Source organism: Carnobacterium sp. CS13, assembly GCF_016653495.1.
Classification (GTDB): Bacteria; Bacillota; Bacilli; order Lactobacillales; family Carnobacteriaceae; genus Carnobacterium_A; species Carnobacterium_A antarcticum.
In genome coordinates this window covers 1,997,989-2,113,331 of the sequence record NZ_CP067364.1, presented here as the reverse complement: position 1 = coordinate 2,113,331, position 115,343 = coordinate 1,997,989, and the positions used below count along the sequence as shown (strand labels likewise).

Annotated in this window: 106 protein-coding genes, 1 pseudogene and 1 riboswitch (2 of these 108 only partly in view); of the genes and pseudogenes, 62 read left to right on the top strand and 45 right to left on the bottom strand. The window is 38.9% G+C overall.

The genetic code is table 11. The features are described 5' to 3' along the window. Nucleotides 1-235, top strand: the 3' portion of a protein-coding gene (locus JHE06_RS09960; RefSeq protein WP_201088664.1) for a MerR family transcriptional regulator. 527 nt of this gene lie to the left of the window's left edge; the window shows 235 of its 762 coding nt (coding positions 528-762); the start codon falls outside the window, past its left edge; the stop codon is at nucleotides 233-235. A gap of 65 nt (nucleotides 236-300) precedes the next feature. On the opposite strand, the gene JHE06_RS09955 is transcribed toward JHE06_RS09960, so the two are convergent. From JHE06_RS09955 to JHE06_RS09945, 3 genes are all read right to left on the bottom strand, one after another. Beyond that, a complete protein-coding gene (locus JHE06_RS09955; protein ID WP_201088663.1) occupies nucleotides 301-768 on the bottom strand; it encodes an MFS transporter in 468 nt (155 codons plus the stop codon). A gap of 15 nt (nucleotides 769-783) precedes the next feature. Then, nucleotides 784-1,464, bottom strand: coding sequence for an MFS transporter (locus JHE06_RS09950; RefSeq protein WP_201088662.1), 681 nt, complete (start codon nucleotides 1,462-1,464; stop codon nucleotides 784-786). A gap of 267 nt (nucleotides 1,465-1,731) precedes the next feature. Beyond that, the gene (locus tag JHE06_RS09945) at nucleotides 1,732-2,211 is read right to left on the bottom strand and encodes a nucleoside 2-deoxyribosyltransferase (RefSeq protein ID WP_058919205.1); all 480 of its coding nucleotides are present in this window, start codon (nucleotides 2,209-2,211) and stop codon (nucleotides 1,732-1,734) included. Nucleotides 2,212-2,367: 156 nt separating this feature from the next. On the opposite strand from JHE06_RS09945, the gene JHE06_RS12375 reads away from it, so the two are divergent. From JHE06_RS12375 to JHE06_RS09925, 4 genes are all read left to right on the top strand, one after another. After that, on the top strand, nucleotides 2,368-3,552 hold the full coding sequence (locus JHE06_RS12375; RefSeq protein WP_058919204.1) for a 3D domain-containing protein: 1,185 nt from the start codon (nucleotides 2,368-2,370) through the stop codon (nucleotides 3,550-3,552). A 28-nt stretch (nucleotides 3,553-3,580) separates the two neighbouring features. Continuing rightward, nucleotides 3,581-3,841, top strand: coding sequence for a hypothetical protein (locus tag JHE06_RS09935; RefSeq protein ID WP_201088661.1), 261 nt, complete (start codon nucleotides 3,581-3,583; stop codon nucleotides 3,839-3,841). A gap of 150 nt (nucleotides 3,842-3,991) precedes the next feature. Then, nucleotides 3,992-5,764: an excinuclease ABC subunit UvrC gene (uvrC, locus tag JHE06_RS09930; protein ID WP_058919202.1), complete on the top strand. Its 1,773-nt coding sequence runs from the start codon at nucleotides 3,992-3,994 to the stop codon at nucleotides 5,762-5,764. A 214-nt stretch (nucleotides 5,765-5,978) separates the two neighbouring features. Next, on the top strand, nucleotides 5,979-7,106 hold the full coding sequence (locus JHE06_RS09925) for a cation:proton antiporter (RefSeq protein WP_201088660.1): 1,128 nt from the start codon (nucleotides 5,979-5,981) through the stop codon (nucleotides 7,104-7,106). A gap of 325 nt (nucleotides 7,107-7,431) precedes the next feature. Here the strand turns inward: JHE06_RS09925 and JHE06_RS09920 are convergent, their stop codons facing one another. From JHE06_RS09920 to JHE06_RS09910, 3 genes are all read right to left on the bottom strand, one after another. Next, a complete protein-coding gene (locus JHE06_RS09920; protein ID WP_201088659.1) occupies nucleotides 7,432-7,788 on the bottom strand; it encodes an iron-sulfur cluster biosynthesis family protein in 357 nt (118 codons plus the stop codon). 369 nt (nucleotides 7,789-8,157) lie between these two features. Then, the gene (locus tag JHE06_RS09915; RefSeq protein ID WP_201088658.1) at nucleotides 8,158-8,889 is read right to left on the bottom strand and encodes an amino acid ABC transporter ATP-binding protein; all 732 of its coding nucleotides are present in this window, start codon (nucleotides 8,887-8,889) and stop codon (nucleotides 8,158-8,160) included. Continuing rightward, the gene (locus JHE06_RS09910) at nucleotides 8,882-10,336 is read right to left on the bottom strand and encodes an amino acid ABC transporter substrate-binding protein/permease (protein WP_201088657.1); all 1,455 of its coding nucleotides are present in this window, start codon (nucleotides 10,334-10,336) and stop codon (nucleotides 8,882-8,884) included. Before JHE06_RS09910 ends, JHE06_RS09915 begins: the two co-directional genes overlap by 8 nt. 183 nt (nucleotides 10,337-10,519) lie before the next feature. Here JHE06_RS09910 and JHE06_RS09905 point away from each other — a divergent pair, with 183 nt between their 5' ends. Then, complete coding sequence (locus JHE06_RS09905) at nucleotides 10,520-11,083, top strand: GNAT family N-acetyltransferase (protein WP_201088656.1); 564 nt, start codon at nucleotides 10,520-10,522, stop codon at nucleotides 11,081-11,083. A gap of 51 nt (nucleotides 11,084-11,134) precedes the next feature. Here the strand turns inward: JHE06_RS09905 and JHE06_RS09900 are convergent, their stop codons facing one another. Continuing rightward, entirely contained in the window at nucleotides 11,135-11,653 is a 519-nt protein-coding gene (locus JHE06_RS09900) for an LURP-one-related/scramblase family protein (RefSeq protein ID WP_058919196.1), read from the bottom strand. Nucleotides 11,654-11,923: 270 nt separating this feature from the next. Here JHE06_RS09900 and JHE06_RS09895 point away from each other — a divergent pair, with 270 nt between their 5' ends. Together JHE06_RS09895 and JHE06_RS09890 are read left to right on the top strand one after the other, a co-directional pair. Further along, the gene (locus JHE06_RS09895) at nucleotides 11,924-12,193 is read left to right on the top strand and encodes an ACT domain-containing protein (RefSeq protein ID WP_058919195.1); all 270 of its coding nucleotides are present in this window, start codon (nucleotides 11,924-11,926) and stop codon (nucleotides 12,191-12,193) included. Nucleotides 12,194-12,208: 15 nt separating this feature from the next. Further along, on the top strand, nucleotides 12,209-13,564 hold the full coding sequence (locus JHE06_RS09890) for a PFL family protein (protein WP_201088655.1): 1,356 nt from the start codon (nucleotides 12,209-12,211) through the stop codon (nucleotides 13,562-13,564). 56 nt (nucleotides 13,565-13,620) lie between these two features. Here JHE06_RS09890 and JHE06_RS09885 read toward each other — a convergent pair whose 3' ends face one another. Both JHE06_RS09885 and JHE06_RS09880 read right to left on the bottom strand, forming a co-directional pair. Next, nucleotides 13,621-13,785, bottom strand: a complete 165-nt coding sequence (locus JHE06_RS09885; RefSeq protein ID WP_082664202.1) for a YvrJ family protein — start codon at nucleotides 13,783-13,785, stop codon at nucleotides 13,621-13,623. Nucleotides 13,786-13,964: 179 nt separating this feature from the next. Then, on the bottom strand, nucleotides 13,965-14,867 hold the full coding sequence (locus tag JHE06_RS09880; protein WP_201088654.1) for a Cof-type HAD-IIB family hydrolase: 903 nt from the start codon (nucleotides 14,865-14,867) through the stop codon (nucleotides 13,965-13,967). Nucleotides 14,868-15,048: 181 nt separating this feature from the next. On the opposite strand from JHE06_RS09880, the gene JHE06_RS09875 reads away from it, so the two are divergent. From JHE06_RS09875 to JHE06_RS09855, 5 genes are all read left to right on the top strand, one after another. Then, a complete protein-coding gene (locus JHE06_RS09875) occupies nucleotides 15,049-15,729 on the top strand; it encodes a uracil-DNA glycosylase (protein WP_201088653.1) in 681 nt (226 codons plus the stop codon). A gap of 183 nt (nucleotides 15,730-15,912) precedes the next feature. Further along, entirely contained in the window at nucleotides 15,913-16,893 is a 981-nt protein-coding gene (pta, locus tag JHE06_RS09870; protein WP_201088652.1) for a phosphate acetyltransferase, read from the top strand. Between the two features lie 121 nt (nucleotides 16,894-17,014). Continuing rightward, complete coding sequence (locus JHE06_RS09865) at nucleotides 17,015-17,653, top strand: NAD(P)-dependent oxidoreductase (RefSeq protein ID WP_442857102.1); 639 nt, start codon at nucleotides 17,015-17,017, stop codon at nucleotides 17,651-17,653. Between the two features lie 149 nt (nucleotides 17,654-17,802). Beyond that, nucleotides 17,803-18,285, top strand: coding sequence for a tRNA (adenosine(37)-N6)-threonylcarbamoyltransferase complex ATPase subunit type 1 TsaE (gene tsaE, locus JHE06_RS09860; RefSeq protein ID WP_201088651.1), 483 nt, complete (start codon nucleotides 17,803-17,805; stop codon nucleotides 18,283-18,285). A 3-nt stretch (nucleotides 18,286-18,288) separates the two neighbouring features. Then, nucleotides 18,289-18,828, top strand: a complete 540-nt coding sequence (locus JHE06_RS09855; protein WP_058919188.1) for a GNAT family N-acetyltransferase — start codon at nucleotides 18,289-18,291, stop codon at nucleotides 18,826-18,828. A 60-nt stretch (nucleotides 18,829-18,888) separates the two neighbouring features. Here the strand turns inward: JHE06_RS09855 and JHE06_RS09850 are convergent, their stop codons facing one another. The 5 genes from JHE06_RS09850 to JHE06_RS09830 form a co-directional block, all read right to left on the bottom strand. Next, nucleotides 18,889-19,422, bottom strand: a complete 534-nt coding sequence (locus JHE06_RS09850; protein ID WP_058919187.1) for a 3'-5' exonuclease — start codon at nucleotides 19,420-19,422, stop codon at nucleotides 18,889-18,891. A gap of 199 nt (nucleotides 19,423-19,621) precedes the next feature. Beyond that, the gene (locus JHE06_RS09845; RefSeq protein WP_058919186.1) at nucleotides 19,622-19,933 is read right to left on the bottom strand and encodes a hypothetical protein; all 312 of its coding nucleotides are present in this window, start codon (nucleotides 19,931-19,933) and stop codon (nucleotides 19,622-19,624) included. A gap of 1,001 nt (nucleotides 19,934-20,934) precedes the next feature. Beyond that, on the bottom strand, nucleotides 20,935-22,053 hold the full coding sequence (locus JHE06_RS09840) for a lactate oxidase (RefSeq protein WP_058919184.1): 1,119 nt from the start codon (nucleotides 22,051-22,053) through the stop codon (nucleotides 20,935-20,937). 55 nt (nucleotides 22,054-22,108) lie between these two features. Further along, complete coding sequence (locus tag JHE06_RS09835; protein ID WP_058919183.1) at nucleotides 22,109-22,813, bottom strand: LrgB family protein; 705 nt, start codon at nucleotides 22,811-22,813, stop codon at nucleotides 22,109-22,111. After that, the gene (locus tag JHE06_RS09830; protein ID WP_058919182.1) at nucleotides 22,806-23,198 is read right to left on the bottom strand and encodes a CidA/LrgA family protein; all 393 of its coding nucleotides are present in this window, start codon (nucleotides 23,196-23,198) and stop codon (nucleotides 22,806-22,808) included. The genes JHE06_RS09835 and JHE06_RS09830 overlap by 8 nt, the downstream gene beginning before the upstream one ends. 176 nt (nucleotides 23,199-23,374) lie before the next feature. Here JHE06_RS09830 and JHE06_RS09825 point away from each other — a divergent pair, with 176 nt between their 5' ends. From JHE06_RS09825 to JHE06_RS09815, 3 genes are all read left to right on the top strand, one after another. Next, nucleotides 23,375-24,280, top strand: a complete 906-nt coding sequence (locus tag JHE06_RS09825) for a LysR family transcriptional regulator (protein ID WP_058919181.1) — start codon at nucleotides 23,375-23,377, stop codon at nucleotides 24,278-24,280. A 679-nt stretch (nucleotides 24,281-24,959) separates the two neighbouring features. Beyond that, nucleotides 24,960-26,357, top strand: coding sequence for a 6-phospho-beta-glucosidase (locus tag JHE06_RS09820; protein WP_201088650.1), 1,398 nt, complete (start codon nucleotides 24,960-24,962; stop codon nucleotides 26,355-26,357). A gap of 114 nt (nucleotides 26,358-26,471) precedes the next feature. After that, nucleotides 26,472-27,788: a PTS sugar transporter subunit IIC gene (locus tag JHE06_RS09815; protein ID WP_058919179.1), complete on the top strand. Its 1,317-nt coding sequence runs from the start codon at nucleotides 26,472-26,474 to the stop codon at nucleotides 27,786-27,788. 74 nt (nucleotides 27,789-27,862) lie between these two features. Here the strand turns inward: JHE06_RS09815 and JHE06_RS09810 are convergent, their stop codons facing one another. After that, a complete protein-coding gene (locus JHE06_RS09810; RefSeq protein ID WP_058919178.1) occupies nucleotides 27,863-30,496 on the bottom strand; it encodes a cation-translocating P-type ATPase in 2,634 nt (877 codons plus the stop codon). A gap of 582 nt (nucleotides 30,497-31,078) precedes the next feature. Between JHE06_RS09810 and JHE06_RS09805 the strand changes: the two genes are divergently transcribed. The 3 genes from JHE06_RS09805 to JHE06_RS09795 all read left to right on the top strand — a co-directional run bounded on the left by JHE06_RS09805 (nucleotide 31,079) and on the right by JHE06_RS09795 (nucleotide 34,871). Then, nucleotides 31,079-32,473: a glycoside hydrolase family 1 protein gene (locus tag JHE06_RS09805; protein WP_058919177.1), complete on the top strand. Its 1,395-nt coding sequence runs from the start codon at nucleotides 31,079-31,081 to the stop codon at nucleotides 32,471-32,473. A gap of 222 nt (nucleotides 32,474-32,695) precedes the next feature. Next, nucleotides 32,696-33,988: a PTS cellobiose transporter subunit IIC gene (gene celB, locus JHE06_RS09800; RefSeq protein WP_201088649.1), complete on the top strand. Its 1,293-nt coding sequence runs from the start codon at nucleotides 32,696-32,698 to the stop codon at nucleotides 33,986-33,988. 166 nt (nucleotides 33,989-34,154) lie between these two features. Beyond that, nucleotides 34,155-34,871 carry a GntR family transcriptional regulator gene (locus JHE06_RS09795; RefSeq protein WP_058919175.1) on the top strand — a complete coding sequence of 239 codons (717 nt, stop codon included), beginning with the start codon at nucleotides 34,155-34,157 and terminating at the stop codon, nucleotides 34,869-34,871. A 54-nt stretch (nucleotides 34,872-34,925) separates the two neighbouring features. On the opposite strand, the gene JHE06_RS09790 is transcribed toward JHE06_RS09795, so the two are convergent. Then, a complete protein-coding gene (locus JHE06_RS09790) occupies nucleotides 34,926-35,678 on the bottom strand; it encodes an exodeoxyribonuclease III (protein ID WP_058919174.1) in 753 nt (250 codons plus the stop codon). A gap of 139 nt (nucleotides 35,679-35,817) precedes the next feature. Here JHE06_RS09790 and JHE06_RS09785 point away from each other — a divergent pair, with 139 nt between their 5' ends. The 3 genes from JHE06_RS09785 to JHE06_RS09775 all read left to right on the top strand — a co-directional run bounded on the left by JHE06_RS09785 (nucleotide 35,818) and on the right by JHE06_RS09775 (nucleotide 38,971). Then, on the top strand, nucleotides 35,818-36,717 hold the full coding sequence (locus JHE06_RS09785; protein ID WP_201088648.1) for a Gfo/Idh/MocA family protein: 900 nt from the start codon (nucleotides 35,818-35,820) through the stop codon (nucleotides 36,715-36,717). Between the two features lie 188 nt (nucleotides 36,718-36,905). Continuing rightward, nucleotides 36,906-38,285 (top strand): TrkH family potassium uptake protein, encoded by a 1,380-nt coding sequence (locus tag JHE06_RS09780; RefSeq protein ID WP_201088647.1) that lies wholly within the window; start codon nucleotides 36,906-36,908, stop codon nucleotides 38,283-38,285. Between the two features lie 14 nt (nucleotides 38,286-38,299). Further along, a complete protein-coding gene (locus tag JHE06_RS09775; protein ID WP_058919171.1) occupies nucleotides 38,300-38,971 on the top strand; it encodes a potassium channel family protein in 672 nt (223 codons plus the stop codon). Nucleotides 38,972-39,053: 82 nt separating this feature from the next. Here JHE06_RS09775 and JHE06_RS09770 read toward each other — a convergent pair whose 3' ends face one another. After that, a complete protein-coding gene (locus JHE06_RS09770) occupies nucleotides 39,054-39,743 on the bottom strand; it encodes an RluA family pseudouridine synthase (RefSeq protein WP_201088646.1) in 690 nt (229 codons plus the stop codon). A 270-nt stretch (nucleotides 39,744-40,013) separates the two neighbouring features. Here JHE06_RS09770 and murB point away from each other — a divergent pair, with 270 nt between their 5' ends. From murB to JHE06_RS09720, 10 genes are all read left to right on the top strand, one after another. After that, complete coding sequence (gene murB / locus JHE06_RS09765; protein WP_058919169.1) at nucleotides 40,014-40,916, top strand: UDP-N-acetylmuramate dehydrogenase; 903 nt, start codon at nucleotides 40,014-40,016, stop codon at nucleotides 40,914-40,916. 238 nt (nucleotides 40,917-41,154) lie between these two features. Beyond that, entirely contained in the window at nucleotides 41,155-41,697 is a 543-nt protein-coding gene (locus tag JHE06_RS09760) for a helix-turn-helix domain-containing protein (protein WP_201088645.1), read from the top strand. Between the two features lie 90 nt (nucleotides 41,698-41,787). Beyond that, nucleotides 41,788-42,879, top strand: a complete 1,092-nt coding sequence (locus tag JHE06_RS09755) for an ABC transporter ATP-binding protein (protein ID WP_201088644.1) — start codon at nucleotides 41,788-41,790, stop codon at nucleotides 42,877-42,879. 15 nt (nucleotides 42,880-42,894) lie between these two features. Next, the gene (locus tag JHE06_RS09750; protein ID WP_058919166.1) at nucleotides 42,895-43,710 is read left to right on the top strand and encodes an ABC transporter permease; all 816 of its coding nucleotides are present in this window, start codon (nucleotides 42,895-42,897) and stop codon (nucleotides 43,708-43,710) included. Then, entirely contained in the window at nucleotides 43,707-44,540 is an 834-nt protein-coding gene (locus tag JHE06_RS09745; protein WP_201088643.1) for an ABC transporter permease, read from the top strand. Before JHE06_RS09750 ends, JHE06_RS09745 begins: the two co-directional genes overlap by 4 nt. Then, the gene (locus tag JHE06_RS09740) at nucleotides 44,537-45,610 is read left to right on the top strand and encodes an ABC transporter substrate-binding protein (RefSeq protein ID WP_201088642.1); all 1,074 of its coding nucleotides are present in this window, start codon (nucleotides 44,537-44,539) and stop codon (nucleotides 45,608-45,610) included. The genes JHE06_RS09745 and JHE06_RS09740 overlap by 4 nt, the downstream gene beginning before the upstream one ends. Nucleotides 45,611-45,887: 277 nt before the next feature. Next, complete coding sequence (locus JHE06_RS09735) at nucleotides 45,888-46,346, top strand: ASCH domain-containing protein (protein ID WP_082664201.1); 459 nt, start codon at nucleotides 45,888-45,890, stop codon at nucleotides 46,344-46,346. 60 nt (nucleotides 46,347-46,406) lie between these two features. Beyond that, on the top strand, nucleotides 46,407-47,078 hold the full coding sequence (gene rpiA / locus JHE06_RS09730) for a ribose-5-phosphate isomerase RpiA (protein ID WP_058919163.1): 672 nt from the start codon (nucleotides 46,407-46,409) through the stop codon (nucleotides 47,076-47,078). 110 nt (nucleotides 47,079-47,188) lie between these two features. Next, nucleotides 47,189-48,490: a pyrimidine-nucleoside phosphorylase gene (locus tag JHE06_RS09725; protein ID WP_058919162.1), complete on the top strand. Its 1,302-nt coding sequence runs from the start codon at nucleotides 47,189-47,191 to the stop codon at nucleotides 48,488-48,490. A gap of 179 nt (nucleotides 48,491-48,669) precedes the next feature. Further along, the gene (locus JHE06_RS09720) at nucleotides 48,670-49,485 is read left to right on the top strand and encodes a formate/nitrite transporter family protein (RefSeq protein WP_058919161.1); all 816 of its coding nucleotides are present in this window, start codon (nucleotides 48,670-48,672) and stop codon (nucleotides 49,483-49,485) included. A gap of 55 nt (nucleotides 49,486-49,540) precedes the next feature. On the opposite strand, the gene JHE06_RS09715 is transcribed toward JHE06_RS09720, so the two are convergent. Further along, nucleotides 49,541-49,759: a hypothetical protein gene (locus JHE06_RS09715; RefSeq protein ID WP_058919160.1), complete on the bottom strand. Its 219-nt coding sequence runs from the start codon at nucleotides 49,757-49,759 to the stop codon at nucleotides 49,541-49,543. Nucleotides 49,760-50,061: 302 nt separating this feature from the next. On the opposite strand from JHE06_RS09715, the gene JHE06_RS09710 reads away from it, so the two are divergent. The 4 genes from JHE06_RS09710 (at nucleotide 50,062) to JHE06_RS09695 (ending at nucleotide 52,646) form a co-directional block, all read left to right on the top strand. Then, entirely contained in the window at nucleotides 50,062-50,772 is a 711-nt protein-coding gene (locus JHE06_RS09710; RefSeq protein WP_201088641.1) for an AzlC family ABC transporter permease, read from the top strand. Beyond that, nucleotides 50,769-51,092, top strand: a complete 324-nt coding sequence (locus JHE06_RS09705) for an AzlD domain-containing protein (RefSeq protein WP_058919158.1) — start codon at nucleotides 50,769-50,771, stop codon at nucleotides 51,090-51,092. The genes JHE06_RS09710 and JHE06_RS09705 overlap by 4 nt, the downstream gene beginning before the upstream one ends. A gap of 154 nt (nucleotides 51,093-51,246) precedes the next feature. After that, nucleotides 51,247-51,783 (top strand): acyl-CoA thioesterase, encoded by a 537-nt coding sequence (locus JHE06_RS09700; protein WP_201088640.1) that lies wholly within the window; start codon nucleotides 51,247-51,249, stop codon nucleotides 51,781-51,783. A 35-nt stretch (nucleotides 51,784-51,818) separates the two neighbouring features. Next, entirely contained in the window at nucleotides 51,819-52,646 is an 828-nt protein-coding gene (locus JHE06_RS09695; protein WP_058919156.1) for a GNAT family N-acetyltransferase, read from the top strand. Between the two features lie 206 nt (nucleotides 52,647-52,852). Here the strand turns inward: JHE06_RS09695 and fni are convergent, their stop codons facing one another. The 6 genes from fni to JHE06_RS09665 all read right to left on the bottom strand — a co-directional run bounded on the left by fni (nucleotide 52,853) and on the right by JHE06_RS09665 (nucleotide 58,720). Continuing rightward, on the bottom strand, nucleotides 52,853-53,926 hold the full coding sequence (gene fni / locus JHE06_RS09690) for a type 2 isopentenyl-diphosphate Delta-isomerase (protein ID WP_201088639.1): 1,074 nt from the start codon (nucleotides 53,924-53,926) through the stop codon (nucleotides 52,853-52,855). A gap of 40 nt (nucleotides 53,927-53,966) precedes the next feature. Further along, the gene (locus tag JHE06_RS09685; RefSeq protein ID WP_201088638.1) at nucleotides 53,967-55,046 is read right to left on the bottom strand and encodes a phosphomevalonate kinase; all 1,080 of its coding nucleotides are present in this window, start codon (nucleotides 55,044-55,046) and stop codon (nucleotides 53,967-53,969) included. Nucleotides 55,047-55,092: 46 nt separating this feature from the next. After that, nucleotides 55,093-56,070, bottom strand: a complete 978-nt coding sequence (gene mvaD, locus JHE06_RS09680) for a diphosphomevalonate decarboxylase (RefSeq protein ID WP_442861664.1) — start codon at nucleotides 56,068-56,070, stop codon at nucleotides 55,093-55,095. Further along, nucleotides 56,060-57,001 (bottom strand): mevalonate kinase, encoded by a 942-nt coding sequence (gene mvk, locus JHE06_RS09675; protein WP_201088636.1) that lies wholly within the window; start codon nucleotides 56,999-57,001, stop codon nucleotides 56,060-56,062. Before mvk ends, mvaD begins: the two co-directional genes overlap by 11 nt. 100 nt (nucleotides 57,002-57,101) lie before the next feature. Beyond that, nucleotides 57,102-58,460 carry a tripartite tricarboxylate transporter permease gene (locus tag JHE06_RS09670; RefSeq protein ID WP_201088635.1) on the bottom strand — a complete coding sequence of 453 codons (1,359 nt, stop codon included), beginning with the start codon at nucleotides 58,458-58,460 and terminating at the stop codon, nucleotides 57,102-57,104. Then, entirely contained in the window at nucleotides 58,460-58,720 is a 261-nt protein-coding gene (locus tag JHE06_RS09665; protein ID WP_058919150.1) for a hypothetical protein, read from the bottom strand. Before JHE06_RS09665 ends, JHE06_RS09670 begins: the two co-directional genes overlap by 1 nt. Before the next feature lie 240 nt (nucleotides 58,721-58,960). Between JHE06_RS09665 and coaA the strand changes: the two genes are divergently transcribed. Then, on the top strand, nucleotides 58,961-59,884 hold the full coding sequence (coaA, locus tag JHE06_RS09660; protein WP_058919149.1) for a type I pantothenate kinase: 924 nt from the start codon (nucleotides 58,961-58,963) through the stop codon (nucleotides 59,882-59,884). 124 nt (nucleotides 59,885-60,008) lie between these two features. Beyond that, on the top strand, nucleotides 60,009-61,565 hold the full coding sequence (guaA, locus tag JHE06_RS09655) for a glutamine-hydrolyzing GMP synthase (protein ID WP_156413276.1): 1,557 nt from the start codon (nucleotides 60,009-60,011) through the stop codon (nucleotides 61,563-61,565). Between the two features lie 83 nt (nucleotides 61,566-61,648). Here guaA and uvsE read toward each other — a convergent pair whose 3' ends face one another. Both uvsE and JHE06_RS09645 read right to left on the bottom strand, forming a co-directional pair. Continuing rightward, nucleotides 61,649-62,899, bottom strand: coding sequence for a UV DNA damage repair endonuclease UvsE (gene uvsE, locus JHE06_RS09650; protein ID WP_201088634.1), 1,251 nt, complete (start codon nucleotides 62,897-62,899; stop codon nucleotides 61,649-61,651). 70 nt (nucleotides 62,900-62,969) lie between these two features. Next, the gene (locus JHE06_RS09645; RefSeq protein ID WP_058919142.1) at nucleotides 62,970-63,383 is read right to left on the bottom strand and encodes a MarR family winged helix-turn-helix transcriptional regulator; all 414 of its coding nucleotides are present in this window, start codon (nucleotides 63,381-63,383) and stop codon (nucleotides 62,970-62,972) included. Between the two features lie 119 nt (nucleotides 63,384-63,502). Between JHE06_RS09645 and JHE06_RS09640 the strand changes: the two genes are divergently transcribed. Next, nucleotides 63,503-64,255 (top strand): SDR family NAD(P)-dependent oxidoreductase, encoded by a 753-nt coding sequence (locus JHE06_RS09640; protein ID WP_058919141.1) that lies wholly within the window; start codon nucleotides 63,503-63,505, stop codon nucleotides 64,253-64,255. Nucleotides 64,256-64,335: 80 nt separating this feature from the next. Here the strand turns inward: JHE06_RS09640 and ndk are convergent, their stop codons facing one another. Continuing rightward, nucleotides 64,336-64,737 carry a nucleoside-diphosphate kinase gene (gene ndk, locus JHE06_RS09635; protein WP_201088633.1) on the bottom strand — a complete coding sequence of 134 codons (402 nt, stop codon included), beginning with the start codon at nucleotides 64,735-64,737 and terminating at the stop codon, nucleotides 64,336-64,338. A gap of 178 nt (nucleotides 64,738-64,915) precedes the next feature. Beyond that, complete coding sequence (locus JHE06_RS09630; RefSeq protein ID WP_201088632.1) at nucleotides 64,916-66,052, bottom strand: ROK family transcriptional regulator; 1,137 nt, start codon at nucleotides 66,050-66,052, stop codon at nucleotides 64,916-64,918. A 172-nt stretch (nucleotides 66,053-66,224) separates the two neighbouring features. Here JHE06_RS09630 and JHE06_RS09625 point away from each other — a divergent pair, with 172 nt between their 5' ends. The 4 genes from JHE06_RS09625 (at nucleotide 66,225) to JHE06_RS09610 (ending at nucleotide 71,553) form a co-directional block, all read left to right on the top strand. Then, the gene (locus tag JHE06_RS09625) at nucleotides 66,225-67,004 is read left to right on the top strand and encodes an SDR family oxidoreductase (protein WP_236253498.1); all 780 of its coding nucleotides are present in this window, start codon (nucleotides 66,225-66,227) and stop codon (nucleotides 67,002-67,004) included. Between the two features lie 12 nt (nucleotides 67,005-67,016). Next, nucleotides 67,017-68,549, top strand: a complete 1,533-nt coding sequence (locus tag JHE06_RS09620; protein ID WP_201088631.1) for an FGGY-family carbohydrate kinase — start codon at nucleotides 67,017-67,019, stop codon at nucleotides 68,547-68,549. 37 nt (nucleotides 68,550-68,586) lie between these two features. After that, on the top strand, nucleotides 68,587-69,933 hold the full coding sequence (locus JHE06_RS09615; RefSeq protein WP_201088630.1) for a PTS transporter subunit EIIC: 1,347 nt from the start codon (nucleotides 68,587-68,589) through the stop codon (nucleotides 69,931-69,933). A 279-nt stretch (nucleotides 69,934-70,212) separates the two neighbouring features. Continuing rightward, on the top strand, nucleotides 70,213-71,553 hold the full coding sequence (locus tag JHE06_RS09610) for a dihydrolipoyl dehydrogenase family protein (RefSeq protein WP_058919135.1): 1,341 nt from the start codon (nucleotides 70,213-70,215) through the stop codon (nucleotides 71,551-71,553). A gap of 611 nt (nucleotides 71,554-72,164) precedes the next feature. Here JHE06_RS09610 and JHE06_RS09605 read toward each other — a convergent pair. Beyond that, entirely contained in the window at nucleotides 72,165-74,228 is a 2,064-nt protein-coding gene (locus tag JHE06_RS09605) for a heavy metal translocating P-type ATPase (protein ID WP_442861663.1), read from the bottom strand. A 231-nt stretch (nucleotides 74,229-74,459) separates the two neighbouring features. On the opposite strand from JHE06_RS09605, the gene gpmA reads away from it, so the two are divergent. The 4 genes from gpmA (at nucleotide 74,460) to JHE06_RS09585 (ending at nucleotide 79,594) form a co-directional block, all read left to right on the top strand. Beyond that, complete coding sequence (gene gpmA / locus JHE06_RS09600) at nucleotides 74,460-75,146, top strand: 2,3-diphosphoglycerate-dependent phosphoglycerate mutase (RefSeq protein WP_058920265.1); 687 nt, start codon at nucleotides 74,460-74,462, stop codon at nucleotides 75,144-75,146. A 254-nt stretch (nucleotides 75,147-75,400) separates the two neighbouring features. Then, a complete protein-coding gene (locus JHE06_RS09595; RefSeq protein ID WP_201088629.1) occupies nucleotides 75,401-76,378 on the top strand; it encodes a glycosyltransferase family 2 protein in 978 nt (325 codons plus the stop codon). A gap of 52 nt (nucleotides 76,379-76,430) precedes the next feature. Further along, the gene (locus JHE06_RS09590) at nucleotides 76,431-76,829 is read left to right on the top strand and encodes a GtrA family protein (protein ID WP_058920264.1); all 399 of its coding nucleotides are present in this window, start codon (nucleotides 76,431-76,433) and stop codon (nucleotides 76,827-76,829) included. Between the two features lie 14 nt (nucleotides 76,830-76,843). Next, nucleotides 76,844-79,594, top strand: coding sequence for a YfhO family protein (locus JHE06_RS09585; protein ID WP_201088628.1), 2,751 nt, complete (start codon nucleotides 76,844-76,846; stop codon nucleotides 79,592-79,594). A gap of 62 nt (nucleotides 79,595-79,656) precedes the next feature. Here the strand turns inward: JHE06_RS09585 and JHE06_RS09580 are convergent, their stop codons facing one another. Together JHE06_RS09580 and JHE06_RS09575 are read right to left on the bottom strand one after the other, a co-directional pair. Next, on the bottom strand, nucleotides 79,657-80,493 hold the full coding sequence (locus JHE06_RS09580; protein ID WP_201088627.1) for an endonuclease/exonuclease/phosphatase family protein: 837 nt from the start codon (nucleotides 80,491-80,493) through the stop codon (nucleotides 79,657-79,659). Between the two features lie 13 nt (nucleotides 80,494-80,506). After that, a pseudogene (locus JHE06_RS09575) lies at nucleotides 80,507-82,162 on the bottom strand (PTS transporter subunit IIBC); the annotation flags it as partial. 310 nt (nucleotides 82,163-82,472) lie between these two features. Here JHE06_RS09575 and JHE06_RS09570 point away from each other — a divergent pair. The 6 genes from JHE06_RS09570 (at nucleotide 82,473) to JHE06_RS09545 (ending at nucleotide 89,179) form a co-directional block, all read left to right on the top strand. Further along, entirely contained in the window at nucleotides 82,473-84,758 is a 2,286-nt protein-coding gene (locus JHE06_RS09570; RefSeq protein WP_201088625.1) for a glycoside hydrolase family 65 protein, read from the top strand. A 20-nt stretch (nucleotides 84,759-84,778) separates the two neighbouring features. Beyond that, complete coding sequence (gene pgmB, locus JHE06_RS09565; RefSeq protein WP_058919128.1) at nucleotides 84,779-85,450, top strand: beta-phosphoglucomutase; 672 nt, start codon at nucleotides 84,779-84,781, stop codon at nucleotides 85,448-85,450. After that, nucleotides 85,437-86,438, top strand: coding sequence for an aldose epimerase family protein (locus JHE06_RS09560; RefSeq protein ID WP_201088624.1), 1,002 nt, complete (start codon nucleotides 85,437-85,439; stop codon nucleotides 86,436-86,438). The genes pgmB and JHE06_RS09560 overlap by 14 nt, the downstream gene beginning before the upstream one ends. Nucleotides 86,439-86,516: 78 nt before the next feature. Next, a complete protein-coding gene (locus tag JHE06_RS09555) occupies nucleotides 86,517-87,542 on the top strand; it encodes a LacI family DNA-binding transcriptional regulator (protein ID WP_201088623.1) in 1,026 nt (341 codons plus the stop codon). A gap of 384 nt (nucleotides 87,543-87,926) precedes the next feature. Next, nucleotides 87,927-88,379, top strand: a complete 453-nt coding sequence (locus JHE06_RS09550; protein WP_201088622.1) for an immunoglobulin-like domain-containing protein — start codon at nucleotides 87,927-87,929, stop codon at nucleotides 88,377-88,379. A 38-nt stretch (nucleotides 88,380-88,417) separates the two neighbouring features. Continuing rightward, the gene (locus tag JHE06_RS09545) at nucleotides 88,418-89,179 is read left to right on the top strand and encodes a GNAT family N-acetyltransferase (RefSeq protein WP_058919125.1); all 762 of its coding nucleotides are present in this window, start codon (nucleotides 88,418-88,420) and stop codon (nucleotides 89,177-89,179) included. Between the two features lie 44 nt (nucleotides 89,180-89,223). On the opposite strand, the gene JHE06_RS09540 is transcribed toward JHE06_RS09545, so the two are convergent. From JHE06_RS09540 to JHE06_RS09500, 9 genes are all read right to left on the bottom strand, one after another. Further along, nucleotides 89,224-89,931: an MgtC/SapB family protein gene (locus tag JHE06_RS09540; RefSeq protein WP_058919124.1), complete on the bottom strand. Its 708-nt coding sequence runs from the start codon at nucleotides 89,929-89,931 to the stop codon at nucleotides 89,224-89,226. Between the two features lie 167 nt (nucleotides 89,932-90,098). Beyond that, entirely contained in the window at nucleotides 90,099-91,427 is a 1,329-nt protein-coding gene (locus JHE06_RS09535; protein WP_201088621.1) for an amidohydrolase, read from the bottom strand. 3 nt (nucleotides 91,428-91,430) lie between these two features. Further along, nucleotides 91,431-93,137 (bottom strand): adenine deaminase C-terminal domain-containing protein, encoded by a 1,707-nt coding sequence (locus JHE06_RS09530; RefSeq protein ID WP_201088620.1) that lies wholly within the window; start codon nucleotides 93,135-93,137, stop codon nucleotides 91,431-91,433. Between the two features lie 100 nt (nucleotides 93,138-93,237). After that, entirely contained in the window at nucleotides 93,238-94,290 is a 1,053-nt protein-coding gene (locus tag JHE06_RS09525; protein WP_058919121.1) for an ABC transporter substrate-binding protein, read from the bottom strand. 29 nt (nucleotides 94,291-94,319) lie between these two features. Beyond that, nucleotides 94,320-95,360, bottom strand: coding sequence for an ABC transporter ATP-binding protein (locus tag JHE06_RS09520; RefSeq protein ID WP_058919120.1), 1,041 nt, complete (start codon nucleotides 95,358-95,360; stop codon nucleotides 94,320-94,322). A 58-nt stretch (nucleotides 95,361-95,418) separates the two neighbouring features. Further along, complete coding sequence (locus tag JHE06_RS09515) at nucleotides 95,419-96,198, bottom strand: ABC transporter permease (RefSeq protein ID WP_058919119.1); 780 nt, start codon at nucleotides 96,196-96,198, stop codon at nucleotides 95,419-95,421. After that, nucleotides 96,191-97,024, bottom strand: a complete 834-nt coding sequence (locus JHE06_RS09510) for an ABC transporter permease (protein ID WP_201088619.1) — start codon at nucleotides 97,022-97,024, stop codon at nucleotides 96,191-96,193. The genes JHE06_RS09515 and JHE06_RS09510 overlap by 8 nt, the downstream gene beginning before the upstream one ends. 366 nt (nucleotides 97,025-97,390) lie before the next feature. Next, entirely contained in the window at nucleotides 97,391-97,963 is a 573-nt protein-coding gene (locus JHE06_RS09505; RefSeq protein ID WP_058919117.1) for a chromate transporter, read from the bottom strand. A 1-nt stretch (nucleotide 97,964) separates the two neighbouring features. Next, nucleotides 97,965-98,540 (bottom strand): chromate transporter, encoded by a 576-nt coding sequence (locus tag JHE06_RS09500; protein ID WP_058919116.1) that lies wholly within the window; start codon nucleotides 98,538-98,540, stop codon nucleotides 97,965-97,967. Between the two features lie 254 nt (nucleotides 98,541-98,794). On the opposite strand from JHE06_RS09500, the gene JHE06_RS09495 reads away from it, so the two are divergent. Both JHE06_RS09495 and gorA read left to right on the top strand, forming a co-directional pair. After that, the gene (locus JHE06_RS09495) at nucleotides 98,795-99,400 is read left to right on the top strand and encodes a trimeric intracellular cation channel family protein (RefSeq protein WP_058919115.1); all 606 of its coding nucleotides are present in this window, start codon (nucleotides 98,795-98,797) and stop codon (nucleotides 99,398-99,400) included. 155 nt (nucleotides 99,401-99,555) lie between these two features. Next, entirely contained in the window at nucleotides 99,556-100,908 is a 1,353-nt protein-coding gene (gene gorA, locus JHE06_RS09490; RefSeq protein WP_201090019.1) for a glutathione-disulfide reductase, read from the top strand. Between the two features lie 375 nt (nucleotides 100,909-101,283). Here the strand turns inward: gorA and JHE06_RS09485 are convergent, their stop codons facing one another. Both JHE06_RS09485 and JHE06_RS09480 read right to left on the bottom strand, forming a co-directional pair. Next, complete coding sequence (locus tag JHE06_RS09485; RefSeq protein ID WP_058919114.1) at nucleotides 101,284-101,514, bottom strand: hypothetical protein; 231 nt, start codon at nucleotides 101,512-101,514, stop codon at nucleotides 101,284-101,286. A gap of 410 nt (nucleotides 101,515-101,924) precedes the next feature. Further along, nucleotides 101,925-102,371 carry a DUF6884 domain-containing protein gene (locus JHE06_RS09480; protein WP_201088618.1) on the bottom strand — a complete coding sequence of 149 codons (447 nt, stop codon included), beginning with the start codon at nucleotides 102,369-102,371 and terminating at the stop codon, nucleotides 101,925-101,927. A gap of 163 nt (nucleotides 102,372-102,534) precedes the next feature. Continuing rightward, nucleotides 102,535-102,635: riboswitch (purine riboswitch) on the top strand. 200 nt (nucleotides 102,636-102,835) lie between these two features. On the opposite strand from JHE06_RS09480, the gene JHE06_RS09475 reads away from it, so the two are divergent. From JHE06_RS09475 to JHE06_RS09460, 4 genes are all read left to right on the top strand, one after another. Next, nucleotides 102,836-104,299, top strand: coding sequence for an NCS2 family permease (locus JHE06_RS09475; protein ID WP_058919112.1), 1,464 nt, complete (start codon nucleotides 102,836-102,838; stop codon nucleotides 104,297-104,299). A gap of 88 nt (nucleotides 104,300-104,387) precedes the next feature. After that, nucleotides 104,388-104,729 carry an MGMT family protein gene (locus tag JHE06_RS09470; RefSeq protein ID WP_058919111.1) on the top strand — a complete coding sequence of 114 codons (342 nt, stop codon included), beginning with the start codon at nucleotides 104,388-104,390 and terminating at the stop codon, nucleotides 104,727-104,729. 227 nt (nucleotides 104,730-104,956) lie between these two features. Further along, nucleotides 104,957-107,632 carry a cation-translocating P-type ATPase gene (locus tag JHE06_RS09465; RefSeq protein ID WP_201088617.1) on the top strand — a complete coding sequence of 892 codons (2,676 nt, stop codon included), beginning with the start codon at nucleotides 104,957-104,959 and terminating at the stop codon, nucleotides 107,630-107,632. Between the two features lie 264 nt (nucleotides 107,633-107,896). Continuing rightward, entirely contained in the window at nucleotides 107,897-109,288 is a 1,392-nt protein-coding gene (locus JHE06_RS09460; protein WP_058919109.1) for an L-cystine transporter, read from the top strand. A 61-nt stretch (nucleotides 109,289-109,349) separates the two neighbouring features. On the opposite strand, the gene JHE06_RS09455 is transcribed toward JHE06_RS09460, so the two are convergent. The 3 genes from JHE06_RS09455 to JHE06_RS09445 are packed head-to-tail and all read right to left on the bottom strand — an operon-like array spanning nucleotide 109,350 to nucleotide 112,157. Next, nucleotides 109,350-110,576, bottom strand: coding sequence for an ABC transporter permease (locus tag JHE06_RS09455; RefSeq protein ID WP_201088616.1), 1,227 nt, complete (start codon nucleotides 110,574-110,576; stop codon nucleotides 109,350-109,352). A 15-nt stretch (nucleotides 110,577-110,591) separates the two neighbouring features. Then, a complete protein-coding gene (locus tag JHE06_RS09450; protein WP_201088615.1) occupies nucleotides 110,592-111,281 on the bottom strand; it encodes an ABC transporter ATP-binding protein in 690 nt (229 codons plus the stop codon). A 15-nt stretch (nucleotides 111,282-111,296) separates the two neighbouring features. Continuing rightward, complete coding sequence (locus tag JHE06_RS09445; RefSeq protein WP_201088614.1) at nucleotides 111,297-112,157, bottom strand: efflux RND transporter periplasmic adaptor subunit; 861 nt, start codon at nucleotides 112,155-112,157, stop codon at nucleotides 111,297-111,299. A gap of 244 nt (nucleotides 112,158-112,401) precedes the next feature. On the opposite strand from JHE06_RS09445, the gene JHE06_RS09440 reads away from it, so the two are divergent. The 3 genes in view from JHE06_RS09440 to JHE06_RS09430 are tightly spaced (at most 38 nt apart) and all read left to right on the top strand, a layout consistent with a single transcriptional unit that may run on beyond the window. Then, a complete protein-coding gene (locus tag JHE06_RS09440; RefSeq protein WP_201088613.1) occupies nucleotides 112,402-113,136 on the top strand; it encodes a metallophosphoesterase in 735 nt (244 codons plus the stop codon). A gap of 38 nt (nucleotides 113,137-113,174) precedes the next feature. Continuing rightward, complete coding sequence (locus JHE06_RS09435) at nucleotides 113,175-114,149, top strand: ABC transporter ATP-binding protein (RefSeq protein ID WP_201088612.1); 975 nt, start codon at nucleotides 113,175-113,177, stop codon at nucleotides 114,147-114,149. Then, nucleotides 114,146-115,343, top strand: the 5' portion of a protein-coding gene (locus tag JHE06_RS09430) for an ABC transporter permease/substrate-binding protein (RefSeq protein WP_201088611.1). Its footprint extends 320 nt past the window's final position; the window shows 1,198 of its 1,518 coding nt (coding positions 1-1,198); the start codon lies at nucleotides 114,146-114,148; the stop codon falls past the right edge of the window. Before JHE06_RS09435 ends, JHE06_RS09430 begins: the two co-directional genes overlap by 4 nt.

Genomic DNA, 115,343 nt, shown 5'->3' with positions numbered 1-115,343 from the left:
ATTGGCTGCAGCTATGATAGACGGAGATGCTTCAAGTGATGCAGCACAGCATATCGCTGAATTGCACAAAAAATGGTTAAGTTTTACTTGGCCTGATTATTCTAGGGGAGCTCATCGTAATTTAGCTGAAATGTATGTTAGCGATGAACGTTTCACAGCTTATTATGATGAGAGAGCTGGCAAAGGAGCAGCTGCTTTTTTAAGAGATGCAATCAATCAATTTACTAAAAACTAGATGCTTCATAAGGTAACATGAAATAAGACAGAACACGCTCCTTTTTGTTCTGTCTTATTTGTACTTTATCCTTTTTTAGAAGAGTAATTGATACGTTCTGTACTGGCGATCATAAGGAGGGCACTAATCAAGAGAAAATAAGGATAAATAGACATACTGAATTTTGTTGTCAAAAAACCGAAAAACAAAGGCATCGCCATACTGCCAATGCCTGCGAAAGCCATTTGAAATCCAATAATGGATTGAGAAAGAGTTTTCCCGAAACGCTGAGGTGTCTCATGCACCATAGCAGGATAAATAGGCGCACAGCCTAATCCAATCAATATCAAACCAATCATTAAAAAGATAGATGGCAATGGAAGGATCATTAAAAGACTGCCAGCTAGAATAGCAAGTGATCCAGCTCTCATTAAGTGTTTGCTGGTTATTTTTATCGTAAGAAATCCGGCAATGAAGCGTCCCAAAGTAATGCCGACAAAAAACAAGGAAAGCCAATTTGCAGCAGTTTTTGCGGGGATAGCTTGATAATTCACTAGGTAGCTGCTCCCTCAGACATGAGCAGTCGTTTCCACAGCACTATAAGAAAAAAAAGAAATTAAGGCAGGAAAAATCCCTTTAACTTTAAATAAGTTTTTAGATTCATTCTTTTTGCTTTCAGGTTGGCTTTCTAACAAATCCGTTTCGACTTTTTTCCATAAAGGGAGAGAGAGAAATAGGATGACGACTAAAATAAATTGAATAATTGAAATGGCAAGGAAACCTTTTCGCCATTGGTTATTCTGGCCTATAAAGTAAGCAAGAATAATTGGGCCTATTGTTGCACCAACGCCCCAAAAACAATGAAGCCAGTTCATATATTGTGCTCGGTAATGCAGCGCAACAAAATTATTTAAGCCGGCATCAACTGCTCCGCCGCCTAAGCCAAGTGGGATAGCAGCAATAACCAACCAGAAAAAAGAAAGCAGTGAATAAAAGCCGAAGAGTGCCACTGCTGTCATAAGGACACTGATCAATGTCAACTTCCCGGTACCGAAACGTGCAATCAATTTTCCGCTGAAGAGACTGGAGAGAATCGATCCTCCGCTAATAACCATAGAAAGACTGCCGGCATTTGCCAAAGGAACACCTAAATCTAGATGCATTACAGGCCATGCAGCACCTAGTAAAGAATCGGGTAAGCCTAAACTAATAAAAGAAGTAAAGATAATCATTAAAAGCAGCGTCATCATAAGTATGAAAACCTCCAAATAGGAATTAACTATTAAAATAAAGTTTGATAGCGTCTGTTATTCTGTTATTAAAAACAGTGTACCCTTAGATAAGGAAAAATTTGGACTTTTTTATCATAATGATCATTTTATTTCTGAAAAGCTTTCATAATAAATAATTATCGCCACAAAACAAGTTAGTATAAACTTGTTTTGTGGCGATAATCCGTTTTGTAAAGACTTTTTAGTCTTTTAAATGTAACGTGAATGTTACAAAAAAGCTGGAATTTAACAATAAGGCGTAATAGCCTTAATTAATTCATCAATCGTATTGACAATGGTTCCGTTTGTTTTAACGATTCCAACAGTATAAAGATTGATATAAGAAAATTGGGATTCAGCGATTTCTTGCAAGGCGTCTAATTTCTTTTGATTAGTTGCGCCTTGCTGTCTTGAATCGGTATAGAGACCAATAATTGGGATCCCCGCTTGGTAAGCTACGCCAATTTCAGTAGCCACACCAACATCAATAGCAGCTCCATCTAAGACAGCTATCATAAAATCACAACTCAGCAATTGGTCTGTATCAAGTTTAGCAATCATGATTGAATCGGCATAAGCGTTTTTATCATTGATTTCTTCTTGATCTTGGGGCACATATAACTCTAAATCCGAGAAAGTTTTTTTTATTTCACTGACGACATACTTATTGTACATCACTTCCATTTCAGAAAATAAAGGGCTGGCAAAATAAGCTTTCTTTAACATTTACATTCCTCCTAATACGATTGTTACAAAAACAGTATACCTTAAATTGCGATTGTAATAAAAAGTAATCCGTCCGAAATATACTAAGAGGTTTTATCCGTTATACTATTGAGGAGTTAAAAACGAAGGAATAATAATGAAGGGTGTTGTCAATCTGTGAAAATTGGTAAATTAGTTGCAAGCTCAATAATAGCCTTTTTATTGATTACTGTTAGTCCAAGTACTGCATTTGCTGCAACGTTAGACGAAATTACATCTAAACAACAAGCCAAACAAGAAGAAATGGCAAAATTAGATAGCGAAGTCAGCCAAACATTAGTTAAAGTAAACGAAAAGAATACTGAACTTGAAAATTTAAACGCGAAAATAGAAGAGAAAAAAGGAAACATTGAACAGACTTCAACTGAGATCGATGAACAAGAAGAAGTTGTTCAAGCACGTGTTGATCAAGCTAAAGAACGTCTGCAAACCATTCAAACTTCTGAAGTTAATCAAAATGTGATTGTTTCATTATTTGAATCAGAAAGTGTTTCAGATTTATTTAATCGGGCTTATATCTTAGCAACTTTGCAAACTGCTGGAAATGATCAATTGAGTTTGGCAGAAGAAGAGCAAGAAAAGTTAGCTGATTTAAAGGAAAAATTAAATGAAGAAGCGATCGCGTTAGAAAACCAAACACAAGCAGCTGAAGAACAAAAAGCTGATTTAGATAAACAAGTGGCTGGTTTACAAAAAACGATGGATGAAAACCAAGATATTTTGAATGAATTAGACAGTGAGAAAAGAGCAGAAGAAACGAGAATTGCTGAAGCTAAAAAAGCTGAAGAAGAAGCTGCTGCTGAAAAAATCAAAGTAGCGCAAACAGCTGCCAAAGCAGAAAAAGAAAAAGCTAGTCAAGCTGCTGGTCAAGCAAAAGCAGAAGCGACAAAAGAAGCTGCAGAAGTGAAACCAGAAGCAAAAGTTGAAGCTGCACCAGCAGAAACTAAAACAACTGAAACTGCTAGTCCGAAAACAGAAGCGAAGCAGCCAGCTGAATCTGCTCCAGCAGCTTCAACAGGCAAAACACTAGTTGTATCTGCAACAGGCTACTCTACGGCTGAAGCAGGATTAAGCACACATACAGCTACTGGGATCGATTTAAGAAGCACACCAATGGTTATCGCTGTAGATCCGCGTGTGATCCCATTAGGATCAATGGTGGAAGTTCCAGGATATGGTGTAGCCATCGCTGGCGATACAGGCGGAGCGATTAAAGGGAACAAAATCGATGTCCACTTCTCATCAGTCGAACAAGCTTTTGCTTGGGGAAGAAAAACAGTAACCATTAAAGTGTTAAACTAATTTCTAAAAGAAAGAACAGGTGAAGAAATTGGCTGAACAAGTAGATATTGATTTTTACCAAGAAAAAGACGAAGCTGCTTTTTTAGAAGCATGGGAAGCCGCGTACGGTCCTATATCGAATGAAGAAATAGACGAATTATACAAAAAAATAGCTTTAGATATTCATGAGAAAGTTCAAAACGAAACCATTAAATTAGGCGATAGTTACCGTTACAAAGAAGTACTAGTCGGCTATTGTGATTACAATTCATTTAATCAATTGTATTTATTTAGCCAAACTAAAAAGTAAACAAAACAACGATAGAAGCCAAAGCTTCTATCGTTGTTTTAGTATTCATGGACATTAGATAGAGAAACAAAGCAAGAAACTTTACAATTTGGTCAAAGGGCTGTAAAATTAATTGGCTTATGTAAAGCAAAGCGATGGGGGATTAAGAGAATGATCAACAATCATATCAATAATAAATTACTGTTGCTTCCTGAATTACCTGGATGCTATTTAATGAAAAACAGTGAAAAAGAAATTATTTATATTGGGAAAGCAAAGAATTTAAAAAACCGTGTCCGTTCTTATTTTAGGGGAACACATGAAGGCAAGACAGAGTTGCTGGTTAGAGAAATCGTCGACTTTGAAACCATTATTACCTCAACAGATAAAGAATCGCTTCTATTGGAAATTACACTGATCAAAAAACATCAACCCAAATACAATATTAAGTTAAAGCAAGGGACAAGCTACCCTTACCTTAAAATTACCAATGAACGCAATCCTCAATTGATCATTACATCTGAGGTTAAAAAAGATGGGGGACTTTATTTTGGTCCATATCCAAACGTCTACGCAGCGAGCGAGACGCAACATTTTATCCAAAAGATTTATCCGCTTCGAAGATGCAATGGGAACCAAAAAAGAGCGTGCTTGTATTACCATATGGGCCAATGCTTAGGCCCATGCGATCATGAAGTTCCGGTAGAGGAATACGAAGCACAAATTGATAATATCAAACGCTTTTTAAATGGGGAAGTAAAAGAAATAAAAAGAGAATTGCATGAAAAAATGTTAGAGGCTGCCAGTGAACAAGCGTATGAACGAGCAGCGGAATACCGCAATCAGATCCATTACATTGAAACAACAGTGGAAAGACAAAATATAATCACTAATGACCCAACAACACGGGATGTCTTTAGTTATTATATGAATAAAGGATGGATCTCTATTCAAGTCTTTTTTATTCGCCAAGCAACATTGATCAAACGAGAAGCCGCTATCTTTCCTTGTTACGATTCGCCGCAAGAAGAGTTAGCCTCTTATATCGTTCAATTTTATCAAGAAGAAAATCACATTGTGCCAAAAGAAATATTGGTACCTAAAGAAGTCGATACGGAAATCTTAGCAGAGATTCTAGGAGTCTCAGTCAAGGTTCCGATTAGAGGACGAAAAAAAGATATGTTGGATTTGGCTACTAAAAATAGTGAAATCACATTAAATGAAAAATTTAATTTGATTGAACTAGATGATCGAAAAACAATTGGAGCAGTAAAAGAATTATCGGCAGCGATGAATTTACCATTTATTAGCCGTATTGAAGCTTTTGACCACTCAAATATACAAGGAACAAATCCTGTGTCAGCCATGGTTTCTTTTGAAGATGGCCGTCCTGACAAAAGCAATTACCGTAAATATAAAATCAAAACCGTTCACGGAAGCAATGAATTAGCGACAACTGAAGAAGTCGTTCGGAGACGCTACGAACGATTGCTTAAAGAAAACTTGCCGTTGCCGGATCTGATTTTAATGGATGGCGGTAAAATCCAAGTAAACGCAGCTATCAATATCCTCGAAAATGAATTGGGATTGGCTATTCCTGTAGCCGGCATGGTGAAAGACGATAAACATCGGACATCATCGCTTATTTATGGAGAAAAGCATGAGAAAATCGAATTAAAACCAACCAGCCAAGCGTTTTATTTGGTGCAGCGGATCCAAGATGAAGTCCACAGATTTGCCATTACTTTCCATCGTCAATTACGCAGTAAAAATAGTTTGTCCTCAAAACTAGATCAAATCGAGGGCGTTGGACCAAAAACACGAACTAAAATTTTGAAACACTTTAAATCGTTAAAGAAAGCTAAAGAAGCAAGTGTGGAAGAAATCAAAAGTTTGGGTATTCCAATCAAAACAGCTGAAAGAATCAAAGCAGAATTAGATTAAGCTAAGAAAAACGCTCTTTTCTTCAATTTTCATTGTAGAAAAGAGCGTTTTTTTGTTCTGTTTTGTTAAATTTATTCAATTAATGCAGAAAATTATCCCTAAAAAGCCTGACATAAAGTATACTGTAAAAGGTAAAAATAATTGAATGAAAACTGAAAATTCGGGTAGGCCAGAATCATCTTTTTTTGTTTGAAATAGTAATAGGAGTGTCGAAATGTTTATTTTACAATTTTTAATTATTTTATTAGCTACAAAACTGGCGGGACAAGTCAGTATTCGTTTAGGGCAGCCCTCTGTTTTAGGGAAAATCATCATCGGGATCGTTATTGGTCCGGCTATGCTAGGTTGGATACAAGATACTGAAATTTTAAAAGTATTTAGTGATATTGGAGTTTTATTGCTGATGTTTTTAGCAGGTTTGGAAACGAATTTGACTGATTTGAATAAAAACAAAAAGTCTTCATTATTCGTAGCTGCTGGAGGGATTTTGTTTCCAATTGTCGGTGGGTTCATAGGAGGATACGGTTATGGTCTTTCTGTTGCTGAATCTATCTTCTTAGGTTTGATTCTATCAGCCACTTCTGTCAGTATTTCTGTACAGACATTGCGTGAGCTTGGCTGGTTGCAGAGCAGGGAAGGTTCTACCTTGCTAGGCGCCGCTGTAATAGATGATATCGTTGTTGTTATCCTATTGGCATTAGATATGAGCTTCTTTATGGGAACGAACGTTAATCTAGTTGTGTTACTAGTTGAAAAAATTCTGTTTTTTGTCATCAGTCTGTTGATTTCGAAATGGTTGGTTCCTACTTTTATAGGGCTGTTTTCAAAATTAAAAGTTACTGAGTCTTTGTTAAGCGGATCACTGATCGTCTGTTTTGCTTTTGCTTTATTTGCAGAATATTTAGGAGTAGCTGGTATTATAGGTACTTTTATTGCTGGGATTGCCATTGGACAAACAGAATATAAAAAAGAAGTTGAAAGCAAGATAGAATCGATTGCTTATGGTATTTTTGTTCCAGTGTTTTTTGCCAGCATCGGGATCTCTGTTTCGTTCATTGGACTAAGCAACCAAATCGTCTTTACGCTTGTTTTTTCAGTAATTGCGATTGCTTCAAAATTCGTGGGCGCAGGTTTAGGTGCTCGCTTGTCTGGATTCAATACCCACTCTTCAATGGGGATAGGGGCAGGAATGGTTTCACGAGGAGAAGTAGCTTTAATCGTTATCGCTATGGGATTAGAAAATCAGTTGATTCCTGTCGTTTATTATACGCCTATGATTATTGTGGTTATCATTACAACGCTTGTAACGCCGCCACTATTGAAAGTGTTTTTCAGCAAATAAATGATTAAGAATACGTTTTGTTTTCTAAGTTATAAAAAAAGTCAGCTCACAGAGCTGGCTTTTTTGGTTCTATCATTTTTGACGTTGATAAATGAGATGACTGTATGCTATAAACTTGAAATTTTTGGAGAAATAGTGGCTGCTTGCAGCTATGAAGAGGATTCAATGCGAATTACGAAGCGCTTATGCTTCGTTTGAGGCTTGAAAACCTGGAGACTATAAGGCTCCAGGAGATCCCATGGCCTTCAACAAGCAAAAACATAAGTTTCGGAGAAAATTCCAACTCCCTAAGAGTCACCCACACGATCTGACAAAGAGCTGTTTTTTAACGTACAGCTAAAAAGACTGAAGAGCCTGTATCATCTGTAATCAACACATTAGGATTAATTAATCCGCTTGCACCTTTTAAAACCAAAGTGTTTTTTTCTTTTTGGTAATTTAATGTCAATTGTTCATCTAAAAAGTCTAAACTCCAACCTTGAATCGGCAAGTCGCCTAACGAACTGGCGAGAGTTGTATCTAATTCAGGATCTTCTTGTTGGGTTAATTTTAAAGTGAAAATACCATTATTCCCGCAAACACAGCCAATCCGAGATTCATAGTAAACGACTAGTTTCCCTGGATTGAGAGTTTGTGCTTTTGAAATTCGTTGCTGTGCAGCTTCTGTTATTTCTAAAAACATATCAAACACTCCTTCGATACTCTTACTCTGCTACTCTATACAATAGTATCGCGGAAAAGGATGAAAGTCCACTGCAGCAGCTTAAAGAGTAGATTTTATCCTCATGATTAATAGGGTTTATTATTTTTGGTATGGGTAAGTGAAATGATTGCATTCTATAACCGTGAAATCATGGCGATATCCAAGGCTCTAGGAGGTTCCATGGCTTTCCACAAGCAACACGTAAGTTTCGGAGGAAATTTCAACACCTAAGAGAGTCGCCAACACGATTTAACAAAGCAGCCGTTTAATGATTAAAAAACAAATGAAAAAAGGTTCTATGGCACAAAACCATAGAACCTTTTTTGCTCCTGTGGAACAAAGGATTTTCTAAACTAAAATTTTATTTAAGAAGTCTTGAGTACGAATGTGTTTGGGATGATTGAAGATCTCTTCGGGCGTACCTTCTTCGACAATGTAGCCCCCATCCATAAAAATAACGCGGTCAGCCACTTCTTTAGCAAAGCCCATTTCATGAGTGACAACGACCATTGTCATCCCTTGGTTGGCAAGCACTTGCATGACTTCTAAAACATCCCCAACCATTTCTGGATCCAATGCACTCGTCGGTTCATCAAACAACATAATATCAGGCTGCATTGCCAACGCACGGGCAATGGCCACACGTTGTTTTTGACCTCCTGATAAAGAATTGGGATAATCGTCAACTTTTTCAGTTAAACCGACCGTTTCTAACAACCCTAGAGCTCTAGTTTTAAGTTCTGCATCGGTTTCTTTTTTTAATTCTTTAGGAGCCAAGGTAATGTTTTCTAAGACAGATAAATGAGGGAACAAATTGAAATGCTGGAAAACCATCCCAATATTTTCGCGCACTTTATTGATGTTTTGAGAAGGATCGCTTAAGTCATAATCGTCGATGATTACTTTTCCGCCTGTAATTTCTTCTAATTGATTTAAACAACGTAAGAAAGTACTTTTTCCAGAACCGGACGGCCCAATGATGCAGACCACTTCTCCTTCTTTGATCTCAACATTTAAATTTTTTAATACTTCTAATTGACCAAAACTTTTTTTAAGGTTTTCAACTTTTAATTTAGGCATTGTTCAACTTCCTTTCCAAGTAATTTGAAAATTTCGTTAGAGCAGTAATCACGATCAAATACATCAAAGCAACGATCAACCACATATCGCCAGATGAGAATGTCCGAGCAATAATGATTTTTCCGGTTTGTGTCAATTCAACGAGACCGATCACGGACAAGATAGACGTATCTTTTAACGTGATGACAAATTGGTTGATAAATGAAGGCACCATGATTTTGATAGCTTGTGGCAGCACTATTTTGCGCATAGAAAGGTTGTAAGGCAACCCTAAGCTGCGAGCTGCTTCCAGTTGGCCTTTATCAACAGCCTGGATGCCTCCGCGTACAAGTTCTGCAATGTAAGCAGCAGTATTTAAGCTTAATGTGATGATTCCGGCAACAGTGGCTGAAAGACGCAAGTCAAAGAGCTGCGGAATAGAAAAGTAAACAAAAAATGCTAAAACGATTAAAGGGATTCCGCGGAACAAATCCACATAAATAGAAGCGATCCATTTCAAAACCGTATTCGGTGAAGCGCTAAAGAGTCCCAAAACAACACCGACGATCGTAGCGATCACAAAAGCAATAAGCGTCAGCAATAAGGTCTGGCCTAATCCTTTTAAAAGTTCGCCGCTATTTTCTTTGATCAATGCGAAGAAACCCATATTAGATGCAGCAGCTGTAGAATTTTCGCCTAAATAAGTATCTAAAATCTCTTGGTATGTTCCGTTTGCACGGATATTGATCAATCCTGCGTTGAATTGTTCGATCAATTCGGGATTCATTCCTTTATTCACTGCAAAACCGTAATTATCGCCAGGTTCTGCTTCAGTCGGCAATTTTAATTTTAAACGGTCATTATTAAGTGCATAAGCCATGACTGGATAATCTTCAAAGGCGGCATCTGAATTACCAGCTTGAACATCCTCATACATATTAGCGGAGTCTTCAAAGGTATTCAGTTTAAATCCGTATTTTTTTTGAATGGACTCTGCAAAAGCAGATCCAGTCGTACCTGTTTTGACTGCAACTGTTTTTCCAGCTAAATCTTCGTAGCTGGTAATCTCGTCATCTGAAGCAGCAACGGCCATGACGACCCCGCTTTCAAAGTATGGATCAGAGAAATCAAAAGAAGCTTTACGCTCATCTGTGATACTCATTCCAGCAATCATTCCATCAATTTGGTTGGATTCTAAAGCTTGTAGTGCGGCACTGAATCCTAAAGGTTTTAATTCATATTCGAAACCTTGATCCTCAGCAATGGCATTTAAAATATCAATATCGATTCCAACGTATTCTCCATCGGCCGTTTGGTATTCAAATGGAGCAAAGGTTACATCCGTTCCGATAAGGTATTTTCCATCTGTTGTTTTTGCAGAAGCATCCATAGGATATGCCATTGAAAAACATACTCCTACTATCATCATTAGTGCGACCAAAAACATTGAGCGTTTGTGCTTTTTCATAAATTTCCCCTCCTGTATAAGTTATTATTTTAATTTAAAGTGAAGCCATTTGCAACTGCTATGTTATCTTGCTGTGTTAGGAAACCTGACATAAAAAAATAGGAATGAATCCTGAAAGACCATTTGAAATAAAAACCTATTTTAGGTATAGTTGTAAAAAGATTTTGAGGAGTGTGGAAAACAATGATCAGACCAGCTGTAAAAGAAGATATTGATCAATTGATAGCATTAGTTTGGATCGTATTAGAAGATATGGAGCTGCCGCTGCTCAAGCAAGCATCGGAAAATCGTTTGAAGGCGCTCATGAAAGAAGCTGTGCTGAATGAAAATTATCGTTATAGTTACCGGCGTGCAATCGTCTGTCTGCGAGATGGCAACATTGCAGGAACTGCTTTTGGATACAAAGGCGAACTGGAACCCGAAATAGACCAAGCATTTATAGAAGTCACGCAAGCAGCAGGATTGGAAGACGGCCATTTATTCCAAGATACAGAAACGCATCCTGGCGAATGGTATCTTGACACACTAGTAACCGATGCTGCTTATCGAGGACAGGGTGTGGCTACAGAATTGTTAGCTGCTCTTCCGGAGATCGCTAAAGCACAGGGTGAGACTCTTATCGGCTTAAATTGTGATCAAAAGAACCAACCAGCTAAACACTTGTACCAAAAAGCAGGGTACCAAAAAGTTGGAGAGTGTACGTTGAGCGGTACCGCATATGACCATATGCAACTCTCGTTAACTTAAAAAAGCTTCTGCTTTTGAAGATTTTCAAAAACAGAAGCTGAAATGAATGGTTTATATTGGTTGATAAAAGTGTCCTTTTGCGCGCTTGGCTGCAGCAGGCAAGCGTGTCAGAGTCAAGTGGTCTACAATGACCGCGATACACAAACAAATAGGAACGTCTTGGGATTGGTTAACGCTTAAAGCATAAAAATCACCAAAAGCTAAATATGCTTTTTCCATTGTCATAACGGGACGAGTCGGGTGATGGACACGATAATGGTGGTTATAAAAATCACCCGTTACGAGCCAATTTAACCGGCTGACTTTAAAATAAGGTCCTTTTATTCCAGGATGTTTTGTAATGGAAGCAATTTTTTTCCCGGCAACATAGACATCAAATTTAGGGAAAAGCGATAAGACCGTTTGCTTTACTTCGACCAGCAAGGTTCCATCCATTGCATAGAGTGAAAGCCCGTCACCGATTCTGCCCCATTTTCCAATAATAAGAAAGATGTCTTTTCCTTTTTCATCTTTAACGATAATTCGATTTTGAATAGATACATACGCTTGTTTCATATAAAGATGTACCATTTTTTAATCACCTCAAGTTGATCGTTCATTGTCGTTCGATTTGTCGTGAAGAGAAAAAACAAGCCCTTAGTTTTCTAATAAAGGACTGTTTAAAAAGACGAAAGAGTTAGTTATTTAACAAGATATAGGTTTCCTTAATTTCATTATAACAAAAATACTATAAAAAACGAAGGGGCCCAAAAATTACGCTACACTTGTTGGTTTCCTTTTTGTATACTAGGAACAACAAAGAACGAAAAATCGAAAGATAAAAAAGGAGAGTAAAAAAACATGAAAGCTATCGTAACGGTAATTGGAAAAGATCAAGTGGGAATCGTGGCCAAAGTTAGCCAAACTTTGATGGAGTTAAATATCAATATTTTAGATGTTTCGCAAACGATTTTAGATGGGTATTTTACAATGATGCTCATTTGTGAAGTTGGAACAGCAAATCAGCCTTTTGATGAAGTTAAATTACGGCTGCGTGCTACTGGCGAAGAGTCAGGCGTAAAAGTCACGATCCAAAAGCAAGAAATATTTGACGCAATGCATAAACTTTAAAGGAGGAAACCCGACTTGGAACCAACCAATATATTAGAGACGATTCGCATGATTGAAGAAGAAAAACTTGATATCCGTACGATCACTATGGGGATTTCGTTATTGGATTGTATTGATAGCGACGGTGAACGGGCTCGAAAAAAGATTTATGAAAAAATCGTCACACAAGCAAAAGACTTAGTAGCAACCGGTGAAGCAATCGAAGCAGAATATGGCATCCCAATTGTGAATAAGCGTATTTCAGTTACGCCTATTTCGTTGATTGCAGGAGCTTCAGCTGATGAGGATTACGTAGCCTATGCTAAAACATTAGATGCTGCCGCCAGAGAAGTAGGAGTAAACTTTATTGGCGGTTTCTCTGCGTTAGTGGACAAAGGCTACCACAAAGGGGACTCGATTTTGATTCGTTCTATTCCCCGTGCTTTAGCTGAAACAGAACGCGTTTGTGCTTCTGTTAGTGTAGGGTCAACGAAGAGCGGCATCAATATGGATGCTATTGCTCAAATGGGCGAAATCATTAAAGAAACCGCAGAATTAACGAAAGAAACACAAGGATTGGGCTGCGCTAAATTAGTTGTGTTTACGAATGCTGTAGAAGATAATCCGTTTATGGCAGGTGCTTTTCATGGTGTAGGTGAAGCGGATTGTGTCATCAATGTGGGGATCAGCGGTCCAGGGGTTGTGAAGCGTGCACTTGAAAAAGTGAAAGGCGAATCATTTGATGTGGTAGCAGAAACTGTGAAGAAAACAGCTTTTAAAATCACACGTATGGGTCAGTTGGTAGGGCAGCAAGCTTCGAAGCGGCTGAATGTTCCGTTTGGAATCGTTGATTTGTCACTAGCACCAACACCGGCAGTTGGCGATTCAGTTGCGCATATTTTAGAAGAAATGGGATTGGAACGAGTAGGAACTCATGGAACAACAGCAGCTTTAGCTTTATTGAACGATGCTGTAAAAAAAGGCGGTATCATGGCATGCGGACATGTTGGAGGTTTATCGGGAGCATTTATTCCGGTTTCAGAAGATATCGGTATGATCCAAGCTGTAGAAGCGGGAGCATTAACGATTGATAAACTGGAAGCCATGACCGCTATCTGCTCAGTAGGATTAGATATGATCGCTGTTCCGGGAGATACGTCAGCCGCTACATTAGCAGCGATGATTGCAGATGAAGCAGCAATCGGGATGATCAACAATAAAACGACTGCTGTACGTGTTATTCCGGCTCCTGGTTCAAAAGTAGGCGATCGAATCGTTTTAGGCGGCTTGTTGGGAACTGCACCAGTGATGGCGGTCAATCCTTTTGGGTCCTCTGATTTTATTGCCAGAGGGGGCAGAATCCCTGCGCCTGTACATTCATTTAAAAATTAAAATTCAACAAAAAAAGCATTTGAGACAATGAGAACCTTTGTCTCAAACGCTTTTTTTTATGGAGTACTTTTAAAGACATGGTTCAGGTCTTGAATAGCTTTGACTAATTCGTCGAGTTTTGTTTCCATTCGTTGGAGTAAAAACCAGGCAACAAAAATGGGGAAACCAAGACTGCCGATAATCTCAGCAATAACAGATAACCATTCCGTGTTCGCTTCCATTAGGACCGCTCCTTTCTTGAGAAGAGTGCCATCTCATTAAAGATAACGAAATGAAAACCAGCAGTGTCACCTATAGAGATACAAAAACAGCTCTTACCGATAAAGCGGCAAGAGCTGTTTTACATAAAATTCAACGAAGCAAATCATTGTTTTATTAAACGATTGCTATGGAACGTGCGTTAATCTTTTGATGGTACTGAAACCAATTGCTGATCCATGTCATTGCTGAGTGCCAATAAGACTGACTGAGCAACACCGTCATCATTGTTAGTAGCTGTCAGGTATTTAGCTTGCGCTTTGACGCCGTCTTCAGCATTTTCAACAGCCACACTGTAACCAGCTACTTTTAACATTGAGACATCATTAAAGTTATCTCCCAGAGCCATTACGTTTTCCATTGGGATGTTCCATTTTTCTGCTGCACGGGCTAAAGCAAGGCCTTTTTGAGCTTTGATGTGGTTGATTTCAATGTTGTTAATAAATGAAGCAGTAATGGCTAAATCACCGGTAGTAGCTAAATCATCTGCTAAAGGACTTAATACTTCTGGCCCATCTTCACTAAAAGTAATCATTTTTAAGATTTCGATAGAATCATTTTCTAATAGTTCTTCGTATTCAGCAACATAATTGATATTCATAATTTCTAAACGGGCAGCTGCCAAAACAACAGCCATTTTGAAAGAAGTATCTGGATTGGTTTTGTAAAGCAAAGAAGCAACTGACTCGATCCGTTTGGCTTTATTATCTGAATAAATACCATGTGAGGTAGTCATTTCACAGTAAAGATTCAAGTCTCTTGTTTTCTTCAAAATCGTGCGAACAGTGTCTTTCTCGATGCCGATATTTTCGATGACTTCGCCTTTTTCGTCATAGACTTGTGCTCCGTTTAAAGTGATGAGCGGACAAGAAATGCCGACTTCTTCTAATAATGGTTTAGCTTCTGTGTATCCACGGCCAGTGGCGACCATAAAACGAATGCCTTGTTTTTGTGCTTCCAAGATAGCTTTAGCATTCGTTTCTGAAATGACCATACGTCCATTAAGTAATGTTCCATCCATATCCGATGCAATAAGTTTAATCATGATTGTTTTTCCTCCTAAGATTCATTTGTCCTTTTTAGTTTACCATTATTCAATCAAAAAAAGTATGAATAAAGTTTTACCGTACTTAAACTGCTGCTTAGGTAAAGTAGTCGAAATACTTGTACGAGATTAAGAACTTTAGTACGATGAACAAGAAAAGATAAAGAATGGAGGCTATATTTTGACTATACCGATTAAAAATGACTGGGCGCCGATTTTAAACCAAGCGAGTTTGACTCCTGCTTATCAAAAACTGAGACAGTTTTTGGCAAAAGAATACCAAGAAGAAACAGTTTACCCAGCAATGGATCAAATCTGGGAGGCATTTGAGTGGACGCCGTATCATGAAGTCAAAGTAGTGATCTTGGGACAAGACCCTTACCATGGTCCGCATCAAGCTCATGGCTTGAGTTTTTCTGTACAACCTACAGTGAAAGTTCCACCATCGCTTTTAAATATTTATAAAGAACTAGAAAGTGATTTAGGCTATCCTCCAGTAAAACACGGTTATTTAAAATCTTGGGCGGATCAAGGCGTGTTATTGTTGAATACAGTGTTGACCGTACGCAAAGGAGAAGCTCATTCACACCGGAATAAAGGGTGGGAACAAGTAACAGATATGGTGATACAAAAGCTGAACGAACGAGAAACCCCTATGGTATTTATTTTATGGGGAAGTCCATCGATAAAGAAACGAGCCTTGATTGATGAACAAAAACATACAGTCATTACTTCGCCGCATCCTAGCCCGTTATCTGCTTACCGAGGATTTTTTGGATCAAAACCATTTTCGAAAGCCAATGCTGCGTTGATTCGAATGGGGCAAGAACCGATTAACTGGCAGCTGCCGGAGGAAGTCTAAAATTCTCCAAGCGGTTATATGAGGGATATTTAAAAACTGTACTAACGCAAAATGGATAGCAAATGAGAAAAGCGATGAAATATAGAGTTTATTTAGAAAACAGGCTCAAAAAACTGTTATTTTCTGACATAAGATAGTATGATAGAAGAGAAGTAAAAAACACAAAACGTGGAGGGAATTAGCGTGGAATTATTTGATAGTTTAAAATTTAACATCGTTAGAAAAAATATCCGAATTGTTTTTCCAGAAGGAACAGAGCCTCGTATTATTGGAGCAGTTGTTCGTTTACAATCAGAAGAATTGATTCACCCGGTATTGCTTGGTAACCCGGCAGAAATTAAAGACATTGCTAAAAAACGCGGTTTTAATGTCGATAACATCGAAATCATTGATCAAAACAATTATGAAGGCCTGGATGAAATGGTCGCTGCATTCGTTGAGCGTCGTAAAGGAAAAGTTTCAGAAGAACAAGCAAGAGAGTTGCTGAAAGATGAAAACTATTTCGGAACGATGTTGACCTACATGGGCAAAGTTGAAGGATTAGTCAGTGGAGCGGTTCATTCTACAGGTGATACTGTTCGTCCTGCTTTGCAAATCATTAAAACAAAACCAGGTGTGAGCCGGACAAGTGGCGCATTCATTATGTTGCGTGGACGCGATAATGAAAAATACTTGTTCTCAGATTGTGCTATCAACGTAAATCCAAATGCTCAAGAATTAGCTGAAATTGCTGTTGAAAGTGCTAAAACGGCTGAATTATTTGGCATTGACCCTAAAGTGGCAATGTTAAGCTTTTCAACTATGGGATCAGCAAAAGCTGAAGAAGCAACCAAAGTCGCTAAAGCAACTAAAATTGCTCAAGAATTAGCTCCACAATATGAAATCGACGGTGAATTACAATTTGATGCTGCTTACGTAGCGTCTGTTGGACAACAAAAAGCACCTGATTCAAAAGTTGCAGGTCAAGCAACAGTCTTTGTATTCCCTGAATTACAGTCTGGGAATATCGGCTACAAAATTGCCCAACGTTTTGGTAACTTTGAAGCTATTGGACCTATCTTGCAAGGATTGAATAAACCAATTTCTGACCTTTCACGTGGTTGTAACGAAGAAGATGTTTATAAACTAGCGATCATTACAGCTACTCAAAGCTTAATGAACTAAAAAAAAGTGATGCTTTCTTTAAAAGAAGCATCACTTTTTTTCTATATAAGTGAGAATGTTTGCGCTTGCTCGCTGCTTCTTATTATAATGAATGAGAGCAATAGAAAGTAAGGAGGGATTCATGATGAAGATAGGAATTATTGGCGCTACAGGAAAATCCGGTTCGCGTATTACAGCAGAAGCATTGGATAGAGGATATTTAGTGGTGCCGCTTGTTCGAAATGCGAATAAATTGGAAGACCAAGACTGGACGATCGTCGAAAAAGATCTATACGATTTGAATTATGAAGACGTTAAGGGGTTAGACGTGGTAGTCGATGCTTTCAAGCCTCCTCAAGGACGCGAAGAACTTCACCAGACTAGTCTGGAACACTTAATAGCCATTCTGAAAGGACACTCCAAACCTCGTTTAATCGTTGTTGGAGGAGCAGGCAGCTTAATAGTCGATAGAGAAAACGGTACCCGGTTAATGGATACAACAGACTTTCCAGATGTTGCCAAACCAACTGCTTTTCATATGAGCAAAGCTTTAGAGACATTAGAAAAAACGACTGAGGTAAATTGGACCTATTTAAGCCCTTCTCAATTTTTTAATCCAAAAGGAGAACGGACTGGAGGCTACCAAGTTGGCACAGATTATCTATTAACCAATCACTTGGGTCAAAGTGAAATCAGTTACGCTGATTATGCCATTGCTTTAATAGATGAAATCGAAAATCGAGCTTTTGTCGGCAAGCGTTTTACGGTTTGCAGCAAATAAAAAAATTGTTTCGTTATTTTTCCACCATAAGCTGTTTAGCGGCTTTTGGTGGAATTTTTGTTTCGCATTTTTCTGCCTAGTGCTTTACAATTAAGTTAAAAGAAGTTCTATCAGGAAAACAGGATTTTATATAGATAAGAGGGAAAGAGATGAAACCAATTCAAGCACACAATGAAGATGAAACAAAAGCAATTGCTGCTGCCCTGGCAGCCTTCCTTATTCCAGGCGATATTATCTTATTAGAAGGCGATCTGGGAGCTGGGAAAACAACTTTTACTAAGGGGTTAGCAACAGGACTAGGAATCAAAAGAGTCATTAAAAGTCCGACTTATACCATTATCCGTGAATATTTAGATGGCCGGTTGCCTCTGTATCACATGGATGTTTACCGGTTAGAAGAAACCGGCGGAACAGACCTAGGGTTAGAAGAATATTTTGAAGGCGATGGAGTCTCTATCGTAGAGTGGGCTACATTCATTCCAGAGGATATCCCTAGTGAATACTTGCAAATCAAATTACAGCCCTCTGGAGAAGATTTAACAGAGCGCACCATCACTTTCAAAGCAGTAGGCCAACATTACGAAGAATTGTTGAGCCGTTTGGATGAAAGTGAAAAGGAAAAAGGAGTTTAGGAAATGTCAGAAAAACAATCAGTAGCTATTTCAATTCGTCCAGCATCGCCTAATGATGCTGCTGGCGTTTTGGCACACGTTAGCCAAACGTCAAAAGAAACAAGCTTTTTGACCATGGGAAGTGAAGGACCGAAGATAACGGTCGAAGAAGAAAAACACCATCTTAAAAAAATTGATGAATCAGATAACAACTTTTTGTTACTGGCTTTGGACGGAGAGAATATCGTTGGAATGGCATCTATCAACGGAGGTTCCAGCCCCAAAGTGAAACATATTGGAGAGCTGGGTGTTTCCATTGTAAAAGACTATTGGGGTATGGGATTAGGAACCTTACTGTTAGAAGACATCATTGAATGGGCAGCAGCATCCGGCGTTATCAAACGGTTGGAACTGACGGTTCAAGCACGTAATAAACGAGCGATCCATGTATATGAAAAATTGGGTTTCTTGCAAGAAGCAGTCATGCAACGCGGCGTAAAAGACGACGACGGCAGTTATTTGGATGTCTGCTTGATGAGTCTGTTGATTGGTGAAACAGAGTAAACAAAAAAGAGGACAAAGAAATATTTCTTTGTCCTCTTTTTTGTTAATGGTACTGCCAAGTCAAATATGTTTGACCATTTTTTTTAATGGATCCGTTCCAAAGCGATCTTCTAAATAAAGCAAGATATTCGCACTCGCATTGCTGTCATCCAAAGCGTGGTGATGATTCTTTAATTCGATACCTAGATGATCACAAACGGTATTCAATTTATGATTAGGAAGTTCAGTAATGAGTTTGCGGCTCGATTGAACGGTGCACAGTGTTTGGAAATGCGGTCGCTCAATTTCATAATAATCTAAACAACCGTGCAAAACGCCGCGATCAAAAGGCAGATTGTGAGCGACGATCAATTTGTTTTCTTTAAAACAGGGCTTGATGTCTTCCCAGACACGGGCAAAGTTCGGTGCATCTGCCACGTCGCTTTCATGAATCCCGTGAATTTGAATATTGCGCCAAAAAAACTCGGTTTCTGGTTTGATCAAAGAATAATAGTGGTCGACAATTTGGCTGTTTCGTACAATGGTTAATGCTACAGAACAAGCACTGTGCCGTTGGTGATTGGCTGTTTCAAAATCCAGTGCAATAAAATTCATTTTTTTCCTCCTCGAACAGACATTCTGTTAATAGTATAGTCGCTTTTATCTTAAAAGGCTAATTTCCGGTTTGATTATAAGAAAAGTTTAAGAATTTCAGTGGCTTTTCTTTTGGAGCATGTTCTAAAAGAAAGAGATGGATATATAAAAAGAGATGAGACTTTTGTCTCATCCCTTAAAGTGGTTTTCCTGTGGATTTTTAAAATAATCCTTTCAGTAACTGATACAGTCCAATAAGATAGAATACTATAATGAAGTATTTTACTTCAATGAAGAAGAATGAATGCGTATTTTTAATAATGACTTTATTTCCATTTTCATCAAATAAATGCTGTTCCTTTTTAGGCAATTTATTTCCAATAAACCAAGACAATGTCCCTGCGATAAAAAAGACTAGACCAAATAAATACGGGAATTGATTCATCACATCATTATTTCCGGTTATAAATAGAGCAGGAAAATAAACCAGTGCAATACTTGCCATAACAATGGGGATTATAATAAAACCCAAACTTTCCAAACGATCATATTATAGTTCCTCCTTTTTTCTTTTTTTATTATACAGAAAAAGGAACTAAAAAACGATGATTTTACGTTTTTTTAGAATTGCGGCAATTGAAAAAACATGCCTATTTTATGTATCGGTGGGGTGGCTTTCAAACGTTATTCAGTCCTATCTGATTTTCTAAGAAGGCAATACCCTAAGATTAACAAACTGTACCCCACGAAGATGGTTTGAGTTATTAATGCAAAAATAGCTGAACTAAAGACAACTGCTGAAAGAAATTTAAAGAGAAGACATTTATTCATTGGACAACCTCCGTAGATAGTTCTTATCTTACTTCTAGCTCTATTGTCTAGGAAACGTTGAGACACTAAAAGAACGCAATGGTTTACATCTGAGCACCTAATGGTTGATAAGGTGCTTTTTTCATACTTTCAGTCTCATGTAAACCATTTGGTTGCTAAAAGGTAACCAATGGTTGATAGTCCATGGTCAGTGCTTTCGGTATGATGATATAGAAAGAAAGCTGCAAGGAGACGTGGCAAATCGATTACAAATCTCGAGGCGATCCATCTCTAAGTGGAAGAATGGAAATAGCTAGCCTAGTTTAGGCAGTACCGTCGAATTTATAGAGTGATTTAATAGAAAGAAGGGTGAAAATTGTCTGCTGTAATAAAAAAAATATTAAAATCATCTGCTGATTCCTATTTGTCATTAGTACTGCTACTTACCATTACTAATCTTATTCTTACGTTAAGAGAGGATACGACAATCAAAGATAAATTCACTCGGGAATTTTTTTACAGTCTGGTTTGGATTATACCTATATTGATTGTAGCTGTGAGCATTAGAGTATTATTTACTCATTATATAAACAAAAAAAGAAGAATGTGAAATCGAAGAGAACATCTAGTCAACCCGCTTTTCACCTCGGAAAAAAGCCTCCAATAAAAAAGCAGCGCCGACGTCCATTACGGGCGCCAGTGCTGCTTCACTTACTCAAAAACTTATTTTTTCATATCAAACAAACGAGCGTTTTTCACGTCTTCAATTGTTTGTGTTCCAGCTAGCTGCATAACTCGTCTTAAATCTGTTTCGAAGTAATCTAAAACAGATTTAACGCCTTTCCATCCGCCTAAAGCTAATCCATATAATACTGGACGACCTACAGCAACGATGTCAGCACCGCTTGCTAGCGCTTTGAAGATGTGTTCTCCACGACGAATGCCACTGTCGAATACGATTGGAACACGACCAGCGACTGCTTTAGAAATTTCAGCTAATGTATCAAATGAACCCGGTGCTTCGTCTAATTGACGGCCTCCGTGGTTAGAAACCCAGACACCTGCTGCTCCAGCACCAATAGCTAAGACAGCATCTTCAGGAGTTTGGATCCCTTTAACAAAGACAGGCAATCCTGAATAATCAGAAATGAATTTAACATCTGCTGGACAGATTTTTTGTTTTGATTGAGCATAAATATTGTTCAGAGACATATTTTTACCTGATCCAGTCAAGTAACGCGATACGATCGGCATACCAAATGGGTAAACGAATTTATTCAGCATGTCTTTTTCACGGTTGCCGCTTAATGTTGCATCAGCTGTTAAGATGATTGCTGTAGCGCCATCAGCTTTTGCTTCGTCTAAAATGTTTTTATTCATTTCGTCATCTTTACTCATGTAGATTTGGAACCACCGTGGGCTGCCGTCTAAGCCTTTTTCGATTTCTTCAAATGTAGCTCCTGAGTAAGCACTGATGGACATGATCGTTCCGCCAAATTCAGCGATTCCTTTAGCTGTTCCGGCTTCTTTAGTTGCATGAGCTAACCCATGAGCTGCGATTGGGGCCATGATAAATGGTACTTTGATGTCATGGCCTAAAATAGAAGTTGAAGTATCAGGATTTTCGACATCCGCTAATACACGAGGCAAAATACCTTTGCGTTTCCAAGCTTCGTTGTTTTGTTTTAATGTGTATTCTTCACCAGAAGCACCTGAGATATAATCAAACCCGCCTTTAGGCACTACTTCGCGAGCTTGGTCTTCAAGTCGATAAGTGCTGATAACATCGATTTCTTGTTCTACTGTTGGTGCATCATATTTAATAATTTGTTCATCTACCATAGTTTTTCAACCATCCTTTTATGTGTATTTTTTTAAATTTTAAACCCATTTTAAATTAAAACAATAAATTGATAATCGGAACCGTTAATGGTGCTAAGATAACGACGACAATTCCCGTCACAACGATTGACAACCCAGACATCGCGCCTTGAACGTCACCCATTTCAATCGCTTTGGTGGTTCCCATTGCGTGAGAGGAACTTCCAAGAGCAACTCCCTGAGCTACTGGATCATCAATTTTGAATATTTTGAAAACTGTTTGTCCGACGACAGCACCAATCACTCCAGTAAATACAACCACCGCAACGGTTAAGGAAACAATACCGCCAAGGGATTCAGAAACGCCAACTGCAATCGCTGTAGTAATCGATTTCGGAATCAACGTTGCCACCATATTCCGGTCAAATTGGAACAACAATGCGAAAGCAAAAATCATTACCGTATGGAAAACCACTCCGGATACGATTCCAGTTAAGATTGCTGGATAGTATTTTTTCAAATATACAAAATTCTTTTCCAGTTTAATGGCTAAAGCTACAGTAGCTGGAGTAACAAACAAACTAAAGAATTGTCCGCCAGTATTATAGGTTTCCAGCGGTATATCGGTTACTAGAAGCAGAATGATAATGACAACAATCGCAAATACTAAAGGCGTAAACAGCGGATTCGGCCATTTGGCTTTTAATTTTCCAGCCAGCAAATACAAACCTACTGTAACCACGATCCACAAAAATGGACTGGTTAAAATCTTATCAAACATGCAAGTTTTCTCCTTTCTCCGGTACAGTGTTTTTCTCTGCACGGCGTTTTACGCCTTGTACCACTTTCCCAACAAATGCCATCATAAGCACGGTTGTTACTGCCATAATAATCAGCAGCTGCCACCACGTGTTGGCTAAAACATCAAAGTTTGATATCAACCCTACACCTGCTGGGACGAAGAAAATGCCCATGTTATCTGTCAGCCATGTGCCGGCTTCATCTACTTGCTCCATGCGGATCCATTTAAAATGCAACGCGAAGAACAGTAAAATCATTCCGATGACACTCCCTGGAATGGCTATAAATGAAGCCATTAAAGCGGAAATAACTTCCCCTAAAAAAGAGAATAAAAAAATCCAAAAAAGCTGTTTGATCAATTTCAAAATGCCACACCTTCCACTAATGATTTGTAAGCGCTTCAGTACATATACTATATCATGTTTTGTTTTACTTAGAAAATATTGTTTTTTTATGGTATGATAAATTATATTTATGAAAAGGGATTTATTATAGATTTTATTTATGTTACGAGCTTCACAAGCCTCGAAAGGAGAACACCATGAATCTGCAAGATTTAGTTTATTTTAACCGTTTAGCTGAAACACTGAATTTTACTGCAACTGCTGAACATTTTTATGTCTCACAACCCTCTATTTCGATGACTTTAAAACGCTTGGAAAAAGAGCTGGATACTGTCTTGATTGATAGAAAACGAATTCACAAGAACTTGCGTTTAACGGAAACGGGAGAAATATTGCTTAAATACTCTACACATATCTTAAAGTCGGTAGAACAGGCTAAAGAAGAAATTCATGATTTAAAAAATCAAGTCGTTTACTTTGGTTTTTTGCCGACCATTGGCGGTCATTTCATGGCCCAGCTGATGCCGCATTTGAAGAAGTTTTCTGCCTCTATGAAGCTTATTGAAGAAGAAAGCTCGGATGTCATGTTGGATTTGGTGCGCAAAGGACAAGTTCCGTTAGCCATTATTGGGAGCGATCGTCTTACTTTTGCCGAAGATAACTTGTTACAGATCCCTTTAAAAAAAGAAGAAATGGCACTTTGGGCATCTCCTGACAACCCTTTAGCCAAAAAAGACAGCGTCACAGCAGCAGAAATTCAAGACGAATTGTTTATTTCGTTAGCGCAAGGCTATACCCACCAGCGTATTTTTAAACAATGGATGAAAGACAATCATATTGAACAGCCGCAAACTCTTTATACCAAAGAAATCCAAACGGCATTGTCCATTGCTTCTTCCACTCACATGCTTGCTTTTATGAGCGACATCTTAGTAGAAGACCGTCCACGTTTAGTCAGAATTCCAATTGAAAATGCACCTCAGTTTTACATTAGCCTCATCGTGAATAAGAAACTCAGCAACACCACGTATTTCCAAACAGAGTTCAACGAGGTCCTGATTGAACTCGCTGAATCTTACGGAAAAGAGCTTCATAAAAAATAATGGAACGGAGTTTTTTTCAAAAAGAATACACTTGAAAGAGAGAATACAATAAAAAAGGACTGGGAACCGGCTAACAAAGGTTTTTAGCCTTTTTTTAGCAATTGTTATGAGCTATTACTCAGTTACCTATGGTTTTTCTGGATTTATTATTATAACAGTTGGCGATAACGATACTCAAATTTACTACTTTAATTTTTTAAAAAAAGGGTGAATTTGAATGGAGGATAAGGTACGAAAACCCTTTTTGATGACGGTAAGGATGAGAAATTTTTATCGGTATGGCATGCAAATCAAGTGCAGCAGTTGTGCTTTTCGGCTAAGGCCGAAAAGGTCTGATCGAATCGGATAAAACTAATTGAGCGCCATATGAACGATGAATGGCAGTGGTATGATCCGTAAGAACACCTTGATTTTTTAGAAAGCAGTTTTTAAAAGAAGGTAATGCTTAGTTATGCAACACTTATGAAAAAAGAATAAAATCATATTTAGTGACCAATCAGTCAACAGCTAATTTAATTGACACAATAGACCCCTAAAGGCAGGCATCCGTTTGTTTTTAGAGGTGCTTTTTTTCTACTGAAAAATTATTTTTAATTTAGTGCTTGACATGTAATGCATTACATAAAGTATAGTCAATTTAGGAAAAGAAAGCGTTTTATAAAAAGGAGGACAATTACATATGTCGAAAGAAGCATTGAAAATCGTTACAATTGGTGGAGGTTCCAGTTATACACCGGAATTGATCGAGGGATATATCAAACGGAAAGATCAATTGCCGATTAAAGAAATCGTTTTGGTCGATATTGAAGCAGGCAAAGAAAAACTAGAAATCGTGGGAGAAATGGCAAAACGAATGGTTAAAGCAGCGGGACTTGATTGGAAAGTGGAGTTGACACTTGACCGTAAAGCCGCTTTACAAGGAGCCGATTTTGTCACTACACAATTCCGAGTAGGTCTATTGGATGCACGTGTGAAAGATGAACGGATTCCATTATCGCATGGCGTATTAGGTCAAGAAACAAATGGAGCAGGAGGAATGTTTAAAGCGTTCCGAACGATTCCAGTTATTTTAGACATCATTAAGGATATGAAAGAAATTTGTCCAGACGCTTGGTTGGTCAACTTTACAAATCCAGCAGGTATGGTCACAGAAGCGGCTATTAAGCACGGCGGTTGGAAAAAAACAGTTGGGCTATGCAATGTTCCAATTGGACACTGTTCAACGGCTTCAGAAAAATTAGGCATACCGGAAGAAGAGCTGTTCTTTAAATTTGCCGGAATCAATCATTTCCATTGGCATCGAGTTTGGGATAAAACGGGTAAAGAAAGAACAGCAGAACTGATTGATTTGATTTACGGCCCTAATCAATCTGAAGAAGATAGCCACTTGAAGAACATTCATAACGCTCCTTTCCATTATGAACAAATCAAAGACTTAGGACTATTGCCTTGCGGTTACCACCGCTATTATTATATTGAAGATGAAATGTTAAATCATTCTATTGAAGAGTTCGAAAAAGGCGAGACCAGAGCTCAGGTGGTTAAAGAAACAGAAGCACGTCTATTTGAACTATACAAAGACCCGCAACTAGATCACAAACCAGATGAGTTATCGCAACGCGGCGGAACACACTACAGTGATGCAGCTTGTGAGATCATTGCCTCTATTCAAAATGATAAACGGACAGATATGGTTGTTTCTACTGAAAATAATGGAACGATAACGGACTTGCCATACGACAGTATTGTAGAAGTTTCAGGTGCTGTTACAGCCCATGGTGTAGAACCGTATAACTGGGGAGCGTTTCCTCCTGCAGCTAGAGGCATCATCCAGAATATGAAAGCTATGGAAGAAACGGTGATTCGGGCAGCTATTGATGGGGATTATGGTGCAGCACTGCAAGCATTTACGATCAATCCATTAGTACCAGGCGGAACAATAGCTAAAACGTTATTGGATGAAATGCTTTATGCACATAAATATTACTTGCCGCAGTTTGCTGAAAAAATAAAAGAGATTGAAAAAAATCAACCTGAAACAGTTAACTATGTGGATGAATTAATGAAAAGCAATTAAAGGATAGAGATTCTGTTAAATTAAGCTGATGAAAAATTCAGCTTGATTTAACACTATTTAATGTAAGCGCTGTTTTATGGAGAGGGAAAAATAATGAACTAAGGAGTGTTAATAATGGATAAATTTTTAGATGTTCTTCAAGAAAAAATGGGACCGATTGCTTACAAATTAGATTCAAATCGTTATTTATCAGCTATAAAAACAGGTTTCTTTGGAGCTATGCCTATTTTGATTTTAGGTTCTATGTTCTTACTTTTCGGCAACTTGCCGATTAATGGATATCCTGAATTTATGGCATCCATTCTTGGAGAAAACTGGAGCAGCTACTTCACAGTACCTTACGATATGACGATGGATATTATGACGTTATTTGTTATCTTAGGTATTTCCAAATCACTGGCTAACTATTATAAATTAGACGATTTATCAGCGATTGTTATTTCAATTGTCGGTTTTTTAATTCTAACTCCAACGATTTCTACAGCAGATGGCGTTGCAGGCATTCCAACTAGCAATTTAGGGGCAAGTGGACTATTTGTTGGAATGATCACGGCTATTGTAGCCGTTGAAATTTCACGATGGGTAGTTGGAAAAGGCTGGACTATCAAGATGCCCGATTCTGTTCCTTCTAATGTTTCAAAATCATTTACAGCTTTGATTCCGGCATTATTTGTTATTTTAGCTTTTAACTTTATTCGGATTGGTTTTAGTTTTACTTCTTATGAAACAGTACAAGCTTTTATTTTTCAATTTTTGCAAACGCCTTTAACGGCCCTAGGAACTTCTTTGCCAGCGACATTGATAATTGTTTTTTTCGAACTTATATTGTGGGCATTTGGAATTCATGGTTCAAATATTGTTGGAGCAGTTATGACTCCAATTTGGTTGTCATCGACTGCTGACAATGCTGCAGCTTTTGCAGTCGGAGATGCATTGCCGCATATTGTGAACTATCAGTTTTATCAAAATTTCGTCAAAGTCGGCGGAGCTGGAGGAACAATCGGTTTAGCTATTTTATGCTTATTTGCAGCACGCTCAGCTCAATTTAAAACGTTAGGAAAACTTGCTTTTGGTCCCGCAATGTTTGGTATTAATGAACCGCTTATTTTTGGATTGCCAATTGTTTTAAATCCCATTATACTGATTCCTTTTCTAATAACGCCACTGTTGATGATTATTTTGACTTACTTTGTTATGGCTACAGGTTTGGTTCCTTTAACGAATGGGGCCAATATACCATGGACAACACCTCCAGTTATTGCTGGTTTCCTAGTGAGTGGTTGGCGCGGAGGGGTTTATCAAGTCATTCAAATTTTGCTCAGTGTCGTTATCTACTACCCTTTCTTTAAATTAGTAGATACGAAAGCCTATAACATTGAAATGGAGGGTCAAACAGCCGTTAATGCGGAAATGCAGGGAGCGATGGAGTAATATTAAAACGACAAAAAGCCCGCTACGACGAAAAATAGTCGCAGCGGGTTTTTGTGTTGAGCATTATTTTTTAATTAGTCCTTTTTGCGGATCACTAACTTAGTGATCTCCATTAAGACTACTGCTCCAGCAGCTAATCCAGCAGCAATTCCCCATTGTGTCCAGCCAAAGTTGGCAGGAATTGAGAAGAATTCACGGATACCTGGAAGAACGGTTAATCCATATAAAGCAGAACAGAAGAGAACGGCTAATAAGACGTACACGTTAGAGAAGAAGCCAGCTCCGATAGCGGTTTGTGAATTTGAACGAGCAGGGAAAGTTTGCAATGTACGAGCTAAAATTAAAGTCGTAAAGGCCATTGCGATACTCATTTCATCTGAATAACCCAGTCCAATATATTGAGAGATAATAACAGCTATACCGATCAATGCTCCGCGATAAAGAACAGAAACTAAAGTTTGACCAGCAAAAATCCCTTCATTTGGGTCTCTTGGTTTACGAGACATGACATTTGGTTCGCCTTTTTCCATACCTAAAGCAATTGCCGGAACGGAATCGTTAACTAAGTTAATGAACAACAGTTGTAAAGCAGTGAAAGGGTTAACCCAATCCATAATTAAAGCGGCGACAATAGCAATAATAGCTCCTAAGTTGCCGGCAAAAAGATAAGCGATGGCTTTTTTGATATTGTCATAGACATTCCGGCCTACTTCAACAGCGTTGATGATAGAAACGAAATTATCATCGGTCAAGACCATTGCTGCAGCATCTTTAGCTACGTCTGTTCCGCTTCCCATTGCAATTCCAATGTCAGCTTGTTTTAAAGCCGGAGCATCATTAACACCATCTCCGGTCATAGCGGAAACTTTGCCTTTATCTTGCCATGCTTGTACGATACGAATTTTGTTTTCTGGAGAAACACGAGCATAAACTGAAATTTGTTCTAATTTAGCATGCAATTCTTTTTCGCTTAATGCATCTAATTCTTGTCCGGTCAATGCGATATCGCCTTCTTCAGCAATTCCAATATCACGGGCAATTGCACGTGCAGTTGTTTTGTGGTCACCCGTAATCATAACCGTTTTGATGCCAGCTTTTTTAGCTTCTTCAACAGCGCCATAAACAGCTTCACGAGGAGGGTCGATCATCGCCATAATACCCGCTAGGATCAACTCGTTTTCGTCTTCAAAACTAACTGTTTGATTTGCTCCAATCGGTTTATAAGCAAATGCTAAGACACGTAGCGCACGGTCAGAGAAAGATTCGTTTTGGTCTTGCAACTCTTTTAATCGTTGTTCCGTTAATGGCAAGACTTCGCCATCAACCAATATTTTTGTACTGCGGGCAAAAACAACATCTGGGCCGCCTTTGGTTAACATCAATCGTTCACCATCAATGGTATGGACAGTTGACATTAATTTACGGTCGGAATCAAAAGGCAATTCTGCTTCACGAGGGTAACTCGTACGCAGTTCGCCATAAGGTTTGTTGACTTTATTGCTGAAAGCGATCATAGCAACTTCAGTAGGATCGCCTAATTCTTGGCCTTCTTCATTGATATTGGAATCATTTGCTAAAACAGCAATTTGCATCAAGCGTTTTTCATCAAATGACCACGTATCGGGATGGTCATTAAATTTGCCTGATTTGCCGTTTGCTAAGAAGTAATCGACGATCGTCATTTTGTTTTGTGTCAATGTTCCTGTTTTATCCGTACAAATAACGCTAGTTGCTCCTAATGTTTCAACAGCCGGTAATTTACGAATAATAGCATGTCGTTTGGCCATTTTATTGGTTCCCATCGAAAGAACGATCGTTACGATAGATTGTAAAGCTTCCGGTATAGCTGCAACAGCAACAGCAACGGCAAACATAAAGGCGTTCAACATATCCGCACTGATATTCGATGAACCGCCAAAATAAATACGAGCAGCTTCAATGGCAAAAATAACGACAGATAAAATTAAAATGCCGATACCCAATTGTTTACTGAATTGATCTAATTTCTTTTGCAGCGGCGTTTGTTTGGTCATGGCATTTTCAAGCAAGTTAGCGACTTGACCGATTTCGGTGTTATTACCAGTTCCGGTGATAACAAAAAGACCGCGTCCGTAAACGACCAAAGTACCGCTGTGAACCATGTTGGAACGGTCTCCGACAGGGACTGTATCAGCAATGGTCTCAGTATCTTTATCTGCCGGAACGGACTCTCCGGTTAGCATACCTTCATCAATTTTCAAAGATCCGGCTTCAAGCAAACGACCATCAGCAGGAACATAATCTCCTGCATCTAAGATCACGATATCTCCAGGAACCAACTCTCTAGCAGGAATCGTCACTTTTTCGCCATTTCGGATGGCTTTGGCCAACGGCGCAGACATGTTTTTAAGCGCATCTAATGAACCTTCAGCTTTTTTTGTTTGAACAACACTGATCACTGAATTGATCATCAACACAGCGAAAATAATGAAGGATTCTACTACAGAACCCATTAAAATCTGAACGACTGCAACGATCAATAGAACGATGACCATCGCATCTTTAAACGTTTCTAAGAAAAGCTTTAAGACAGAATCTTTTGCTTTCGTTTTTAATTCATTATGCCCATGTTCTTCGAGACGTGCGTTTACTTCACTCGTTTGTAAGCCGTTTGGCGTACTTTTTAATTCTGACAACAATACATCTTGTTCTTTTTGGTAAAATTCCAAATAAGACACCCCTTAATAGTTTTTATATACGAATAGAAATTCTCTACATTTAGATACTGGCATATCGGTTACGGTTTTACGAAAATCTCTTGCTTAGGTATGGCTAGTTTGTCCTAAAAGTGCGAAAACAAGTCGTAAAACCCTCTCTAAAGAAAGCACTCCAACAAATGGTGTTTCTAGACCGGTACGGAAATACCTCCTTTTATTAATTTTAAGAAAATCGATAAAAAAAGAGACTTATGCAGAATTGTCTCTTTACAGAAACAATGTGCATAAGTCTCACAATTTAAGACAACACCAGTAAATTTTGCGAATCTACTTGTTGGTGATGTTGCCACAGCTGCTGCTGCCTGTTACTCCCTTATGTATGAATATGGCTAGCCTGTCGATTTCTTCTTGAATTTAGTATAGCTATTTTTGAGGAATAAAGCAATGAAAAAAATGGGTTTATGAAAATTTCATGAAAACATTAAATTTTAAAAGAGTTAACTCTGGCTTGTATTCGTTATCATTTAAATGTATACTTGTTTTATTGTAATGTATAGACAATTAAAAGTGAGCAATGAAAAGGAGTGCATTTATATGAAATATCAATTTCCTGAAAATTTTTGGTGGGGTTCTGCTGCCAGCGGACCACAAACAGAAGGCGTATATGAAGGCGATGGCAAAGGACAAAACATCTGGGATTACTGGTATGAACAAGAACCAACTAAATTCTTTCACCAAGTAGGACCAGAAAAAACGTCGCGTTTTTATGAAAAATACAAAGAAGATATTCAATTAATGAAGGAAACCGGACACAATAGTTTCCGGACTTCTATTCAATGGAGCCGTTTGTTCCCAGAAGGTGCTGGGGAAGTTAATCAAAAGGCTGTTGACTTTTACAATGCAGTGATCGATGAATTGATTGCGAATGACATTGAACCCTTTATAAACTTATATCATTTTGATATGCCAATGGCGTTACAAGAAAAAGGCGGTTGGTTAAACCGTGAGACTGTGGAAGCTTATGTTGTTTTTGCTAAAACATGTTTTGAATTATTTGGAGACCGAGTTAAAAAATGGTTTACACATAACGAACCGGTTGTCCCAGTAGAAGGCGGTTATTTGTATCAATTCCATTATCCAAACGTAGTTGATATGAAAAAAGCTGTTCAAGTAGGATACCATGAAGTGCTAGCCAGCGCTAAAGCGATCAAAGTTTACCACGAAATGAATCAAACAGGTGAAATTGGAATTATTTTGAATTTAACACCAAGTTATCCAAGAGATGAAAATAATCCTGAAGATGTTAAAGCAGCTGCTATTGCTGATGCTATTTTTAATCGTTCTTTTTTAGATTCTTCAGTCAAAGGCGAGTTTCCTCAAGATTTAATCGAGTTATTGCGTGACATCGATCACTTACCTGAAATTGAAACTGGCGATTTAGAGACCATTAAAGAAAATGCAGTTGATTTACTCGGTGTAAACTATTATCAGCCACGTCGAATCAAAGCGAAAGAAACGACAACTAAATTAGCTGAAGGGCCAATGCCGGACGATTACTTTGATAACTATATTATGCCAGGCCGTAAAATGAATCCTTATCGAGGATGGGAAATTTACGAAAAAGGTATTTACGATATTTTAACAAATTTGAGAGAGAATTATGGCAACATTCGTTGTTTCATTTCTGAAAACGGTATGGGAGTCGAGGGTGAAGAAGACTATATCAATGCGGATGGTTCAATTGAAGACGATTACCGAATCGAATTTGTGAAAGACCACTTGGCGTATGTTCATCAAGCTATCCAAGAAGGCAGCAATGTCCAGGGGTACCATATGTGGACATGCATGGATAACTGGTCATGGACAAATGCTTATAAAAACCGCTATGGTTTTATTGCAGTTGATTTAGAGCAAGAAGGCAAACGGACAATTAAAAAGAGTGGTCGCTGGTTTAAAGAAATGACCGATCAAAACGGTTTTAATGCATAACAGGATACGTAACAAAAACCAGTCTTGAAGGCTGGTTTTTGCTTACTCAAAGTAAAGCAAGTTTTTATTTTAAAAAAGACTAGACATTAATAATAAAAGGTGATACAATTCTTTTGTAATCGATTTCAACAAGATGGTATCTGACTAAAAAATAGGCCGCTTTTTAGTTGGAAAGCGAATAAAGACTCTATAAAATTATAAAAAGAAAAGAGGGTATTATCAATGAATGAGTTTATTGATAAACTGGGCGAAAAACTAATGCCCATTGCTGGAAAGCTCGGAGAAAACCGACATCTGAAAGTTTTACGTGATGCATTTATGCTTTCATTCCCGATCACTATGTTTGGATCTATTGTAGTAGTTTTAAACAACTTGCCATTTTTCAGCGATGCAACAAAAGGTACATTAGGAACGTTGTTTGGTAATGGACAAAACGCGACTATGTCGATCATGACCATTTTTGTTACTTTTGGTATTGGGTATTATCTAAGCAAGTCCTATGACGTAGAAGCCATTTATGGTGGCGCTGTTTCTTTATCTGCTTATCTGATCTTGACACCGTTCAATGCAGTGACTGAAGGTGGCGAAGCCATCACCGGTGTATTGACTTTAGACCGTTTAGGGGCTAAAGGGATGTTTATTGGGATGATTGCAGCTTTCATTGCAGCGGAAATTTACACACGTATCGTTAAAAAAGGCATCGTCATTAAAATGCCTGAAGGAGTTCCGCCTGCAGTAGCAAAATCATTTGCAGCTTTACTACCAGCAATTATAACATTAACTGTCTTTTTATTAGTAAATGCAGCCGTTGTCGGCTTATTTGCAACTAACTTACACGATGTAGTCTATAATGTCATTCAAGTTCCATTGACAGGTTTAGGCAGTGGATTACCGGCTACACTGGTTGCCGTTTTCTTTGTACAATTCTTATGGTTCTTTGGATTACATGGACAAATCATTGTCAACTCAGTAATGGACCCCATTTGGAATACGTTAATGTTGGAAAATTTAGATGCTTATAAAGCAGGCGAAGCTTTACCGCATATCGTAACTAAACCATTCATGGAAATTTATACAGTAGGAATGGGTGGTTCTGGGAGCACGTTGATAGTCGTTCTTTTAATGGGTTTCATTATGAAGAGCAAACAATTGAAAGAAGTAGGGCGCTTAGCTTTAGGACCAGCTATCTTTAATGTAAATGAACCGTTGATTTTCGGTATGCCGTTAGTACTAAACGCTTCGATTTTTATTCCTTGGGTTTTAGCACCAATGGTGGTGACCGCCTTCAACTACTTTATGATGGCGACCAATATTTTCCCAACACCAACCGGAGTGTCGGTTCCGTGGACGGTACCTGTTATCATCAACGGAATTATGGCAACCAGCTCGTTTATGGGCGGATTGCTCCAAATCATCGATATGGCACTTATTGGCGTAATTTGGTTCCCGTTCTTAAAACTGATCGATCGTACCAATTTAGGACATGTCGATATGGGTGAACCTGAAAACGTTTAATAACAGTATTGAAAAAGTAAGCGGCTGGTCGAATTGGACTAGCTGCTTACTTTTTTTGTTAGTTAAACAAAATAAACGCTAAAATAATGTAGAAAAGACACGCAAAAGACTAGTCTTTTATAGACAGGTAAGTTATGATGTTCTTGGAAACAGAGGAGGTGCTAAAATGGTGAAGTATGAAGCCATAGCCAATGAAATAAGAAAACGGATTCTGCGAGGCGTCTATCCAGTAGAGTCGCTTATCCCTGATCAAATCAGCTTATCTAAAGAATTCAATGTCAGTCGTATGACCATGAAAAAAGCACTGGATATCTTAGCGATGGAGGGACTGATTTATCGTCAGCGCGGGTCCGGTACGTATGTCATGAAAACAGCGCTGCTAAACAAACAAGATGCTGTTGTAAATGAATACGATGGATTAACAAAGCAATTGAAAGGACATGAAATCACGAGTAAAGTCATTCAATTTAATGTGGAATTTCCTTCTGAAGAAATCATGGAGCACTTAATGATCAAAAAAAATCAACCGGTTTACAACCTGATTCGATTGCGTATCGTTGACGGGAAACCTTATGTCTTGGAGCATACGCATATGCCGACGGACTTGGCCACGGGGCTGACAGAAGAAATCATGGAGCACTCTATTTACCGTTACATTCATGAAGAATTAGGGTTGCAATTTGGCGGAGCTTTTAGGAAAATCCATGCGGATAAGCCTTCTAAATACGATCAAGAATACCTCGATTGCAAATCAGATGATCCAGTATTAGAAGTAGAACAAGTGGTTTATCTAAAAGATGGCCGGCCGTTCGAATATTCGCGAAGCCGTCATCGTTACGATACTAGAAGTTATACTATGGCGGATATTAATAAAAATATTTAATAAAAAGTGCCTCAACCGTTTTTTACTTATTTACGATTGAGGCACTTTATTCTTTTATTTTAACGTTAGTTCGACAGGGCAATGATCAGACCCCATGATTTCGGTGTGAATTTTAGCGTCTTCAAGCTGGTCTTTGAGTCTTTCTGAGACACAAAAGTAATCGATCCGCCAGCCGGCATTATTTTTACGAGCGTTAAATCGGTAACTCCACCAAGAATAGACGCCTTCAAGGGTTGGATAAAAGTAACGGAACGTATCAATAAATCCATGATTTAATAAGGTTTTGAATTTCATGCGTTCCTCATCAGAAAAACCGGCATTTTTACGATTGGTTTTCCAATTCTTTAAATCAATGTTCTCATGAGCAACATTTAAATCACCACAGAGAATAACAGGTTTTTCACTATCCAATTGATTTAAGTAAGCTAAAAAATCTTCTTCCCAGGACATCCGATAATCTAACCGGGCCAGTTCGCTTTGAGAGTTAGGGGTATAACAAGTTACGACATAATAATCAGGGTAGCTTAATGTAATGACTCGGCCTTCTGAGTCGTGTTCATTTTTTCCGATGCCGTAAAAAACATCTAGGGGTTTATGTCTCGTAAAAATAGCTGTTCCAGAATACCCTTTTTTTTCAGCATAATTCCAGTAATCGTAATAACCCGGAAGTTGTAAGTCAATTTGCCCTTCTTGCAGTTTGGTCTCTTGTAAGCAGAAAAAATCTGCATCCAGCTCATTGAAAATATCTAAAAAACCTTTTTTTACAATCGCACGCAAACCGTTTACGTTCCAAGAGATAAATTTCATAGTAAGTAGCTCCTTTAAAAATGTTTGATAACCTTATTGTACACGAATAAAAAAAGATAGTACATTATGAGTAGATAGTTGCTGAATCAGAGAAGTGTTTGATAAACTGAAAGAAAGATTAAAGAAATGGGGAGTACATATGTTAAAAGTAGGCGTTATCGGATTAGGCGGAATCGCACAAAAGGCATATTTGCCGGTCACTATGGCGATGCAAAATGAAGTAGAATGGCATTTATACACACGAGACCAAGAGAAGTTAAGTCAGATCGGCCAGCAATATGGCGTCTCTCATTTGTATCCTTCGATTGAAGCATTGCTGGAAAGCGGAATTGAAGCAGCATTTGTGCATACGGCAACTCATACCCATGCAGCAATTGTGAGACAGTTGTTAGAAAATGGGATCCACGTCTATGTAGACAAACCCATTAGCGAAGAGTTAGAGGAAGTAGAGGCATTGATGGCGTTAGCCAAACAAAAGGGCTTGCTGCTTGTAGCAGGATTTAATCGTCGCTTTGCTCCAATGATCCAAAAATTAAAAGAAGTACCTGACAAAAATATGCTCTTCGTTCAAAAAACAAAGCCCAACAGCAGCGGGACAGTGAAATTTGCCGTTTATGATATGTTTATTCATGTTGTGGACACCGCCTTGTATCTACTAGATGGTCCGGTTACAGTGACTTCTTATCAAGTGACGGAAGAAAACGGAGAATTGAAGAATTGTATTTTGCATTTAGCAACTGCAACAACGGTTTGTGTAGCTTCAATGAATTATGTGTCAGGCGCAAACCATGAATCTGTAGAAGTTCATTCACCGACCGGCATGCACCGTGTCGTTAATTTGACGGACTACCAAAGCGACGTAGCTGGCAAACAAACAGTGGAGCCTTTTGGCGATTGGGAACCGACCCTTGAGAAAAGAGGATTTGCTCCTTTGATCCGTTTATTTTTAGCAGCAGTTCAATCTGGTAAAAATCCTGTTTCGCTTGAATCAACCCTTTTGTCGCATCAATTGTGTCATCAAATTATCAGCGGCGAATAGCACTCGTTTATTCTTTGAAATAAGCAGAAATATATCTAATTAAAAAACCTAAAATAGGCGGGAAAAAGAAAGTCGTAAAGGCTTCTTTTTTCGTTAAAGCAGCAGTTTTAGTTGGGTCTTTACTTTTCGGAAAATGAGTCTATAATACATTCATGCGTCTAGGAATTTAGAGGAAGAGGTTTTTTCAAATGCTGTTAAATAAATTTAGAAGACTATCGATATCGACTAAGATAGCTTTTAGTTTTGCATTCGTCATTTTTATAGGATCTTTATTATTATCTTTACCCATCAGTACTTTAGCAACATCACAAATGACTTATTTCGATAACTTGTTTACCGCAGTATCTATGGCATGTGTAACAGGGTTGTTTACATTTCCTGTAGCCGAATCGTATACAGTTTTTGGGCAAGTAATTTGTATTGTTTTGATGCAAACCGGGGGCCTTGGATTAATGACGATCATAGCGACAATCGTCATGCGATTAGGAAAGAAAATCAGCTATACAGATACGATGGCTGTTAAAGAAGCACTTAACCGAGATCAACTAGATGATTTTAAAACTTATTTATGGTCAATTATCAAATATACCTTTCTGATTGAAGGAGCGGGCATGTTGTTATTGGCAATACGTTTTGTTCCCAAACTCGGTTGGGGTAAAGGTCTTTTTACATCTTTATTTTTAGCCGTTTCAGGGTTTTGTAATGCAGGGTTTGATAATATGGGAGCAATCAGCCTTCAACATTATGTACACGATCCTTTAGTGAACCTAGTATTAGCCTCGTTGATCATTCTGGGAGGAATCGGGTTTTCAGTTTGGTTTGATGTTACTCATAATGTTCACTCCATTATAAAAAATAAAAAAAGACTAGGATTTAAAAAAACTTATCGTTTTTTAAAACCTCATACAAGACTAGCAATCAACATGTCGCTTATTTTGATTTTGGTTGGAACGATAATGTTTATGGTAGTTGAATGGAATAATCCTAATTCGATTGGTACTTTTACTGTTGGACAAAAAGTGTTAGCTTCTTTTTTCCAAACGGTTACGATGCGAACAGCGGGCTTTGCAACTATTGATTACGCAGGTGTTCTGCCTTTTTCGTTACTATTTTTTATCTTTACGATGTTTATCGGAGGATCGCCTGGCGGAGCAGCTGGGGGAATTAAAACGACGACTTTTGCTTTAGTATTATTATTGATTCATAATGAAATCAAAGGACAGCGTTACATTAACTACGCGCGCCACACTATTCCAATAGAAACGATTCGCAGAGCTATTGTGGTAGTCGCCAGCTTCTTTATGTGTTTAATGGTGGGAGTCAGTGTGTTACTCATTGTTGAAGACCAGCCATTTTTAAACTTGCTGTTTGAAGCTGTTTCAGCTTTAGCAACTGTAGGAGTTAGTGTGAATTTGACGCCGGAACTTTCGCGGATCAGTCAGACAGCGCTGATGCTGCTGATGTTTATTGGACGTATTGGTCCAATTACTATTTTCTTAAGTCTCATTAGACGGAAACGAAAAGGCAAAGAACGTATCTATGCGAAAACAAATATTTTAATTGGATAGGAGAAGTTGCAGAAATGGCAGTTAAAACAATTGGTGTATTAGGTTTAGGGGTATTTGGTTCTTCGATTGCTAAAGAATTGAGCGACTTTGACTGCGAAGTGCTTGCTGTTGATTTAGATGTTAATAATGTGGATCGTGTTGAGCCGTATGTAACAGAAGCTATCCAAGGAGATATTACCGATTTAGATTTTTTGAAAAACATCGGGTTTGATAACTGCGATGTAGTTGTTGTTGCAACTGGTACTAGTTTAGAAGCGAGTGTTTTAGCTGTAATGAACTGTAAAAAGTTGAGAATCAATACGATTGTTGCAAAAGCTAAAAATAAAGTTTTTATGGAAGTTTTATACGCTGTCGGTGCAACAAAAGTCGTTCGTCCTGAAAAAGAAATGGGAACGCGAGTGGCTAAAAATTTATTAAGACGCCATATTACGGATATCGTTGATTTAGATGATGAATTCGCAGTGATCGAGTTTTATCCGCCAGCCAGATGGGTAGGACGTAGTTTGCAAGAATTAGATTTACGCAAACGGTATGAAATGAATGTGATCGGAATCAGAAGAAAACCAGAGAAAAGGCTGGATGTTTCTTTTGGTCCTGATTATATCATTGATGGATCCGATATTATTGTAGGCATTGCGGAATCTGAGATTTTTGAACGCTATGATTACTTGAATAAATTAAAATAATAACAGTAAAAAAATGACGGCTTTCCAAGAATTCTTGGAAAGCCGTCATTTTTTCTGCAGCGAAGGTTTTGCTATTGGTTCGCTAAATTGTGGTGGCTGTTTCCGTCCAAAGGGTCCACGGGTGCTGCTCAGGTGGAGCAGAATGGACTTTAATGACCGTGTCTTTGACCGGATGTTTAAATTCAAGGTAACGAGCCCATAAAGCTAGTTGTTGTCCTGATTGATTCACTAGTGAACCGTATTTTTGGTCGCCGTATAACGGCAGACCAACGGAAGACAGCTGTACGCGAATTTGATGAGGACGACCAGTGTGCAGTTTAACAGCAAGTAAAGCCATGTTTTTGTTTTTTTCAAATACTTTGTATTCTAAAACAGCTTTTTTAGCTTTGTTTTGCTGAGACGAAACAACTGACACTTTGTTCTTTTTCGTATCTTTAAGCAAGTAATGTTCTAACTGCGTCTTTTTTTTGATAGGTGTTCCTCTGACAACGGCTAAATAATGACGAGTGATTTCTTGGCGTCTCATCAAATCAGATAACCGTGAAGCTGCTTTCGACGTTTTTGCAAATACCATTGCTCCACCGACCGGTCTATCTAGCCGATGGACTAATCCCAGGAAAACGTTACCCGGTTTATTGTACCGTTTTTTTAAGTCTTGTTTTAAAAGCGTTAATAAATCAAGGTCTCCGCTGCTATCGGCTTGAACCGGAATGTTAACCGGTTTTTCAACAACGAGTACGTGATTATCTTCATACAAAATCGAGATGTTCATGAAAGGCTGGCCCCCACTAAATCATATTTGCAAACGATCTGAGAAAACCATGATTGAAGCAGTTTTTTTAAAAACTTGATTTCTGTCGTACCTGCAAGAACCAGTATAGCGAAGGAAATGAGAAAAAGGAAGCTTGAAAATGTTAAACGTGATTTTTAAAGAAGATGAAAACTAAATTTAAGGTAAGAAATAGAGCTAGGGCTATTCAAATGAATGCGGAACATGTTAGAATGTTTTATAGTAAATTAACCGCGAGAGGGACTTTAAATAATGTTAATAGAACAAATGAAAAAAGTATTTCCAAATTCAATGATCAAAGCAAATGAACCATTATCGCTTTACACGTATACCGAAACAGGCGGACCGGCAGACATCTTAGTATTGCCGAAAGAAAAAGAAGAAGTTGCTGCAATGGTAAGATGGATCAACGAGCAGCAAGTGCCGTTGACTGTTTTGGGAAATGCAAGCAACTTGATTGTTAAAGATGGCGGAATCCACGGTGTGGTGATGGTTTTAACAGAAATGAATGACATTACTGTTAACAGACATCAGATAACCGTACAAAGTGGTGCACGTTTGATCGATACCTCTTATGCGGCTCTTGAAGCCGGTTTGACAGGGTTAGAATTTGCTTGTGGGATTCCGGGCAGTATCGGCGGCGCTGTATTTATGAACGCTGGGGCTTATGAAGGTGAAGTCAGTGAAGTGATCCATACGGTGACGATTTTAACACGGGATGGCGAAATAAAAACACTGAAAAATAAAGACCTGGAATTCAGCTACCGTCACAGTGCTATTCAAGAAACACGCGATATCGTCTTAGAAGTTGAGTTTCATTTAGAAAAAGGCAAGCCAGCTGATATCAAAAAGCGTATGGAAGAGTTGACCTTTTTGAGAGAGTCGAAACAACCGCTGGAATACCCTTCATGTGGGAGTGTCTTCAAGCGTCCTACAGGCTATTTTACAGGCAAGTTGATCCAGGAAGCCGGTTTGCAAGGTAAAATCTGGGGCGGGGCACAGATTTCAGAAAAGCATGCAGGTTTTATTGTCAATATAGCCCAAGCAACGGCTACTGATTACATTGAACTGATTGCTTATATTCAGAAAGTTATTTTAGAAAATACCGGTGTTGAATTGGTGCCGGAAGTGAGAATTATTGGTGAAGACCTTTAGAGAAAGAATTTTGTCCTATAGTTATTCACAAAAAAGATTAAATTAACCTAGGTTATAATAAAAACAAGAAGATCGCAGTGGATTTATTCCATTAGCGGTTTTTTTTTATTGATTTTACAATAAAAAAATATATAATATAGAAGGTATTAGTAAACTAAATGGTTACTCTGACTAAACTTTTGTGGGTGATTGTTTACTGAAAGTAAACAAAGAGTTGAAAGAGCACAGGAGGAAAAAAATGGAAATTGGCAAACGCATCAAAAATCTACGCATTCAAAAGAACTTTACTCAAGAAGAATTGGGAGAACGGACTAATTTAAGCAAAGGCTATATCTCTCAATTGGAACGAGATCTCAGTATGCCTTCTATGGAAGTGTTTTTCGATATATTAGAAGTATTGGGCTGCAGCCCGAAAGATTTTTTCGATAAGACGCATATCGAACAACGAGTCGTTTACCAAAGCAATGAGATGACTCGATTTGAAGATCCAGATAAAGGTTATGAAATTGAATGGCTGATTCCGGAAGCCAATGAAAATGAAATGGAACCTATTTTTTTAAAGCTGGCTGAAAAAGGCGAATTTAAAGAGTTCAGCCCTTCTTTAGCTGAAACATTTGCTTATGTAAAAGAAGGCCGGGTTTGTGTGGAAATCGGTTTGAAACGTTATTTTGCAGCTAAAGGCGACTCGATTTATTTTCATGCAACTGAAAAACATAAAATTATCAACGATCATCAAGGAGAAAGCTTACTGTTGATGGTAGTAACGGAATCCTACCTCTGACCGAAGGGAACAAGCAGAATACTAGAATTTAAAAAGGTTCGGTTCTATGATGAATAGAATGAATAAGAACCAAAAAAGGAGCATGAAAAGATGGCAGAGAACGCAATTATTCGATTCGATCAGATAAAAAAACAATACGATGATAAAGCTGTTTTAAAAAACATCAATTTTGATATTGAACGCGGAAAATTTTATACCTTATTGGGACCTTCAGGATGTGGGAAAACCACTATTTTGCGCTTAATTGCGGGTTTTACGGAAGCGACTGAAGGGACGATCACATTGGATGGAAAAGTTGTCAATGACCTTCCTGCCAATAAACGAAAAGTAAATACCGTTTTTCAAGACTATGCTTTATTTCCGCATATGGATGTTTTTGAAAACATCGCTTTTGGTTTACGCATTAAAAAAATGGGAAAGAAAGCGATCCAAGAAAAAGTTGAGGCAGTCTTAAAAATGGTGCGGTTGTCTGGGTATGGAGACCGAGCAATCAGTGAGATGTCAGGTGGACAGCGACAACGGGTAGCGATTGCGCGCGCATTGGTTAATGAACCGGAAGTTCTGTTATTGGATGAACCATTATCAGCCTTAGACTTGAAACTAAGAACAGAAATGCAGTATGAATTGCGAGAGCTGCAGCAGCGTCTTGGGATCACATTCGTTTTTGTCACTCATGACCAAGAAGAAGCTCTGGCAATGAGCGATGAGATCTTTGTTATGAAAGACGGGGAAATCGTTCAAAGCGGTACACCAGTCGATATTTATGATGAACCGATCAATCGTTACGTAGCTGATTTTATTGGGGAGAGCAACATCGTTGATGGACACATGTTGGCAGATTACCAAGTTTCTTTTGTTGGGCATACATTTGAATGTGTTGATGCCGGAATGAAACCGAATGAAAAAGTAGAAGTAGTGCTGCGTCCTGAAGATTTAGTGCTGACGTCTGTAGAACAGGGGAAACTAACGATCAAAGTTGATACTCAGTTGTTTAGAGGGGTTCATTATGAAATTATTGGTTATGACCGTGATGGCAACGAATGGATGGTCCATTCGACAAAAAAAGCTGAGGTCGGCAGTGAAGTCGGACTTTATTTTGAACCAGAAGATGTGCATGTGATGCGTTTTGGCGAATCAGAACAAGAATTTGATGCTCGTCTTGAGAGTTACGATGAAGATTAAGAGGAGGCAAAACAAATGACGAAACAATCTAAAGCTCTTTATTTTATACCTTACAGCATCTGGCTGGTTTTATTTGTGATTGCTCCATTACTCTTGATCTTTTATCAGTCTTTTTTTTCCATTGATGGACAGTTTACAATTGAAAACTATAAAACGTACTTTGAGTCCAGCACTTATTTGACGATGACGTTAAATTCCGTTTGGTATGCTTTTTTGATCACTGTTTTGACGCTGCTCATCAGTTACCCAACAGCCTACTTGCTGAATAAAACCAAGCACAAGCAATTATGGTTGTTATTGATCATTTTACCGACATGGATCAATTTGCTGCTAAAGGCTTACGCGTTTATTGGTATTTTTAGTGCCAATGGATCAGTCAATGATTTTCTGGCATTTATCGGAATTGGCCGGCAACAAATTTTATTTACGGATGTCAGTTTTTTGCTGGTAGCTACTTATATTGAGATTCCTTTTATGATTCTGCCTATTTTTAATGCACTAGAAGAATTAAACCCTTCTTATATTAGTGCAAGCCGTGATTTAGGGGCAAATAATGTTGAAACGTTCCGGCGTGTGATTTTTCCTTTGACCTTGAGCGGTGTGAAAAGCGGTGTACAAGCTGTTTTTATTCCTTCTTTGTCGCTCTTTATGTTGACCCGTTTAATCGGTGGAAATCGCGTGATAACACTTGGAACAGCTATTGAACAGCACTTTTTAGTAACGCAGGACTGGGGAATGGGTTCGACGATAGGCGTGGTGCTGATCGTCGCTATGTTGCTTATCATGTTGGCAACAGGAGAAAAGCGAAAGAAAGGAGAGAATCATAAATGAAAAAGAAAAAATTTAAACTCTCCAATCTTTATTTGATCTTGGTTTTTGCGGTTCTTTACGCTCCTATTTTTTATTTGATTTTTTACTCTTTTAATGCGGGCGGGGATATGAATCAGTTTAGCGGGTTTACTTGGGATAACTATACGGCTGTTTTTGAAGACGTTCGGTTGATTACAATTGTTTTGAATACATTCTTGGTAGCCTTATTGTCTTCTTTGATTGCAACTATTGTTGGAACTTTTGGAGCATTGGCTATTTACTACACTAAGAAACGACAAACACGCAACGCACTTTTAAGTATGAACAATATCTTGATGGTTTCACCAGATGTTATCATCGGAGCCAGCTTTCTGATTTTATTCACTTTCATTGGTTTTGGACTAGGTTTTGCTTCGGTATTGCTGGCTCATATTGCTTTTAGTATACCCATTGTGGTTTTAATGGTGTTGCCTAAATTAAAAGAAATGAACGATTCAATGATTATGGCAGCTCGTGATCTAGGGGCCAATAATTGGCAAGTATTGAGCAAAGTGATTTTGCCCAGCATTACACCAGGAATCCTAGCAGGATTTTTTATGGCATTTACGTATTCACTGGATGACTTTGCGGTAACCTTTTTTGTAACAGGCAATGGGTTCACAACATTAGCAGTAGAAATCTATTCGAGGGCACGCCAAGGTGTTAGCTTGGAGATCAATGCATTAAGTGCGTTAATGTTTATCTTTTCGTTAATATTGGTTATTGGGTATTACTTTATCCAACAACACAATGTGACAAAAAAACAAAAAAATAAAAAATTGCATCAAACTGAGGCGGTGACTATGCGATGAAACGTTTGATCACTCTCGTATTATTGATTTTAATGGTTAGCGGCGGAATTTATTTTTCAGTCAGCCAACTCAATAAAGCGCAAGGCATTACATCTGATAATACATTGAGTCTCTACAATTGGGGAGATTACATCGACCCAGCGTTGATCACAAAGTTTGAAAAAGAAACAGGCTATCGAGTTTCTTATGAGACTTTTGATTCGAATGAAGCCATGTACACTAAAATTGAACAAGGGGGAACAACTTACGATCTGGCTGTTCCCAGTGAATACATGATTCAACGGATGATCAAAGAAAATTTATTGGTTAAATTAGATCATGAAAAAATAGCAGGGATGGCAAACTTAGATGAACAGTTTTTAAATAAAGCCTTTGATCCGGAAAATCAGTATTCGATTCCGTATTTTTGGGGAACGTTGGGCATTATTTACAATGATAAATTTATCGCAGAAGACGCGATTCAGCATTGGGATGATTTATGGAACCCAGATTTGAAAAACGATGTGATGTTGATTGATGGAGCTCGTGAAATTATGGGATTATCCTTAAACAGTTTAGGCCATTCGTTAAATTCTAAGGATCAAACAGAGCTAGAAGCAGCAGCTGAAAAATTAGATGGTTTGACTCCAAATGTCAAAGCGATCGTCGCAGATGAAATAAAGATGTATATGATTCAAGAAGAAAGTTCTGTAGCGGTCACTTTTTCAGGTGAAGCTGCAGAAATGTTGGATGGAAATGATCGATTGCATTACGTTATCCCAAGCGAAGGTTCGAATGTTTGGTTTGATAACTTTGTGATCCCTAAAACAGCTGAAAATTTGGACGCTGCTTATGCCTTTATCAATTTCATGTTGGAGCCGGAAAATGCAGCCCAAAATGCTGAGTATGTAGGGTACTCTACTCCAAATAAAGTCGCAATGGAATTGCTGCCAGATGAAATCACAGAAGATGAACAGTTTTATCCAGATTCAAAAACGATGGAAAATTTGGAAGTCTATGAAGACTTAGGCAGAAAGTACATTGGCATTTATAATGACTTTTTCTTGGAATTTAAAATGCATCGAAATTAATAACAGATAAGTTTAACACAATCTTCTTTAGTGGAAGATTGTGTTTTTTACTGCTAAAAAAGTTGTGCTAGAATCTGAATGAATGACAAAATAATAATAAGTCAGCTGACTCAAAGAAAAAAATTGAAACCGAACAAATTTTAACGGATTATGGTACAATACTCTTTGATTGTTAGTTAGTATGAGTAGCTAAGTACGATGCATGAGACAGAAAAAAATTTACGAAATGAACTTAATTTGCCTGTTTCACAGTATCGAGAAAAGTAAGGGTGGAGCAATGATAAACGAATCAGCAAAAGAATTATGGGAGAATTTCAACCTGCAAATCCCTAATTTGCCAAGTCATTATGAATTATTGTCATTCGGGGATAACGAAAGCACTGCAAATGAAGCAGCTGCATTGGTGTTAGAAGGTTTGAAAACGGCTAGGACGACGTTATTGTCAGAATACGAAGATAATGATCGACCAGTGCCGCAAAAAGGTGATTATTCCATTATTTTAGACGGCAATCAACAAGCGATTGGTGTAGTTCAAACATTGAAAGTTTCCATCATGCCGTTTGATGAAGTGACGGATGAGATAGCTTACGAAGAAGGTGAAGGCGACCGAACTTTGACGAACTGGCGTAAGGTTTATCAACCTTATTTTCAACATCAATGTGAAAATAAAAACCAACTGTTTTCAACGACAATGGAGATTGTCTGTGAACAATTTGAATTAGTGTATGCAGCCTGACAGCAAGAAGATGTGATGTGAATCTAGTACTTTCTGAAACAATTTAGGAGGAAAACAGACATGAATATCAAACAAATGGTTGGAGAAAAAGCAGCAGAGTATGTGAAAGACGGGATGGTCGTTGGACTGGGGACAGGTTCAACAGCTTATTATTTAGTTGAAGCACTGGGTCGGAGAGTGCAAGAAGGTTTGACGATGACTGGTGTAACGACTTCATTGCGTACCAAAGAACAAGCAGAAGCATTGGGCATTCCGTTAAAAGATTTAAATGATGTGAAAGAAATCGATTTGACGATTGACGGAGCAGATGAGATCAGCAGCGATTACCAAGGCATAAAAGGCGGCGGTGGTGCTCATTTATTTGAAAAAATGGTAGCTGATCACTCTAAAAAAGTCATGTGGATCGTGGACAGCAGTAAAATGGTCGAAACGTTAGGTGCTTTCCCATTACCTATTGAAGTCGTGACGTTTGGTTACCAGCAGCTGTTTCGTTTATTTGAAGCAAAAGGGTACCAGCCGACTCTTCGTTTAGATGAAGCAGGCCAAACCTACATTACCGATGGCGGTCATTACATAATTGATTTGCATTTAGGGGAAATCAAACACCCTCATACACTGGCTGCTTGGTTAGATAGTTTAACAGGTGTGGTAGAGCACGGACTCTTTTTAGATCAGGTCGATACCATCTTGGTTGGGCATAAAGACAGTGTCGAAGTCATAACGGCTCGTTAAGGTCAACCCGCCGATTTACGGTGGGTAAACTTTCAAAACCATTGAAACCGTTATCATTTCGTTGTATGATAAGATAAAAATGTAATAGCAACTAGAAGGGAATAGATAAGATGAGAATAGTAGATTTGATTACTAAAAAACAACATGGGGAAGCATTAACAACTGAGGAAATTGATTTTATGATACAAGGGTTTACAGCAGGAGACATTCCTGATTATCAAATGAGTGCGATGGCGATGGCCATCTATTTCAAAGATATGAACGATCAAGAACGAAGCGACTTAACGATGAGCATCGTTCGTTCCGGCGAGACGATTGATTTATCCGCTATCCACGGCATAAAAGTAGACAAGCATTCTACAGGCGGCGTAGGAGACACAACTACTTTAGTTTTGGCGCCTTTAGTGGCCAGCTTAGGAGTTCCAATCGCTAAAATGAGCGGGAGAGGGTTAGGCCATACCGGCGGAACGATTGATAAGTTGGAAGCTATTCCTGGTTTTCATGTGGAGTTGACGGAAGAAAAATTTATTGAATTGGTGAACAAAAATAAAGTAGCGGTCGTGGGGCAATCGGGTAATTTAACCCCAGCCGATAAGAAATTGTATGCTTTGCGAGACGTCACAGGAACGGTCGATTCCATTCCATTGATCGCTAGTTCGATCATGAGTAAAAAAATCGCTTCAGGTGCAGACGCTATTGTGTTGGATGTTAAAACTGGCGCGGGAGCATTCATGAAGACAACTGAAGACGCACGTGAATTAGCTCATGCAATGGTAAAAATCGGTAAAATGGTGGGACGTGATACCATGGCCGTTATTTCAGATATGAGCCAACCATTAGGATTTGCTATTGGAAATGCTCTAGAAATCAAGGAAGCGATTGATACGTTAAATGGCCATGGCCCTGCGGACTTAGTCGATTTATGCTTAACGCTAGGCAGCCAAATGGTTCATTTAGCAGGAGTGGGAAGTGATTTGTCAGAAGCCAGAGCTTTACTGGAAGAAAATTTGACGAATGGAAAAGCATTGGAAAAATTCAAAGTTTTTGCTGCTTCTCAAGGTGGAGACATTTCAGTTATTGAGAATCCTGAATTATTGCCACAAGCCGCTTACGAAACAGAAGTTCTGGCTGATCGTGACGGAAAGCTGTCTCAAATTGTTGCCGACGGTCTAGGAGTAGCTGCGATGATGTTAGGAGCCGGCCGCGCCACAAAAGATAGCGAGATTGATTTAGCTGTTGGCCTGGTTTTGCATAAAAAAGTAGGAGACGCTGTAAAAAAAGGCGATCCTCTGCTAACAATTCATAGCAACCAACTAGAAATTCCTGAAGTAGAAGAAAAAATATGGGAAAGCTTAACCATTTCAGAAGAGGCAGATCCTATTCCTTTGATTCACGAAGTTATAGTTGATTAAACTATTCACAATCAAAATTCAAAAAAGTATTGCTTAAAATGAAATAAAAAGGTATTCTAACTATAATAGATAGATTGCCTTTTTATTTTTTGCGTTTATATGTGATTAGTTGAGCAATTAAACCGTAAGAAAAAGAGCGAAGTGATTATACTGCTTGTTGAGCAGAGAGGAGAAAAGCAATGTACACACCAGAAGAAATAATGGAGCTGGTTATCGCAACCGGCCAAAAAAAAATCAAAAAAACACTACAAGCAAAATGGATTCTCGGTTTTTTAGGCGGAGCGTTGATTGCTTTGGGTTATTTAGGGTATGTGCGAGTAGCAGCACCTATGATCGAAGAGTGGGGTAGCTTAGCAACGTTTATTGGAGCGTGTGTTTTTCCGATAGGACTGATTTTGATTTTATTGGGAGGCGGAGAATTAGTTACCGGCAATATTATGGCCGTTTCTCTTGCTTGGTGGGATAAAAAAGTCACTACCAAAGAACTGTTAAAGAATTGGGCAGTGATTACGGCTGCTAATTTGATCGGAGCCGTAGCTGTTGCTTATGTTTTTGGACATGTGCTCGGATTGACAAGTGCTGAGCCTTATTTGCAGGAAACCATTTTAATAGCACAAGCGAAAATCTCTGCCCATCCATTAGAAGCCTTTCTATCAGGGATTGGAGCTAACTGGTTTGTAGGAATGTCTTTATGGTTATGTTATGGAGCTAAAGATAGTATGGGGAAAATCATGGGAGTCTGGTTTCCGGTAATGACTTTTGTTGCGATCGGCTTTCAGCATAGTGTGGCGAATATGTTTATCATTCCAGCAGCTATTTTTGAAGGTGGCGCTACATGGAGCCAATTTATTGCTAATGTGGTTCCTGTTTATTTGGGAAATGTTGTAGGCGGGGCTATTTTTGTTTCGTTATTTTATTACCAAGCTTATCATCAAAAGGCGGCTGAGCCATTGGCTGAACCAGAGGCAACACTGCATACTATCATCAAAGAGTAACGGAAAAATTAAAATGAACCAACAGATAAAATGAGCTTTCGTTTTATCTGTTGGTTCATTTTTTTTGGTCTTGATCAGGACCTACAAATAAATAGCGCAAGACAAGCAAGACAATGCTGAAGATACCGATAATCAAAATAAAACTCATTGTCGCATGTAAAACAGCCCAAAATCCTCCACGGATAATGAGATTTCTTAAGCCGGAAAAAAAGAAATAACTGATAAAGTACACGATACTCATTAAGAAACTGCCATAAACAATTCGTTTTAACATATTTAGCCCACTTTCAAAGGTTTACTATTGCTTTAGTATACCAAACAACTAAGGTGAGACAAAGCAGAACTGAGAGTGTGCGTACCTTAAGTACAGAACTTTAGAGTTTTTACGGTCCTCAACTAGCATTATCCAATCCAATCGGATCTTTTCGGCTGTCGGCCGAAAAGCACAACTTAAAAGCTTGTTACTAAGATGAGACATGGCAGAATCCACTAGAAAGTTTAAAAAGAAAAATGAAAAAATGATGAGAGTTGTGCTATACTTGCTGTTAAAGTTTACAAACCGAGAGGAGCAAGGAGATGGAAAGACAAGTTTGGCAGGCAGGATTTAAATCGATTTATCCTGTGCTGATTGGGTACATACCTTTAGGAATGGCTTGTGGCATGCTATTATATGACGCTGGATTTTCTATTCCGGCTATTTTTCTGATGAGTTTATTGGTTTTTGCCGGTGCAAGCCAATTTATGGCTGCATCGATGGTTGTGATGGGGGTGACGGCACCAGCTATTATTACGATGGTTTTTTTCTTGAATTTACGACATTCATTAATGAGTTCTAGTATGTCGCGCTATGTTAAAAAAAGTTCGGTGCCCTTTATTTTGCTTTTCAGCCATACGTTAGCCGATGAAGCTTATGCCGTGAATTACAATCAATTTCAAAATCATGACTGGACAGCTCAGAAAGCATTAGCGGCTAATTTATGGGCTTATTTAACTTGGAGCATCAGTACAGCTATTGGCGGGTGGATTGGCAGCACATTGGCGATCAATACGACCATTATGAATTACGTCTTGATCGCCATGTTTATTTATCTGCTAGTCAATCAATTGGTTTCTAAACTAGTTGTTTTTGTCGGATTGTTTTCAGGAGTTGTCTCTATTATTTTGATGGTTGTATTGAAACACAACATTGCTCTCGTTATTGCAGCAATTTTAGCTTCTTTTGTCGGGTATTTTGCAGATAGCTACTTGACGAAAAAGAAAACCAAAGAAAAGGGGTGGGCACAATGAACTCAAATCCTTGGCTCCTGATTGTTGGTATGGCCATCGTCACTTATTTGCCGCGCATGATCCCGTTGTTAGTCTTGAGCAAACGAACGATTCCTGAAAAACTTGAGAAATGGATGTCTTTTATTCCAGTTTCTATTTTTTCAGCTTTGATTTTTTCAGATATTTTTTTCTGGGAAGGGAAATTGAACTCAAATCCATTGATCAACGTTAAGCTGCTGCCTTCCATATTGGTTTTTATTTTTGCTTATTACACGAAAAATTTATTGTGGTCGATGGCTTTGGGAGTCTTGAGTATTACATTAATGGTGTATTTATTTTAAGCAGAGAGCACGTTCAAAAATAAACATGCTGATGTACAGAAAATAGATAGTCTGACTTTGCTGTTCTTAAATGGCTTATTGCTCGTTTCAGCAGAAAATCATGCTATAATTGGTGCTGAAGGAACAAGTATCAAGAATAGTTGGAGGAAAGAGAATGACTGAAAAAATGAAACGAGAAACTAAAAAATGCATTCAGACAAAGGTAGTGCAAACGCATCGCGTTTTGCCATCCGATTTAAACCATCACCAAACTTTATTTGGCGGAAATTTAATGAGCTTGATTGACAATACAGCATCTATTTCAGCTGCACGTCATTCACGTGGTGTAACCGTTACAGCTTCAATGGACTCTCTTGATTTCTTACATCCTATTTATGGAAATCATTCGGTTTGCATTGAAAGTTATGTATCCGGAGTGGGGAAATCATCAATGGAAGTATTTTGTAAAATTATGGGAGAAGACTTGATGACTGGAGAACGCTATTTAGCGGCTACTAGTTTCGTTACGTTTGTATCCATGAAAACAGAGTTGCATCCAAATGTACTCGTCCCTTTAATTGAACCGACGACAGAAGAAGAACGATTAGTCTGTGAAGGTTACCAGCAACGTCGTGAAAAGCGCATCAACAATCGTGATTTTAACGAACGCTTTGCCAATGCGATTTCTTATGAAGCTCCTTGGGAAGCATAAAAAAATAAACAGTCGATTCATCAGGAGGGATAGCGTTGATTTATAAATGCATTGAAGATCATCGAGAGCTGCTGCTCAACTTTTTAGCGGTTGACCCCATCATGAATTTATTTGTGATTGGAAACATCGAAACATATGGATTTGATTCACTTGATCAAGATGTCTGGGCTTACACAGATGACAGCAGTCAAATTACTGGGATTTTGTTAAGATATAAAGAAAATGTCATTCCTGTTCATGGAGAAAATTTTGACGGGTTTGAAACGTTCCTGCCTTTGCTGCAAAGTTTAGATGAAATCACTGCTGTTAGCGGTGCAAGTTCGACCATTGAACAGTATGCTGAATTTTTACCTGAATTAGAATTGACAGAAACCACAATAGCTTTATGTCAAGATTTACTGGAAAGTCCCAAAAATATTGATTTAGTAGAACCACTGAAAAAAATTGGTATACCTGCTTACTTAACGTTTCAACAGGAATGTTTTGGGAAAACAACCGAGCAAGAGCTGCCTTTATTAGAAGCAATGAATGCAGACACAATTTTGATTCACGTAATCAAAAACGATAATGGAGAAATTCTTTCTGCTGGACGTTTGGCCGTAGAAACAGCCGAAGCTGGAATGATCATTGATATAGGAACGATTGAATCAGAACGAGGCAATGGGTATGCTTCAGCCATCATCGCTTCGCTTGTGCAGCATTGTCAGCAAAAAGGTAAAAAAGCTTGCTTGTTTTATAGCGATGCTAGCGCAGGCAGACTGTATCACCGTTTAGGTTTTCAAGATACTGAGTTGAAATGGAGTATGTTAAAGCCGAGAGAAGAAAAAGACAAGAAAACATTGTTTGAAGAATTAACCACTTAAAGGCTTCTGAACCTAAAAAAGCTTGAAACACCTTCCTTTTCAAACTGGGAATGTTTCAAGCTTTTTTTGTTGCTATCTGAATCATTTTTAATTCAATTGAGTATACGGGGTAGCTTTAGTAAACAAAGACAAAAAACTCCCCATTTTGTTGTGTGCTTGTTGAAACAAACATCAAAAAAGAGAGTTAGTCATTATTCAATTCAGTATTATTTTTTGGGAAGAGTTGAACGGGTCGCAAAATTTTTATAAGTGATTTCGCGTGCTTGACACCAATCTTTTACTTCACCGGTTAAAATAAGATCCGTTTGCTGCAGTTCAGCAATTGTTTTTTTGCCTAGCAGCGTCATAATGGTTCTTAATTCATCTTTCCAATGATTAACTTGAACGATCGTTTCATCAACGCCATCTTTAATGATCATATGCAAGAGTAGACCGGAAATGCCAACCGCTTTTGCTCCTAAAGAGAGAGCTTTTACGATATCCAGAGGGTGGCGTATTCCGCCGGAAGCTAGTATTTCAACGCTTTCCAAGTGAGATTGAGCTTCCAATAACGAAATAACGGTGGATTGTCCCCAGTTTTCCAAGTAATCCAGTTTATTTGTTTTACGGCGGTAATTTTCAATTTGAGCAAAATTCGTTCCGCCTTGGCCGCTGATATCAATAGTAGCTACTTTAGCAGCGCGCAATTGAGCAATGGTTTCACGGCTCATGCCAAAACCTACTTCTTTAGCAATGACAGGAACTTCGACAGCTGCCACTATTGCAGCCAATTGCGGCAGCCAATTCGAAAAGTCCCGATCTCCTTCAGGCATGATCAATTCTTGCGGAGCATTGATATGGATTTGTAAAGCGTCGGCTTTTAATAAGTCGATAGCTTTTTTTGCGTTTTCTACGGTTTGACCGGCTCCCAAATTAGCAAAAACTAGTCCAGTAGGGTTAACTTCACGAATAATTTGAAAGCTGTCCAGCACAGCCGGATCTTTTAGAGCGGCACTGACAGAACCAGAAGCCATGGCGATCCCGGTTTCGCGTGCAACGATCGCTAATTTTTGGTTGATTTTTTTCGTCCAATCGCTGCCGCCAGTCATGGCGTTAATGTAAAAAGGGTACTTCAATTGAAAGGTTGCAAATGAAGTAGAGAGGTCCACTTCTTCAACCGCTAACTCGGGAAAAGAATGATGAACATAACGTAAAGCATCAAAATCTGTCTGCTGATCCTTTTGAAAAAAATTCATTCCCAAAGAAACATGCTCATTTTTTCGATTGTTTTTCGGCTCCATTAACGTCACTCCTTCTATCTAAAATATGATGATTCAGACACTACTTTTCAGCCTTTGTGTAAACATGGAGCGGCAAATTGGTAATGTCTTTTTCTTCCCAAGCGGTCATTAAAGAGAGCAGCCCTTCTTTACGGTCGAATAAAACAATTCCGCAATCGCCGCCGCCTGCACCCGAGGATTTAGCTGCACCATTGTATGTTTCAGCTACCTCGCACAATTGGGTCAAAGCTGGAGTCTCAATGGTGACACCAGTGTCTTTGCTCATTTGAACTAATAATTCACGATTTTTTCTAATTTGTGTTTGAATGGCTTTAATATCGCCTGCTTGAAAAGCTTCGATCATCCGATTGACACACAGCGCGCTTTCTTTTAAAAATACTTCGTACGCTTGTTTGTCGCGGCTGCGCTGGTTGGTTACTTCATCAACCAAATGAGACGTTGAAGCCGGTGAGCCTGTCCAGCCGATTACCAAACGCAAATCCAAAGGAGGCGTTAAAGGTGTAATCGAGAGATGAGGCCATTCTCGTTCGATCAGCGTTTTGACACTTTGGTTTTGTTCTTGCTGTTTCAACACCCATTCACGATCAAAAGTCGTGAATGCCAACCAGCCTCCATAAACGCTTGCAGCAACATCGCCACAAGAGCCATTGCTTTTTACGGAAAGATGAGCTAGTGCTGCTAGTTTGAAAATCGTTTCATTATTAGCCCCTAAGTCATAATACTGACAAAGAGCTTGTACAGTCGCAACAGTTACAGCAGCACTGGAACCTAAACCGTACTTGCGGCCATTAGAACTGTCCAACTCACTGTCGACCATTAAGCTGTAAAAAGACAGTTCTTTGCCGAGTTCTTTGGCGTAACTTTCTGTCACATTGATAGCCGCTAAAATATAGTGAAAAGGGTTCTCCCGTTTATCTAATACCAATAAATCATTTTGTCTTCTCCATAAAACAGGTAAATTACCATATTGAAAAGAAGTGATACTGCCAACATTTTCTGTTTTTTCTAATGATACCGTGATGAACTGATCAATAGCTACCAAAATGGCAGGGTGACCAGGTTCAACAACCGCATACTCACCTGCAATATATAACTTTCCAGGCGCAGAAACTTCGATCATTTAAAGACTCCTCCTTAAGCAACTTCAAAAAATTGCCGGTATAAAATTAATTAGACATGATTTGAAGCCCTTTTCCAGGACGCGAAACGATCAATTGTTCAGTCCGGAAGACTTCGGCGAAACGAGCCTTGATTTTTTCACTGTCGCTCAATCGGCACAAGACTTTGACATTTGGTCCAGCATCCATTGTAAAGTAGCAAGGAATGCCTTCTTTTCGCAATTGACGCACTAATTGCATCGCAACGACGCTATCGGGTTCCCAATAAGAAAGCGGCGGGTTAGCCCCTAACATCGTTCCATGCATTTTCATGCCGTTGCTCTCAGTTATTTCGCCAACTTTTTGAAAATCATGTGAATGAATCGCTTTTTTGATCTCGATCAAATCTTTAGCCGTGCTCTCCAGCCAGCCCGCGTAAAAAGGGGAAGTTTCGACGGTGTTTTTCATACCATCCCGACTAGACACTTCTTTTTGACGGCTATTGACGACCACAACGAGCATACCGATATCCCAGTTTGCGTCATCAATCGGAACAGCATAAGAATCTTCTGAAGAAGTACCCATTTGCCATTCAACAAATCCGCCATAGATACTGCGAGTAGCTGAACCGGATCCTCTGCGCGCGTAGGTTGATAATTCTTGGTCTGGTAAATTTAACCCGCTGGCTAAATTAGCCGCTCCGGCCAAAGCAGCCATCCCAGAAGCTGAAGAAGCTAAGCCGGCAGCGGTAGGCACAAAGTTGGTGCTTTTGATCAAAGCCGGCGTTTGGATGCCAGTTGGCTCTCTAAACAACTTTAAAAAGCGACTGACTTTTTGAGTCGCTGCTTCATTTTGTAAAACGCCATTTAAGTAAAATGTATCTTGGGTTATGTCTTCTTTAAAAGCTACAGAAGTTTCTGTATAAAAAGCATCCAGTGTCAAAGAAAGACTGCTGCTCGTTGGCAAAATAGCTGCTTCATCCCGTTTGCCCCAATATTTGATCAAAGCAATATTCGTGTACGCACGAACTTTTTTCTCAATCGTCACGTTTGTCATCTCCCATTTGGTAAGTCCAAGTATTGACTGCACCTGCATCTAGCAAAGCACTAGAAACAGCAGCAGCAGTTTCTTTATCAGCTGCCAAAGCAATCATGCACCCTCCACGACCGCCACCGGTCAGTTTGGCGCCTAAAGCTCCAGTTTTCACAGCAACTTGGACCAAATCATCCAACATACGGTTGCTGACGCCCAAAAAGGCTAGCTGTTCATGAGCTTGGTTCATATGCACGCCCAATTCTACAGGTTTATTGCCTTCAATTGCAACTTTAGCTTGTTCAGCTAAGCGGCCTAAAGTTGCGATTGCGGTATGTGTCAGTTCTGGAGCTGTTTTATACAAATCAGCGATACTATTGACTGCTTCTTTAGTTTGCCCGGAAATACCCGTATCGGCAACGACTAGATAAGCGGTCAGGTTAAGCGGAAAAGGCACGAAAGGTTGGCCTTTAATAAAGAAAAGCGGGTCTTGTCCGCTCGTCATGGCGGCATCTAAACCGCTTGGATTGCCGTGCGCAATTGTTTCTGAGATATTGGTCAATTCCAATAATACTCCATGAGATAACGGTTCTTCAAAAAAACGATAAAGTGCACGAATGGTTGCCACAGCTACAGCTGCGCTAGAACCCATGCCTCTTTCTGGAGGAATGGTACTCTTAATGGTGATGTTAAAGTCTTGCAGCGGCTGATTCAATCGAGCCGCTGTTTCAGTGATAACGGCCACTAAATTAAGCAAACGTTCAGGAGCTTTAGAAAGGGCGCCTTGATAAAATACGCAGTCTAAAGTGACAGTTCCTGAAGTTTTTGTGACAGTCGTTTCAATGGATGTTGCTAGGAAGGGGAGGGCCACAGCAGGTTCGCCGTAAACGACGGAATGTTCCCCCATTAAAATGATTTTTCCGTTTGATGTACCTGTTGCTTTCATGATATTACTCCTTTTTTTGTTTCATCTAACCAGCAAATAGAAAAAGCAAATGAAAGAAAGCAGCCATCAAAGGCTGGTTCCTTTCCTAGTTATAAAGCTTTTACAGACTAGCTAGTTTTTCAATAATCCATGGCGCAGCGTAGAGCGTCATAAATTGAATGCCGTAATTTACGCCCATCTTATTCAGTGTCCCACAGGTAATACCAATTAACAATACTCCAAAGATATTAATCAAGCCGGCGTCCATATAGGCCAATAGCAAAATGAATGAAATGAACAACCCTAAAACAGCTTCATGTGGGATTTTTGTTAAAACAAATTGCGAAATTTTTCCCGCATACCGAATAATAATAAAATAAGAAATGGCACTTGAGATCACTGCTCCAACCAAGATAGCCCAAGTGAAATCGGCACGACTTAAGAGATGGTGCAAATTGTGATCGACTGTGAAAACAGGCGGTGCGTTAAAGAGAGCACTCCCGGGTCCAATTGATGTAGGCGATAAAGGAATGCCCAAAGCAATCAAAGGAATGATGATTCCAGATAAGTAAGTTGAATGAGCTAAAGCACTCATTGTTGTAACCGCAGTTGACGCTTTTTCGATAGGGTCTTTCTTACGATTCGCAACGGCTTCACCAAATAAAATAATTAATCCAACAGGGCTTAAAACAAATAAAAAGTTCGAGAAAAAAGACGCCAATGAAGCAGACGTGACTTCCTGTTTGGTTAAAATTTTAAAAGGGTTTAATGTCTTTTCTTCATTTAAGTTTTTTGGGATGGTGATGACCTTTAATTTGTCGGTCAGCATGTCGGTGCGGCTTTCTTTGTTTAATAAAGAAAAAAGCGAAATAATCAATGGGCCGATCGTGATGCCCAGAAAAAAAGATGTTGTAATATTGGTATCTGCTGGGACTACGCCGGTGCCCCAATATAGATAACGCAAACTTTGAAACAATAACGCTAAGGGGATGATGCTGAAAAGAGCTAATAGTTTATGTTTTCCGATCAAAGACAAAAAAATAGCACCGAGAACAAAGAGCAGCGATGCATAAGGTTGGATCGTCGCAGCAAAAGGGGCTAATAGGTTAGCCAGCACTAATGCGACAGGGATTGAAATGGCCGTTCCAATAAGCGAACCGGCAGCCATCTTTTTGATCGTAATCGTGGATAAACCTCGATTTTTTAAGTATAAGGCGTGTTCGATCATAGGGCTGGATAAAACGCCGCCCGGTAATCCAACCAGAGCAGTAGGCATCGAATTAGTTAAATTTAAAGTTATGATAGCTGATATGAAAAAAGTTAAAATGATGATCGGCGGCGTTCCAGCCAAAATCAATGCTAATGAAACGGGCACTAGAACGGAGGTTTCATCCGTACCGGGAACAAACCCAATAAAGGTATACAATGCGACCGCCGCTAAAGAAGCGACAACCATTTGAAACAATAAAATAATATCCATCAATCGTGTTCTCCTTGTCCGTTAGTTTGTTGGTTTTCATCCGTTTTAAGAATCCGTTTGGGTTTAATAAAGACGGTTGAAATAATAAAACCAATCACTGCGCCTGCTAAACCAAAAAAAAGCTGTTTGGTCTGGTCATCGCTCGGAGCAAGGAAAAAAGCGCCCATCGTTGAGCCGCTTGAAATACAAATAGCCAATACTAAACTACGAAGTTCAACAACATCGCCCCAAATTTCAACCAAGTCTTTTTTTTCTTTCATTTTTACACTCTCCTTTATACTGTTTCTTACTCCTTCAAAACAGCAAGTGTCACTAACCTCACAAAAAAAGTTGAGAGAATTCCCAACAAAACTATAGTACACTAAATGAAACAAAAAAGACTAGTTAAGTTTCTTTTAAGACGAATGCTGGTTTTAAAGGGATTTTCATAGAAAGCTATAAAAAAGATGTTTTCTTTGGTACAATTATGCGGAAGTTTAAGAAACTTGGAGGCTTATTAGATGAAAGAATCAGCAACGTTTCATATTATTGAACGAAATGAATGGAAAGAATTGAATAAAAATACTGCCGCACCTTTAAGCCACCAAGAATTAGAAGAACTGACCGGATTAAATGACCGTATATCTCTAACAGACGTGGAAGAAGTTTACGTTCCCATCGTACAACTTTTATCTATCTATATGAAGCATTATGAACAACTGCAAGCTCAAAAAAATAATTTTTTGGGACAAGCAGTTAAAAAGAAACCTTATATTATCGGGATAGCAGGGAGTGTAGCTGTGGGAAAAAGCACGACCGCACGCTTGCTGCAAATGATGCTGTCACGTGTCTATAAAAATAAAACCGTTGAAATGATCACGACAGATGGTTTTCTTTACCCGAATGAGGTTTTATTGAAAGAAAATTTAATGGATCGTAAAGGATTTCCGGAAAGTTATGATATGCCTCGATTGATCTCTTTTTTAGGCGATATCAAAAATGGAAAAGAAAACATGGTTTCTCCTGTTTATTCGCATGAAGTTTATGATATTGTAGAAGGAGAATACCATATCTTGAACCAGCCAGACATTTTGATCGTGGAAGGAATCAACATCTTGCAATTGCCCGCTAATGAGCAAATTTATGTGAGTGATTTCTTTGATTTTTCGGTATATGTGGATGCTGAACCCGCACAGATCGAAAAATGGTACTTAGAACGATTTGGCTTGTTGTTAGATACAGCTTTTACCAAACCTGACAACTATTATTATTCTTATGCCCAAGGCAATCGTGAAGATGCATTTGCCATGGCTCGGGATGTTTGGAAAAGAGTCAACTTGCGGAATTTGACGGAATACATCCTGCCGACACGAAATCGAGCTGATTTGATCATTCATAAGAGCGGAAATCACGTTATTGACCAACTATTACTGCGAAAATACTAAAAAAAAAGCAGAAAAGCGTTTTCGGTATATTGACCTGTATCGCTAGAGCCGATACAATGTACCCAAGTAGAGTTTATAAGATAAACGGTTTAATGAACAAAAAATATTAGATGAGGTGAACTGCGTGGCAATTGTTACTGATTTAACGGAAGTTGAAAAAATTATCGTGCTTGATTTTGGGAGCCAATACAATCAATTGATTACACGACGTATTCGTGAATTTGGAGTGTATTCTGAATTGATTTCTCACAAAACGACAGCTGAAGAATTAAGCAAAATGAATGCAAAAGGAATCATCTTCTCAGGTGGGCCAATGAGTGTTTATGACGAAGGAGCTTATTCTATCGACCCAAAAATTTTCGAAATGGGTATTCCTATTTTAGGGATCTGTTATGGAATGCAGCTAATGACAACAGCACTAGGCGGAACAGTTAAATCTAGTTCAAACCGTGAATACGGCAAAGCCAGCATCGACATTACAAATTCGACGGCACCTGTCTTCAATTCTTTAGCACAAGAAGAAACGGTTTGGATGAGCCATGGCGATTTAGTGACTCATGTACCTGAAGGATTTGAAGTTTCAGCAACGAGTCCTCACTGTCCGATCGCTTCAATGTTTGATCCTGTCAGAAACTTCCATGCGGTTCAATTCCATCCAGAAGTTCGCCATACTGAACAAGGAAATGAAATGTTGAAAAACTTTACTTTCAATGTCTGTGGATGCGAAGGAAACTGGAGCATCAGCAATTTCATCGAATCTGAAATCGCAAAAATTCGTGAAACAGTCGGCGACAAAAAAGTTTTACTAGCCTTATCCGGCGGAGTTGACTCAAGTGTTGTAGGCGTCTTATTGCAAAAAGCCATTGGCGACCAATTGACGTGTATCTTTGTTGACCACGGCTTGTTGCGTAAAAACGAAGGCGACCAAGTAATGGACAGTTTAGAAGGCAAATTCGGCTTAAACGTTATTCGTGTAGACGCGAAAAAACGCTTCATGGATAAATTAGCCGGTGTCAGCGATCCTGAACAAAAACGTAAAATCATCGGAAATGAATTTATCTATGTTTTTGATGACGAAGCGACAAAATTAAAAGGTATCGAATTTTTGGCACAAGGGACGCTTTACACGGATGTGATCGAAAGTGGAACCGATACGGCTCAAACGATCAAATCACACCACAACGTTGGCGGACTTCCTGAAGACATGCAATTTAAATTGATCGAACCTTTAAACACTTTGTTTAAAGATGAAGTTCGTGAATTAGGAATCGAATTAGGCATGCCTGAAGCTCTTGTTTGGCGCCAACCTTTCCCAGGCCCTGGATTAGGTATCCGTGTCCTTGGTGAATTGACAGAAGAAAAATTAGAAATCGTTCGTGAAAGTGATGCTATTTTACGTGAAGAGATTGCAGCAGCAGGTCTTGACCGTGACATTTGGCAATACTTCACCGTTCTTCCAGGAATCCGCAGTGTTGGAGTCATGGGAGACGGCCGGACATACGACTATACAGTCGGTATTCGTGCTGTAACGTCGATTGACGGCATGACAAGCGACTTTGCACGTATTCCATGGGACGTCTTGCAAAAGATCTCTGTGCGCATCGTAAACGAAGTAGCACACGTCAACCGTATCGTGTATGATATTACGAGCAAACCACCAGCAACTATCGAGTGGGAATAACAAACAAAAATCCTGTAAGTATTGGAAACAATACTTACAGGATTTTTTTACGGAATGATTTCAGTTTATTTCCTAATAACCTTTCAAAAATGAAAATAATAGCTGTTCAATAAATAGTCACTCTCATATTTTACTGCCATTTTTAATAAGAGGTTTTTTACAGCCTTTATGGAATAGGTTCCTTTTTTTAATGATTCGATATAGGAAGCATACTTTTTCTTTTCGTTTTCTGTAGCTTCATCTTTAAAATAGCTCCATACATGAGATGCAGCGTTTATCTGTGTTCCTTGGCTGGGTTCTATAGTAAGAGCTTGATCGATAAGCGCATAAAATTCTATCACAGGATAGCCTTCTTTACCTTTTAAAAGGTTTCTGATCTCTTGATAACGATTTGGATCGTGTTCGAGTATGTTGTATTTGTATCTAGCCCATTCTTTTTCTAAATGGCTGATTTTTTTATTACCGTCAATCAGATTATTAGCTTTGACGGCAGAAAGGTTTTTATCTTTTACTTCAAGCATGATATCTACATCTGGGATAGTGTTCAAAAACTCATTGAACACTTCTAAATTAATCGTTTTAGAATGGCTGCCCGCTCTTTTTAAATGAGCTCCTTGGGAGTAGTGAATCTTTTGAACCCCGTCATCAGCTTTCCAAGTGTTATTTACTAAGGATATAAAATAATGATCATCTTTAGATCTATCAAATGGAAGAAGCTCATTATGAAGATTATCATACACTACAGGAATACGGTTAGCTGTGCCAATTTGTAATACATCGCCTATATTGTAAGATTTATCATCATTTTCAATGACGAGTCTATTTTTGACTCCTTGGCTCAACAGCTGATAGTTTTTTCCAAATCTTACAATAGCTGCTTTTTTATCGCCGTATACGCCTCCAATGTGCAAAATGATTTTACTGGATTTGCCTGTCCCAAGTGCATTTAAAAATCGATTATGATAGTTTAAGTCTTCTACAGCTCTTTTCACAACGTCTTCATTGGGGGAGTTTAAAACAGTGTATTGTCCAGGGTGCATAGATACTCTGATATTTTCCAGCTTTAATTTTTCGCCGATTAAACGAAATTTTTCTTTAAAGATTTCATCCCAAGGAAGGTTATTGACAGGGCTTGATCCGAACGGAATGATATCTGAACTGATTCTAAAAAGCGTAATGCCCATTTTTATGTTGTAATCTATAATTCTATCTAATGTTTCTAAGTTGTGTTCTGTAATGTTCAACAGATTTTCTTTCGTCGCGGTCTTAAGTGTACATGTTCTAAAGTTTGTGTTGTATACGCCAAGTGTTAAGCATGCATATCCGATTTTCATAAGCATCTCCTTTTAAACAATATACTATTCTATGGAAAGTTGTAAAAAAGCTTTTGGTAATAGGAACTATTTACTGCTCACTGATTTTATGAAAAAGGCTTAAAAAAGTTTCTTTTTCTTTTGACGAAAGAACGTTCAACAGGTTGGTATTGATTTTTGCTTCGGTAGCACGAGCTTCTTTTAATAATTCTAAGCCCTGTTCAGTAATCGCTAATCGTGTAATGCGACGGTCTTTATCGTCATAAATACGTTGTGCATAATTTTCTTTTACGATCATGGTAGCTATATTAGTCATTGCACCAGGCGTTACTTTTAAAAAGTTAGCCAGTGTAACTTGTTTTAGCGGTCCTTTTGTTTTTAATTCACCTAAGACTAACAATGCAGAAATACTAATTCGGTGAGGAAAAGAAGCTGACCATTGGTTCATGACCGTTTGTGTATACTGATTGACTGAGTAGAGCAATTCCAAATTTTGATGCATCATCCATTTCCTCCATCTGTTTAATATAGTAGGTTAAGTTTAATTCTTTTTAGTTTACTTATCAATAGTTTAACGCTAAACTAATTATGGAGTTTTTCATGAATAGAAGGGTGGAAGTTTACATGTTACTAGAGAATAAGGTCGCCATTATTACAGGCGGTGCTGGCGGTATTGGAGCGGGTATATCAAGAGCGTTAGCTGCAGAAGGCGCCAATATTGCGATTATCGATTTGAATGAAGAAAAAGGTGCAGAACTTGTCAAAGAATTAGAAGGCGTGGGCGTTCAGGCATTATTTTTAAAAAAAGATATCTCATTAGAAGAAAATGCAAAAGAAATAAGAGCGGCTGTTATTAAGAAATTCGGCAAAATCGATGTTTTGATTAATAATGCGCATGCATCTCGACAAGCTGCTTTTATGGAGACTACAAACGAGATGTTTGAATTATCTTTTAAAACTGGCTTTTTAGCCACGTTATTTCTAATGCGTGCTTGTTATGAAGATTTAAAAGCAACAAAAGGCGCGGTGATCAACTTTGGATCAGGTTCAGCTATGAAGGGAATGGAAACACAAGCTTCATACGCAGCAAGTAAAGAAGCCATACGTGGTTTGTCTCGTGTAGTTGCAAATGAGTGGGCACCAGAAGGCATTCGAGTGAATATCATTTCTCCCATTGCAGAAACTGAAGGTGTAAAAGATTGGAAAGAGAAGTTCCCAGCTGAATTTGAAGCGATGATTGACCGAATACCTCTTAAACGTTTGGGCGATCCGCAAAAAGATATCGGACAAGCAGCTGTTTTCTTAGCTAGTGATATGAGCAGTTTTATGACCGGTCAAACATTGATGGTCGACGGCGGTTCTATTCAACTTTATTAAATAAAACGATACCGAGATAGACGAAAAAAAGGTTTGCCAAAGCTAAAACTTGGCGAATCTTTTTTATTGAGAGTAGCTTTTTAAGCGAACCAAAGAGAACGTTCTCTTGCAGCACTTTCTGGCGAATCAGAAGCATGTACTGTGTTTTCAGATAAACTAAGACCGTAAAGGGCTCGAATCGTATTATCCCCAGATTCTTCAGGGTCTGTTGTTCCATTCAACGTTCGAACCCGGTTAACCACATCTTCTCCTTCTAAAACAAGGGCAACCAATGGACTTCTTGTAAGATAAGAAACCAATCTGTTAAAGAAAGGTTTGCCTTTATGTTCTACATAATGTTCTTCTGCCATTTCTGAAGAAGCTTGCAGTAACTTCATATCAGTGACTTTCAAATCATTTCTTTCGTATTCGGTTAAAATATTTCCAATCAGATTTCGTTCCACCGCATCCGGTTTCAACAATACAAGTGTTTTTTCTGTCATCTTTAAGCTCCTCCTAAAAGTAGTCTTAGAATGATATTAACATGTTCATACTCTTTAGTGTAGAAGAGAATCATATATTGAGCAAAAAAAATAAAAACGCTTCCTTCTTATTTTTTTTGCTCATAGAAAAAGCTTAGTCATTTCACTTATTTTACAGCCCAGTTAGACACATCATGAATCAAAATGTGTCTAAGAAGGGGCGGACAAACGTAAGAGCAGCGCCTGTAGCAACAGCTTCGTTTTTGAGTTTTCCAAGAAAAATAAGATTTTCTGATTCAGGAAATGCATTTTTCTCTTGAACTAAATGACGTAAATCAACTAGATCCTCTTCTGTAAAGTAGTGAAGGATCTCTCCGCCAAGGATAATTTTATTGTCCAGAAACATATGAAAGTTGTTTAAAGCGATAGCAAGTGAATTTAAATAAGTTGACCATTGTTTTATTGCTTGAATATCCCCAGATCTTAGTAAGGACATAAAAGAGTCTAGTTGTTGATTGCTCATTACCGTTAAAGTGTGCAGCGAACAAAAAACTTCTACACAGCCTTTTTTTCCACAATAACACATAGGACCTTTAGGATCGATAATAGTGTGTTCAATCGTTCCACTTCTTCTATTTGCACCGTTGTAGAGCTGCCCATCAATAATTAAGGCTCCGCCAAGGTGTTCACCAATAGAAAGAATCAATGCGTCTTTTAAGGAGCTATCTTTCCATTGTTCAGCTAAAGCGACACTCTCGGCATCGTGTACGAAACGACATGGAAATTCAAAATAGTGAGAAATGACATCAATAGATAAGCCAGTGTTTTGCAAAATTGTGCCATAGATAATGTCGGTTCCTTCAGCAGAGACAAGCCCTTGAATGCCGAAACCCATTCCCAAAATATTTTTTTCATTTAACTCTTCTTTTTTTATGAATTCTGAAGTAATGGTTGCGATTCTTTGGTAATAGTCTGGGTCGTTTTGATAAGCAATCGTTCTTTTTTCTTTTGCAAAGGCTGTCCCTAATAAATCAATGGCAACGATTGTAATCGAGTCTCTGAAGATCTCGATGCCTAAAGCAATTTTAGCGAATCGATTGAGGGAATAAGCGACAGCTTTCCTTCCTCCTTTTGAAGAGAATTTGCCATCTTCTATAATAAGCGTTTTATCTAATAGTTTTTTTAAATTCTGTGTCACTGTAGGCAAACTCAAATTTGTTTGTAAAGCGATTTCTTGTTTGGACAGTTTTTCGTTCAATTGCTCCGTTTGATAAATTAAATGGAAAATTTTTGAGTAATTATTTTTTTTGATAGCGCTCATTGGGAAAGTGGTCATTTTATCACTCCGTTTTATAAAAGTCGTTGGTTTAATTAGTTAAGTTGAAGATATCACTTACATTGAAAAAAAGCAATGCAGCTGAAACGATTGACAAATAAATGTAAGCGTTATATAGTTAAAACAGTTTTATAAAACGATTTAACAAAACTATTTTATGAAAGAGGAGATAATGATGGGAATTATTGAGAAAATGAGATTAGACGGGAAAAAAGCTTATGTTACAGGAGGAGCTCGAGGCATCGGAAAAAGCATTGCGATAGCTTTAGCTGAAGCAGGAGCTGACGTAGCAATAGTGGATGTTGACATTAAAGAAGCTGAAAAGACAGCATCAGAAATTTCTGAATTAACGGTTGTAAAAACACTGGCTGTGAAAACAGATGTTACAAAGGAAGACGAAGTACAAAAAATGGTCGAAACGATTGTCGAACATTTCGGAAAAATCGATATCGCTTTCAATAATGCGGGCATTTGTTTAAACATCCCTGCAGCAGAAATGACCCTAGCTCAGTGGCAAAAAGTAATCGATATTAATTTAACAGGTGTATTTCTTACTTCACAAGCAGCCGGTAAAATCATGCTTAAGCAAGGCGGAGGGTCTATTATTAATACAGCCTCGATGTCCGCTCACATCGTCAACTATCCGCAACCGCAAGTTTCTTATAATGCTTCAAAAGCAGCAGTTATTCAAATGAGTAAATCCTTAGCGATTGAATGGGCAAAATCTGGTGTACGCGTAAATACAATCAGTCCAGGTTATATGGGCACTGAATTAACATTAAATTCTCCAGAACTGAAACCGCTTATCCAACAATGGGAAAGCATGTCTCCATTAGGAAGAATTGGACGCCCGGAAGAATTACAAGCGATTGCTGTTTATTTAGCCGGCGATACTAGTCCATTCACAACAGGATCTGACTTTGTCATTGATGGAGCATTTACAGCTATTTAAAGGAGGATAACAATGAACTATTTAATAGGAACAGATATCGGTACTTCAGGAACTAAAAGTATTTTGATGGATACAAAAGGGAATTTGCTGGCACAAGATTTGATTGAATACGATGTATTGACTCCAAAAGCGTTATGGGCAGAACAATGGCCAGATGTCTGGTCAGAAGCAGTAAAAAAAACCATTCGTAATGTGGTGTTAAAAGCAAATGTTGATTCGAAAAAGGTAAAAGGAATCGGAATCAGCGGATTGTATGGCGGATCTGGTATTCCATTAGACAAAGAAATGAAACCTGTCCGTCCATGCTTGATCTGGATGGATCGCAGAGCAACAAAAGAAACAGAATGGGTTGCTGAAACTATTGGTAAAGAGCGATTGCAAAAAATCACCGCAAATGGAGTAGATCCTTATTATGGGTTTACGAAAATGCTATGGATCAAAAATAATGAACCCGAAAATTGGGAGAAAATTGATTTATTTCTGCCGCCCAATCATCATGCTATTTATGAATTAACTGGTGAAATTGCAATTGATTATTCTTCAGCCGGAAACATTGGCGGAATTTTTGACATGAACACTCATACATGGTCAGAAGAGTTAATGCAGGATATGGGAATACCGCTTGAAATGATGCCGCAAAGACTAGTCGATTCTACAGAAATCGTTGGCGGATTGACTGCAGAAATTGCAGCTGAATTAGGACTGGAACCGGATACTCCGGTTATCAGCGGCGGTGTGGATGCTGGAGCTGCTAATATCGGGATGGGGATTTTCGAACCAGGGGTGTATGCAGCGGCTATTGGTACATCTATGTGTGCCGCCCTAGTAGAAGAGGAAGTTATCAAAAATCAAGACTTGATCGTTTGGCCATACCCGTATAACTCTAAAAAGCTAAGTTACAATTTTAGTGGCGGAGCAACTGCCGGCGGAATTACAAAATGGTTTAGAGACAACTTTGCACAATTAGAAATGGAAGTTGAAAAAAACGGCGGAACCAACGCCTATGAACTTTTGAATAGAGGCGCAGAAAAAATCCCGGCTGGAAGCGAAGGATTAATCGTTTTACCTTATTTTATGGGAGAACGCAGTCCCGTTTGGAATCAAGATGCTAAAGGAACTATTTTTGGTCTATCGTTAGCTCATACGAAAGCGCACATTTATAGAGCCTTTATGGAAGCCGTGGCTTACTCATTAAGACATACAATTGAAAGCGTCGGGCGTGACCTCGGGGAGTACATTATTATTGCTGGTGGTGTAACCAAATCAGCCTTATGGAAACAAATTTTTGCAGATGTAACGGGTTATCCTATTGTCACGCCTATCAATGATACTGAAGCCAATTTAGGAGATGTAATGATGGCGGGCATCGCCACAGGAGAAGTAGGTATTGAAGATGTCAAGAAGTGGCAAGTGCTAAATGAAAAAATCATGCCGAATCCTGATAACAAACGTTTATACGATGAGTATTATGGACTGTATAGAAAACTTTATACGGATTTAGAAGAGGATATGAGCATTTTATCAGATTTGGCAGATCGTTACTAAGAATCGATAATAAGAAGAAAAGGAGCGATTAAAAGGAGTGAATATCGTTAATGAGAGTGTCTCCATAAATGAATACGAGTATCTTATTGAACAAATTGGCGGTAAGGAAAATATTCAAGCTTTCCATGAGGATGGGAGCAGAGTGATCATAGAGCTCGCCAACAAATTAGACGCTCAGAATCTTAAAAAGTTAAAAGAGTCGGATGGTATTCCGTCCTTTATTCAAATTAACAGCCAATTGGAATTTGTTCCAGATAAGGACTCTCCTAAAGAATTTGTGAACCAGTTAAAAACACTGAGCATAAAAACAGAACGAAAAAAGTTTTTAGATCAAGCCATTGAATTTGTTAGTTCTGTTTTCACTCCATTATTGCCTTTGTTTGCAGGTTCAGGGATCCTTAAAGGCCTTCTAATTCTTCTGATAACGTTTGGATGGATTTCTGAAACAAGCGGCACGTATATTGTTTTGTCAAGTGCTGCAAATGCGGTCTTTCAATTTCTACCGATTTTAGTGGCTTTTTCAACTGCCAGAAAGCTGAAGGTAAATCCATTTATAGCTGCTCTTTTAAGTGCAGCTTTAATGGAACCGGGAATCGTTGGTTTACTAAACGGGAATACTAGTGAAACAATTTCTTTTATTGGGCTTCCTATGGTATTAATGGAGTATTCATCGACCGTCATTCCAGCTATTTTAGCAACCAGTTTTTATGCTTTAGTTGAAAAGCAAATTAAAAAAATTGTTGGAGAGAGTTTTCAGTTAATTGTAGTTCCTTTAGTGGCGTTGACTATTGTTGTTCCTTTTACTCTAATTGTTTTTGGACCATTTGGTATCTACTTAGGAAACTTTTTAGGGTATATCGTGAACGGACTTTTGTCTTTTAACGGAATGATCAGCGGTGCGCTGATTGCAAGCGGCTGGTTAGTTTTCGTGATCTTCGGCTTACATTGGGCACTCTATCCGATTATTATTGGCAATATCGCTTCAGTAGGGTTCGATACCATTTTGCCATTAACCGGAGTAGCTAACTTTGCTTTAGCAGGAGCAACCTTAGCAGTGTTATTAAAAACTAAGAATAAGAACCGCAAATCGATTGCTACTTCTGGTTTAATGTCTTTGTTTCTGGCGGGAATTGGTGAGCCAAGTATCTACGGTGTCACACTGCCTTTGAAAAAACCCTTTATTGCTACGTGTATAGGCAGTGCTGTTGGTGGAGCAGTCGCAGGTTTCTTTCACACTAAAGCGTTGGCATTAGTTTTTGTTGGTATTCCAACTTTACCAGCTTTTTTAACAGATACCTTTATCTACTTCATTATCAGTATTTCTGTAGGTTTCCTGGTAGCCTTTTTGACAACTTGGATGATTGGCTTTGATGAAGAAATCTAATAGCAAAATCCAAATTATCAGCAATCGTTATCCAGAATCAGGGAAAAGGAAATGGAGAGATAAAAAAGGCATCTACAATAGGCAACTGAGATAATCCGGCTTGTCAGTTTTAGTGCTGAAGGCCGGATTTTTAGTACTAATTATATTTCCATTACAAGGTAGAGTAGTGCCATTCCAGTAGCTGATAATGGCATTTCCCTTTCTCTTTCTAGATAAGTCCAGTTAGTGGCAAATTCATACAGTCTATGGTAAAACGTATTTGAAAGGGAGGTTTTACGGATGGAAAAAGCATTTGATGTAATCGTTATCGGCAGCGGTGTTGGCGGAACAGCAATAGCAAACGGGTTGGCAGCAACTGGGGAAAAAGTAGCTGTCGTAGAAAACGACTTATGGGGCGGAACTTGTCCCAACCGTGGTTGTGACCCTAAAAAAGTATTGGTATCAGCTGTAGAAGCTAAAGATGCCGTCACTCAATTAGCAGGCAAAGGTTTTTCTGTTACTCCTCAAGTCAATTGGCCTGAACTAATGGCATTTAAAGAAACCTTTACTAAGCCAGTACCCAAAACAAGTCAAGAAAGTTTGCAGTCAGCTGGTGTAGAAACCTTTACTGGTAGTGCTCAGTTTACGGATGAAAAAACACTTCAAGTAAATGAGGATACACTGACGGCGGAACGTTTTGTTATTGCTGCAGGCGCTAAACCCTCTATTTTACCGATTGAAGGAAAAGAGCACTTCTTAACCAGTAATGATTTTCTATCTTTACCTGAAATGCCTGAAACTATTACTTTTGTCGGTGGAGGATATATTGCTTTTGAGTTGGCAGCTATCGCTAATGCTGCAGGAGCTAACGTTCATTTGGTTCATCACAATGGTCGTCCCCTGAAAGCTTTTGACGAAGAATATGTAAAAGAAATTGTGCATCAATTAGAAACAAAAGGCGTGACGTTTCATTTCAATATAGATATTAATAAAATCGAAAAAAAAGCCGACTCTTTCATTTTGACAGATGGTAAAGAATTTCATTTGACCAGCGATCTGGTATTTTGTTCAACCGGCCGGGTTCCAAATATAGATGAATTGAAATTAGAAAATGCCGGAGTAGCATTTGATAAAAAAGGCATCACAGTCAATGAGTATTTGCAAACCAGCAATGCTGCCATTTTTGCTTGTGGCGATGTGTTGTCGAAAACCCAGCCCAAACTGACACCCGTCTCTACTTTTGAGGGAAGTTATTTGGTTCATTATCTGACAGGCGAAGCAACAGAAAAAATTGCCTATCCAAGTATTCCGACCACAATCTTTTCCAGTCCTAAATTAGCTCAAACTGGAATGACAGCAGCACAAGCGTCTGAGCAAGAAGAGGATTATGACGTTTCTGACATTGATGCAACTTCTTGGTTCAGCTACCATCGGGTAAACGAGCCTGTTTCAAAAATCAAAATCATTACAGAACGTAAAACAGGATTATTAGTCGGAGCAACGTGTATCAACAAAAGAGCCGATGATTTGATCAACTTCTTTAGTCTGTTGATTGATCAAAAAACACCAGCAGAAGATGTAGCGCAATTGATTTTGGCTTACCCAACGATTGCTAGTGATTTAACGTCGATTTATGCTTAATTTTATTCTGTTTGAATCACACTAAACTAAAAAACCTCCAGCAACGGTTTTTAGACCGATTGTTGGAGGTTTTTAACAGAATAGGATATTATAAAAAATTAACGAAAAGAAGCTTATTTCTTCAACTGTTCACCTATTTGTTTTTTGTTTCACGGAGGATAGAATAAAGGTATGAATAAGAATATTCTTCACGTATCTTTTTTGACGTAATGATAGGTGAAATAAACATAAAGCATAGAGGGTAGAGGGTTCCAATCCTTTTAAGGACCTTAAGTCATTTAAATCTCTAGCGATAAGGTCGTAAACTCTTTTGCGTGCCCTAAGTAGTGTAACTCTCTAGTGTTAGGGCAGGTAAACTCCTTTTACCCGTCCTAAGCCACTTAAATACCAAGTGTTAAGGCAAGCAAATCTATTTTGCGTGCCCTAAGTGTGAGAAATGCTATCACTTAAGGCACGCAAATTTTTTTGAATACGATAAAGGATGTCATCCCCTGCCAATTTTCGACTGAACCAATAGAATTCCTGATATTAGCAAAAAACGACCTCTTTTTCCTGTTTTATTCAGGAGAAAGGGGCCATTTTTAACTGTCTTGGTTTAAACGGGTTTTCTTTTAGTCAATTTTTAACAGCATAGCGTTTACGGCCACGATCACTGTGCTAAAGGACATGATAATGGCTCCTACTGCAGGGCTTAAGAGGATTCCCGCAAAAGCCAGCACTCCTGCTGCTAAAGGAATAGCGACGATATTGTAGCCAGCTCCCCACCATAAATTTTGAACCATCTTTTTAGAAGTATTTTTAGCTAGAGATAAGAAATGGAGAATATCTGCCGGATCGCTTTTGACCAGGATCACATCAGCTGAATCTACGGCTACATCGGTTCCGGCCCCAATCGCAACACCGACATTCGCTCTGACTAGGCTTGGAGCATCATTGACCCCATCTCCGACCATCATGACAACTAAACCGTTATTTTTGTATTCCTTAACGAGTTTTTCTTTGTCTTCAGGCAGTAATTCTGCATGGACATCATCAATTCCGAGTTGTTGAGCAACGGCAGCAGCTGCTTGCTGATTGTCGCCAGTCAACATGACCGGCTTGATGTTTTGATCTTTTAGGGCTTGGATCATGGTTTTGGCTTCAGGCTTGATTTGATCGCCTTGTGCGACTAAGCCGATATTTTTGTCATTGACTAGCAAGAAACTAACCGAATTGCCTTTAGTGGACAATTCAGAAAAAAGTTGCTGATCGTAAGAGATACCTTTTTTAGTCAGATAAGCGACGCTGACGATTTTAACCGTTTGGTGTTCAATGGTTCCTTCGATTCCCACGCCTGGTATGGTTGAAGTGTCTGTTGCTGCCGGAGTGGTTAAGTTTAATTCTTCCAATTTTTTTAGCACACCCACGGAAAGCGGGTGACTGGAGTCTTTTTCTAAAGCTCCCATATATTCCAAAACGTCATTTTCAGTATAGTCCGTTGAAAAAGATTTAAAGGCCGAGACTGCGAAATTGCCTTCTGTTAAGGTTCCAGTTTTGTCCATCATAACGACATCCACTTTTTTGGCAACTTCTAAAGCTTGTCTGTTTTTGACGAGTAATCCATTTTGAGCGCCTAAAGAAGTAGACCGGGCTGTTGCTAGCGGAATAGCTAAACCAAGGGCATGTGGACAAGCAATAATAAAGACCGTTACCATCCGTTCTAAAGCAATGTTCATATCTTTTGTAACCACGAGCCAGATAATAAAGGCTAAAATACCAACAGCTAAAGCTACATAGAAAAGCAGTTTAGCGACTTTGTCTGAAAGCGACTCTACTTTTGATTTTTCTTGTTGAGCACTGCTAACAAGTGCCATGACTTGCGACAAGTAGCCGGATTCGCCTGTTCCTGTCACATCGACGGAAATGGTTCCTGATCCGTTGATGGAACCTCCGATGACTTTGTCCTGCTCTTTTTTTGAAACATCTTTTGCTTCGCCAGTGACCATGGATTCATTAACGGTTGTTTGTCCATTAATAATGATTCCATCAGTCGGAATCTTTCCGCCGGCTTTTACAACGATTTTGTCTCCGATATGCACTTCTTTTAGAGCAACTTCAGTAGTGTTTCCTTCTTCATCAAGTACATTAGCTGTTCCGGGCAATAATTCGGCCATCTTTTGCAGAGCATTGCTCGCATTGCTAACAGCATTCATTTCAATCCAATGCCCAAGCAGCATAATTAAAATAAGCGTGGCTAGTTCCCAGAAGAAATCCATCACGTGATTTTGAGTGTGAAGGAGGTTATTCGCAATGAATGCATAAACACTGTAGAAATAAGAAACCGAGATTCCTAAGGAAATCAAGGTCATCATCGCTGGATTTTTTCCTTGAAGCTCCATCTTGGCTCCTTGTAAGAAAGGCATACCACCGTAAAAGAATAAAATAGAGGCTAAGATTAAAACGACCCAATCCGAACCATTAAATGAAAATTGAAAAGGCAAGGTAACGCCCATCATTGGCGAAAGCAAAATAATCGGAATGGCCAGAATCAAAGAAATAAAAAATTTCTGTTTTAAGTTTCCCATATGCATAGAATGGTCCATCGAACCGTGATCCATTGAGCCATGCTCCATTTTACTATGGTCCATCGCTTCGTGTTCCATCTTGTGATGATCTTGCTGGTGTTTGTCGGACATTTTAATTCCTCCTTGTAAGATTAACCTACTTATATAGTAATGACGTTTTTCGTTTACACACGTAAACGTTTGTTATCAGTAGCTTACAATGTTCAGTAATGAATGTCAAATGATTTGCAGCAGTACTGTTTTATTCTTATTTCCTCATCAAGACAATCATTTCGTGTGCATTTGCTTACGTGCAAGGTGTACAATCAAGGTGCAGACTAAACAGCGAGGGTAGGGATAATGATGAGAAGAATTATATTTGTGCGTCATGGATTAAGCGAATGGAATGCATTGAACCAATTTACCGGCTGGGTCGATGTAGATTTGAGTGATGCAGGATTGAAAGAAGCTCACGAAGCCGGGCGTAAATTAAAAGAAGCCGGGATCGAATTAGATATGGCTTTTACATCTGTTTTAAAACGGGCAATCAAAACTTGTCACATTGTTTTAGAAGAATCCGATCAGCTTTGGGTGCCGGAAATCAAAACGTGGCGCTTAAATGAACGCCATTACGGAGCGTTGCAGGGGTTAAACAAAAAAGCAACGGCGGATAAATACGGCATCGAGCAAGTTCAATTATGGCGTCGTTCTTATGATACGTTGCCGCCATTATTAAAACCAGATGACCCAAATTCAGCTTTAAACGATCGACGGTATGCGAACTTGCAAAAACGAGTGGTACCGATGGGAGAAGATTTAAAAAGCACATTAGCTCGTGTTATTCCATTTTGGGAAGATCAAATCGCACCAGCTATCTTAGAAGGGAAAACCGTTTTAGTAGCAGCACACGGCAACTCTTTACGGGCTTTAGCGAAGTACATTGAAGAAATCTCAGACGATGATATCATGGAATTAGAAATCCCGACTGGGCAACCGTTAGTATACGAATTAGATGATGAATTAGCGGTCATTAAAAAATATTATCTTTAAGCTAAAGGACTCGTGTAAAGGTGTATTCTGTCACTTTTGCACGAGCTCTTTTGTTTGGATCTATCATTTTTGATGTTGGGAAGCCAAATAAGTATATGTTTATTCTACAACTTTACAAAGAGCCTTTTTGTTTTTGATAAAAGAGAAAACTGTATTATAAAGTAACAGAATAGACGACTGTTTTTTAAAAGGTTATACTAGAATTAATCCAGTAATTTTAGTAGGCTTAATTAAATCAGGAAGGGTTGGATGCAATGAAAACCATTACGATATTAATTCCTGCCTATAATGAAGAAGCGGTCATTGTACCAATGTACGAAAGATTGAAGACAGTCTGTGCAACGTTACCCGATTACGCTTTTCAATTTTTGTTTGTTAATGACGGCAGTTCTGATGGTACTATAAACAAAATCAAACAATTCAAGCAGGTAGACCAGCGCGTTCAATATATTGATTTGTCTCGAAATTTTGGCAAAGAGATCGCGATGTTAGCGGGATTCGACCATGCCGCTGGCGATGCGACGATTATTATTGATGCTGATTTACAGCAGCCGCCAGAACTGTTCAGTGAAATGTTAGAATGGTGGGAAGCTGGTTACGATGATGTGTATGCTATACGCAAAGCGCGAGAAGGAGAAACTTGGTTTAAAAAGTGGGCTTCCAAAAAGTATTACCAGCTGTTGCAGAAAATAGCGAAAGAAAAAATTTACCCTCAAGCAGGCGATTTTCGCTTGTTGGATAAAAAGTGTGTTCAAGCGTTGATAACATTGCGCGAACAAGAGCGTTACACAAAAGGCATGTATGGCTGGATCGGTTTTAAAAAGAAAGAAATTGCTTATGTGGCTGAACCAAGAGGCGCCGGTGAAAGCAAATGGAAATTTTCCGAATTGGTCAAATTAGCTTTGGATGGGATCACTTCCTACAGTACAGTCCCTTTAAAAATCTGGTCGATTATCGGTTTTGTCATTTCGTTCTTTGCATTCGCATACTTATTATTTGAGTTAGTAAAAACGTTATTGTTTGGCATCGAAACGGCAGGATATGCTTCCATTATTGCTGGTGTTTTATTTATCGGAGGCATCCAGTTGATTTCTTTGGGAGTCATTGGCGAGTACTTAGGACGCGTATTTATTGAAACAAAAGAACGGCCCTTGTATTTTATACAAGAATATTCAGAAGAAAAAGAGGAAGAAGAAGAAGAAAAGAACCAGAAACAGTCTCACGCAGACTGATCGATCGAGTTCGCTAAAAGAATGAAAGTGGTGTTAAGTATCAATGTCAGCCTTGAAAAGATTTTATCAAAAAAATGAAGAAGTCCTCAGTTATTTAATTTTCGGTGGATTAACAACGCTAGTCAATATAATCGTGTTTTTTCTCTTTGATTCTGTTTTAGGGATTCAATATTTAATTGCAAACGCCATTTCAATTGGAGTGTCGATTCTTTTTGCATTTTTCACGAATAAAAAATTCGTCTTTAAATCAGAAACGGAGACGGTTAATGCCTGGCTAAAAGAATTTCTTTTATTCTGCAGTTTCCGTTTGATCTCAGCGGGCTTTGACATGTTGAGCATGTGGCTGCTGATAGGCGGACTTCACTTAGAAGCGAATTTAGCCAAATTGGCTACACAGCTGATTGTTGTGTTATTAAACTATTTCTTTAGCAAATGGTTTATCTTTAAATAGAAAGGAATGACGCTATGTCTGTTTCCAACAAAAAAAGAGCAGCTTATCCTTTCTACTGGTATACTTTCTTATTTGCCCTTATGGTGTTAGTGATCTATGGTTATTTTTTTGTAGCACAAAAATCTTTTATCTGGGAAAGAGATGGATTTAGCCAGCATTATTTAATTTTTAAAGAATACTTAGAAATCGTCCGTGATTTTTTACAGCAGCCATCGCTAGGTTTTAAATTATGGGACTGGAATATTGGATTAGGGGCGGATACGATCCATTCGTACGGCTACTATGTCGTCGGGGACCCCTTTGTTTACTTAGGGTTGCTGTTTCCGGCAAGCCAAACGGAACTGGCTTTTCATGTCTTGATTCTTTTGCGTCTATACGCTATCGGCGCAGTTTTTTTAATTTTTTGTCGAAAAATAGGAATAGCAATGCCTGGTGCACTGGTAGGATCGTTAATTTATACCTTTACTTATTACGTTATACTGAATGCCACACGGCATCCTTTCTTTCTGTTGCCGATGGTTCTGTTTCCGCTATTTTGCTTAGGGATGGAACGGATTTTACAACGTCAATCCAATACTCTTTTTATCATAGCTGTTTTTTTGGGAGCTTTTAGCAATTTTTACTTTTTTTATATGCTGACAGTATTGGTCTTTATTTACGCCTTAGTCCGTTATTTTTATATTTATGGAAAAAAAGACATAACCAAAATAGTCGGCTTTATCTGGACTGCTGCCTATTCTTATATCATTGGAGTATTGTTGTCGGGTATTTTGTTCTTTCCAGTTGTTGGAGGCTTTTTACAGTCTTCCAGAGAAGCTTCGAGCAAATTTGCCCAAGGTCTGCTAGTGTATCCGATAGAGTATTACATTGCTTTAATACGCAACCTTTTTATACCTGGAAGTTATTTATGGTCCACAATGGGCTTTTCAGCTTTCGTGATATTGTTGCTGCCGTGTCTTTTTTTGCATAAGAAAAGATATGGTTTTATCAAGATCATGCTGCTGATTTTTGGTGTTATGTTGCTGTTGCCTGCATTTGGGTCAGTGATGAATGGTTTTTCTGGACCATACAATCGTTGGACTTTTGTTCTGCCTTTTTTCCTTGCGTGGGGCTCAGCACAGTTGTACAACTATCGATTTCAATTGTCTAAGCGCGACTTATCTGCTATGGCGGGTTCGCTTATATTCTTTAGTTTGATTACGGGAGCTTCGGTATGGGTTACTGGTTACCGCTTTGCCTATGTGGCTCCGGTATTTTTTGCTTGGCTGATGTGGGGCGTTTTTTATATTGGTCATATTAAACAGCAAAATAGAACTTTGGGAACAATTGATAAAAAAGGCTTGTCTTTTTTATTAACTGCTTTAGTAATGGGAAATTTAGCCTATAATGCTATGGATTATTACTATCCATGGGGACAAAATACAGTCTCTTCTTTACTGAATTACGGTACAGTAGATAAACTGTACACAGAGACTTTTGAGGGTGCAGAAAAACTGATCCAACCTCAAAAGGCAGAAGAAATTTACCGGATAGGAGTCACGTCACAAGATAGAGAAGTCAAAAACCAGCTGGTTTTATTGGATAGGATGGGATTATCCTCTTACTTGTCTATTACAAATGGCGAAGTGGCAAATTTCGCTCGGAAACTGGAAAGCGGTCAATTTCAATTAATTCAACCCATTCGAAATGGTGTTGATGACCGCAGCATCATCAACCATTTATTGAACGTACAAGCCATCGTGACAGAAGAAAAAAACGAAAAATACTTGCCTTATGGTTATCAAGTGACGGAAAAAAAATCAGGAAAAGAGCGTTCGTTTATTGTGGCTGAAACAACGTTAGCGTATCCTTTTGCTTACGCGGAAGATGTTTACTTGCCTGAATCAACCTTTGAAAAAATGAACCCGGTTGAAAAAGAAGCTTTCTTGTCTTACGGTATCGTATTGGATGAGAAACAAGCACAAACGGAAGGATTAAGCTTATTTGATAAAGAAACCGAAGCGAAAAAATTAACCATTGATATTTTTTCAGAAGATGAAAATAAACTAACCATCGAAAACCAAACCATTAAAGTCTATGATACATCTGGAAAATTGATGATTAAACTAAAAGATAAAAATGAAATGGAACAGTCAGCCATTTATGCTTACTTAGAGGGATTGCATTTTGAACCGGTTAAAAGCCAGGGGTGGAAGCGAGATCCCATCAATTATACAGCTGTGATGAAGATGGGGAAACAGCGGAAAAGCATTTACCAATCGGATCTATTAAGTTTCAGTGCCTACATGCCGCGAGACAAAATGCTGTTTCACTTAGGGTATCAATCAGAGGCAGCAGCTAGTGATACGATAAGTTTGCAGTTTGATCGGGAAGGGAGTTACACTGTTTCTGACATCAATGTGCTAGCTCTGCCCCTAAATCAGGACTATCAAGAAAGAGTAAGACAGAAACAGGAACAAGCTTTAGAAATCACGGCATTTATCAATCAGAAAGTGAGCGGGACGATCGAGCAAGAAAAAGCTAGTATCTTAACAACGACCATTCCTTATGCGAGCGGCTGGCAAGCTGAAGTGAATGGAAAGGCAATCGAAACCTTGCGAGTCAATGAAGGATTCGTAGGGATTCCCTTAGAGGCGGGAAAATCAAAAATAGTCCTAACGTATCAGACGCCTCTATTGAAAGCTGGAATAGCCGCCAGTTCCTCAGGTGTTCTTTTATTAGCAGCAAATCAAATCATTCATCGGAAAAAAAGGAACGACCATTAAAAAAGCCCTCGAACCGCAATCTAAAAAGATTGCGAGTCGAGAGCTTTTTTTGCTTAAATCAATCAGACGATTGTTTGTTCGATTGCTGCTGTTAATTGGATACTGACACCATAATGATCTGAGATGACCGGGTTGTTTTTGCCATCAAAAAAGACTTTTGAGGTATCAACTCCAATCGGATGATTCGTAAATATGAAATCGATTCTTAATTTATCATTGTTTTCAGCCCATCCGTCAATATTTTTTTCGACTGTGTGGCCTTTATCTCGTTTTATAGCCAGATGGAAAGTATCAAACCATTCTTTAGTTACCAATTCATAACCTTCGTTAGTCGCTTGCGCCGGATTGTTGAAATCTCCCATTAAATAAATTGGTCCGGATAACGTTTGGAAAACAGCTGTACACACTGCCCATTGTTCTTTGAACGAATCGTCTTTATCTGTCCACCAGCCTAAATGGAGGTTAAAATACCAACTGTCTTCAATTTGAACGCCCAACACAGGACGCGTTTTATAATTCTCATAAGCTTTGCTTTTGGAAGCGTAAAAGGTTTTGATCTCTTGGATCGGATGAAGGCTCAAAAATGCTAAACCTTCATCATAAATATCGTAACCAATATGAGCCGGCAGCCAAGTCCAAGCATATCGCAACCCGGCTTGTTCCAATTTTTGCTGCACGAGGAAAGCAAAATTGTTTCGTTTGATTTGAATAGTAGGATCAGCAGCTTGATAAGCAAACTGATCCGATACATCTATAACGGATTCAGCAATGGATTGGTTTACTTCTTGGAAAGCAATCACATCAAATTGATTGCTTAGTATGGTTTCGACAAGCGTATCTAATTTATCATACGGCTGTTCTTCTAACCAGCTGTGAGTGTTTAAAGTCAATAATTTCAACTGTTTATTCTCCTAAAGCATCCAGGATATCTGATTTCAAGACGTCCGCTTTCGGACCATAGACAGCTTGGATACCGTTATTTTTTTTGATCAACCCTAAAGCGCCTAGTTTTTTCCAGGCAGGTTCATCGCCGACGATTGCCGGGTCTTTTACTGTTACCCGTAAACGAGTCATACAAGCATCGACATCAGAAATATTTGTCGGGCCTCCCAAAAGAGTGATGATGTCTTGAACCTGTGCACTTGCTGCTGGAACGGTTTTTCCTGTTGAAACAGCAGCTGAATCAGCGGTGTCTTCAGTCGAAGATTCATCAATATAGTTGCCTAAACGACCAGGTGTGGCAATTTTGAAACGGCCGATCAAGTAATAAGAAACAAAATAAGCAAGTCCAAAGAAAACGATACTGCTAAGGACAAAGTTGACGACATCCCATGTTAGGCCAGCATTTACCGACATTGGAACACGAGTTAGGAATTCCAAGTTTCCAAACGAATGAACACGTAATGGAATAAGGTCAGCTAAAGCAAAAGACATTCCTTGAAGCACTGCGTAAACAACGTATAGGAGAGGTGCTGCAAACATAAACATGAATTCAAGCGGTTCAGTAACACCGGTTAAGAAGACCGCAATAGCCGCTGAGAAAAAGATGGATTTGTATTTTTTGCGTTTATCAGCATCTGTTCGGCGGTACATAGCCAAAGCTACACCCATTAAAGTTCCGCTGGCACCAATCATTTGTCCAACTTTGAAACGGGCTGGGATAATAGACGTTAATAAATCTTTATAAGCAGTCATATCGCCGCCATTTTTCAAATTGACTAAATCGCTTACCCAAGCCAACCACAATGGGTCTTGACCAAATACTTGAGAGCCTGCGTTTGCACCCGTCAAAATCGTATATGTTCCGCCGAGAGCTGTATAGTTCACCGGAATGGTCAACATATGATGCAGACCAAAAGGCAGCAAGAGGCGTTCTAGCGTTCCGTAAACGAATGGTGCTAAAACAGGAGCGGTATCAGCAGAAGTTGCGATCCATTGACCAAAATTATTGATCCCTGTTTGAACGACTGGCCAAACAAGAGCTAAGCCGATAGAAACGATCACAGACCATAGGATGACTACGAAAGGAACAAAGCGTTTTCCATTAAAAAAGGAAAGAGCTTCCGGCAATTTCCGGTAGTTGTAGTATTTGTTAAAAACGATAGCTCCCACAAAACCTGAAATGATCCCTACAAAAACGCCCATGTTTAAAGCAGGAGCGCCAAGGACAGACGTGAAGTAGCCGTCGACTAAAATTTCTGAACCAAATAATGTTTTGGTTGTAGCGCCTTCAGTAACCAGCATTTCTGCCGAGATACCAAAAAGAGAACCGGTAGTGACATTGATTAAAATAAAAGCTAACAATGCTGCAAAAGCTCCGCCGGCCCGTTCTTTAGCCCAAGAGCCTCCAATAGCAGCGGCAAAAAGAATATGTAAATTCCCAATGACACCCCAACCTAAACTTTCCATCACATTTCCTATGACGGCTAATAATTGAATATCGCCTCCGAACATGACGATCATTTTACCGATACTAATCATTAAACCTGCAGCAGGCATAACAGCAATAACGACCATTAAAGCCTTTCCAAGTTTTTGCCAAAAATCAAATGAAAACATTTTTTTCATTTTTGTTCATCTCCTCAAATAGAATAAATAATGCAAACGATTGCTTTAATTATAAGCACTAAAAAATAAAGTTGCAAGCGATTTCCGGAGAAGCGAATGAAATGTTAAAGTTGTTACCGGTAACAGATTATCTCATTAATTCGCCATTTTTGAAAGTTTTCTCTATAGTACTCTAGGGTAGTTAGAGATGGAATTTGAATTGAAATGAAATTGACAACGCAATCGTTTGCGTTTATGATTGCGGTAGAACATTAAAAAGTCTGCTGTACAGTTTAAGGTATATGAATAAAGCAGTTTGAGGAGGAAGAAAATGGAAAACAAACGATTATTTGAATTAGACGAATGGAAAATCAAAACACAAACTTTGGATAAAGAACAAAGACGGTTACAAGAAAGTTTGACCAGTATTGGAAACGGTTATATGGGGATGCGAGGGAACTTTGAAGAGCGCTATTCAGGAGATCATCATCAAGGCAGCTACTTAGCTGGTGTTTGGTATCCAGATAAAACGCGTGTCGGCTGGTGGAAGAACGGTTATCCCGATTACTTTGGCAAAGTCATCAATTCCATGAACTTTATCCAATTGGATTTGTTTATAGATGGAGAGCCAGTAGATCTATATAGCGACACCATTCATGAATTTGAAATGGAGCTTGATATGCAGACGGGAATTTTATCGCGCCGTTATATCGTTGAGAAGAACGGAAAGCAAGTACAAGTTGAAGTTGAACGATTTGTCAGTCTGGCTCAAAAAGAATTGTGTGCGATTCGAATGAATGTGACGAGTTTGAATGAAGCCGTTGACGTACATTTTGTGCCAGGTCTAGACGGCAACGTGACAAATGAAGATTCAAATTACGAAGAAAAATTCTGGCTGCCGGTAACGGCAATGAAAAACACGTTGATTGTTGAAACAAAACCAAATGATTTTGGGATCGAACAGTTTACAGTTGCTGCCACGATGTTAAATCGTACCGTTGGCGTTGAAAAAATCTGCGATACTGTATCGGATATGTGCGTCAATGAGGAATTTGTTGGAAAACTAGCAGCAGGCGAACAAGCGTCTATTGAAAAGCTGATCATTTTGACGACTTCACGGGATAGTTCAAAAGAAGAAGTAGGAACACGCAGCCAGGCGATGAGTGCTGGTTTGGATTCTATCTCTTTTGCAGAATTGAGAAAACAGCACGCTGACTTATGGCAAGAGCGTTGGGCGAAAGCAGATGTGGTCATTGGAGGCGATAGTGCTGCGCAGCAAGGGATTCGCTACAATCTATTCCAATTATTTTCAACTTACTATGGTGAAGATGAGCGTTTAAACATTGGTCCGAAAGGCTTTACAGGCGAAAAATATGGTGGAGCAACGTACTGGGATACAGAAGCGTATGCTGTCCCATTGTACTTAGCGTTGACCGATCAACAAGTGACTAAAAATTTACTGACTTATCGCCACAATCAATTGCCGCAAGCTGAACACAACGCGCGCCAACAAGGATTAAACGGAGCACTTTACCCAATGGTAACGTTCACTGGAGTTGAATGCCACAACGAATGGGAAATCACATTCGAGGAAATTCACCGCAATGGAGCGATGGCTTATGCTATTTACAATTATACAAATTATACCGGCGATGAAAGTTACTTGGTAGATAAAGGGCTGGATGTTTTGGTTGGAATCAGCCGGTTCTGGGCAGACCGTGTCCACTATCACCAAGGAAAAGATCAATATATGATGCACGGAGTTACCGGTCCCAATGAGTATGAAAATAATGTCAATAACAATTGGTACACGAACACGATCGCGGTTTGGACACTGAACTACACATTGACAGCTTTAAAAAAAGCACCAAACAAAAAAGAGGCCTTAAATGTAACGAAAGCTGAAGTAAAAGAATGGAAAGCCATTATTGAAAAAATGTATTATCCGTATGATGCTGAAAAAGGTGTCTTTATCCAGCACGATACTTTTATGGACAAAGAATTGCGTCCGGTTACTGAGCTCGCTCCAAGCGAATTGCCTTTGAGTCAAAATTGGTCGTGGGATAAAATCTTACGGTCGCCTTTTATCAAACAAGCCGATGTTTTGCAAGGGATTTATTTCTTTAAAGAAGAATTTTCTCAAGAAGAAAAACAACGGAATTTTGATTTCTATGAACCGATGACCGTTCATGAATCGAGTCTTTCACCAAGTATCCATGCGATTTTGGCAGCCGATTTACACCGAATGGACAAAGCGGTTGAATTGTATGGCCGCACAGCTCGATTGGATCTAGACAACTACAATAACGATACGGAAGATGGGCTGCACATTACATCAATGACCGGCAGCTGGTTAACGATCGTAGAGGGCTTTGCTGGTATGCGCACAGCGAATGAAACATTAGCGTTTGCTCCATTATTGCCGACAAACTGGACTCATTATGAATTCCATATCAATTACCGGGGGCGTTTATTGAAAATCACAGTGACCCAAACTGCTACAACGATTGAATTAGTGACCGGTGCTCCGTTAGAGATGAAAATCTACGAAGAAACTATTTTGTTGACCAGCCAATACAGTTGTGCAACAAAAGCTGCAAAAGTAGCAGTACAGTAGGATAGGAAGGCGGAGAAAAGATGAAAGCTGTATTATTTGATTTAGACGGTATCTTGACAGACACAGCCGATTACCATTATCAAGCATGGAAGAAGCTAGGTGCAGAATTAGGAATTGAATTAGATGAAGCCTTTAATGAACAACTGAAAGGCATCAGCCGTACAGAGTCTTTAGCTTTGATCTTAGCTAAAGGCGGTTTGGAAGCACAGTTTACGGTTGCAGAAAAAGAGGCATTGGCAACGAAGAAAAATGAGGTCTACAAAAAAATGATCGAGCAAATGTCTGCTAAAGATATCTTGCCCGGAATCAAAACTCTATTATATGAACTAAAAGAAAAAGGCGTTTTGTTGGGATTGGCTTCAGCGAGCCAAAACGGTCCCGTTATTTTAGAAAAGTTAGGACTAGAAGAATTATTTGATACGATCGTGGATCCGGCTAAATTATCCGCTGGAAAACCTCACCCGGAAATATTTGAAACAGGGGCTGAGCAATTGAATGTGTCGGTTCAAGAATGCATCGGAATCGAAGATGCAGCGGCAGGAGTTCAATCCATCAATAGTGCCGGTATGGCAGCAATAGCTGTTGGAGATGAAACAACGTTGGGGGCGGCTGCTAAAGTCGTTGCCTCGACGAATGAGTTGACTGTGGATTTGTTGACCGCTGTCTGGGCTGAGTCTGTTGGAGTTCACTAAACGACGATTCGGTTGGATAGGCGATCAAGAAATAACAGAATACCAGCTGACAACTACTAAAGGGGCCATTTTTCGGTGTTTAAATTACGGAGCGGTCGTGACCGGTATTGAAGTGCCCGATCGAAATGGAAACTATGAAAACGTCGTGTTAGGTTTTGACACACTCGAAGAGTACATTCAGGACTCACCTTATTTTGGTGCGCTAGTCGGGCGTGTAGCTGGACGGATCAAAAATGGCACATGGGGAACGCATCAATTGACTCAAAATGAAGGACCGCATCATATTCATGGAGGACAATCCAATTTCAGTCAAATTGTATGGGATGCTGAAGTGAATGAAACTGCTGACTTTATCGATATTAATTTTACTCATACGAGTCCAGCAGGAGACAACGGGTATCCCGGAAATTTAACGGTAAAAGTAACTTATCGATGGACTGAAAATGCCGTTTGGGATATGGTCATTCAAGCAGAAACGGATACAAAGACATTGTTTAACCCAACGAATCATACGTATTTCAACTTGAGCGGGACAGTAAAACGAACTATTTTAGACCATAAACTACAAATTTCCAGTGATGTTTATGCTGAAGTTGGTACTGACAAATGTCCAACGGGAAGGTTGTACCCAGTTGATGGAACACCTTATGATTTCCGGAAGCCTATTTTTATGCGCGAAGCATTGAAAAAACAGCCTGCTGGTTATGATACACCCTTTAAGTTGACGACAGGAGACATACGGCTTAGCGAACCGGAAAGCGGCCGGAAAGTAGCGATTCGTACGACTCGGGAAGCAGTCGTTGTTTTCTCAACAACAGGAATGGATGAAGACTATCTGGTGATGGGCAAAAAAATGTGCAGTCATCTGGGAATTGCTTTAGAAACCCAAGAGCTGCCGGATGCTGTTCATCATCCTCATTTTCAATCGATCGTTCTGGAACCCGGGGAACGGTACTTTTCACAAACAACCTATCATTTTTCTGCTTGAAAAGGCTTGCCAGTCACTAGTTTCTAACTTATGATAAGAGAAAGAAACAAAGACAATAGAGGTTGAAGGAGTGAGCAGATGGCGATCACGATTAAAGATGTTGCAAAAAAAGCAGGTGTGGCGACTTCAACTGTTTCTCGAACGATTCAAGATCATCCCAGTATTAGCGAAAAAACGAAAAAAAAAGTTCGCTTAATAATGAAAGAACTTGGGTATCAACCTAATTTGGCAGCACGAGGCTTGGTAAATAAAAATACTCGAACGATTGGAGTTGTTTTGCCTGTATCTGACGGAGCGGCCTTTCAAAATCCTTTCTTCTTAGAAATGATCCGCGGCATCAGCAAGACCTGTAATGAGAAGAAATACATGGTGGCGATCGCTTCAGGAACAACGGAAGAAGAATTACTGGAAAGTATCCGAATGATGGCAAAAGGCGGTCGGGCAGACGGTTTTATCGTCTTGTATTCTAAAAAAGAAGACCAAGTGATCGATTATCTGCACCAAGAGAATTTGCATTACGCCATTATTGGAAAACCGTATCAGTATGAAAATGAAATCTTATATGTTGATAACGATAACCAACTAGCAGGAAAAGATGCAGCAAATTATTTGATTGGATTAAATCATCAAAAAATTGCTTATATTTGCAGCGATATAGATGAAATGGTTACAGCTGAACGGCTATCTGGTTACCAGCAGGCCCTTTCGGCAGCGAATATAGTCAATGACCCAACTTATATTGTGGCAGAAGCTTTTAAAGACACAGAGCATAAGCAGCAGCTGGCTTCGTTATTTCTGGCTGACGAACACCCAACAGCAGTAGTGGCGAGCGATGATATAGTAGCCATGAGTCTGACACATTTATTGAAAGATATCGGATTATCAGTTCCAAATGATATTTCGATCATCAGTTTCAATAATTCTATTTTTGCCGAAATGATCCAACCAGCCTTGACTTCTATCGATATCCATATCGACTACTTGAGCAGTCAAGTAGTGGAGAAATTGGTTGAATTCATTGAAGGCAGACAAACAATAGCGATGAAAGTTATCTTGCCGCATAAAATCATTGAACGAGATTCGTGCAAAAGCAGAATAGACTAAGTTCTAACATTTCCATCAAAGAACATTCTTATCCAAAAGAATGTTCTTTTTTCTATCCTGAATGAACAACTAACGGTATACTAATGAAACAGGGTTCTTTGTCAAATCATGTTGGTAATTATTAGGGGAGTGAAATATCCTCCAGAAATTACGTGTTTGCTTGTAAAAAGGCATGGGACCGCCTGGATCCTCCCAGGGACTCCAGGATTTAAAGCCTCAAACGAAGCGTAAACGCTTCGTAATTCGCATTGAATCTTCTACATGGCTACAAGCAAACCCTATCCCTCTGAAAATTTCAAAATTGTAGAATAGGAATACATTTATTTGGCTGACCAACGCTAAAAAGGATAGAACTTGAAAAAGATGCATAAGGAGGGAAAGAAAATGAGCCCTAGACCAAAACGAATAAAAATTGGGATGAGCTTGCTTTTCTTAGCGTTATTCTTAATGAGTTGTTCCAAACCGTTAGAGAAAACCCCGTTGGATGATAAACAAATCAATCAACTGGCAGATGTGAGCATGTCTGCCGAGCAGGAGGCTTATCCTGTTGGAACGGATCAGATAACCGTTTTACTAAAAAATAAGTCTGTGGAAGACTATTATTACGGAAAAGCTTTTTCGCTTGAAAAAGAAGTGGACGATCAATGGTTCGTGGTGCCATTTGAAGAAGACGTTGCTTTTATCGAAATTGCCATTCTTTTAGAATCAGGAGAAGAAACAACGGAATCGATTGATTTGTCTTTATTTAAAGGGAAACTTGCAGCTGGAAAGTACCGAGTGCTTAAAGAAATTGCTGGAGAAACCTTAACAGCAGAATTTTTGATTGAAGACAATTAATTAAGTAGAAAAAGCGAAAGAAAGCAGAGGATCAAAAGATGATAACGTTTAGCCAGATTGACCATCCCGGCCGATTAGTAAAAGAGTGTGACTTATACCAGCATTTCCATAATCGACAAGCTCGGTTTATGTACGATTATAATTTTATTCGTTTTAAAAAAATGCCGACAGTACAAGAGTTTAAAGCGATTGAAGATCAGTTTAAACAGTTTCATGCAGAACGAAAGCAAGAATTTATTAAGTTCTATTGGCCTGAAAACGAGCCTTTCCCAACAGATCTTGAACATTATTTACAGCAAGAGAATTATGAACAAGGCGTCCTTGAATTGTTTTTATTAGAACCGCAAGACTTTAAAGCTGGAAAGTTGAATTCAGCGGTAACGGTTGAATTTGTTGATGACGGTACTTTTGGCGATTACTTGCAGCTTCAATACCAGCAAGATATTGAAATCAGCACCGCTTTTGCTTCTCAAAAAAGCCAATTGCATCGGACGCGTTTTGAATCTAAAACGACGAAACAAGTTATCGCTTATTTGAAAGGCGAACCTGTAGGAGCCGTTGATTTGATAGAGGGTGCAGCAACCATTGAAATAGACAATTTTTTCGTTAAAACACACTATCAAAAACAAGGCGTAGGAACAAAAATACAACAATTTGTGATGCAGCAGGCAGAGGGAAAAACGGTTGTTTTAGTAGCTGATGCGGAAGACACACCAAGAGAAATGTACCTTAAACAAAACTACCAATACAATGGGTTTCAATTAGAGTCTTTAAAAGATTTTACGCAAACTAAAAAATAATCAGTTTAAAGCAAAAAGCTCTCTTTTTTAGAGAGCTTTTTGCTTTAATTGTCTTTTATTGTACGTATTCCGACAATCGTACTCACATCAGTTAAGTTTTCCACGATAGCAGTAGTAGTCAATTCATCGGGCAGACTGAGCGTATATACCATTAAATAGACGTTTTTATCTTCTTTATGGGAATCGACGGAATAATCTAAATCCATTATGCTGACTTTGTTTTGATCAAAATAGTCTTTGATTTTTTTTTCGGTCTCTTGGCGTTTGAAATAACGGATTTCGATTTTTTTGAAGTCTTGCACGCGAAACAACTTTCTGATCAATCGTAAAACCAATAACATGATGATGCATCCTGTAAAAGCAATAAAATAATACCCCATTCCAACAGCGATTCCCAAGCTGGCAATCGCCCAAATGGAAGCGGCCGTTGTTAAACCGGTCACACTTTTCTTGGTAACGATAATCGTTCCGGCTCCTAAGAAGCCAATACCGCTGACGATCTGAGCGGTCATACGAGTGAGATCGGTATTTAAAATTTGAAGCAGATCCGGATTTTCTAAAGCCATTTTGACTGTTGTATACGTTGCTTGCGTTTGAATTAAAGCGAAGAGCGTGGAACCTACACAAACTAAAATATGCGTTCGAAGGCCCGCATGATGGCCCTTGGTTTCTCGTTCATAACCAATAGCACTTCCAAAAAGAATAGAAGCAAGCAATCGGCCGATAACTTCAAAATGATCTAATTCGAACATCGCTGTACACCGACCTTTCAAAATCGTTAAAGGATTTATTGGGTTGTCATTACTAAAGAATGAGTGGTTATGCTTTCATTATAAGTGGAAGAAAAAATTAGCACCAGTAAAAACGCTTTTTAAGGTGTCGGAAACCAATCGAAAAAGCGTAAAAGCAGTTTCTGAAATCATTCAGCTGCATAGATTTTGGCCGTTTTTGAAAAATCACCCATGTGTGAATAAAGAGTTTCTCGTAATGCAGCTAAACTATAGCGGATCAATCGTTTATTTCGAACGACTGCCTCGCCATTGATAAAGACATCTCTCACATTGCTCGCATTAGCGGAATACACTAGAACAGCATACGGATCAAACAACGGGAACATATTGACCGAATCAGTTTCAACTAAAACCAAATCGGCTTTTTTGCCAGGTTCCAATGAACCAACTGTATCATCCAATTTTAAAGCCCGTGCACCGCCCATGGTTGCTAAATCGACGATCTCTGCTGCCGGAAATGCCCCTCGATCTTTTAAGGTCGTTTTATGGAAATTTGCAAACAATTTCATTTGGGTAAACAAATCTAATGTGTTGCCGCTGCTGGGCCCATCTGTGCCAAGTCCAACACGAATGTTATGAGCCAAAATGTCGTGGATGCGAGCAACTCCTTTAGCTGACTTTGTATTAGCTCCAATGCAATGGGCTACTGCAACATCAAATTTTTCCAACAATTCGATATCCAGATCCGTTAGATGAATACAATGAGCAGCAATCAAACGGCTATTTTCTTTTAAGAAACCGATGCTTTCAAGAAATTCTACAGGAGTCGTTTTATAGTGTTCGTTAAAATACTGCATTTCATAATCCATTTCACTCAAGTGCATTGTGATAGGAACATTGTATTTTTCAGAGAGACGGCAAGCTTCTAATAAAGCTTCTGGGCTATTTGTATTAGGGGCATGAGGTGCAATGGCTGGTGTGATCAATTTATGGTTCAACCATTTAGGAATAAATTCTTCCGCAACTTTTAACCCGCCATAAACTTCAGTTGTATCGCATGTTTCGAAGTCAATAACGGTTTCGCCTAATAGTGCTCGGGAGCCCATTTCATCTGTCGCTACAGCCAGTTCGTTTTCAAAATAATACATATCCATAAAAGTAGTGACACCGGCTAACTGCATTTCCGCAATAGCGTATTTAGCACTATGGTAGGCTAACTCTTTGGTCATGCAGGCTTTTTCTAAAGGAAAGAGAAAGCGGCGCAAACGGTCAGGGGAATCGTCGCCTAATGAACGAAAAGGGATCATCCCAATATGAGTATGGCTATTGATCATTCCTGGCATAGCGATGGCGTGTCCACCTTCAATGATTTTATCGTAAGCTGCTTCTTTAGTTAAATCTTGCATTGAACCTACTGCTAGAATCTGATCGTCTTCTAAGAGAACGTAGCCGTTTTTGTACACGTCTTTTTTGTTGTTCATGGTTAAGACATAAACGTCTTTAATAAGTGTCTTCATTATTTAACCCTCCATTAATGGTATCAATTCTTGGGTTCGTACATCCATTATACCCACGTCTGTAATTTTAATATTTGGTGAAACGGGTAAGGAAAGGGTAGAAAAGGACATAATTTCATTAGCATTTTTGTATCCTAAAGCAACCATCCCTTGCCGTACTTCTTTTAATTGGCGGCCTAATTCTTGAATAGGCTTATCGCTTAAGATACCGCCGATAGGCAACGGGCAGGATCCACTCACTTGTTTGTCTTGGATGACCACATAACCGCCTTCCATTTCTAATAACTGGTGTTGAGCAAGCATCATATCTTCAGCGGCCGTCCCCATAACCATCAAATTATGATGGTCATGAGCCCAAGTGGTAGCAATGGCTCCTTTTTTGCTAATCGTATTCTCTACTAGAGCGTAAGCGATATTCCCATTTTTCCCATAGCGCTCCATGACCATTAATAAAGCCAGTCCGCTTGTTTCCCAATCCAAGTATCCGTCTTTAACAGGAATTTCGCGTTGAACATGTTCTGTAAACGTACTGGTTTCCTGAATGCGGATCACATTGCATAATACAGCATCGGAAGTTGAATTTACTGGTATTTTGAAGTCTTCCAGCGTTGTTTTTTTACAATGTAGTGAATGATAAAAGTTTTCAGGAAATTGCGGTTTTATTTCAGGATAGCCTATTTGTTCTCCTTTAGTATGGATTAATTTTCCTGCTTTGTAGACCGCCGAAATATCCAGAGACTTAACATCGTCCAACAAAATAAAGTCGGCGATAAAGCCAGAGGCAATAGCTCCGCGATCTTGGAATCCCATTCTTCTAGCTGGCGTATAGGTACTCGTATAAATTGCTTGTTCGACGGGCATGCCACATTCAATAGCCAGCTTAACATTTGCGTTTAAGTGACCTTCCAGTAAATCATCAGCCATAATGTCATCTGTAATAATAGCTAGGTACTCATAAAAGTTGTACTTGGCAATCAACGCTAGATTTTCTTTAGTGAGCGACTTCTTTTGCAATTCAATAAACATCCCCGAGCTGATTTTTTCATAAATCGATTCAGGGGTTTGGTGAGTGTGGTCGGCTGTGATGCCTGTAAACATAAACTTAGCCAAATCGATTCCTGATACTCTAGGAATATGACCTTCAAGAGGAAGGAAAGGTTTTAAAGTCTGGGTTTCACGCAATATTTGTCGAATCAGAGAGTCGGGTTCGCTGGTGATGCCTTTAAAATTCATGGCTTCCCCCAGAGCGATCACTCGCGGGTCAGCAAGCAGTTCGCGAACTTCTTCAATACCAATAGTGCCGCCGGTTGTTTCTAGTTTGGAAGTAGTTGAAGGAACAGAAGAAGGAATGGCATAAAAGATATCCATTTCTGTTTCTTCAGCAAGGAAAGCTTGGATCCCTTTGATTCCGAACACATTAGCGATTTCATGCGAATCAGCAACAATAGTCGTTACGCCATGTGTCAAGCCAACTTTCGAAAAAATTGAAGGAGGAATCATTGAACTTTCAATATGCAAATGAATATCGATTAGGCCAGGAATCATTGTTTTTCCTTTAGCATCTAGTTGTTCGAGAAAATCAAAATCCATTTCAGAAACTGGACTCAAATAAAAAAACTTACCATCCTGAATAGCAACATTTTTAAGTTCAAATGTTTTTAAAAAGGTATTGAATACATTGGCATTAGTTATCAGTAAATCAATCGTCATGGATAACAAGTCTCCATTCTAAGCATTTTTTTGCCTTTAGTTTACAATAGTTTTAAAGGAGAAAAAAAGATAACCCTGCAAAAGATTATCTTTTTAATCCTTATTGATTTAGTGTGTGGTTCCATTCACTGATCCAGTCTGCTAGATTAGCATTAACGAAATCAAAATTGAGGGATGTTGTGCGCTCAGCAACTTCACCATATGTTTTGTGTTGAGCTGTTTCTTCATCTAAGACAACAGAAGTATTCGTAGGAGCTTCGTTTAGCGACTCAGCTGTTTTTTCTTGCAACTCTTGGCTAATTCTCCAGTTGATAAACTCATAAGCCAATTCTTTGTTTTTCGAGTTAGTATTCACGTTGATCGTATTGTAGTTAGCGTACGTACCGGATTCTGGAAAAACATATTGAACAGTTGGATTCGCTTGAGAAATCAGCGGGTAAGCAAAGTCTCCGACTACTGCCGCTACAATTTCACCAGATTGGAATAAATTCGCTAAATCGGAAGACTTGCTATACGTTTTTAAAACATTCGGTGCTAATTCAGTTAAGCCTTTAAAAGCTCCTTTGCCTTTATCTGTTTCAATGTCTGCTTTTTTGTAATCATTTGCTACATACATCATGGCGGGTCCATAAGTAGTCGTGATATCTGGAATAGATATTTTTCCTGCTAGTGAAGGGTCCCATAAATCTGACCAATTCTCGATTTTCATACCAGCTGCTTCTTCATTGTAAATGATGCCGATACTATTGACGGTCGTTGCCGGACCAGAACCATCTGCCGATAGTTCTTTTGCCTTTTCACTTAATTCGTCCATATTTGGAACTTTTTCAGCATCGATTTCAGCAAACAGCCCTTTTTCATAGCCTTTAGCAGCATTGGATTGCGACAATTCGATTACATCTACTGTTGAATTCGGATTGTTTTCAAATTTTGTATACCGCTCTGAGCTGGTTCCAGTTTCCATAACGATTTTTACGTCGTGTGCTTCTTCAAAAGGTTTTATAATATCGGCTTCAATAATATCTTCGCTTAAAGCAAATGTTGAGACTACCAATTCTTTTGATTTGTTATCTGCGCTCTCGTTGTTGCTGCAAGCAGCCAGCAAACCTACACTCAAAAACGTTAACCCTACTAAACTCCATTTTTTCTTCATGATCAATTGAACTCCTTTTGTTTTTTTAGTTAGACCAGTATCAATTTGTCTTCAGGTATGTGAAGCAGCAGAGTGTCTCCTGCTTGATAAGGAATGGTATGTGTGCCATTCACTAATAACTTTCCGAATGCTGTTTCAACTTCATATTGGTAGCTTTTTCCTAAAAAGGTTCGAACTAAAACTGTGCCGAGGACCGTATTTTCCGGCGGATGGTTTTGCGTAGGCAAAATGCCAATGTCTTCAGGTCGAATCGTGCCGGTTTGTTTGTTTTTTTCCCATTGGCGAGAGCTGTGAAAAAGACTGCCGTCATTGGTTGTATAAGTTTGACCATCGTATTTATGTAAATCAAAGAAATTTTCAAACCCAATAAAGCGTGCGACAAATTCAGATTTTGGATGGTTGTAAATAACTTCTGGTGTATCGTATTGCTCGATGACGCCTTTATTCATGACAGCCACTTTATCAGAAATCGAAAAACATTCTTCTTGATCATGAGTAACGAAAACCGTTGTGATCCCTAATTGTCGCTGAATGCGTTTGATCTCGATGCGCATGTTGATTCGTAATTTAGCATCTAAATTGCTTAAGGGCTCATCCAGCAACAATAGTTTTGGTTCGATAACGAGAGCACGAGCCAAGGCAACACGTTGTCTTTGGCCGCCCGATAATTGTTTGGGGTAACGGTCGGAAAGCTCTGCTAAGCCGGTTACTTCTAACATGTCCATTACTTTTTGTTCAATAACGGCTTTTTTTTCTTTCCGCAGTTTTAAACCGAAACCAACATTTTCTTTAATCGTAAGGTGTGGAAAAAGAGCATAACTTTGAAAAACCATGCCAAAATTCCTTTTATGAACAGGAACTTTAGTCAATTCAGCCTGATCAACAATGAAACTGCCATCATTAGGCTCGATTAATCCGGCGATAACCCGAAGAGTTGTTGTTTTACCACATCCTGAAGGCCCCAAAAGAGAAACCAGTTCTCCTTTTTCCAAAGAAAGGTTTAAATCTTTTAAAATATTGTCTTTTCCATCGTAACTAACCCGAATATCTTTTAATTCAACGAATGACATCGTTTTATGATTCCTCCTTATTAAATACAAATAAACTTTTTGACGAATTTTATAGGGTTTAGGTAACGCTCGCAAGACCTAATGTCTTTTCAATCAAATACATCAACAAAATCGTGCCGATCATTAAAAGAACAGATAAAGCCGAAACAGTTGGATCGTAGTTGTATTCAATATAATTCATTAAAGACGTCGGTAATGTAGAGATTCCTGGACCTGACAAAAACTGAGAAACTGGAATGTTGTTAAAAGAGTTAATGAAAGCTAACATGAAGGAAGCGAAAATACCTGAAGTAATATTCGGCAACACGATTTTGATAAATGCAGTGATTTTAGTACAGCCTAATGTCCATGCTACTTCTTCGATAGAAAAATCTAGCTGTTCCAAACTGCCTCCCACTACACGGATAATATAAGGCAAACTGATCAGGAAATGTCCTAACAATAAACCTTGAAAAACGGGCAGTTGCCAGCGAATGACAATGAATTGAAAAAGAGAGTAGCCAACAACGACTCCTGGAACAATGGTTGGCGAAAGAAAGAAACTTTTGATCCATTTACGCCCTCGAACAGAGTAACGAGCCAAGGCGTAAGCTGCAGGAATACCCACGATCAAAGCGAGTCCAGTAGCCATTAGAGATAGTTGTAGACTTAAAAAGAAACTAGCCGTAAATGTTCCATTGGCAAAAATAGCCGTATACCATTTGAAAGTAAACCCTTCAATAGGGAATTGGATAGAGGGGTTTTCTCCAAATGAAGTAACAACAATAATGATTAATGGAATAAAAAGAAAAGCAAAAATAAAAGCCACTAAAGCAGTCAAACCTGTTTTTTTACGCATGTGTTTCACCTCGTTTATCTAACAATGCAGCAATACCATTGAAAAATTTCATAACTAAGAGAGTGGTGATGATCATAATTAATGCTATGACGCTTGCATCTTTCCAATTTCCAAGGGTCATAGCATTTTGGTAAAGGAACGTAGACAACATCATTTTTTTGTTTCCGCCTAATAATTGAGGAGTTGTATAAGCGGTCAAAGTCCCAGTAAAGACTAAAATACTGCCAACAATAATTCCTGGAATAGCTAAGGGTAAAATGACTTTCGTGAAAGCTGTCAGCGGACTGGCTCCTAATGTTTCCGCGGCTTCTGTTATTTCAGTATCAATATTCTCAATGATGCCGACTAAAGTGATGATCATTAGAGGCAAAAATAAATAAATAGAGCCGATAATAATAGAAAATTCTGTATACAAGAAAGTGAGTGGTTCATTGATAAGGTTAAATTTTAAGAGTATCATATTTAAAACCCCATTTTTACCTAGAATATTGATCCAAGCAAAACTTCGCACAACAGAATTGGTTAATAAAGGGAAAAGAGTCATCGACATCAACAAGCTGCGCCACTTTTTAGGACTGCGAGCGATATAATAAGCTGCTGGAACCCCAAACAAAATACAAATCAAGGTCACAATAAGTGAAACTCGTACGGTTCGAACAAAGATTCCTACGTTATAGGGGTCTTTAAAAAAAGATAAATAAGAACTGAACGATAAACCGCCGTCATAAAAAGTCGGCCAAATGATAGAAATCAATGGAAGAATTAAAAAGACGAACAAGAGAATAAATCCCGGTGCTAAAATGATATACGGGATTTTTTTATGCATAACCAACTACCTCCTTTTGAATGAATGGCATAAAAAAAGCTGGACAATTAAAAATATGGATGACTGAATTCAATCAGTGCTTCCCATACAGTCCAACACATAAATTTTTCATGGCAAATAATGATGTACAATGGAAGTATAATGAAAAAGTACTCAGAATTCAACATGAAAACGAATGAAGTTTTTATTTGTGATTAAATAGTTCGGTTATATGCGGTTATGATGTTGTTTTAACTGGTTTTATCCTAATTATAAGGAAAATGATAAGTTCCGTTCTCATTTTAATTTTTGGCATAAATAAAAAACGCCCTTAAAATTAGATTTGGTCTAATTTTAAGGGCGTATAGTATAAAAAGGTTATAGTTATTAAACAAGCGGAGTGAAGAGATGTAAAAGCACTCCTAAAAATCCGGCGAATAGCATAATGTAAATAGGGTTCAATTTGAATTTTCTTAAAATAAACAAACTTAATAAAAATAAAACCAATGCAACCCAATTTAAATCAGCAAACTGAACCGGAAATGTTTCTTTATTGAACAAAGCAGTCAATAAGATAGACAGACCTGCGGAAGCAATCAAAGCAACGACAGCTGGCCGTAATCCTTTAATAACGCCTTGTACCATACTCAGTCCTTTGTATTTGTAATACAGAGTAGCTAAAGTCAAGACGAGGATAGCAGAAGGCGTCACACAACCGATTGTGGCAATTAAAGCTCCGGGAAGTCCCGCTATTTTTGTTCCGACAAAAGTTGAGGCATTGATCGCGATCGGACCAGGCGTCATTTGTGAAATAGTCAAAATATCAATAAATTCAGTTGAAGAGAGCCACGGGTGGACTTCGATCACTTGCTCTTGAATAAGAGGAAGCGCAGCATATCCGCCACCAAAACTAAACAGTCCAACTTGAAAGAAACTCCAAAATAATTGCAAATAAATCAATTTACTTCTCCTCCTTTTTAGCTAGAAGGTTGACGCGGTAAGTCGTATAAGCACCAATCAAGCCGCAAATGAATAAGATAAGGATAATGTTAACATCGAAGATAGCTGTAGCGATAAAAGCTAAAATCATAACAACAATGGGCAAAACATATTTGGCTTTAATAATAGCAGAACTCATATTGATGACCACATCCACGATAACGGCAGCTACTCCAGCTTGCATCCCAAATAAAAGAGCATTGATAAGGGGGTTATCGCGGAAAGCAATGTAAAAGTAAGAAATAATGGTAATGATGATCAAAGGGGGCAGAACCGTTCCAAATGTTGCTAAAAGAGCTCCAGGAATTCCGGCCATACGATACCCGATAATGATGGAGGTATTCACAGCGATCGGCCCCGGTGCGGATTGTCCGATAGCCACTAAATCCAGCATTTCTTCTTCGTCTATCCACTTTAATTCTTTAACAAATCGTTTTTGCATTAAAGGAACAATGACGTAACCTCCACCGAAAGTAAACGCACTTAACGTAAATGTGGATAAAAATAAAGTCCAATAAAATTGCTTGTCTTTTTTCAAGAAAATCCTCCTCCAGTTGATGTTTACTTATTTTCTTGTTTCCAGTATACCTTAAAAATCTGCCGACTAAGAGAGATTTGCTGTTTTTAGAATAAAATCCCTTTTGGCAAGGGTCTTTTGGTTACAAATAAGGTATCTGATTTGCAAAAAAAAAGCGGCTGCTTAATAATGAAGAGATAGAGGATGAGATAAATCAACTAAATTGAGAACTTAGGGTAATTATACGACTGATAATTAGAATGGAGAGTGGAAACATGGGAACGTGGGAAGTTTTTTTAATTATTGGTACCATTTCATTCGCACTGCAAGGCGGATTGATTGCTATGGAGAAAAAATATGATTTATTTGGCGTTTATTTATTTGGGATCTTAACGGCTTTTGGCGGCGGAGCTATCCGGAATACATTGATTGATGCCCCAGATTATGAATTGTGGAAACAAGGGTCGCTTTTTTATAGTGCTGTTATTGCCATCACCTTGATTTTACTGTTTCCTAAACCTTTTCTAGCAAGCAGAGAACTATGGGGCAATTTTTTAGATGCTGTTGGTTTAATAGCTTTTTCAATCCATGGTGCAACGGTTGCTGTAAAATTAGATTTGCCGGTAAGTGCTGTGGTCGTCTCTGCGTTATTAACAGCTACTGGTGGTGGAGTTATGCGAGACTTGCTTTCGCAAAGGCAGCCGATTGTATTAGGAGAAGTGGTTTACGGCTTATGGGTGTGTCTGATCGGTTTGATTATCGGAATGGGATGGGCGACGGAAACATGGCATTTGTATTTGTTGTTTATCGTTTTTACGGTATTGCGAGTGTTATCTTATCTCTATGACTGGAAAGTTCCGGTCCGCAGGTATTCAGAGTAACTTGAACTTCCGGTGAAAACCCCAGAAGAGTCAGAGATTTTTTCTTTTTTTATGAAACGGCCATTAAAATCAAGAAAAGCGAGCACCTTCTGCTTTCTTTTTAGGAGAATACTAACTATACTTAAATAAGTAATTTGAAGAAAGTAGGAGATGGAATAGTGAAACAGTATGATTATATAGCTATCGGCGGCGGAAGCGGCGGAATCGCTTCTATTAACCGTGCAGGAATGCATGGAGCTAAGGGAGCTTTGATAGAAGGAAATGCTATCGGAGGCACATGTGTGAATGTAGGGTGTGTTCCTAAAAAAATCATGTGGCACGGAGCGCAAATGATGGATGAAATGAACTTATACGCGTCAGGTTACGGCATTGACATTCCTTCAAAAAACCTAAACTTTGCCAAGTTAGTTGAAAATAGAGAAACATTTATCGAACGGCTGCATGGCAGCTATCAAAAAGGCTTAGCTAGTAATGAAGTGGATCTCATCCATGGATATGCTAAGTTTGTAGACAATAAAACCGTTGAAGTTAATGGAGAACAATACACAGCTGACCATATTTTAATTGCTACCGGTGGAAAACCGGTATTCCCAGATATCCCAGGTGCTGAATATGGATTGGATTCAGATGGCTTCTTTGCAATGACGGAGTTGCCGAAACGGACAGCCGTAGTTGGAGCCGGTTATATCGCGGTAGAATTAGCAGGTGTTTTACATGGACTAGGTTCCGACACACACTTATTCGTCCGCCAACATGCTCCTTTGCGAAACTTTGATTCTATCATTGTTGAGGGCTTAGTTGAAACAATGGAACGTGAAGGTGCAACGTTGCATACCTATGCAGTCCCTGAAAAAGTTGAAAAAAATGAAGACGGCAGCTTGACGCTTTACCTGAAAGATGGAACAGCGCATGAAACCGATGCTGTTATTTGGGCGATCGGACGGGAGCCAAACACAGACAGTTTGAATTTAGCAGCGACGGATGTAGCAGTGAATGATGGAGGCTATATCAAAGTAGATGAATTCCAAAACACATCTGTCAAAGGCATTTACGCTGTCGGCGATGTTACCGGACATATTGAATTGACGCCTGTTGCAATTGCAGCTGGACGGCGCTTATCGGAGCGTTTATTTAATAATAAACCAATGGAACACTTAGACTACAATAATGTTCCAACAGTTGTCTTCACCCATCCGCCAATTGGAACGGTTGGAATGACGGAAGAACAAGCGGTCGATGTATACGGCAAAGCGCAAGTCAAAACATATGAAACGCGTTTTACAGCCATGCACAGTTCTATTACTGAAAATCGGCAAAAGACTTATATGAAGCTGGTTTGTTGCGGACCCGAAGAAAAAGTTGTCGGCTTGCATGGAATGGGATCCGGCATGGACGAAATGCTGCAAGGCTTTGCAGTAGCGATTAAAATGGGGGCGACTAAAGCTGACTTTGATGACACCGTAGCTATTCACCCAACAGGAGCAGAAGAATTCGTAACCATGAGATAACAAGATGCGGAGTTCCGCAAGAGAGCTTCGATTCAAAATTAGGAATTTTGATGGAAATGTTCCATTTCCTGAAAGATTATCTATTTTGGCGAGAAGCTGTGGCACGCAGCTCAATTAACCAAGATGCGGAGAACGCAACTTAATTAAAAAGAGATGCTCTCAAAAGAGTTAATTATTTAGAAAAAACGTAGAAAGCCCCAAAATCATTTGGGTAGCTTTCTACGTTTTTTTACTATTTATAGCTTTTGGGACCAGCCTCTTATATAAATCAGAGGGCTTGTCTCTCATTGTTTAAAAAAGAGTATTAAGTGCCTATCTGATTATTTTTTCCGCAACAGCTTCTGTTTGCATTATAAGGTATTCAAACAAAGTGGATCAAACAGATTTAAACCATTCTCCTTCAGGGGTATAGTTGATTACATCGCCATTTTTAAAATAAAGAGCCAGTGAATGTTGCTCTTGATTGCGTTTGATTTCGAGAATGTTTTCTTTAGCATATGCAGCGGGATCGTCTAACGTATCCATATGGCGTGCATAAACTAGACTGAGCCGTTCGATTTGATCTTCGTCTAATTGATCGTATCCTGGGATTTGATTCCATTCCATCTCTATTCCACCTCCTGTTTTCTTTCTGTACGTTTAGTATACAGGTGTTGAGAAGAAAGAAAAAATAAAACGAATAGTGCAAAAAACAGGGCAGATGAGTCGATTCATTGTGTATAAAAATAGAAAACCAATAGTTGTGCACAATCTGTTGATAACTATGTGCATAACTTGTGATTAAACGGTCACTAAAATAAAAACAGTGTATTTTCGCTAATGTTAAAAAACTAAAAAGCTTAAAAAAACAGTTATCCACAAATGTTAGTGGATAACTTATCTCAACTTTCGATCAAAAAAATGCATGTTATGCTTAGATTTGCATAAAAATAACTATTATTTGTAAAAAAAACAGTTTTGAAATAGGTTTAATCGAAAATCAGGGAAAAAAGACCACGACAAGACTCTCTATAGAATCAGTTGAGAGGCTTCTGCTGGTGAACAGCTTCTTTCAAAGCTTTTTGCATCAGGCCGATTCCGCCAAGACCGATCAAAGGAAAAATAACGTTACGGTCAGTAATTTCCTCCATTAAATGAATGAACTTCTTGCCGCCCAATAGAGTGATTTGATCGTCTTTTTCTATAGCCAGTTCAACCCATTGTTCCTTCAAATTGCTCACTGGTATCGTATCTGGACCGACGCCTTTTACGGTGAATCGAACATCGTAAGAGTGTGAAATAAAATCATCGGGTTTTAAAAAACCGTAATAAGGTGAAAGAATCAGATAATCAGGACCAAACGTTGTGGCGTAATCTGTGCAAAGTTTGTGGAAAGTTCCTGTATAAGCCGTTTTTGCTGAAACGGCACCCGCATTCGGTACTTTATCCCAGATTTTGGGTTTGCCGCTAGGGATAATAAACATTTTCCACCTGCTTTCAATTTAAGTATTATTATTAGTTTACCAAATAATCAGAGGAAAGCGATCGAATTCAAGAATGAATCTGGTAAACACGAACAATTATTCATGTTTTTATGCTAATATCTATATTTAACTTGTGTTTGTAAAAAGTCTCATTTATACTGATGAAGACAAATAAATACAATCTAATATAATCTAAGCGATATGGGCTTTAAGTTTCTACCGGACACCGTAAAACGTTCGACTATTAGTGAGATGAGTTTTTTGACTTGTCCATAAATAGGCGAATGATGACAACGAGTTGCATCATCCGTTTTTTTTGCTTGAAAAACAATGTAATTGCATTTATTTAAAACAACTCATACCAGTAGAATAAATAAAGCCCCATGAAACTTAGTATATATAGATAAAAGAAGGAAAAGTTCCTGTATTTCTTTGCAAATACTATCAGGGTGGGGAATAAAAAGATGGAAAATTTTTTCAAATTAAAAGAACATGGGACAACCGTTTCAACAGAGGTCATGGCAGGGATAACGACCTTTTTTGCCATGTCTTACATCATTTTTGTCAATCCAGCAATTTTATCTTTGACCGGCATGCCTTCGCAAGCAGTCTTTTTGGCCACACTTATTGCTTCAGCTATCGGGACGTTGGTGATGGGCTTATTCGCTAATGTGCCCTATGCACAAGCACCGGGTATGGGACTAAATGCCTTCTTTACTTATACAGTTGTTTTCGCTTTAGGTTTTACTTGGCAAGAAGCTTTGGCGATGGTTTTCCTATGCGGGATTTTTAATATTTTCATTACCGTAACCAAAATCCGTAAAATGATTATTAAATCGATTCCAGAACTCATTCAACACGCTATTGGAGGCGGGATCGGCGTTTTTGTTGCTTATATCGGGATCAAGAATGCAGGTTTTTTGCAATTCACTTCTGAAACAGCCAATATTCAAGCTATCAATAATGCGCCGTTTGATCCAAGTGCTGCGAATTATGACAGTGGAATAAATAGTGTACTAACAGATGGTGGGATTATTCCGGGATTAGTTGATTTTACAAGCAGCGGTGCTTTACTTGCTTTGATTGGTTTGATTATCACAGTCATATTGGTGGTATTAAATGTACGAGGAGCGGTTCTTATCGGCATTATCGCCACAACGATCATTGGAATTCCGATGGGCATTGTTGATTTGTCTGTCATCTCAAATCCAGAAAATTCATTAGGCCATGCTATCTCAGAGTTGCGTGTAACATTTGGAGCTGCATTAGGTTCTCAAGGAATGATCTCGTTATTTTCAGATGCATCTCGTTTGCCGCTAGTATTAATGACGATCTTTGCCTTTAGTTTATCTGATATTTTCGATACTATTGGGACCTTTATTGGCACAGGCCGCAAAACAGGTATCTTCACTGCCGAAGATGAAGCAGCTTTGGACAATAGTTCTGGAATCAAATCGAAAATGGATAAAGCCTTATTTGCAGATGCGATTGCTACATCTGTTGGCGCTATTTTTGGGACTTCTAATACTACAACATTTGTCGAAAGTGCTGCTGGAATTGGTGCAGGAGGAAGAACTGGGCTGACCAGTGTAGTGGTAGCCATTCTTTTCTTGTTGGCCAGTTTGTTTTCTTCTTTGATTGCTATTGTTCCTGTTCAAGCTACAGCACCTTCATTGATTATTGTGGGAGTCATGATGATGTCGTCCTTTTTAGAAATTCAATGGGACGATTTAGAAGAAGCTATCCCAGCCTTTTTCACGTCTATTTTTATGGGATTAGCGTATAGCATTTCTTATGGAATTGCTGCTGGTTTTATCTTTTTCGTCATCGTTAAAGTAGCTAAAAAGAAAACCAATGAGATTCATCCGGTTTTATGGGTTTCGACAGGGCTTTTCATTTTGAACTTTATTGTACTTGCGTTTATTTAAAAGCTGAAAAAGATAAAAAATTCTCTATACTAGATGGTATAGAGAATTTTTTTGTTCATTAGAATAAGTACAAGAAAGAAGGAATACTATGACACCATTTACTGAGAAGACCATCAACGTGCTAAAACAAATTCCTGCTGGCAAAGTCATGACTTACGGTCAAGTTGCTGCTTTAGCTGGAAATCCTCGAGGCGCACGGCAAGTTGTGCGTATTCTGCATTCCATGAGCAAAAATCATCATTTGCCTTGGCATCGAGTCATTAACGCTAAAGGCGAAATTGGTTTAACAGATGAAGAAGGACGGTTCACTCAAAGGGAAAAATTAATGGCCGAAGGAGTTGAAACAAATGCTCAAGGGAAAGTCGATTTAACCATTTACCGCTATTGCCCCGTAAGATTTGAAGAAAAGAACGAAGATCAACTGTACTAAAAGATGATTGAATCTATTTAATGAAATGAGCTTATTTTAACAAATCGATTTTTCAGACTATCGAATCCTTTGCTTTGCTGAAACGAGAAAGATATAATCAACTTAATAAGTCTTGTGAACGCCTACAGATAAAAATAAGTTCTATTCGGCTTATTTTATTTACGGCGGAAAGAAAGCTTTTTAATTTATGTTTTGTACTTATTTACTAGGAAGGGAAGGAAGCAGTCATGGATAACGAGAAAAAAGAACAAGTAAAAGAACCGTTTTTTACCCAAGATGAAGCCGCTGTCTTAAAACAGATGCAGACTTCTGAAGAAGGCCTGACCAGTCAAGAAGCAGAAAAAAGAATAGCAGAGTATGGTCCCAATCAATTAGACGAGGGGAAAACCAAGAGTTTGCTAATGAAATTCTTGGATCAATTCAAAGACTTCATGATTATCGTTTTACTCGTTGCAGCAGTAGTATCAGGTGTTTTTGGAGACATATCTGATGCAGTCATTATTTTAGTTGTTGTTATTTTAAATGCTGTTCTAGGGGTAGTTCAAGAAGCAAAAGCTGAAGAAGCTATCAATGCTTTGAGAGAAATGTCTTCTCCTGAAGCAAAAGTTAGGCGAGACGGAACAGTTGTCTCACTAAAAAGCGATCAATTGGTTCCGGGAGACATTGTTTTATTAGAAGCTGGGAATATTGTTCCGGCTGATTTGCGGTTGATTGAAATTGCTTCGTTGCAGATAGAAGAAGCAGGACTGACCGGAGAATCTGTTCCAGTTGATAAAGAACTTACGATCCTTGAAGACGTCAAAGCAGGGATTGGCGATCGAACGAATATGGCCTTTATGAACAGCAATGTTACGTATGGTCGTGGCGAAGGGATCGTCGTTGGAACCGGAATGAGCACAGAAGTAGGGCACATCGCAGAGATGCTGGCTTCAACGGAAGAGACCATGACGCCCTTGCAAAATAATTTGAATCGTTTAGGAAAATATTTAACAGTGGCTATTTTGGTCATTGCTGTTGTAATGTTTGTAGTCGGAATGTTGAATGGCCGAGAGTGGTTAGATATGCTGCTGACGTCTATCTCTTTAGCGGTTGCCGCTATTCCGGAAGGGTTGCCAGCTATTGTAACCATTATATTAGCTTTAGGTACACAGAAAATGGCAAAACGAAAAGCTTTGGTACGTAAATTACCAGCAGTTGAAACGCTGGGCAGTACCGATATCATTTGTTCTGATAAAACTGGAACGCTCACAATGAATAAAATGACTGTTGAAAAGATGTATTTCAATGGGCAGATCCAAGATAATGAAGAACCGATAGATATGCAAACGCCTGTCTTACGGTCAATGGTTTACGCAAATGATACTCAAATCTCTGGAGACGGAACATTGATCGGAGATCCAACAGAGACGGCTTTGATCCAATTTGCACTTAATAAAGGAGTAGATGTTGTTGCAGCGCTCAAAAAAGAACCTCGAGTGGCAGAAGTTCCTTTTGATTCTGAGCGGAAATTGATGTCTACTGTTCACAAACAAGAAGACGGAAAATTTTTGATAGCTGCCAAAGGCGCTCCTGATGAATTGTTAAAACGGTGTACGAAAATTGACCGAAATGGCACAATTGAGCCATTAGATGAAGAAACAAAACAAGCCATTTTGGATATGAATCATGATTTAGCGACACAAGCATTGCGCGTATTGTCGATGGCTTACAAAGTAGTCGATAACATGCCGACGGACATCAGTTCAGCAGGATTGGAACAAGAGTTGGTATATGCTGGTATGACGGGAATGATTGATCCAGAACGTGAAGAAGCGAAAGATGCTGTTCGCGTGGCACGCGAAGCTGGAATCCGGCCGATCATGATCACCGGAGATCACCGCGATACGGCCGAAGCTATTGCGAAGAGATTAGGAATTTTAGAAGAGCAGCAAAAAGACGGTGTTATCACAGGAGCTGAATTAGATGAAATCAGCGATGCCGATTTTGCTACTAGAGTAAAAGATTATTCAGTTTATGCTCGAGTATCTCCGCAACACAAAGTACGGATCGTTAAAGCATGGCAAAAAGCAGGGAAAATCGTTGCCATGACTGGTGATGGTGTTAATGATGCACCTGCATTGAAAACAGCAGATATCGGGATCGGTATGGGAATCACAGGAACCGAAGTATCAAAAGGTGCCAGTGATATGGTTTTAGCCGATGATAACTTTTCAACAATTGTTGTAGCCGTGGAAGAAGGACGGAAAGTCTTCTCGAACATCCAAAAATCGATCCAATATCTATTATCTGCGAATTTAGGCGAAGTATTGACACTGTTCATTGCGACACTTCTTGGCTGGAGTATTTTAGCTCCTGTCCATATTTTATGGATCAACTTAGTAACAGACACTTTCCCGGCAATTGCTTTGGGATTAGAGCCGGCAGAAGCAGACAGTATGAAGCAACCGCCACGCGGCAAAAAAGCGACGTTCTTTTCAAATGGTGTACTGAGCAGTATCATTTATCAAGGGATTCTGGAAGGTGGAATCACGTTGTTCGTTTACTGGTGGGCAACGCATAACCCTGTACACGTTGGAAACAACGAACTGATTCATAGCGATGCTTTGACGATGGCTTTTATTACACTAGGCTTGCTGCAGTTGTTCCATGCCTTTAACGTTAAATCCGTTGAGAAATCTCTTTTCACAGTCGGATTTTTCAAAAATAAGATGTTTAATTTAGCGATTCTTGTTTCTGGAGCATTGCTGGCAGTCGTAGTATTGGTTCCAGGTTTAAACGATGCCTTTAAAGTCAGCCATTTGGATTTACAACAATGGCTGCTGGTATTGGGTGCTTCATTTTCAATCATTCCGATAGTAGAAATTATCAAAATAGGATTGCGTGCTGTTCACAAAAAAGGCTGATCCTTACAAATTGATGGAAAAAGAGAGTTTTGCTGATGGCTTACTGGGCCTAAGCAAAACTCTTTTTATTTTCATGCTTGCGAGGACCAATCATTTCTATTGAACTTCTTACAAAAATAAAGTAAAATGAGGAATCACTAAAATTGACTAGCTTTTCCTCATTTTTAGGACCGTTGTTAGGAAAAAGCAGCGGTCTGAGACCTTTAATCTTATGATACACTCGCTTTCCCTGTCATAGGAGAGCAAAATAAAGGGAGGATCATCATGACAAATCTTTATATTATTATTGCACTACTTTTATTTGCGGCTGTCATTTACAGTTTTTGGCGTTTGCAAAAGAAACATGTTAAATTTTCAACACGTGTTTTTATCGCTTTGGGTTCTGGGATCGTATTTGGAGCTTTGCTACAATTGCTTTTTGGAGCAACAGGAGATGTTACAACAGGAGCTATTGAGTGGATCAATATAGTCGGAACAGGGTATGTGCGCTTTTTACAAATGCTGATCATGCCGCTGATTTTTGTTTCAATCGTAGGAGCATTCACGAAAATTGAAGGCACCAAAGATTTGGGGAAAATCAGTATCACGGTTTTAACTACATTGTTAGCGACGACTGCTATTGCAGCATTAGTCGGGATTTCGAGCGTGATGCTTTTTAATTTGGACGGAGCAGAATTTGTACAAGGAGATGCTGAAACGGCACAGATCGCAGCATTGGACGAGCGTCAAGAAGCAGTAGCGGACTTGTCTATTCCAGAACAAGTAGTGAACTTCATTCCATCGAATGTCTTTGCGGACTTATCCAATTCTCGTTCAACAAGTACCATTGCAGTTGTGATCTTTTCAGCTTTCGTAGGAGTTGCTTATCTAGGAGTAAATAAAAAAGATCCGGAAAATGGCGCTTTTTTTGAAAAAATCATTAAAAGCTTATATGCAATCGTCATGCGGATCGTAACACTGGTATTAAGATTAACACCATACGGAGTTTTTGCGTTAATGACAAAAGCTTTAGCAACAAGTGACTTTAATGCTTTATTGAATCTAGGAAAATTTGTAATTGCTTCTTATGCGGCCATTATTGTGATGTTCCTGATCCATATGTTGATTTTACTAGGCGTGAAAGTAAGTCCAATCCAATACTTGAAGAAAACTTGGACGGTCTTAAGCTTTGCCTTTACTTCACGTTCAAGTGCCGGTGCGTTGCCGTTGAATATCGAAACGCAAACAAAAGCTTTAGGCGTTGACGATGCTTCTGCAAACTTTTCTGGTACATTTGGCATGTCGATCGGACAAAATGGTTGTGCAGGAGTTTACCCTGCCATGTTGGCGGCAATCGTTGCCCCAACGATGGGCATTGATCTTTTCAGCCCAACCTATATCTTGACGATTGTGGCTGTTGTGACCATTAGTTCGTTTGGGGTTGCCGGAGTCGGCGGCGGTGCTACATTTGCTGCTTTAATCGTTTTAGGCGCTTTAGACTTGCCAGTAGCTATTGTTGGTTTAGTTATTTCAGTTGAACCAGTCATCGATATGGCTCGGACTATGCTGAATGTAAATGATAGCATCTTAGCTGGAATCATCTCATCAAAACGAATCAATCGTTTTGATGCGGCAGTGTTCAATGATGATGAAGCAATCGTTAAGTCGGATATGTAATAAAAACTAAAAAGCTGAAGTTCCTCTTTTAAAAGAGGAACTTCAGCTTTTTAGTTTTTATTTATTCGTATCTAAGTGCTTCAATTGGATCCAATTTTGCAGCTTTTCGTGCAGGGTAGATGCCAAAAAATACACCTACAGCAGTAGAGAAAAGCAAGACTAGAGCAACCGAAGTGAGCGTGATATTTGGAACAATATTTAAAGCTCCGGCTACTCCATTTGCCAATAGAATACCCAATACCAGTCCGATGATACCACCGATCAAACTTAAAATAATCGATTCCATTAAGAATTGCATCAAAATGGTTCCAGTAGTCGCACCAAGCGCTTTACGGGTTCCGATTTCACGGGTACGTTCTGTAACGGAAACTAACATAATATTCATTACTCCAATGCCGCCAACTAATAAGGCGATTGCAGCAACTGCAGCAATGAAATTAACAAACAAACTTAAAACAGAATTTACTTGGTCTAAAGCTTGTAAAAAGTTAGTAGCAGTATAATAATCTTTTCCTAAAGAATTATGACGTGTTTCCAATAAACGCACGATTTGAGTTGAAACTGGTCCGATAGCTTCTTTATCAGTTACTTGAACAGTTAAGCTATCCATTGTAGTGGCTTCTGGATTTAGTTTCTCCATCGTTGTTAAAGGTACCGCTAAATAAATCGGCATTTGGCTAAGATCAAATGATCCTTGCAAATCTTCAAATGTTCCTTTTACAACACCAACGATCATTAAGCGTAAATTGTTTCCGGCTTCTCCGCTGAGTTGCAGCGTTTCACCGACTACATTTGTCCGTTCATTAAACAAGGCTTTTGCGGTATCTTCACTGACCACGGCTACATTTTTAGCATCTTGATAATCTGTCTGATTGAAATAGCGCCCGTAAACCAACGTACTATCCATTGTTTGATTTGTATACTGCATATCAGGAGTTCCGCTTAATGCTAGAGCAGTACGGGTCTCAAATTCAGATTTTGCAGATGCACGAATAGTTTTGTCAGGAGAAATATGGGTGATAGCCGGAATGGACGCTTTTAAAGCTTTAAGATCTTCATCCGTAAAGGCATCGCTGCTAGAAGCTTCATCACTCAATGACACAGAAATAGTCGAAGCGCCTAAATCATCAAATGTCCCAGTGATTTCAGAAGTAGCTCCATTACCAACAGCTAAGATAGCAATAACGGCTGCGATCCCGATGATGATTCCCAGCATGGTCAAGAAAGAACGCATTTTATTTGCGAAAATACTGTCAATGGCCATTTTAAAATTTTCTTTAATATTCAAAGATCTGGCTCCTTTCTATAACATTTTTGGCTTTTGGAGACGATCATCTTGGAGAGTTCCATCAAAAAACGACACAATGCGTTTAGTATAAATGGCGACTTCCGGTTCGTGTGTGACCATTACAATAGTCGTTCCATCAGCATTTAATTCTTGAAATATACGCAATATATCAATAGTCGTCTTAGAATCTAAATTACCGGTAGGCTCATCTGCCATTAGAACAGAAGGTTCGTTCACAATAGCGCGGGCAATAGCTACTCGCTGTTTTTGACCACCTGAGATTTCGTTTGGTTTGTGCTTTACTCGATCACTTAACCCCACACGTTCTAGTGCTTTTAAAGCCCGCTGTTTACGTTCTTTAGCGGGGACACCTGCATAAACCATAGGCAATTCTACATTTTCTAGGATCGTCATTCGAGGCATTAAGTTAAAGGATTGAAAAACAAAACCAATTTCTTTGTTTCGGACATGAGCGCCTTGATTATCACTTAAGTTGCTGACATTCTCTCCGTTTAAAAAATAAGTTCCTGAATCAAAATGATCCAATAAACCTAATATATTCATCATTGTTGATTTTCCAGATCCGCTGGGGCCCATAATAGAAGTAAACTCGCTTTTTCCAATGGTCAAGGAGATATTATCTAACGCCACAAGTTTTTCATCTCCTGTTTGATACGTTTTGACGATATTTTTTAATTCAATCATCGCTTTGCCGCCTTTCTATTTTGCTGATACTGAAACGCCATCTTTGATTTTTTCATCAGGAGATAAGATGACAGTTTGATCGGCAGTTAAGCCATCTTTCACTTCAACTTTGGTATCAGATTGGATGCCAATGTCGATCAATTGTGCACGTGCTGTTCCCTTTTCGATAACGTAGACAAATGGTTTGTTTTTATCGTTATAAAGCAAGGCTTCAATAGGCAAAGCGATAGCATTTTCAGCTGTATTAGTGGTAATTTCAGAGTCAATATCAAATCCGGCAAATACATCCTTAGGTGGGGTATCGAATCCGATAGTAGCAGCTAATGCAGTGGTATTTCCGGTTTGACTCATAATAGTCGTAGCGACTGGATCAATATGGGTTACTTTTCCTGAATAAGTTTCTGAACCATTAGATAGGGTAACGGCTTGATCTTTTTTTACTAATGGGGCATCAGACTTAGTTAATTGGACAGTTACTTTTAAATCGCTTAAGTCAGCTAATGTAATAGCTGCTTCGCCGGTCTGTGCACTTAAATCGGCTTCATCAGAGACAACGTTGACATTGGTTACAGTTCCGTCAAAATTAGCTGTTTGTGCTGTTCCGTCTTGATAAAGAACTAGCCGATCGTTTTCTTCTACTTGATCTCCGACAGCTACATCGACCTCAGTAACAAGACCTTGCCCAAAGATTTCTTGTGTTTGTTCAGCTTCTAAAGTTCCTGTAGTTGAAAGAGTTTCAACGATTGTCTCATTTGCTGTTTTTCCGGTTCTGACTGAAATAGCTTCTTCTTTAGCAGAAGTGCCGAAAATACTGTAGCCAATGAAACCTACTACAATCAAGGCTGCCAGAATACCAATTGCTTTTTTTGTATTCATATGGTAAATCTTCCTTTCTTATCTGGTTTTAATCCAACTGATGAATCATCAGTATGACATGATGTCATTTATTCAGTATAACGGTTTTAGTACGCAACGTCTAGCAGGAAAACTTAGATGTAAAAATAGAGGAATACTTTTGGTTCGTGAGCAAATAATTCAGTTTTTTTGCTAAAAAGTGTATAGTTAAAGAAAGTTAGAAAGTAGTATGCATCTATAAAAAAGCTGAAATGAGGAGATCAGTATGAAAAAAGAACTATTTGCAATTGGCGATGTTCATGGACAGATCAATCTTTTTCAAGAAATGCTGACACATTGGAATGAAGCTACTCAGCAATTGCTATTGATTGGAGACTTGGGTGACCGCGGAGAGAATCCAAAAGCTTGTTTTGTATTGGCTAATGAATTAGTTGAAGAAAAAGGCGCGATTTGGCTGAAAGGCAATCACGAAGAAATGCTTCTGGATTTTCTAGAACATCCAGAAGATAATTACGATTTGTATCTACTAAATGGCGGCATGCAGACTTTAGAAACCTTTTTGCATCCTGGGTTAAATGATGAGTACTCTCCGACTGAAGTTGCTATGCTGATGATCAGTCATTACCCTACTTTAAAAGAACGGTTAAAAAACTTACCGTTGTATTTTGAATGGGGAGATTTTGTGTTTGTGCATGCAGGTGTAGATTTATCTAAGAAAGATTGGAAAAAGACAAACCCAAGAGATTTCGTTTGGATTCGCGAGCCGTTTCATACGATGAAGAATAAGACAGGAAAGACAATTGTTTTTGGCCATACACTTACTCCTGCTCTTTACGGAGACAATAAAACAACTGATTTATGGATACAAGATAATAAAATCGGGATTGATGGCGGTGCCGTTTATGGTGGAGCCTTGCACGGCGTAGTTTTTGACTCGGAAAAATTACTGCAAGACTACAAGCTAGTAAATCAAGGATATGTTTGGGATGGACGCGTTTGATTAATTTCGAAAAATAAAGATAGAGCAGGTGCATAAAAATGATTGAATTTAAAGAGGTGACAAAAGAATATATTCCCGGCAAACCAGTGGTATCCAATTTGAATTTGGAAATAAGAGACGGTGAATTTTTTGTTTTGATCGGGCCAAGCGGAAGCGGAAAAACCACAACATTAAAAATGATCAATCGACTGATTACCTTAACCACCGGTTATATTTTCGTCGACGGAAAACCCATTAGTGATTACAACATTCAAGAATTGCGCTGGAACATGGGGTATGTCTTACAGCAAATCGCTTTATTTCCCAATATGACGGTGGAAGAAAACATTACTGTCGTACCTGAAATGAAAAAGATGCCTAAAGACAACATGCAAGAACGTGTAACTGAATTGCTTGAAAGCGTAGGGTTAGATGCTGAAAGTTACCGCCATCGCAGAACCAGTGAATTATCAGGCGGAGAACAGCAGCGGATAGGAGTAGTGCGGGCGCTCGCAGCTGATCCGGATATTATCTTGATGGATGAACCTTTTAGTGCGCTGGATCCAATTAGCCGTCATAACTTGCAAAAAGACGTTGTGGAACTGCATAAAAAATTACAAAAAACAATTGTCTTTGTAACGCATGATATGCAAGAAGCAATGGCATTAGGCGACAGAATCTGCTTAATGAATGATGGGGAAATCGTTCAAGTCGGTACACCTGATGAGATTCGCACACATCCTAAAACCGCATTTGTCAAAGACTTCTTAAAGTCAGGCAATATCGAAGTAGTTGAATCACAATCTATCCAACAGTTAGTGACAGCTGGCTATACACAGCCGGTTGCGGAGGGGGAAAATACTGGGGAATTGCTAAAGGCAACAGATACAGTTGACCAATTAATTACGACCTTATCAAAAGAGGAAGTTGTTTTTATCCAAGATGCTCAAAACCACATTATTGGAAAATTGACACGTAAACAACTGTTGGCTTACTTAGCAGCAAATATTACTGCTGGAGGTGTAACAGAATGAACGCATGGATAACGACCTTCCAAGAACGAAAAGGGGCATTAGGGACAGCTTTGATCGAACATATCCAGTTATCTTTTATTTCACTATTGATTGCGGTGCTGATTGCGATTCCTTTAGCTATTTATTTAGCTCAGCATAAAAAAGCTGCAGGTCCAATCATTCAAATCACAGCTATTTTTCAAACTATTCCTTCCTTAGCTTTGCTCGGCTTACTGATTCCATTAGTCGGGATCGGCAAGGTGCCGGCTGTCGTTGCTTTAGTCATTTATGCTTTATTGCCGATTTTGCGCAACACATATACCGGGTTGACAGAAATTGACCCGTCATTAGATGAAGCAGCTGATGCCATGGGAATGGATCGCAAGCGGAAACTGTTAAAAGTTCAAATTCCGATTGCGATGCCCATCATTATGGCGGGGATCAGGAACGCAATGGTTTTAATTATTGGAACGGGAACGATTGCTGCTTTGATCGGTGCCGGCGGATTAGGGAGTTTGATTCTACTGGGAATCGATCGAGGAAATAATCAATTGATTTTAATGGGAGCTATTCCAGCAGCCATTTTAGCAGTTGGCTTTGATTATGTATTGAGTTATTTTGAAAAAGTTTCTTTTAAGCGAACCATTCAAGTTCTGGGGTCAGTGACAGTCGTTATGCTGGTACTGATGATTGTACCTTTGATCAGTGGTAAAGATAAAGAGATTGTGATTGCAGGCAAATTAGGAGCAGAGCCTGAAATCATCATGAATATGTACAAAGAGCTGATTGAAGATCAAACAGATTTATCCGTTCAATTAAAACCGAATATGGGGAAAACGACTTTTGTTTTTAATGCTTTAGAATCAGGAGATATCGATATTTATACAGAGTACAGCGGTACGATTTTAGCTACCTTTTTAAATGAAGAAGCAAAATCGACAGATGAACAAGAAGTCGTTGAACAAGCTCGTCAAGGACTAGCTCAACAATATAACATGTCATTATTGGAGCCAATGGCGTTTAATAATACTTATGCTTTAGCAGTTACACCAGAGCTGGCCGAACAATATCAGTTGAAAAAAATATCAGATCTTCAAGCTGTTACAGATCAGCTTAAAGTAGGATTTACACTTGAATTCGCAGATCGCAAAGATGGTTATTTAGGAATTCAAGATTTATATGGGATAACATTTGATAATTTACAGACAATGGAAC

What these genes read in the sequence shown, in the direction of transcription:
- JHE06_RS09950 (WP_201088662.1), bottom strand. Translation starts at nt 1,464, where the DNA reads ATGATGACGCTGCTTTTAATGATTATCTTTACTTCTTTTATTAGTTTA.
- JHE06_RS09945 (WP_058919205.1), bottom strand. Translation starts at nt 2,211, where the DNA reads ATGTTAAAGAAAGCTTATTTTGCCAGCCCTTTATTTTCTGAAATGGAA.
- uvrC (WP_058919202.1), top strand. Translation starts at nt 3,992, where the DNA reads ATGATCAACAATCATATCAATAATAAATTACTGTTGCTTCCTGAATTA.
- JHE06_RS09925 (WP_201088660.1), top strand. Translation starts at nt 5,979, where the DNA reads ATGTTTATTTTACAATTTTTAATTATTTTATTAGCTACAAAACTGGCG.
- JHE06_RS09920 (WP_201088659.1), bottom strand. Translation starts at nt 7,788, where the DNA reads ATGTTTTTAGAAATAACAGAAGCTGCACAGCAACGAATTTCAAAAGCA.
- JHE06_RS09915 (WP_201088658.1), bottom strand. Translation starts at nt 8,889, where the DNA reads ATGCCTAAATTAAAAGTTGAAAACCTTAAAAAAAGTTTTGGTCAATTA.
- JHE06_RS09910 (WP_201088657.1), bottom strand. Translation starts at nt 10,336, where the DNA reads ATGAAAAAGCACAAACGCTCAATGTTTTTGGTCGCACTAATGATGATA.
- JHE06_RS09905 (WP_201088656.1), top strand. Translation starts at nt 10,520, where the DNA reads ATGATCAGACCAGCTGTAAAAGAAGATATTGATCAATTGATAGCATTA.
- JHE06_RS09900 (WP_058919196.1), bottom strand. Translation starts at nt 11,653, where the DNA reads ATGGTACATCTTTATATGAAACAAGCGTATGTATCTATTCAAAATCGA.
- JHE06_RS09895 (WP_058919195.1), top strand. Translation starts at nt 11,924, where the DNA reads ATGAAAGCTATCGTAACGGTAATTGGAAAAGATCAAGTGGGAATCGTG.
- JHE06_RS09885 (WP_082664202.1), bottom strand. Translation starts at nt 13,785, where the DNA reads ATGGAAGCGAACACGGAATGGTTATCTGTTATTGCTGAGATTATCGGC.
- JHE06_RS09880 (WP_201088654.1), bottom strand. Translation starts at nt 14,867, where the DNA reads ATGATTAAACTTATTGCATCGGATATGGATGGAACATTACTTAATGGA.
- JHE06_RS09865 (WP_442857102.1), top strand. Translation starts at nt 17,015, where the DNA reads ATGATGAAGATAGGAATTATTGGCGCTACAGGAAAATCCGGTTCGCGT.
- tsaE (WP_201088651.1), top strand. Translation starts at nt 17,803, where the DNA reads ATGAAACCAATTCAAGCACACAATGAAGATGAAACAAAAGCAATTGCT.
- JHE06_RS09855 (WP_058919188.1), top strand. Translation starts at nt 18,289, where the DNA reads ATGTCAGAAAAACAATCAGTAGCTATTTCAATTCGTCCAGCATCGCCT.
- JHE06_RS09850 (WP_058919187.1), bottom strand. Translation starts at nt 19,422, where the DNA reads ATGAATTTTATTGCACTGGATTTTGAAACAGCCAATCACCAACGGCAC.
- JHE06_RS09840 (WP_058919184.1), bottom strand. Translation starts at nt 22,053, where the DNA reads ATGGTAGATGAACAAATTATTAAATATGATGCACCAACAGTAGAACAA.
- JHE06_RS09835 (WP_058919183.1), bottom strand. Translation starts at nt 22,813, where the DNA reads ATGTTTGATAAGATTTTAACCAGTCCATTTTTGTGGATCGTGGTTACA.
- JHE06_RS09825 (WP_058919181.1), top strand. Translation starts at nt 23,375, where the DNA reads ATGAATCTGCAAGATTTAGTTTATTTTAACCGTTTAGCTGAAACACTG.
- JHE06_RS09820 (WP_201088650.1), top strand. Translation starts at nt 24,960, where the DNA reads ATGTCGAAAGAAGCATTGAAAATCGTTACAATTGGTGGAGGTTCCAGT.
- JHE06_RS09815 (WP_058919179.1), top strand. Translation starts at nt 26,472, where the DNA reads ATGGATAAATTTTTAGATGTTCTTCAAGAAAAAATGGGACCGATTGCT.
- JHE06_RS09805 (WP_058919177.1), top strand. Translation starts at nt 31,079, where the DNA reads ATGAAATATCAATTTCCTGAAAATTTTTGGTGGGGTTCTGCTGCCAGC.
- celB (WP_201088649.1), top strand. Translation starts at nt 32,696, where the DNA reads ATGAATGAGTTTATTGATAAACTGGGCGAAAAACTAATGCCCATTGCT.
- JHE06_RS09795 (WP_058919175.1), top strand. Translation starts at nt 34,155, where the DNA reads ATGGTGAAGTATGAAGCCATAGCCAATGAAATAAGAAAACGGATTCTG.
- JHE06_RS09790 (WP_058919174.1), bottom strand. Translation starts at nt 35,678, where the DNA reads ATGAAATTTATCTCTTGGAACGTAAACGGTTTGCGTGCGATTGTAAAA.
- JHE06_RS09785 (WP_201088648.1), top strand. Translation starts at nt 35,818, where the DNA reads ATGTTAAAAGTAGGCGTTATCGGATTAGGCGGAATCGCACAAAAGGCA.
- JHE06_RS09780 (WP_201088647.1), top strand. Translation starts at nt 36,906, where the DNA reads ATGCTGTTAAATAAATTTAGAAGACTATCGATATCGACTAAGATAGCT.
- JHE06_RS09775 (WP_058919171.1), top strand. Translation starts at nt 38,300, where the DNA reads ATGGCAGTTAAAACAATTGGTGTATTAGGTTTAGGGGTATTTGGTTCT.
- JHE06_RS09770 (WP_201088646.1), bottom strand. Translation starts at nt 39,743, where the DNA reads ATGAACATCTCGATTTTGTATGAAGATAATCACGTACTCGTTGTTGAA.
- murB (WP_058919169.1), top strand. Translation starts at nt 40,014, where the DNA reads ATGTTAATAGAACAAATGAAAAAAGTATTTCCAAATTCAATGATCAAA.
- JHE06_RS09760 (WP_201088645.1), top strand. Translation starts at nt 41,155, where the DNA reads ATGGAAATTGGCAAACGCATCAAAAATCTACGCATTCAAAAGAACTTT.
- JHE06_RS09755 (WP_201088644.1), top strand. Translation starts at nt 41,788, where the DNA reads ATGGCAGAGAACGCAATTATTCGATTCGATCAGATAAAAAAACAATAC.
- JHE06_RS09750 (WP_058919166.1), top strand. Translation starts at nt 42,895, where the DNA reads ATGACGAAACAATCTAAAGCTCTTTATTTTATACCTTACAGCATCTGG.
- JHE06_RS09745 (WP_201088643.1), top strand. Translation starts at nt 43,707, where the DNA reads ATGAAAAAGAAAAAATTTAAACTCTCCAATCTTTATTTGATCTTGGTT.
- JHE06_RS09740 (WP_201088642.1), top strand. Translation starts at nt 44,537, where the DNA reads ATGAAACGTTTGATCACTCTCGTATTATTGATTTTAATGGTTAGCGGC.
- JHE06_RS09735 (WP_082664201.1), top strand. Translation starts at nt 45,888, where the DNA reads ATGATAAACGAATCAGCAAAAGAATTATGGGAGAATTTCAACCTGCAA.
- rpiA (WP_058919163.1), top strand. Translation starts at nt 46,407, where the DNA reads ATGAATATCAAACAAATGGTTGGAGAAAAAGCAGCAGAGTATGTGAAA.
- JHE06_RS09725 (WP_058919162.1), top strand. Translation starts at nt 47,189, where the DNA reads ATGAGAATAGTAGATTTGATTACTAAAAAACAACATGGGGAAGCATTA.
- JHE06_RS09720 (WP_058919161.1), top strand. Translation starts at nt 48,670, where the DNA reads ATGTACACACCAGAAGAAATAATGGAGCTGGTTATCGCAACCGGCCAA.
- JHE06_RS09715 (WP_058919160.1), bottom strand. Translation starts at nt 49,759, where the DNA reads ATGTTAAAACGAATTGTTTATGGCAGTTTCTTAATGAGTATCGTGTAC.
- JHE06_RS09710 (WP_201088641.1), top strand. Translation starts at nt 50,062, where the DNA reads ATGGAAAGACAAGTTTGGCAGGCAGGATTTAAATCGATTTATCCTGTG.
- JHE06_RS09705 (WP_058919158.1), top strand. Translation starts at nt 50,769, where the DNA reads ATGAACTCAAATCCTTGGCTCCTGATTGTTGGTATGGCCATCGTCACT.
- JHE06_RS09700 (WP_201088640.1), top strand. Translation starts at nt 51,247, where the DNA reads ATGACTGAAAAAATGAAACGAGAAACTAAAAAATGCATTCAGACAAAG.
- fni (WP_201088639.1), bottom strand. Translation starts at nt 53,926, where the DNA reads ATGGAGCCGAAAAACAATCGAAAAAATGAGCATGTTTCTTTGGGAATG.
- JHE06_RS09685 (WP_201088638.1), bottom strand. Translation starts at nt 55,046, where the DNA reads ATGATCGAAGTTTCTGCGCCTGGAAAGTTATATATTGCAGGTGAGTAT.
- mvk (WP_201088636.1), bottom strand. Translation starts at nt 57,001, where the DNA reads ATGAAAGCAACAGGTACATCAAACGGAAAAATCATTTTAATGGGGGAA.
- JHE06_RS09670 (WP_201088635.1), bottom strand. Translation starts at nt 58,460, where the DNA reads ATGGATATTATTTTATTGTTTCAAATGGTTGTCGCTTCTTTAGCGGCG.
- JHE06_RS09665 (WP_058919150.1), bottom strand. Translation starts at nt 58,720, where the DNA reads ATGAAAGAAAAAAAAGACTTGGTTGAAATTTGGGGCGATGTTGTTGAA.
- coaA (WP_058919149.1), top strand. Translation starts at nt 58,961, where the DNA reads ATGAAAGAATCAGCAACGTTTCATATTATTGAACGAAATGAATGGAAA.
- uvsE (WP_201088634.1), bottom strand. Translation starts at nt 62,899, where the DNA reads ATGAAAATCGGATATGCATGCTTAACACTTGGCGTATACAACACAAAC.
- JHE06_RS09645 (WP_058919142.1), bottom strand. Translation starts at nt 63,383, where the DNA reads ATGATGCATCAAAATTTGGAATTGCTCTACTCAGTCAATCAGTATACA.
- JHE06_RS09640 (WP_058919141.1), top strand. Translation starts at nt 63,503, where the DNA reads ATGTTACTAGAGAATAAGGTCGCCATTATTACAGGCGGTGCTGGCGGT.
- ndk (WP_201088633.1), bottom strand. Translation starts at nt 64,737, where the DNA reads ATGACAGAAAAAACACTTGTATTGTTGAAACCGGATGCGGTGGAACGA.
- JHE06_RS09630 (WP_201088632.1), bottom strand. Translation starts at nt 66,052, where the DNA reads ATGACCACTTTCCCAATGAGCGCTATCAAAAAAAATAATTACTCAAAA.
- JHE06_RS09625 (WP_236253498.1), top strand. Translation starts at nt 66,225, where the DNA reads ATGATGGGAATTATTGAGAAAATGAGATTAGACGGGAAAAAAGCTTAT.
- JHE06_RS09620 (WP_201088631.1), top strand. Translation starts at nt 67,017, where the DNA reads ATGAACTATTTAATAGGAACAGATATCGGTACTTCAGGAACTAAAAGT.
- JHE06_RS09610 (WP_058919135.1), top strand. Translation starts at nt 70,213, where the DNA reads ATGGAAAAAGCATTTGATGTAATCGTTATCGGCAGCGGTGTTGGCGGA.
- JHE06_RS09605 (WP_442861663.1), bottom strand. Translation starts at nt 74,228, where the DNA reads ATGTCCGACAAACACCAGCAAGATCATCACAAGATGGAACACGAAGCG.
- gpmA (WP_058920265.1), top strand. Translation starts at nt 74,460, where the DNA reads ATGAGAAGAATTATATTTGTGCGTCATGGATTAAGCGAATGGAATGCA.
- JHE06_RS09595 (WP_201088629.1), top strand. Translation starts at nt 75,401, where the DNA reads ATGAAAACCATTACGATATTAATTCCTGCCTATAATGAAGAAGCGGTC.
- JHE06_RS09585 (WP_201088628.1), top strand. Translation starts at nt 76,844, where the DNA reads ATGTCTGTTTCCAACAAAAAAAGAGCAGCTTATCCTTTCTACTGGTAT.
- JHE06_RS09570 (WP_201088625.1), top strand. Translation starts at nt 82,473, where the DNA reads ATGGAAAACAAACGATTATTTGAATTAGACGAATGGAAAATCAAAACA.
- pgmB (WP_058919128.1), top strand. Translation starts at nt 84,779, where the DNA reads ATGAAAGCTGTATTATTTGATTTAGACGGTATCTTGACAGACACAGCC.
- JHE06_RS09555 (WP_201088623.1), top strand. Translation starts at nt 86,517, where the DNA reads ATGGCGATCACGATTAAAGATGTTGCAAAAAAAGCAGGTGTGGCGACT.
- JHE06_RS09550 (WP_201088622.1), top strand. Translation starts at nt 87,927, where the DNA reads ATGAGCCCTAGACCAAAACGAATAAAAATTGGGATGAGCTTGCTTTTC.
- JHE06_RS09545 (WP_058919125.1), top strand. Translation starts at nt 88,418, where the DNA reads ATGATAACGTTTAGCCAGATTGACCATCCCGGCCGATTAGTAAAAGAG.
- JHE06_RS09540 (WP_058919124.1), bottom strand. Translation starts at nt 89,931, where the DNA reads ATGTTCGAATTAGATCATTTTGAAGTTATCGGCCGATTGCTTGCTTCT.
- JHE06_RS09535 (WP_201088621.1), bottom strand. Translation starts at nt 91,427, where the DNA reads ATGAAGACACTTATTAAAGACGTTTATGTCTTAACCATGAACAACAAA.
- JHE06_RS09530 (WP_201088620.1), bottom strand. Translation starts at nt 93,137, where the DNA reads ATGACGATTGATTTACTGATAACTAATGCCAATGTATTCAATACCTTT.
- JHE06_RS09525 (WP_058919121.1), bottom strand. Translation starts at nt 94,290, where the DNA reads ATGAAGAAAAAATGGAGTTTAGTAGGGTTAACGTTTTTGAGTGTAGGT.
- JHE06_RS09520 (WP_058919120.1), bottom strand. Translation starts at nt 95,360, where the DNA reads ATGTCATTCGTTGAATTAAAAGATATTCGGGTTAGTTACGATGGAAAA.
- JHE06_RS09515 (WP_058919119.1), bottom strand. Translation starts at nt 96,198, where the DNA reads ATGCGTAAAAAAACAGGTTTGACTGCTTTAGTGGCTTTTATTTTTGCT.
- JHE06_RS09510 (WP_201088619.1), bottom strand. Translation starts at nt 97,024, where the DNA reads ATGCATAAAAAAATCCCGTATATCATTTTAGCACCGGGATTTATTCTC.
- JHE06_RS09495 (WP_058919115.1), top strand. Translation starts at nt 98,795, where the DNA reads ATGGGAACGTGGGAAGTTTTTTTAATTATTGGTACCATTTCATTCGCA.
- JHE06_RS09485 (WP_058919114.1), bottom strand. Translation starts at nt 101,514, where the DNA reads ATGGAATGGAATCAAATCCCAGGATACGATCAATTAGACGAAGATCAA.
- JHE06_RS09480 (WP_201088618.1), bottom strand. Translation starts at nt 102,371, where the DNA reads ATGTTTATTATCCCTAGCGGCAAACCCAAAATCTGGGATAAAGTACCG.
- JHE06_RS09475 (WP_058919112.1), top strand. Translation starts at nt 102,836, where the DNA reads ATGGAAAATTTTTTCAAATTAAAAGAACATGGGACAACCGTTTCAACA.
- JHE06_RS09470 (WP_058919111.1), top strand. Translation starts at nt 104,388, where the DNA reads ATGACACCATTTACTGAGAAGACCATCAACGTGCTAAAACAAATTCCT.
- JHE06_RS09465 (WP_201088617.1), top strand. Translation starts at nt 104,957, where the DNA reads ATGGATAACGAGAAAAAAGAACAAGTAAAAGAACCGTTTTTTACCCAA.
- JHE06_RS09460 (WP_058919109.1), top strand. Translation starts at nt 107,897, where the DNA reads ATGACAAATCTTTATATTATTATTGCACTACTTTTATTTGCGGCTGTC.
- JHE06_RS09450 (WP_201088615.1), bottom strand. Translation starts at nt 111,281, where the DNA reads ATGATTGAATTAAAAAATATCGTCAAAACGTATCAAACAGGAGATGAA.
- JHE06_RS09445 (WP_201088614.1), bottom strand. Translation starts at nt 112,157, where the DNA reads ATGAATACAAAAAAAGCAATTGGTATTCTGGCAGCCTTGATTGTAGTA.
- JHE06_RS09440 (WP_201088613.1), top strand. Translation starts at nt 112,402, where the DNA reads ATGAAAAAAGAACTATTTGCAATTGGCGATGTTCATGGACAGATCAAT.
- JHE06_RS09435 (WP_201088612.1), top strand. Translation starts at nt 113,175, where the DNA reads ATGATTGAATTTAAAGAGGTGACAAAAGAATATATTCCCGGCAAACCA.